This window comes from Cellulosilyticum sp., assembly GCF_982396655.1.
The window spans coordinates 1-88,096 of record NZ_CEVXFV010000015.1; the positions used below are offsets into that span (position 1 = coordinate 1).

78 protein-coding genes and 2 riboswitches are annotated in these 88,096 nt (G+C 35.0%); of the genes, 12 read left to right on the forward strand and 66 right to left on the reverse strand.

All coding sequences use genetic code 11. The features are described from left to right. Positions 1-251: 251 nt before the first annotated feature. The 20 genes from rlmH to AC1VAQ_RS08440 form a co-directional block, all read right to left on the reverse strand. The gene (rlmH, locus tag AC1VAQ_RS08345; RefSeq protein ID WP_302599212.1) at positions 252-731 is read right to left on the reverse strand and encodes a 23S rRNA (pseudouridine(1915)-N(3))-methyltransferase RlmH; all 480 of its coding nucleotides are present in this window, start codon (positions 729-731) and stop codon (positions 252-254) included. Between the two features lie 292 nt (positions 732-1,023). Next, on the reverse strand, positions 1,024-3,135 hold the full coding sequence (locus AC1VAQ_RS08350; protein WP_302599213.1) for a methyl-accepting chemotaxis protein: 2,112 nt from the start codon (positions 3,133-3,135) through the stop codon (positions 1,024-1,026). 313 nt (positions 3,136-3,448) lie between these two features. Further along, on the reverse strand, positions 3,449-4,024 hold the full coding sequence (locus AC1VAQ_RS08355) for a hypothetical protein (RefSeq protein ID WP_479903792.1): 576 nt from the start codon (positions 4,022-4,024) through the stop codon (positions 3,449-3,451). Between the two features lie 11 nt (positions 4,025-4,035). Then, complete coding sequence (locus tag AC1VAQ_RS08360) at positions 4,036-4,710, reverse strand: ABC transporter permease (protein ID WP_302599216.1); 675 nt, start codon at positions 4,708-4,710, stop codon at positions 4,036-4,038. Between the two features lie 30 nt (positions 4,711-4,740). Then, entirely contained in the window at positions 4,741-5,583 is an 843-nt protein-coding gene (locus AC1VAQ_RS08365; RefSeq protein WP_302599226.1) for an ABC transporter ATP-binding protein, read from the reverse strand. Positions 5,584-5,699: 116 nt separating this feature from the next. Then, positions 5,700-6,278 (reverse strand): TetR/AcrR family transcriptional regulator, encoded by a 579-nt coding sequence (locus AC1VAQ_RS08370; RefSeq protein WP_302599218.1) that lies wholly within the window; start codon positions 6,276-6,278, stop codon positions 5,700-5,702. Between the two features lie 138 nt (positions 6,279-6,416). Further along, a complete protein-coding gene (locus tag AC1VAQ_RS08375; protein ID WP_302599220.1) occupies positions 6,417-7,211 on the reverse strand; it encodes an ABC transporter ATP-binding protein in 795 nt (264 codons plus the stop codon). Further along, the gene (locus tag AC1VAQ_RS08380; protein WP_302599222.1) at positions 7,205-8,128 is read right to left on the reverse strand and encodes an ABC transporter permease; all 924 of its coding nucleotides are present in this window, start codon (positions 8,126-8,128) and stop codon (positions 7,205-7,207) included. Before AC1VAQ_RS08380 ends, AC1VAQ_RS08375 begins: the two co-directional genes overlap by 7 nt. A 277-nt stretch (positions 8,129-8,405) precedes the next feature. Further along, the gene (locus AC1VAQ_RS08385; protein WP_302599224.1) at positions 8,406-9,404 is read right to left on the reverse strand and encodes an ABC transporter substrate-binding protein; all 999 of its coding nucleotides are present in this window, start codon (positions 9,402-9,404) and stop codon (positions 8,406-8,408) included. A gap of 618 nt (positions 9,405-10,022) precedes the next feature. Next, positions 10,023-11,588, reverse strand: a complete 1,566-nt coding sequence (locus AC1VAQ_RS08390; RefSeq protein WP_302600271.1) for a sodium/proline symporter — start codon at positions 11,586-11,588, stop codon at positions 10,023-10,025. Between the two features lie 316 nt (positions 11,589-11,904). Then, on the reverse strand, positions 11,905-12,255 hold the full coding sequence (locus AC1VAQ_RS08395; protein WP_302600272.1) for a hypothetical protein: 351 nt from the start codon (positions 12,253-12,255) through the stop codon (positions 11,905-11,907). 115 nt (positions 12,256-12,370) lie between these two features. Continuing rightward, entirely contained in the window at positions 12,371-13,561 is a 1,191-nt protein-coding gene (locus tag AC1VAQ_RS08400; protein WP_302600273.1) for a glycosyltransferase family 4 protein, read from the reverse strand. Positions 13,562-14,244: 683 nt separating this feature from the next. Continuing rightward, positions 14,245-15,198, reverse strand: a complete 954-nt coding sequence (locus AC1VAQ_RS08405; RefSeq protein ID WP_302600274.1) for a type I phosphomannose isomerase catalytic subunit — start codon at positions 15,196-15,198, stop codon at positions 14,245-14,247. Positions 15,199-15,734: 536 nt separating this feature from the next. After that, on the reverse strand, positions 15,735-17,453 hold the full coding sequence (locus AC1VAQ_RS08410) for a phospho-sugar mutase (protein ID WP_303244114.1): 1,719 nt from the start codon (positions 17,451-17,453) through the stop codon (positions 15,735-15,737). Between the two features lie 388 nt (positions 17,454-17,841). Continuing rightward, positions 17,842-18,522 carry a GntR family transcriptional regulator gene (locus AC1VAQ_RS08415; protein WP_302600213.1) on the reverse strand — a complete coding sequence of 227 codons (681 nt, stop codon included), beginning with the start codon at positions 18,520-18,522 and terminating at the stop codon, positions 17,842-17,844. Then, positions 18,516-19,448: a 4-(cytidine 5'-diphospho)-2-C-methyl-D-erythritol kinase gene (gene ispE, locus AC1VAQ_RS08420; RefSeq protein WP_302600214.1), complete on the reverse strand. Its 933-nt coding sequence runs from the start codon at positions 19,446-19,448 to the stop codon at positions 18,516-18,518. Before ispE ends, AC1VAQ_RS08415 begins: the two co-directional genes overlap by 7 nt. 420 nt (positions 19,449-19,868) lie before the next feature. Next, positions 19,869-21,440 carry a DUF3794 and LysM peptidoglycan-binding domain-containing protein gene (locus AC1VAQ_RS08425; RefSeq protein ID WP_479903793.1) on the reverse strand — a complete coding sequence of 524 codons (1,572 nt, stop codon included), beginning with the start codon at positions 21,438-21,440 and terminating at the stop codon, positions 19,869-19,871. 407 nt (positions 21,441-21,847) lie between these two features. Next, a complete protein-coding gene (gene yabG / locus AC1VAQ_RS08430) occupies positions 21,848-22,831 on the reverse strand; it encodes a sporulation peptidase YabG (RefSeq protein ID WP_479903794.1) in 984 nt (327 codons plus the stop codon). Between the two features lie 282 nt (positions 22,832-23,113). After that, complete coding sequence (locus tag AC1VAQ_RS08435; RefSeq protein ID WP_302598021.1) at positions 23,114-24,475, reverse strand: PEGA domain-containing protein; 1,362 nt, start codon at positions 24,473-24,475, stop codon at positions 23,114-23,116. A 140-nt stretch (positions 24,476-24,615) separates the two neighbouring features. Continuing rightward, positions 24,616-25,608, reverse strand: coding sequence for a CotS family spore coat protein (locus AC1VAQ_RS08440; RefSeq protein ID WP_302598022.1), 993 nt, complete (start codon positions 25,606-25,608; stop codon positions 24,616-24,618). A 356-nt stretch (positions 25,609-25,964) separates the two neighbouring features. On the opposite strand from AC1VAQ_RS08440, the gene AC1VAQ_RS08445 reads away from it, so the two are divergent. Next, positions 25,965-26,981: a DUF4340 domain-containing protein gene (locus tag AC1VAQ_RS08445; protein ID WP_302598023.1), complete on the forward strand. Its 1,017-nt coding sequence runs from the start codon at positions 25,965-25,967 to the stop codon at positions 26,979-26,981. A 167-nt stretch (positions 26,982-27,148) separates the two neighbouring features. On the opposite strand, the gene AC1VAQ_RS08450 is transcribed toward AC1VAQ_RS08445, so the two are convergent. The 15 genes from AC1VAQ_RS08450 to AC1VAQ_RS08520 form a co-directional block, all read right to left on the reverse strand. Next, positions 27,149-28,507, reverse strand: coding sequence for a CCA tRNA nucleotidyltransferase (locus AC1VAQ_RS08450; protein ID WP_302598024.1), 1,359 nt, complete (start codon positions 28,505-28,507; stop codon positions 27,149-27,151). A gap of 624 nt (positions 28,508-29,131) precedes the next feature. Then, positions 29,132-29,824 carry an amino acid ABC transporter ATP-binding protein gene (locus tag AC1VAQ_RS08455; protein ID WP_479903795.1) on the reverse strand — a complete coding sequence of 231 codons (693 nt, stop codon included), beginning with the start codon at positions 29,822-29,824 and terminating at the stop codon, positions 29,132-29,134. A gap of 11 nt (positions 29,825-29,835) precedes the next feature. Then, complete coding sequence (locus AC1VAQ_RS08460) at positions 29,836-30,522, reverse strand: amino acid ABC transporter permease (RefSeq protein ID WP_330697563.1); 687 nt, start codon at positions 30,520-30,522, stop codon at positions 29,836-29,838. Positions 30,523-30,559: 37 nt separating this feature from the next. Further along, positions 30,560-31,444: an amino acid ABC transporter substrate-binding protein gene (locus AC1VAQ_RS08465; protein ID WP_479903796.1), complete on the reverse strand. Its 885-nt coding sequence runs from the start codon at positions 31,442-31,444 to the stop codon at positions 30,560-30,562. A 358-nt stretch (positions 31,445-31,802) separates the two neighbouring features. After that, positions 31,803-32,360 (reverse strand): hydrolase, encoded by a 558-nt coding sequence (locus AC1VAQ_RS08470; protein WP_479903806.1) that lies wholly within the window; start codon positions 32,358-32,360, stop codon positions 31,803-31,805. 177 nt (positions 32,361-32,537) lie between these two features. Then, positions 32,538-33,731 carry a class I SAM-dependent rRNA methyltransferase gene (locus tag AC1VAQ_RS08475; RefSeq protein ID WP_302598030.1) on the reverse strand — a complete coding sequence of 398 codons (1,194 nt, stop codon included), beginning with the start codon at positions 33,729-33,731 and terminating at the stop codon, positions 32,538-32,540. A 228-nt stretch (positions 33,732-33,959) separates the two neighbouring features. Further along, on the reverse strand, positions 33,960-34,850 hold the full coding sequence (locus AC1VAQ_RS08480) for a thiamine pyrophosphate-dependent enzyme (RefSeq protein ID WP_302598031.1): 891 nt from the start codon (positions 34,848-34,850) through the stop codon (positions 33,960-33,962). A 2-nt stretch (positions 34,851-34,852) separates the two neighbouring features. Next, entirely contained in the window at positions 34,853-36,055 is a 1,203-nt protein-coding gene (porA, locus tag AC1VAQ_RS08485) for a pyruvate ferredoxin oxidoreductase (RefSeq protein WP_303244064.1), read from the reverse strand. After that, positions 36,048-36,359 (reverse strand): 4Fe-4S binding protein, encoded by a 312-nt coding sequence (locus AC1VAQ_RS08490; RefSeq protein WP_302598033.1) that lies wholly within the window; start codon positions 36,357-36,359, stop codon positions 36,048-36,050. Before AC1VAQ_RS08490 ends, porA begins: the two co-directional genes overlap by 8 nt. Continuing rightward, the gene (locus AC1VAQ_RS08495; protein WP_303244063.1) at positions 36,352-36,924 is read right to left on the reverse strand and encodes a 2-oxoacid:acceptor oxidoreductase family protein; all 573 of its coding nucleotides are present in this window, start codon (positions 36,922-36,924) and stop codon (positions 36,352-36,354) included. Before AC1VAQ_RS08495 ends, AC1VAQ_RS08490 begins: the two co-directional genes overlap by 8 nt. A 3-nt stretch (positions 36,925-36,927) precedes the next feature. Next, positions 36,928-38,244, reverse strand: coding sequence for a phenylacetate--CoA ligase family protein (locus tag AC1VAQ_RS08500; protein WP_479903797.1), 1,317 nt, complete (start codon positions 38,242-38,244; stop codon positions 36,928-36,930). Between the two features lie 99 nt (positions 38,245-38,343). Next, positions 38,344-38,470: riboswitch (SAM riboswitch) on the reverse strand. A 109-nt stretch (positions 38,471-38,579) separates the two neighbouring features. Further along, positions 38,580-39,479, reverse strand: a complete 900-nt coding sequence (locus tag AC1VAQ_RS08505; protein WP_303244062.1) for a MetQ/NlpA family ABC transporter substrate-binding protein — start codon at positions 39,477-39,479, stop codon at positions 38,580-38,582. Positions 39,480-39,508: 29 nt separating this feature from the next. After that, a complete protein-coding gene (locus tag AC1VAQ_RS08510; RefSeq protein ID WP_302598038.1) occupies positions 39,509-40,165 on the reverse strand; it encodes a methionine ABC transporter permease in 657 nt (218 codons plus the stop codon). Then, positions 40,162-41,181, reverse strand: coding sequence for a methionine ABC transporter ATP-binding protein (locus AC1VAQ_RS08515; protein WP_302598039.1), 1,020 nt, complete (start codon positions 41,179-41,181; stop codon positions 40,162-40,164). The genes AC1VAQ_RS08510 and AC1VAQ_RS08515 overlap by 4 nt, the downstream gene beginning before the upstream one ends. Before the next feature lie 12 nt (positions 41,182-41,193). Then, the gene (locus AC1VAQ_RS08520) at positions 41,194-42,351 is read right to left on the reverse strand and encodes a pyridoxal phosphate-dependent aminotransferase (protein ID WP_302598040.1); all 1,158 of its coding nucleotides are present in this window, start codon (positions 42,349-42,351) and stop codon (positions 41,194-41,196) included. A 103-nt stretch (positions 42,352-42,454) separates the two neighbouring features. Further along, positions 42,455-42,569: riboswitch (SAM riboswitch) on the reverse strand. 185 nt (positions 42,570-42,754) lie between these two features. Between AC1VAQ_RS08520 and AC1VAQ_RS08525 the strand changes: the two genes are divergently transcribed. The 5 genes from AC1VAQ_RS08525 (at position 42,755) to AC1VAQ_RS08545 (ending at position 49,120) form a co-directional block, all read left to right on the forward strand. Next, complete coding sequence (locus AC1VAQ_RS08525; RefSeq protein ID WP_302598041.1) at positions 42,755-44,071, forward strand: hypothetical protein; 1,317 nt, start codon at positions 42,755-42,757, stop codon at positions 44,069-44,071. Between the two features lie 112 nt (positions 44,072-44,183). Continuing rightward, a complete protein-coding gene (locus tag AC1VAQ_RS08530) occupies positions 44,184-45,269 on the forward strand; it encodes a trans-sulfuration enzyme family protein (protein ID WP_302598042.1) in 1,086 nt (361 codons plus the stop codon). Positions 45,270-45,346: 77 nt separating this feature from the next. Then, complete coding sequence (locus AC1VAQ_RS08535) at positions 45,347-46,957, forward strand: pyridoxal-phosphate dependent enzyme (protein WP_303244061.1); 1,611 nt, start codon at positions 45,347-45,349, stop codon at positions 46,955-46,957. A gap of 247 nt (positions 46,958-47,204) precedes the next feature. Further along, a complete protein-coding gene (locus tag AC1VAQ_RS08540; RefSeq protein ID WP_303244060.1) occupies positions 47,205-48,278 on the forward strand; it encodes a TFIIB-type zinc ribbon-containing protein in 1,074 nt (357 codons plus the stop codon). Beyond that, positions 48,275-49,120, forward strand: a complete 846-nt coding sequence (locus AC1VAQ_RS08545; protein ID WP_302598047.1) for a TPM domain-containing protein — start codon at positions 48,275-48,277, stop codon at positions 49,118-49,120. Before AC1VAQ_RS08540 ends, AC1VAQ_RS08545 begins: the two co-directional genes overlap by 4 nt. A 279-nt stretch (positions 49,121-49,399) precedes the next feature. Here AC1VAQ_RS08545 and AC1VAQ_RS08550 read toward each other — a convergent pair whose 3' ends face one another. From AC1VAQ_RS08550 to AC1VAQ_RS08590, 9 genes are all read right to left on the reverse strand, one after another. After that, positions 49,400-49,978 (reverse strand): NUDIX hydrolase, encoded by a 579-nt coding sequence (locus AC1VAQ_RS08550; RefSeq protein ID WP_302598048.1) that lies wholly within the window; start codon positions 49,976-49,978, stop codon positions 49,400-49,402. A gap of 48 nt (positions 49,979-50,026) precedes the next feature. Beyond that, entirely contained in the window at positions 50,027-50,347 is a 321-nt protein-coding gene (locus AC1VAQ_RS08555; protein ID WP_302598049.1) for a hypothetical protein, read from the reverse strand. Between the two features lie 105 nt (positions 50,348-50,452). Further along, entirely contained in the window at positions 50,453-52,729 is a 2,277-nt protein-coding gene (gene clpA / locus AC1VAQ_RS08560) for an ATP-dependent Clp protease ATP-binding subunit ClpA (RefSeq protein ID WP_302598051.1), read from the reverse strand. A 2-nt stretch (positions 52,730-52,731) separates the two neighbouring features. Beyond that, the gene (locus AC1VAQ_RS08565) at positions 52,732-53,031 is read right to left on the reverse strand and encodes an ATP-dependent Clp protease adaptor ClpS (RefSeq protein ID WP_302598053.1); all 300 of its coding nucleotides are present in this window, start codon (positions 53,029-53,031) and stop codon (positions 52,732-52,734) included. Positions 53,032-53,481: 450 nt separating this feature from the next. Continuing rightward, positions 53,482-53,844 (reverse strand): hypothetical protein, encoded by a 363-nt coding sequence (locus AC1VAQ_RS08570; protein WP_479903798.1) that lies wholly within the window; start codon positions 53,842-53,844, stop codon positions 53,482-53,484. Next, complete coding sequence (locus AC1VAQ_RS08575; RefSeq protein WP_302598056.1) at positions 53,841-55,118, reverse strand: DUF1576 domain-containing protein; 1,278 nt, start codon at positions 55,116-55,118, stop codon at positions 53,841-53,843. Before AC1VAQ_RS08575 ends, AC1VAQ_RS08570 begins: the two co-directional genes overlap by 4 nt. 136 nt (positions 55,119-55,254) lie before the next feature. Further along, a complete protein-coding gene (locus AC1VAQ_RS08580; RefSeq protein WP_302598058.1) occupies positions 55,255-55,623 on the reverse strand; it encodes a hypothetical protein in 369 nt (122 codons plus the stop codon). 232 nt (positions 55,624-55,855) lie between these two features. Beyond that, positions 55,856-56,740, reverse strand: a complete 885-nt coding sequence (locus tag AC1VAQ_RS08585) for a YitT family protein (RefSeq protein WP_302598060.1) — start codon at positions 56,738-56,740, stop codon at positions 55,856-55,858. A gap of 101 nt (positions 56,741-56,841) precedes the next feature. Next, positions 56,842-57,171, reverse strand: coding sequence for a hypothetical protein (locus AC1VAQ_RS08590; RefSeq protein ID WP_302598061.1), 330 nt, complete (start codon positions 57,169-57,171; stop codon positions 56,842-56,844). Positions 57,172-57,467: 296 nt separating this feature from the next. On the opposite strand from AC1VAQ_RS08590, the gene AC1VAQ_RS08595 reads away from it, so the two are divergent. Beyond that, a complete protein-coding gene (locus tag AC1VAQ_RS08595; RefSeq protein ID WP_302598062.1) occupies positions 57,468-58,712 on the forward strand; it encodes an NAD(P)-dependent oxidoreductase in 1,245 nt (414 codons plus the stop codon). 337 nt (positions 58,713-59,049) lie between these two features. Here AC1VAQ_RS08595 and AC1VAQ_RS08600 read toward each other — a convergent pair whose 3' ends face one another. The 3 genes from AC1VAQ_RS08600 to AC1VAQ_RS08610 all read right to left on the reverse strand — a co-directional run bounded on the left by AC1VAQ_RS08600 (position 59,050) and on the right by AC1VAQ_RS08610 (position 61,754). Beyond that, positions 59,050-59,193 (reverse strand): hypothetical protein, encoded by a 144-nt coding sequence (locus AC1VAQ_RS08600; RefSeq protein ID WP_302599000.1) that lies wholly within the window; start codon positions 59,191-59,193, stop codon positions 59,050-59,052. A gap of 152 nt (positions 59,194-59,345) precedes the next feature. Beyond that, on the reverse strand, positions 59,346-61,124 hold the full coding sequence (locus tag AC1VAQ_RS08605; RefSeq protein WP_303244215.1) for a M3 family oligoendopeptidase: 1,779 nt from the start codon (positions 61,122-61,124) through the stop codon (positions 59,346-59,348). Positions 61,125-61,298: 174 nt separating this feature from the next. After that, entirely contained in the window at positions 61,299-61,754 is a 456-nt protein-coding gene (locus AC1VAQ_RS08610; RefSeq protein ID WP_302598996.1) for a DUF6882 domain-containing protein, read from the reverse strand. A 378-nt stretch (positions 61,755-62,132) separates the two neighbouring features. Here AC1VAQ_RS08610 and asd point away from each other — a divergent pair, with 378 nt between their 5' ends. Then, positions 62,133-63,218 (forward strand): aspartate-semialdehyde dehydrogenase, encoded by a 1,086-nt coding sequence (gene asd / locus AC1VAQ_RS08615; RefSeq protein WP_302598995.1) that lies wholly within the window; start codon positions 62,133-62,135, stop codon positions 63,216-63,218. A gap of 225 nt (positions 63,219-63,443) precedes the next feature. On the opposite strand, the gene AC1VAQ_RS08620 is transcribed toward asd, so the two are convergent. Both AC1VAQ_RS08620 and AC1VAQ_RS08625 read right to left on the reverse strand, forming a co-directional pair. Beyond that, a complete protein-coding gene (locus AC1VAQ_RS08620; protein ID WP_330697600.1) occupies positions 63,444-64,553 on the reverse strand; it encodes a radical SAM protein in 1,110 nt (369 codons plus the stop codon). A 264-nt stretch (positions 64,554-64,817) separates the two neighbouring features. Beyond that, entirely contained in the window at positions 64,818-65,474 is a 657-nt protein-coding gene (locus AC1VAQ_RS08625; protein WP_302598994.1) for a DUF5105 domain-containing protein, read from the reverse strand. 153 nt (positions 65,475-65,627) lie between these two features. Here AC1VAQ_RS08625 and AC1VAQ_RS08630 point away from each other — a divergent pair, with 153 nt between their 5' ends. Further along, positions 65,628-66,611: a patatin-like phospholipase family protein gene (locus tag AC1VAQ_RS08630; protein ID WP_302598993.1), complete on the forward strand. Its 984-nt coding sequence runs from the start codon at positions 65,628-65,630 to the stop codon at positions 66,609-66,611. Positions 66,612-66,714: 103 nt separating this feature from the next. Here AC1VAQ_RS08630 and AC1VAQ_RS08635 read toward each other — a convergent pair whose 3' ends face one another. Beyond that, complete coding sequence (locus tag AC1VAQ_RS08635) at positions 66,715-67,017, reverse strand: hypothetical protein (RefSeq protein WP_302598992.1); 303 nt, start codon at positions 67,015-67,017, stop codon at positions 66,715-66,717. A gap of 120 nt (positions 67,018-67,137) precedes the next feature. Beyond that, a complete protein-coding gene (locus tag AC1VAQ_RS08640; protein WP_303244214.1) occupies positions 67,138-68,847 on the reverse strand; it encodes a proline--tRNA ligase in 1,710 nt (569 codons plus the stop codon). A 902-nt stretch (positions 68,848-69,749) separates the two neighbouring features. On the opposite strand from AC1VAQ_RS08640, the gene thiT reads away from it, so the two are divergent. Then, positions 69,750-70,433, forward strand: coding sequence for an energy-coupled thiamine transporter ThiT (thiT, locus tag AC1VAQ_RS08645; RefSeq protein ID WP_479903799.1), 684 nt, complete (start codon positions 69,750-69,752; stop codon positions 70,431-70,433). A gap of 154 nt (positions 70,434-70,587) precedes the next feature. Here thiT and AC1VAQ_RS08650 read toward each other — a convergent pair whose 3' ends face one another. The 7 genes from AC1VAQ_RS08650 to AC1VAQ_RS08680 form a co-directional block, all read right to left on the reverse strand. Next, entirely contained in the window at positions 70,588-70,878 is a 291-nt protein-coding gene (locus tag AC1VAQ_RS08650; RefSeq protein WP_302598988.1) for a hypothetical protein, read from the reverse strand. A 39-nt stretch (positions 70,879-70,917) separates the two neighbouring features. Beyond that, complete coding sequence (locus tag AC1VAQ_RS08655; RefSeq protein ID WP_302598987.1) at positions 70,918-71,676, reverse strand: IclR family transcriptional regulator; 759 nt, start codon at positions 71,674-71,676, stop codon at positions 70,918-70,920. Positions 71,677-71,953: 277 nt separating this feature from the next. Further along, positions 71,954-72,721: a 2-dehydro-3-deoxy-D-gluconate 5-dehydrogenase KduD gene (kduD, locus tag AC1VAQ_RS08660; RefSeq protein ID WP_302598986.1), complete on the reverse strand. Its 768-nt coding sequence runs from the start codon at positions 72,719-72,721 to the stop codon at positions 71,954-71,956. A gap of 1,341 nt (positions 72,722-74,062) precedes the next feature. Further along, positions 74,063-74,656 (reverse strand): collagen-like domain-containing protein, encoded by a 594-nt coding sequence (locus AC1VAQ_RS08665; RefSeq protein WP_479903800.1) that lies wholly within the window; start codon positions 74,654-74,656, stop codon positions 74,063-74,065. 606 nt (positions 74,657-75,262) lie between these two features. After that, a complete protein-coding gene (locus AC1VAQ_RS08670) occupies positions 75,263-76,210 on the reverse strand; it encodes an anti sigma factor C-terminal domain-containing protein (protein ID WP_479903801.1) in 948 nt (315 codons plus the stop codon). Next, positions 76,200-76,574, reverse strand: a complete 375-nt coding sequence (locus AC1VAQ_RS08675; protein ID WP_479903802.1) for an RNA polymerase sigma factor — start codon at positions 76,572-76,574, stop codon at positions 76,200-76,202. Before AC1VAQ_RS08675 ends, AC1VAQ_RS08670 begins: the two co-directional genes overlap by 11 nt. A gap of 70 nt (positions 76,575-76,644) precedes the next feature. Next, entirely contained in the window at positions 76,645-77,184 is a 540-nt protein-coding gene (locus AC1VAQ_RS08680; protein ID WP_302598980.1) for a TetR/AcrR family transcriptional regulator, read from the reverse strand. A 133-nt stretch (positions 77,185-77,317) separates the two neighbouring features. Here AC1VAQ_RS08680 and AC1VAQ_RS08685 point away from each other — a divergent pair, with 133 nt between their 5' ends. Next, entirely contained in the window at positions 77,318-78,163 is an 846-nt protein-coding gene (locus tag AC1VAQ_RS08685) for a DegV family protein (RefSeq protein WP_302598979.1), read from the forward strand. A gap of 116 nt (positions 78,164-78,279) precedes the next feature. On the opposite strand, the gene AC1VAQ_RS08690 is transcribed toward AC1VAQ_RS08685, so the two are convergent. From AC1VAQ_RS08690 to thrH, 5 genes are all read right to left on the reverse strand, one after another. Continuing rightward, positions 78,280-79,158, reverse strand: coding sequence for a hypothetical protein (locus AC1VAQ_RS08690; protein ID WP_302598977.1), 879 nt, complete (start codon positions 79,156-79,158; stop codon positions 78,280-78,282). Positions 79,159-79,363: 205 nt separating this feature from the next. After that, positions 79,364-80,026: a PepSY domain-containing protein gene (locus tag AC1VAQ_RS08695; protein WP_302598976.1), complete on the reverse strand. Its 663-nt coding sequence runs from the start codon at positions 80,024-80,026 to the stop codon at positions 79,364-79,366. 84 nt (positions 80,027-80,110) lie between these two features. Continuing rightward, positions 80,111-81,469, reverse strand: a complete 1,359-nt coding sequence (locus tag AC1VAQ_RS08700; protein WP_479903803.1) for a sensor histidine kinase — start codon at positions 81,467-81,469, stop codon at positions 80,111-80,113. 5 nt (positions 81,470-81,474) lie between these two features. Then, a complete protein-coding gene (locus tag AC1VAQ_RS08705) occupies positions 81,475-82,149 on the reverse strand; it encodes a response regulator transcription factor (protein ID WP_302598974.1) in 675 nt (224 codons plus the stop codon). A 472-nt stretch (positions 82,150-82,621) separates the two neighbouring features. Then, positions 82,622-83,224, reverse strand: a complete 603-nt coding sequence (thrH, locus tag AC1VAQ_RS08710; protein ID WP_302599001.1) for a bifunctional phosphoserine phosphatase/homoserine phosphotransferase ThrH — start codon at positions 83,222-83,224, stop codon at positions 82,622-82,624. 573 nt (positions 83,225-83,797) lie between these two features. Here thrH and AC1VAQ_RS08715 point away from each other — a divergent pair. Continuing rightward, on the forward strand, positions 83,798-85,141 hold the full coding sequence (locus tag AC1VAQ_RS08715) for an MATE family efflux transporter (protein ID WP_302598291.1): 1,344 nt from the start codon (positions 83,798-83,800) through the stop codon (positions 85,139-85,141). Positions 85,142-85,325: 184 nt separating this feature from the next. Here the strand turns inward: AC1VAQ_RS08715 and AC1VAQ_RS08720 are convergent, their stop codons facing one another. The 3 genes from AC1VAQ_RS08720 to AC1VAQ_RS08730 all read right to left on the reverse strand — a co-directional run bounded on the left by AC1VAQ_RS08720 (position 85,326) and on the right by AC1VAQ_RS08730 (position 87,524). After that, positions 85,326-86,078 carry a sulfite exporter TauE/SafE family protein gene (locus tag AC1VAQ_RS08720; protein WP_479903804.1) on the reverse strand — a complete coding sequence of 251 codons (753 nt, stop codon included), beginning with the start codon at positions 86,076-86,078 and terminating at the stop codon, positions 85,326-85,328. Positions 86,079-86,299: 221 nt separating this feature from the next. Then, positions 86,300-87,169, reverse strand: coding sequence for a damage-control phosphatase ARMT1 family protein (locus AC1VAQ_RS08725; RefSeq protein ID WP_479903805.1), 870 nt, complete (start codon positions 87,167-87,169; stop codon positions 86,300-86,302). A gap of 103 nt (positions 87,170-87,272) precedes the next feature. After that, positions 87,273-87,524: a hypothetical protein gene (locus AC1VAQ_RS08730; protein WP_302598295.1), complete on the reverse strand. Its 252-nt coding sequence runs from the start codon at positions 87,522-87,524 to the stop codon at positions 87,273-87,275. Between the last annotated feature and the right edge of the window lie 572 nt (positions 87,525-88,096).

Sequence of the window (88,096 nt, forward strand, 5' to 3'; positions counted from 1 at the left end):
GCATGTTTAAAAGGAGTGCTATTCATTTTTAAACAGTAGTTTCGCAATTACCTATAAAAATATTATTTATATATATGCAATAATTTATATAGTTATGTCCTAATTTTTTACATTTAAGATCTCTTATAAAGTTCGCCAATTGATACGTTCTGTGGAAACATCCATGTAAACCTCATCTATATCCCTAACATCCACTTGCTTGATTTATCAACATTTACAATTCTTCTATCAAAATTATTAGAGGTCATCATTTACTTATGATACGGTTCATTATTATTAATTCTAAACCCTCTATACACTTGTTCTAATAACATTACCCTAAACAATTGATGTGGAAATGTCATTTTAGAAAAACATAATTTATAATTTGCTCTGGCTTTGACTGCATCTGATAAACCTAGTGAGCCACCGATTACGAAGACGATATGGCTATTACCACGTACACCGCAGTCTGCCATGAAGGCTGCCAGCTCTTCTGATGAAATCATTTTGCCACCTAAATCTAGGGCTACTACATAGGCGCTGTCGCTAATTTTTGAAAGTATTTTTTCGCCTTCTTTATCTTTAATCATAAGTTCTTCTTTTTCTGAGGCATTATCAGGCGTTTTTTCATCTGCTAACTCAATGATATTGAGTTTACAGTATCGGCTTAAGCGTTTGCTATATTCATCAATGGCTTGTACTAAATATTTTTCTTTTAACTTACCTACACATACTAATTCTATTTTCATGTTGTACTCCTATTTATGTTTTATATTGTATGACTTTATTATTAGCTTCTATTATCCTCTAAATCTCTATTCATTTAGAGATTCGACTAAGCTTAATTTCCTATTAAAACTTTATTATATCAAATTTTATATCTAAAAAGTGACCTATATCTCATTTTGCACTATTTTCTATCTGTACCCTTTAATGATATCTTCAATCTATTCTATATATCCATTGCCCCTCATACCCTAAACGGAAGAAGGCGCTCTATCCTAAAACGGATATAGCGCCATACTATTTTTTATTTCATTTTTAAATTAATTTTGCTTCTACGTAATCGGCTATTTCTTTATGGTCTTTTAACAATCGTCCACCGATAATATAATAACCATCACACTGAGTAATACGTAAAATTTCCCCTTTAAGTTGTGTACTATGAGCGCCTTCAAAATCATCTATAGAGAGCGCTATCAGGTGTCCATTTTTCCCGTCAATTTCTTTATCCTTACTCATAAAGCAGAAGCCATTAGCAGAAATATTCTTCATCTGTCCTTTGATCACATGATTGTCCTCTAAAAGCTTAACATTACAAGTATTTTGGATTGTTAAGCGCGGATATTTTCTTCTATTAGATGTCTTAGGATTTCCACTTACTTTTAAATAATGATAGCTCGTACCATTTTCTTTTTTTAGCGACATCTGAACATTTTCCCATATGTAAACAATATTTTTATAAGTAACTACTATTCTTATATCACATTGTTTATTTTTAAATGCTATAATTTTGCCGTTATCTTTAAGTGGTTCAATTAAAATACCTTCCTCTGTAACCTCTTGAATCGTTGTATTATAATATTCACTTACAGCAGTAGCTCTATCTTTAATATATATTTCTAAATCTAACCCCTGCTGTAAATCTGTAAGTTTCATAAAGCCTTCATCCCCAAGGTCTGCCACTAATTCAGCCACTATGATTTCATTATTTTTTACATTCTCAGATGTTTGCTCATATTTGCTTGCCATCTCTTTAGCCGCATATTCAGCATCTTCTACTTTAACTTTAATCTGCTCCATAACATCTGTAATATCTTTCATATTTGCTACCATATGTGCATTTGAAGCTTCAACTTCATTAATTGCCTGATTAATAATACCAATATTTTCACCTAAACGGTCAGTATCTTCAGCTATTCCCTGTACACTCATATTCACATGATTTACTTTAGTTAAAGACTCATTGATATTCTCCGTAATATCATTAACAGATTCTATAACTTTCCCTGAAGTTTGCTCTAAACTTTGTAGTGCATCATAAATGCTGTCTGAAGAATCCTTTGTAATATTACTTAGCTTTCTAATTTCTTCGGCAACAACTGCAAATCCTTTGCCAGCTTCCCCTGCTCTTGCTGCTTCTATAGAAGCATTTAAAGCCAGTAAATTAGTTTGTGTCGTAATACTATCAATCGTTCCCACTTCATCCTTAACTTGTGAAAAAACGTGATTAAATTCATTAATCGCTTTTTCCACCTGACTAGATAAGTCAGACATAGTATGCGTTAATTGAACAACCTCTTGTAACTCATTTTTGCTTAACTTAGTATGCTCTGTAGATTCATCAATAAGCTGAACCATTACTGTAATAAGCTTAGCAACATTTTGAACTTGCGTATTAATTGTCGTTGTCATATCTTGTGAAGATCTTGTCTTATCATAAAGCACTTCATTATTATCAAGTAAATCTGACATATTCCTTACTACTTGATTAGCATCTTGCAGATTATCATCGGATAAATCTCTTACAACTGTCATACCATCTACAATTCTATTACTAGCTATTTTAACCTTATTTACCATACTAACAACTGTATCTAAATTGGCTTTGATATTTCCCATCATCGTATCATCTACAGTAATTAAGTGATCTATAGATGTACTATAGCCTATGAAACACAATATAATACAAGCTAATTGTATTTGATAAGCCGTCATATCTGATGCCATATAATTGCCTATTATAAGGTTTTTAACAATGGAAAGAATCGTTAGTATGGTTGCCCCTATCCCAACACGTATAATGTAATGCTTATCTTTAAATAAAACAAGCATACTCGTAAGTGGCAAGATATAAACGAAAACTTCTGTTGAATTACTTGTAAATAATGCAAATGCATAGGATGTCCCATACCCTAAAGCAATTGCACGTTTAAAGTGTTTTGTACCTGTTCCATCTACTTTCAAAACAATCATTCCTGCTATATATGGCAGCCACACAAATAGCAAAAGTATAATATAGTACTGTAAGCTTTTTCCTCCAGCCATCACCTGTACTAGATAAGCAATTGTCAAAAGCACACATAATATGCACCATATAAATGCTGCCTTCTTGTTAGCACTTCTATCGAAATGCTCCTGCGTATAATTCATTTTAATACCCCTCTCTCTAGGAATTTTTTAATAAAATTTGAAATCTAATTTTCCCCTAGATTATTTCTTCAAAATTATACCATTAAATTTCTCTCTTTTTCTATCACTTTTGACAATAATTACAAATTAATAAAAGAGTGACGCAAAACTAATTTTTATAGTTTCACCTCACTCTTCTATATAGATTTCACATTTATAAAATTTAGTTATTCATAGTTTTTAGCCCTGTAAAATCATTGAGAGAAATCAATTTACTTACATGTATATTTCAAGTTTTTAGTTGTTCTCTCTATACTTAAATTAATATTTAACTTTACCTAGAAGCATCAGGCATAAACCTAATGCAATCACCACATAAAGCATACAATTTCCTATATTTATACTTTCTTTCATAATCAGTTAATTTCATGCACACCATACCCTGCAATTTATTTTTGGCAAGTCCACCTATAGCTAACGTCAACAATAAGCCTAGTATAGTAACATATAGTACATAGATACCTGGAATATTCCCCATGATTCCTAGACAAGCAATTATAGCTGCTCCCATACTCAATACGGCACTTCCTATACTTCTATAAAGGAAGTACCCACTTAATTTCAAAGGACTTACCGCATAAAAGGCCAACATATGCTCATCTTTATCATCTAAAATCCTTAGTGACATCACCACCCCAGGCATACTGCTTCCCATTGTAATCATCACATATTGTAAAAGCTTCATGTAAAGATTAATATACGTTCCTATACCTTCTCCAAATACAATAGGTAGACCTCTCACAATGCCTTTATAAACACCTATCAATATAAACGGCAGAAGCAATGTTACAATCATCATAGGGTCTTTCTTCATATATTTCAAATCATTTTTAAGCAGCACCTTAATCATTTTACTTCCCCCTATCTTACAAAAATATATTCGCGTACTCTATTTTTTGCCAGATAATACATAACTACTGCCCATATCACTAAACTTGCAAAATCTATTAACATACTTATGCCAACTGTTTTCATATGCATCAAATGAAGTAACGCATATGTAGGAATTATACTTAACCAATTCCCAAAATCTCCTAAATAAAAGGCAACTAATGGCACGCCCAATGGTATACAAATTGCTGCACTCCATATTAAAAACTGATTAATATCCTTCACACCACTTCCTACAATGATACCCATTAAAGTAAATATGCCTGCACTCAATAATATTCCTAGTATCTGATGTAGACTAATATTCACCTTACCTGCCCATAAAAGGCATACTGAAGTACACAAACTTATCACCAATAATGAGCACACCTTCCCCCATATATAACCCGCTTCTCCTAATGGACTTACTCCTATCCCCTTTGGTATACCTTGATTTTTTTCTAATAAAAGCAAGGCCCCCACAAACATCAGGCCTACAAAAGTTGGATCAGTTACAACTAACATAATACTTACTGCTTCCTTATAGTCCTCAGGTACATACCCCAAGGCGAAGACATATAAAAAGGCAATTAAAATATATACAGCATAAAGCCCATTCTTCCATTGCAACCGCATCTCATGCAAAATCCATTTTAAAATTTTCATATTCATTCCCCACAATCATTAAGCACTCTCTTAAACGAGTATTTTACCTGTTACCTGCGTAAAAATTTCACCCAAAGATGGTTTCACTGTATCAATGCTGATACACTTTGCTAGGCTTGCTATAAATTCCTTATTCTGATTAAGTGCCTTCATATTAAACACCTTCTCTTCCTTTGCCATCGTTACCTTCACCTTATATTCCCCATACTTCATCTTTAAAGCCTCTGGTTCACCTATTTCTTTAATCTGCCCAGCTACAACGAAGGCTACCCTATCACAAATCTCCTCTGCAAAACTCATATTATGTGTTGTTAAAACAACTGTCTTTCCCTTTGACTTATACTCTAAAATCTTGTCTTGAATCACCTTCGTATTATTAGGATCAAGGCCAGACGTCGGTTCATCTAAAAACAGTACTTCCGGTTGCCCCACTAAAGCTCTGCAAAAGTTCAATCTCATCTTCATTCCCTTTGAAATCTCATTGACTTTCTTCTGGCGATGTTCATATAAACCAACCTCTTCAAGTAAAACTTTAATATCTGCAGGATTTTCATACAGTCCCGCAAAAGTTTTTAGATTTTCTTCTAATGTCAACTGCTCATATAAATTAGGTAATTCAAAGCCAACACCAATTTTGTTATAAAAATTTGCTCTAATTTTATTTGTCTCATATCCCATGACTTTACTGCTTCCACTATAGCCTTTCAGTAATCCTAACAAAACTTTCTGCAATGTACTCTTCCCAGCTCCAGATGGTCCAAGAAAGCCAAAGACCTCTCCTTTAAAAATTTCAATATCTATGCCTTTTAAAACTTCTTCTTTCCCCTTCTTATATGCAAAATGTAAATCATTGACCTTAATAATAGATGTCATTGTTTTCACACCCTCCATCTCCCTATTTTTCTTTAAAGCTTAACCTACTTAATTTTTTATTTCTTCTTTATCTCCTTGTTACCTTTGCATCTTCTTACTACCTTGTGATTTTCTTACTACTGCTTACTTGCTACAATTCCCAATATAATTACTTCAATATACTTAATAAGTGCCTTCTTCCCCTCTTCCAAATTGGCCTTATTTTTACCTATAAATAAAAGTGCTGTAATAAATGAATGACTAATCGTTTCTCCCAGTAGTTCCTTTCCTTCTCCTAAATGCTGTTTCATATGCTGATTGGCAATCTCATAAAATTGCTTGCTATACGCCTCATACTTTGTATCTTTACAGCCTTCCATTAAAATTACAAAAGGCTTACTTAGCAGCACATCAAATCCAAAAACTTCTGGTGCTAATTTTTCTAGCCTGCTGAGCATTTCCATCTCTGGCATTTCTTCTATGATTTCCATCTTTTCATGATTTGCCATCATCTCTTCTATAGCCTTCGGCACATGCCCCACTACTTCATCTAAGATTGCCTCTTTGCTCTCAAAGTAGTTATACATATTCCCCAATGTCGTATGTGCCTTCTTAGCAATAGTTCGCATAGATGCACCTTTAAAGCCCTTATTTAAAAACTCTAGTTCTGCTACAGTTATAATTTTTTCTCTTACTTCATCCTTTTGTATTTGCATAAAAATATCACCTGTTCTTTTTTCTTCATTATAGAAACAGGTGATATGAATGTAAATATTTTCAGATAATTAAAAATCAAAACTTAACAAATGTTCTTTTTTGCGCCTAGCTATTTTTATGCCTTCTACTATGTTCTTCTAAGAAAGTAAGATTCTATCGTTATCGAGTTCCTTATGACTTTCCTTTTTAAATAAGTTAAGTAAGTCTTGAACCCCAAGTTTATCTCTTTCTTCTCCTTTAATATCCAAAATAATTCTACCGCTATCCATCATCATGGTGCGATTACCTAAATCTAAGGCTGACTGGATATTATGTGTAATCATCATTGTTGTAATTTGTTTTTCAGCTACAATCTCTTTTGTAATACGTAGAACCTTATCTGCTGTAGCTGGGTCTAGTGCCGCTGTATGTTCATCTAAAAGTAAAACTTTAGGTACGACAATCGTACTCATAAGTAATGTAACAGCCTGCCTTTGCCCCCCTGAAAGTAACCCCATTTTCGTCTTCATACGGTCTTCTAACCCTAAATCTAACTGCGCTAAACGTTCTCTAAAAAGCTCTTTATCCGCCTTTTTGATACCTAAGCTAAAGTTTTTGTTTTTTCCTCTTGAATAAGATAAGGCTAAATTTTCTTCTATCGTCATAGAAGGTGCCGTCCCCTTAAGTGGGTCTTGAAAAAGTCTTCCTACATATCTAGCACGCTTATGCTCAGGCATGAAAGTAATATTTTGCCCATCTAATATAATGCTTCCTTTATCAGATAAGAAATAGCCACTAATTAGATTAAATAAAGTTGATTTACCTGCCCCATTAGAACCAATAATGGTCACAAAATCGCCTTTATCTAAAGTAAAATTAATATCATCCATAGCTAGCTTTTCATTAACTGTACCTGCATTAAATGTTTTCTTTAAATGACTAATTTTTAGCATATTTCTTCTCCCTCCTTCATTCTTGCATGTTGATTTAATTTATGACCAACCCCTGACTTCATGACAGGATATGAAATAGCTATGGCTACAATAATAGCTGAAACGAGTTTCATACTTGTTGCAGAAATATTTAAGTATAAGGCAGTTGAAATAATTAAACGGTAAATAATAGAGCCCAATATTACTGCAAAAATATTAGATTTAATGCCACGTTGTCTCACAAAAATATCTACGATTACTTCTCCAATAATAAGCGATGCAATCCCTATAACAACCATCCCGGTTCCCATACCAGCATCAACGAAAGCTTGTTTCTGTGCTACAAGTGCTCCAGATACAGCAACTAATGCATTGGCTAAAGCTAACCCTACTATTTTCATTAAATCTACATTAATAGAAGAAGAACGTACCATATCCTCATTATCTCCTGTAGCACGTATTGCAAGTCCCACATTTGTATGTAAAAACAGGGCCAATAAAATAGCAATGATTACTACCACTATGCCACCAACAATAAATCCTGCATATCTTGAATTAATTACTGCATTTACTTTTGTAAATATAGTTTCCTGACCTAATAGCGATAAGTTTGACTTATCACCCATTACCATAATATTAATCGAATATAACCCTGTCATAGTCAGAATCCCAGCTAAAATAGGCTGAATTCTAAGCTTAGTTTGCAATATAGCTGTTACCATCCCCGCAAGTATTCCTGCTCCTGCTGCACCTAAAAGCCCTAGTTCTGGGCTTCCTTTCATTGTAATCACTACAGATACAGCTGCACCTAAAGTAAAACTTCCATCTACCGTTAAATCTGGAATATCCAATATACGATAAGAAATAAATAACCCCAAAGTCAATAACGTATACAAAAGTCCCAATTCCACAGCTGACATCACAATTGTTGCATTCATCTCGTCCTCTCCTTTTCTCGTCTTTTATTTTGCCTCTCATTATAAAGAAACACACTATAATTTATAGATGTAAACTCTATATAGATTTCACATTACTAAAACTATGAATAACTAAACTTTATGAATGTAAAATCTATAACAACATAAAAGATGGATTAATCTTTATTTAAAGTTTAATCCATCTCAACACAAACATCAATTCTTTATACTTTAATATATTAAAAATATTTAATCTTTTGCTTCACTCTTTAATTACTTATTTTTCACTATTAGTTTTTTATTTAACTATCGTTGCGCCCTCTGCACTTTCAGTTGCGCCAATTGCCTTAGCAGTTGTTTCATTAATTACTTTACGGAAATTATCTAATGTAGCTACTGGTATTTCACTTATCTGTTTACCATTTAAAACGTCTGCTACCATCTGTCCTGTCTTTGTTCCAAGGTCTTCATAATTAATTCCTACTGTTGCATAGCCGCCATCTTCTACCATTGAATCAGCACCTACATAAACTGGGATACCAGCCTTTTTCCCTACCTCAGCTAATACTGGCATAGCTGAAGCAATACCATTATCAATCGGTACATAAATCGCATCTACTTTACCAGCTAGAATCTCTGCGGCTTGTTGTAATTCATTAGTTGCTGTAATCGTGCTTTCTTGATAGTCAAAATCATACTTTCCTGCCATCTCTTTTGCTTCATTTACTACTGACTGAGAATTGACTTCACTTGCTGTATATAAGAATCCAAATGTCTTAACATCTGGTGTAAGTTCTTTGCAAAGTTCAAACATTTGATCTACTGGAATCGCATCTGACGTACCTGTGATATTACCAGATGGGCTTTCTAAGTTATCTACAAGTTTGGCACCAACAGGATCTGTAACCGCTGAGAAAATTACTGGAATATCTGATGTAGCTGCTGCCATAGATTGTGCTGCTGGTGTAGCAATAGCAATAATCACATCCGCCTTATCCCCTACAAACTTACTTGCTATAGAATTTAAGTTAGACTGGTCAGCTTGTGCATTTTGATAATCAATAATAATATTTTCTCCATCTACAAAGCCTTGTTCTTCTAATGTTTTAATTGTACTTTCTCTAATTGTATCTAAACTTGGATGCTCTACATATTGGACAATTGCAACCTTCTTAGCACCTTCTACTGCTGCGCTACTTGCTGGACTACTTTCTTGTCCAGTTGTGTTACTACCACAACCAACACCCAAACTCATCATCATACTTGCTAATACTAACATTGCCATTTTCTTTCTCATGTTAAATCCTCCTCTAATATGTTCTTATTCATATTTGATATTTTCATCTCGCATGCACTTCACATGCTTCCTGGCATTATCTATGCCACTTACTTGATGTCTTGATTTAACATTCTATATGATACTGCTTCTTATTCCTTAGTTTTTAGAAATAAAAAAGCACCTATCCTTGTATGCCAAGGACAGATGCGTATGCTCTGCGGTACCACCTTGATTAGCACAAAATATGTGCTCACCTCTTATAGAATGCCATCACATTCCTGACCTATGATAACGCTGGTCTTGCGGTAAAGGATACTAAAGTTTAATCAGATAAGGTCTTAACCCCTCCTGATTTCATTCTTTTTCACCCAACCCTCAGAGGTCCATTTATCTAATCCGCTCTCTGCTAGGCTTCCACCACCCCTAGCTCTCTGCAAGTGCGCTACTAGTTTTATCTCCTCATCAACGGTTTATTCATGTGTTGTTGTTAGTATACTCCCCTTAACTCAATTTGTCAAAACAATTTTATAAAATTTTAACTCTTTTTCTTTATCTATTTCCACTAATCCTTACTGCCTGCTTTTCTTCAAAACCTTCTCTTTTCTAGCCTTCTCTTTTCTAGCATTTTCTTCTTCATTATCCTTCTAGCTTTTCACCATTTCCCAAGCTTCTCTCTTCTCCAAAAACCAATGTGATATGTGCCTCACTCATTTGCCTACTTAATAAACTAGCCACTGGAACAGCTACACAAGAAACAATCATAGCCAAACTTGAAATAACGGGTGAAGTTACACCTGTTGGTAAAAGTCCCATATTGCCAAGAATCGTTCCAACTACTACGGTTAATCCCCCACCAATGAAGCCTACCCAAGCCCCCACTTTGGTTGTTTTCTTCCAGTATAGTCCAAATAAATATGGCCCCAAGAACATACCAGAAATTACACCCCAAGATAGTGACATCAAATTTACAATTGTACTAGATTGGAAAATTGCCATGATATAAGATAGCGCCACAAATAATACACAGAAGATACGCATTGTACGCATCGTTGCTTTATCTGAGCTATTTGGTGCCACAAATCCTTTAATAAAGTCAATTGAAATCGTTGAACTTGATACTAATACAAGTGATGCTAAAGTAGACATTGAAGCTGATAAAATAAGTACAATAATAATCCCCATAAGCGCTGCTGGTAGTGCACTTTCTAACATCAACGGAATAATCATATCTGATGTCCCTGCATTAGGTGCTGCAAGTGTTGCCCCTGGCATAACAGCCACCTTTTGCACGACTCCTGCTGCATCCGTTGTTTCTTGTAAGAAGAATAAACGTCCTAATGAACCTGTAAAATATGCTGATACACCAATAATTAATGCAAAAACTGTTGAGATAATCGTTCCTTTCTTAATAGCTGCCTCATCTTTAATCGCATAGTATTTATGAATCATTTGAGGAAGCCCCCATACACCAAAACTTGTCATCAAAATAAGCCCTAATAAAGGTAAAAATCTACTGCTATCTGAAACTGGACTTGTGAGCGCTGGATCAAGTTCATGTAAAGCTTGAAGTCCCGCACTTAAACCACCTACACTCGGATGATTAACCACATAAAATACCATGAGCACGCAACCTACAATCATAATGATTCCTTGAATTAAATCATTAATGGCTGTAGCCACATAGCCTCCAAGTATTAAATAGACAGCTGTTAAAAGTGCCATAAAGAAAATTGCTGCATTAAAACTAATGTTAAATGAGCTTTGTAAAATATACCCTAATCCTTTGTAAACAGAGGCTGTATATGGTACTAAAAAGATAAACATAATCAGTGCTGCCACAAGTTTCATATTTTTACTCTGATATCTCTTTTCAAAGAACTCTGGCATCGTCTTAGCATCTAACTTATGCGTCATCATACGCGTACGTTTTGCAAGTACTTTCCACGCCAGCCAGCATCCAAATATAGCATTCCCGATGCCAATCCACGTAATAGGCACTCCAAATTGCCAGCCTTGTGCCCCCGCGTATCCGATGAAAATAACTGCTGAGAAGTATGAAGTACCATAAGCAAATGCGCTTACCCATCCTCCCATATTCCTTCCTCCTAGGAAGAAATCATTGGTGCTTTTAACCCTCGTTTTACTATAAATCCCTACACCTATCATAATTGCAATGAACAACACCAAACATAATTCTTTCATTTCCCCATCTCCTTTTTTTGTTTTAGGTCGTCCAGGAATAAATAAAGCTCCCATCCCTTGAACGACAATTTTCAAAGGACGAGAGCTATTATACGCATTATGTAATACTATAAGATATTTGCCCTGTACTCTTCCTCTTCATCACTTTAAAGTGCGTTAGTGTTTTGTTATATTTATTTTATGTTTCCACGCATCGATTGTCAATTGTTTTATTTCTGAATATTTAACATTTTTCATTCAATTAAGTGGCAGAATGCAAAAAATAGTGAAAGGCAAAAGTGTACTTTTACCTTTCACTATTCACGCTTCATTATTTTTATAGTCCTGTAATACTAAAATCCACCTTATTTCTAGGAATCTCTAAGAAATCCGTATACTTAAGGACACTCTTCCAAGTACTCTTATCCTCATAATTAAACTCAAAATATTTAGGCCCTGCAAATATGGCAATGACGTTCTTGTTCTTCCAAAAATGCATATAACGATTTTCTTTTAAAGACCGACTTAATTCATCAATTTGCTCCCTATTTACACTAACATCTAGTACATGCCATGTCATTTTGTCTCTCACGCTCTGAATCACACGTACATTATTAATATCAATCTCTTTCAGTAACTCCTCATTGTTTAAGTCTTCTGCAACGATAATACCCCTGTACTCTTTCATTGCATTTCCCCCTGCCATATAAATTTATTTGTTACTAATTTAATATATTTATATGTTGTTAAGGTTACATTTATATTATATTAGGGTTAAATTACCAATCTATTTTTTACTTAAACTATACACTTAACGTGTCTTCATAATGATAGCTAGCCTTCTTGTACTCTGCTATTACTCTTTCATATAATTCTTCTGCTGATTTACCAAAGGCTTTTGAACTAAATTTCTGCGCACCCTGAGCTGCATTGACACCTAATCTATCACATAAGCGCTCATCTTGAAGCAGCAAACGTAAGTATTCTAAACACTCCGCCTTAGATTTATATGAAAAGCCATTTTTACCATCTTCCAATACACCCTTTAAACAATCATCCTCTCGGCATAAAAGTGGCAATCCACTAATTAATGCTTCAATATACGTAAGTCCCTGTGTTTCACTTACTGAAGCACTCACAAAAATATCACCTAACTTGTAATATTTATCAACTTCCTCAAGGGGTACCATTCCTGTAAAAATAACATTCTCTGCAATCTGTAATCTTTGTGCTTCTTCTTCTAAAGCTTCTCTATGTGGTCCATCCCCTACTATTAATAATTTCACATCATGATGTTTCTTTAGAACTTCCACCATATTAGAAAGTATTTCATCTATATTTTTTTCACTGCCAAGCCTTCCTACTGTTATTAGAACCTTATCCGTCTCATTAATACCTAAGGCCTTTCTACGTACTGTACGTTCCTCATAAGACATATGTTTTTGAAATTTATCAAGCTTTAGACCTGTTGGAATAACTTCAATAGGTGTTTGCACGCCATAATGTTCTAAAGTATTTTTAGTTTTTACAGTAGGTGCAATGACAGCTGCTACACTCTTTATAATCTCTTTTGAAAAAAGTATTACTGCCTTATGACCGACAGCTTCACTTTTTATAAAGTAATTCGTATAATGCTCATACATTGTATGATAAGTATGCACCATCGGGATATTTAACTTCCTAGCAATACGTTTCGCAATAAAAAATGTACAGAACTCTGTCTGCGTATGAATAATATCTGGCTTCCAATCCATAATCTCTTTAATGTAGCGATTACGATATACAACTGTCGCTCTTGCATTAGGATAAAATCTTACCCCAAATGAATGAATATAATACACATTACCTACTCTTCTAGAATGATGATCACTAGCTAGTGCTAGAATCCTTACATCATGCCCTAGGTTTGTGAGTTCCTCATATAAGTTCAGCGTTGAAGTCACAACCCCATTTACCATAGGGGAAAATGCGTCCGTCGATATTAAAATTTTCATTTTTCTCCTCCTATCCACATCACTACTCCAGTATTGCTATTTTCGTAATATAAGAGATAAGATGAATGTAGCCTATCTTTTTGTCTTCTTATTTATTTTTATTGATACCCACTATTAAAATATAACCAAAAAAGTAAAAAAACAATACATATCTTTCAAATAATTAAGAAAGTGGTGGGTGAAGCCCTTTAGGGGTAGAGGTGTGGATAAGTAGCATATATATTTTTCCTGCTCCCTCCCTGCGGTCGAAGTCGCGATAAAAATATATATGCTACTTATCCACACCCGCCTAGTGCTTGGCTTGGCTTCACCTAGGATTGCCACTTCCTTTCCTAGTCTACAGATTCTTTCAATGGATATCGCTTTTTCATATGTATTTTTCCTGCTCCCTCCCTGCGGTCGAAGTCGCGATAAAAATATATATGCTACTTATCCACACCCGCCTAGTGCTTGGCTTGGCTTCACCTAGGATTGCCACTTCCTTTCCTAGTCTACAGATTCTTTCAATAGATATCGCTTTTTCATATGTATTTTTCCTGCTCGCTCTTTCTTATTCTTCAGATTTGTGAAGTACTGGCTGTATAGAAGTAAAATCCTAGAATATAGTCCTCCTTTTAAGGCTGTTTATATTCTAGGATTTCTATATTTTGATTGTGTTATGCTTAGGTTAATATTTCTTATTTTTAGATAGTCGATAAGATTACTTGACCCTTGCCTTGAATTTTGTAGTTGCCTGAGCCTGCTGGGATGAAAATGCTATCCCCCTTTTTAGCTTCAAGAGATTCTGTATCTGAATAGACTCTAAGCTTTCCTTCTGTTATCAAAAGAGAATGGAAAGAGTTTTCGTCACAATACATTGCAATTTCCTTTGTAATATCTAAACGCTCTACAATAAAATATTTACATTTTGCAAGTACACCTCTTGAATAGCCATCTTCCTCTTCTAATGTGTACTCCCCTTTTGCCTTATGTGCTTTTTCTAAATTTGTAACTTGTACAGCCTTATCAATATGTAATTGTCTAGGTTTGCCATCTGCACCTTTTCTGCCATAATCATATACACGATAAGTTACATTTGAACTTTGTTGTACCTCTTCAATAAGAATTCCCTTGCCAATAGCGTGCATTGTACCTGGTTGAATAAAGAATACATCGCCTTTTTTAACATCTACATAATTAAGTGACTCTGTAAGCGTATTATTTTTAATACGTTCTTCAAATTCTTCACGTGTCATATCCTTTTTAAAACCATAAACAAGTTGTGCCCCTTCTTCAGCTTCTAGGATATACCACATCTCTGTTTTACCATGGTCTCCCTCATAAGTTGCTGCAAATTCTTCATCTGGATGTACTTGAACTGACAGGTTGTCTCTAGCATCTATTAGTTTAATAAGAATAGGTAATTCATCACTATGTTCAGCATGATAGCCTAATACATTGCCACCTTTTTCTTTAATATATTCCGCTAATGTTTTACCTGCATCTGGTCCCTCGGCAATGGTGCACTGACCATCTTTATGTGTTGAAAGTTCCCAGCTTTCAGCTACTATATCTAAATCACTTTTCTTATCATATAACGTCTTAAGTTTGTTGCCGCCCCAAATATAATCTTTAAACACTGGACTTATCTTTAACATCTATATGCCTCCCATATGATTGATTAATCAAATTGTTGGTTTTTCATAGATCTAGTTAATATATCATTGTCCTTATAAATGTGCTTTCTAGTCACCTATGCTGTTAAACTTGCATACATGTGTCTTTCTGTCAGATTTCATATTAGTGCCTTATATCAATCCTTATTTAAGTCGTCGATTTACTCTCAGTATCTAGTATCTTCTAGCTGTACTCATAAAAAAAACTGAGGACCTCCTAGCTGATAGGAGCCCCTCAGCGGAACTAACTTCTATTCATATACAATATCTATTTTTAGCTCAACTTCAATCAACAGGAGAGCGTTGGAAAAATACATACTCTTTTCTCTCCCCTGTTTGTATCACTACAAAACGTCATGCTCCGCAGCCTTCCTATACGTTAGTAGCGTGTGGATAAGTCGCATATATATTTTTAGCTCGACTTCGACCAACGGGAGGGAGATGGAAAAATATATATGCGACTTATCCACACGCTCTTCTCCCCCCTTTCCAAAAAGGCTGCCACCACTTTTTAGTGCCTATACATTAAGGATTTCTTTAATTGCCCCCACAAATGCCGCACTTTTAGCTTCTGCATCTTCTGCACTTGTACCTACTACTGATGCATAGATTTTTACTTTTGGTTCTGTACCAGATGGTCTAATTACGAACCAACTGTCATCTGCTAAGATAAATTTAAGTACATTTGATTTTGGTAAATTAATTGTTTCTGTCGTACCAGCTACTTTATTAACTCTTGTCGAAAGTTTATAGTCTTCTGCTACATTAATTGCTACACCAGCAACCTCTGATGGTGGGTTATTTCTAAGCGCAGTAATCATTTCAGCAATCTTTTCTTGTCCATCTTTACCTTCCATTTGAATTGATACAAGAGCTTCTTTATAGAATCCGTATTTTTCAAATAAATCATGAAGTGCTTGTGCTAAGTTTTTACCTTGTGTTTTGTAGTAAAGTGCCATCTCTGCAATAAGAACTGATGCAATAACAGCATCTTTATCTCTTACGAAACCGCCTGATAAGTAACCATAGCTTTCTTCAAAACCAAGTACAAATGTATTTGATCCTGTTTGCTCGAACTCTTCAATCTTTTCACCAATATATTTAAATCCTGTTAATACGTTCATTAACTGTGCACCATAAGATTCAGCTACTCTTGCAGCCATCTCTGTTGTAACGATTGTTTTAATGATTGTATCCTTAGAACTTAAAACCCCACCAATTTTTCTAGCATTAAGCATATAATCAGTTAAAAGTACCCCTACTTGATTACCTGTTAATACTTTATATTCACCGCTATCTTCTTTGACGATTACACCGATACGGTCGCAGTCTGGATCTGTCCCAAAGATAAGGTCTGGCCCAATTTCTTTAGCCATTTGGATAGCAATCTCGAACACTTGTGGATTCTCTGGGTTAGGATATGGTGCTGTTGGGAAGTTCCCATTTGGTAATTCTTGTTCTTTAACAACATGTACATTTGTATATCCTAATTTATTAAGCATTGTGCGAACTGGAATATTCCCACTACCATGAATTGGTGTGTAAATAATATTCAGTTCAGATGCTCTTTCTTTTACAAGATCTTTATTAATAACAAGCCCTGCAACTTTTTCATAGTACGCATTATCTACATCTGCACCTATGTAAACAAGAAGTCCTTGTTTCTCAGCTTCTTCAAGGTTCATAGTCTTGATTCCACCAAAGATATCGGTTTCATTGATATAACCTAGTACTGTATTTGCCGCATTATCTGTTAATTGGCCACCATCACTGCCATATACTTTATAACCATTGTATTCTTTAGGATTATGAGATGCTGTAATTACAATACCTGCTTGTGCACCCAAATGTCTTACTGCAAATGATAACATTGGAGTAGGGCGTAAACTTTCATATAAATAAACTTTTACACCATTTGCTGCAAGTACTCTAGCTGCTTCACTTGCAAATACATCTGATTTATTTCTAGAATCATATGCTATTGCTACGCTTGGAGCTTCAAAAGTTGTTACTAAATACTGTGCAAGCCCTTGTGTTGCTTTGCCAACAGTATAGATATTCATACGATTTGTACCAGCTGCAATTTTGCCTCTAAGTCCACCTGTTCCAAATTCTAAGTTTTTATAAAATCTATCTTCAATCTCTTTTTCGTCTGTAATACCTGCTAATTCTGCTTTAATTTCCTCATCTATCATTTCACTGTCTAACCATTGTTGATAGCTTTGTTTGTAATCCATCTATTACTCTCCTCCTCGGCTAAAGCTTATTTATTTTTTAATGCCTATATTCTATCATTAATTTTTCCATAATGCTACTATTCAAAAACACCAATTTATAAATATTGTTTATTTTAATATTTTTTCTAAAAATTATTTTGAACACTCAAAAAGGACAGACTAATCGCTCACATTCGTTTTTGCAATCTTTCTGTCCATCCATCATTTTTACCAATATATGTAATTTATAATTATATTTCTTAACTACTTTGCACATTCTTTAAAAACACCAAAATTATTTTTCGAATTTCAAAAAAAATTTTGCACCCAACAATAGTTATGCGTTAAACGAGTTGAGGAGCTCATCTCCTCAACAGACGTCTAACTAATCCTCTACTTAGTACTTCTTCTATTTATATTGATGACGCACATAATCTGTAATTGAATCACATTGTGTTTGAATATGTTTAGAAGCTAAGCTACTTGCAAGCTCTTCATCTTTATTTTTAAGTGCTTCTAAAATTTCTAAGTGCTCGGCCTGTACAGCATCTGCATCCTCTGTATTCTTTAAATAAGTAATACGATAACGATTTACTTGCTCTCTTAAATTATTGAAAATCTGAATGAGCTTATCATTTTGTGTTGCATTAACGATGATTTCATGAAATTCCACGTCTTTCTCAATCATCATTTCTAAATCTTTATTTTTAGCCGCATAACTATATTCTGCAATAGCAAGCTGTAACTTTAAGAATGAACGGTCATCCATACGTTTACATGCAATCTTTGCTGCTAACGCTTCTAGTGCAGCACGAACTTCTAATACATCCTGAATATCTTTTTCAGTAAACTGAGCAACCTGTGCACCTTTTCTTGGTACCATTACTACAAGTCCTTCTAATTCTAACTTACGAATTGCTTCTCTGATAGGTGTTCGGCTCACACCTAATCTCTCACCAAGTTGTGTCTCCATTAGACGTTCTCCTGGTTGAAGTTCACCTGTAATAATCGCATTTCTTAACGTTTGAAATACGATATCACGTAACGGTAAGTATTCATTAATTTTCATATTATAAGTATCTTCTAGCATTCTTTAACACCCCTCTTTTGGCTTTCGCCTTTTCTTCTTCCACGTTTTTTCTTACGTTCAAGTTTTGAGTAAGTGGTAGTTGCATATACTTCTCTCATACCGCAATTCACCTTGAAGTATTTCGCAGCTCTATGAGCAGCTTCTTTTGTACTAAATAAACCAAATACCGCTGAACCACTACCGCTCATCATCGCACCCATCGCGCCTTGTGCCATAAGTCCTTCTTTAATTTCCTCAATAACTGGATGCATTGGAATAGTTACCTCTTCTAATACATTTGCCATATTATGAGCAATTTGTTGTACATCCCTTTGTTCTAATGCATGTATAACTGTTTCTGTGTTTGGATGTCTTTTTATATTGTTTAAGTTTAAACTCTTATATACTGCTGCTGTTGATACACTCACTGGCGGTTTGACAATAACAACATGTGTATATGGAATAGATGGTAATGCTGTTAATTCTTCACCGATTCCTTCTGCTAACATTGTGCCCCTTAAAATACAAAATGGCACATCCGCTCCTAATTTAAGTCCCATTTCCATAAGTTTTTGCTTTGAGTAATATGTTTCATATAATCGGTTAAGCCCTACTAATGTAGCTGCTGCATCAGTGCTTCCACCTGCAAGCCCAGCTGCTACTGGTATTCTCTTTGTAATTTCAATCGCTACACCACCACGAATCCCTGATTCTTCAAAGAATAACTGCGCTGCTCTATATGCAATATTCTTTTCATTTGTTGGAAGCCACGAATAGTTTGCAGTTAATCGAACACCTTCTGTTTTTGTTTTGCGAATTTGAATAGTATCATATAGATTTATACTCTGCATAATCATTTGTAAATCATGATATCCATTTTCTCTTTTACCAACTACATCTAGTGTTAAATTAATTTTCGCTCTCCCTTTGAGTATAATCGAATTCATAGTACGCTCCCTTAACATCATTGACTTATTTGATATTATTATAAACTCTTCTAAAATACAAAGTCAATCAGAATGTATTTCCTGTATACAATATTCAGGTGTTGGCTTGATTAGGGTACTAGGCGGAATGCTTTTGAGGCTATGAGAGCACGAATAATTAAGAAGTATATTTCCCTTTCTCACTTCCTTTAGTCGAGGTCTGGATCAAAATATGCTTCTCTATTATCCACACCCCCGTAAGTCTTCTTACGCCCACCGCGCCTTGACGCCTCCTGAAGGATATCTGACTACTTAAAAGATCTTGATTTGCTGCTTGAAATGGAAAATACATGATGTACAATCATTTCCTTAGGGTATGGCAAAAGGGATGTTACACATTAAATTTTGTGTAACATCCCTTTTGGCTAATTTATAATAACCTTAAAATTTAACTTTTTTAAGGATAATTATTTTTTGGCCATCTTTAAGATTTTCTGTGAGTTCTATATCATTGATTTCCTGAATTTCTTTGACTGTAGTATTAAACCTTTTTGCAAGTTCCCAGAGACTATCGCCTTTTTTAACTTGATAAACAGTCATACTTGGATACTTATCAAGTTCTTCAAGAGACATGTCTTCTAAGTTTACTTCTTCTAGAACTTTAACTGCTTCCTTAGTATAAATCTCTGCTGTGCAGTCTAATAAGTATTCAAGTACAAGCTCCTTCTTAGTTTGTGCATAGAGTTTTGCATCCTTAATAACTACACTTGGAATAACTAAAGCCTTAGTTGGAATATTTCTAACTTCAATTTCTTGACTAAATGGTACTACATTAATAGCTGTCTCAATACTATTTACTTCATTATTAACAAGACACATTGCACGCATCTCAAGCATACCGCGAATTGTCAGCTTGTCATCTGAAATAGTTTTTTCTTCAATCGTCGGTTTAATCTCTACACTAAACACTTCTAAATTATCTGTTGGAAAGTCTTCAATAGAAATTGCATCTTTTTTAGGAATTGACAGTTCACTGCGGTTAAAGAGTGTCATATACTCTAATGTTTTTTCGCTAACTGAAACCTTCTTGCCTGGGCAATATACATCTGAAATTAATGTTTCTTCTGCACGATTATATTTAGTATATTTAGCTGTTACGATAAATTCAGATTCAATAACTCTATCTTCACCATCATAGTCTGGCGTAACCTGCATATAAGAAGGTTCTACACTAAGCTTACAATCCCAATAAACTTCTTCTTCATTTTTTAGATTTTCAATGTTACCTTCAAAAGGTACGCGATGGTTAATAATTTCAACATCTGTTTCATCATTATTAGCCTTGTACATTGTAGTAACCTCAATTATACCATTATATTTGATTTCACTTTCTGTACGTTTAACTTGTTCCTCTTGAATTACTAAAGATGTTTTAAGTATTTCACCAATACTTGGCTTGTTTTGAGCTACAGTTAAATCTTCTTTAACAATTACCTTATCTTCCTTTTCTGTAGCCAAGCTGACAATTTCAATTGTCTGCTCCCTTGATTGAATAGGATCATCTGTTTCAACGCCTGTAAGTAATAAAGCTTCACTACTACCCGTTGCATAAACCTCATTCTGCATAATAGCTTTAACATTTATTTTACGTTCATTTAAAATGTTATAACTCATATGTTCAACATCATACTTAAAGTCTACGCGTTGCTCCTTATCTACACCTTCCATAATCATAAAGTCATCAATAGGAATTGAACTCTTCATGGTATAGATACAACTAGGATTGTTAGGGGCTGTATATAAAATATTTACATTAATCTTCCCCCTATACATTACCTTATCTTGGCTTACATCAATCTGGTCAAGAATTACTGTGCCATCTAGCTGTACGACATTTTGCATATCAGGCTTACCGTCTGGCACAATAATATCTCGCTCTTTAATTACTTGCACACTTTCTTTTTTTGTCATGCCCTCTAATGTAACTGGCTTTCTTACAAGTTCCACTGCCATACTTTTTTCCCCCTCCTAAGATTTATATATACAGTCCACATAAATTTGGACTAACTCTCTCTATTTATATATATATTCTCTTCCTTTGTACTTTATTCCAAAACTATTTTGGAACGCTTCTCTAATATTGTTGTTTTACTTTTGGGGACAGGTCTCTAATATTGCTGTTCTATCTTTGGGGACAGGTCTCCAATATTGCTGTTTTATCTTTGGGGACAGGTCTCCAATATTGCTGCTTTATCTTTGGGGACAGGTCTCCAATATTGCTGTTTTATCTTTGGGGACAGGTCTCCAATATTGCTGCTTTATCTTTGGGGACAGGTCTCCAATATTGCTGCTTTATCTTTGGGAACAGGTCTCCAATATTGCTGTTTTATCTTTGGGGACAGGTCTCTAATATTGCTGTTTTACTCTTTAGCGTCTAGGTTGATGCATTTCATGTAGGTTTTCATTCTTGATTTAAATTCTTCTTCGCTATCCTTAAATAGTGGTTTAGCCAGTTCTCTATCGATTTCTTCGTCTGTCATATGATCTACATCTAATGAAGTGATTGTTTGCTTATTATCTTTCTTTTCTACTACCGGACCGCCACGTCTACATTTACCTAAAATCTCATATCCACCTAAGCCGTTAAATTTAGTAATTGTATTTTCTAGGGCATCTTCTATAGGCAATACTTGATGAAATGGGCAATGGGCAATTTTTTCTACAATAAATACTGGATCTAATGCATGAATCAGTACACGACCAGGTGATGCTGCATAATCTGCACCGGCGGCTAAGATTCCTTCAAAATAAGACTGGCATGCACCTGCAAAAATAACTAATGAATCCATTGTTGGCTTAACTGATCTCGCGCGTTTAACTGCTTCAATAAAATATGAGGAGTTTCTATATTCTCCCATGTCTTGTAAAGACTTATAGTTTTTGTTGAGGGCATCATGCCCTGTAAGTACCAATATATCTGGGGAATACTTCTCTAATAAATACTTTATTTTTTTAGGCTGATCTATTTCTGGTACATGTTCTCCAATTACTGGTACATCTAATGTTTCATAATACTTAAGGCATAAATTTAAGTAAAAAGAATCACCATCTACATGTAATACTGTACCTGTCTTCATAAAACTTGTGCCCTTATTTTTAGCTTCTTCTGCTCTTCTTTTAACGATTTTCTCTACAGTCTGCTGAACTTTATTCATCGTATCTGTTTCTTGATTAGTAAAACGCATGCCATCAGCTAATACTAAATCACTAACTGGCGCATCTGCTACAACACGATAAGATACCCCTTTTAATTTAGCCATCTGGTTGGTTGAAATATATGTTATGCGAAATAAAATATCCTTATTATAAGACTGGCGAACTACATAATCCCCTACATTAAGCATAAATCTCACACCTCTTTTAGGTACGTTTATTACTATATTTATTACTACAAAGCTCATTCTATTCTTATTTTCATTCTATGCTTGCATTTATAAGCGTTTTCTATATAAATATCTTTCCTTCCTCCCTCTACAAAAAAGTACCTCTCACCACATTCCAAACTCAAATTTTATGTTTGAAATAGCAACGTTAAAAAGCAAACTCCCTACTCTACAAAAAAAGAGGCTACCTCTGTAGCCTCTCTTCATATCTTTTACTCTTCACTTTTATCCTGTTACTGCACTTTAACTATTTGGTGTCAGTACATACAAGAATCCAGTTTGGTCATCACTGCCATCTAAAATAATGCTTGTACTATAAACTTCATACCCATCTTTTTCTAAAAGTACGCTATAGCTACCAATCGGTAAAGTTACTTTATATGGTGTTGTTCCTTTATTCACACCATTAATATATACTTTAGCACCTGATGGATCTGTAGCTATATCTATAGTCTTTGTCTCACTTGTAGCCTCTGTATTATTAGTTTCTTCTTTAGAAGGCGTTGATGATGTACCTGAATCTGTTGATGTTCCTGGCGATGTTGCATCTTCTGCCTTATTACTTTGCAGTGTAGCCTTAATTGTATAATTTTCTTTTGCAAAAGTAATTGTCTTTGTCCAAGGTTTATAATTCTCAGCTGTAATCGTTACAGTATATGTTCCTTGTGGAATTGAAATCTGATCTCCTTTTGCATAAGTTGTATTATCAATTTTAATATTATATGCGTCCACATCTAAGTTATTAATAGCTACCTTTACATTTGTATAAGAACGCTTTGCACTATCTAATGAAAGTGTATATGTCTCACCAGGTGCTACCTCTATTTCTTCAACAATGCTCTCATACCCCTTGATGCTTACAACTACTTTATGTTTCCCAGCGAGTACATCAATAGGCTCTACTAATTCACTTAATGGAATCATTGTATTAATATCTAACTCTATTCTTCCTTGACGACTAGGAATATCCGTTACAATAATGCTTCCTGCAGCTTTCTCAACTCTAATGCTAAATACTCTATCCTTAATTCCTTGCACAGTTACTATATCATAAGGCGTGATAAGCTCTATCTTTGCATCCTTTTCTCCATCATGTAAAATCATTACATTCTTATCGTATGTATAAACTGATCCAAATAATGTGAGCTCATTGGCTGCTGTGTTTACTTTAACACCACTCACACTACTTTTAGTCCATGCTTCAGCAGACTTATTAATAGAAACTGTACGATCTTTATCTTCTTGATATACAATCTCTACAATATCTCCTTCTTTAATAGAAGTAAGTGGAATAGTCCTATTATAAGCATCTGCTACCTTGGTTGTTCGGTCAATAGGCTTTATTACCTCTTGCCTACTTTCTGTATCAATCGCTTTAATTTCATCCTCTGTTATATCCGTAACTACTGCAAGTATAGTTGCCGTATACTCAACCTCTGGGCCTTTTTCTTCTTGCTTTAAATTATTTTCCCCCATTGCAGCTATGCCACTGTCTTGTCCAATAAAATACTTCACCCCTAGAAGCATCATGGTCATTAGCACAACTAACCCTACTACAGCCGTAATAATCATAGATACTACGAAATTTTTATTATTTTTTCTCACCCTAACCCTCCCTTTTTATGCAATTTTATGTTTTATCTTAATTGTAACCTCTTCCGCTCAAAAGTCAATAAAACAAGAAGAAAGGGCTATTACAAAAAAAGTGTCGCGAGATTATAAATAATTTCGCGACACCTCCTTGGCTACCATGTATTAATAAGCTTAGCCGTAGCTAATTGCTTATCTTTATACACTAGCATATTTTCCCACTTCTGTTCAAACATACTATAATTCCAACGCCGTTTAGAACTAATATACTTATAGCAAATACTATTATACTTCTCAGGATAAATCATCATAAACTTCAGTAAATTAAACTCATCCACTGACAATGTCCTTACACTATTATATGCCTCTATTAATTGATACAACACCCCGCTGTCCCAATCATTCTTCTGCATAATCTTAGATAAAATATGCGCTAAATCTAAAACTTGAATATCATAACCACACGTATCAATCTGGCTGATTATGTATGTGTTTAAGTCAGTTTTATTGACCGTATGATACGTATAATCTTTATGTGCTACCAGTTTCTCTTTCTTAACTTCATCTATAAGTGCCTCTACTAAATCATAATTAATAGTTTCTAATGCCATTTCTTCTAACTGCCTATACTCCTCCGCACTCTCTAAAAACATAATTTCAAAGTTGGACTTTTGCTTTAGACTTATCATATTCTTCTTTAACTTTGCGTTTTCACCCATACGCTTACAATAATGTTCATAGATGTTCTTAATCTTAACCACATCTACATCCTTTACCTTGCTTTCTATACCCCTACAAGCCTTATGGAAACGAGCTAACACTAGCACAGTCTCTTTTAGATCTTGAAAATTCTTAAAATCCGTCTCATCACAGTTTATATATTCTTGCATGATATAACACTGCTCCCCCACCAAGGCAAAAGGACTCTTTTTCTTAGTCGTATAAATAGCATTAAGCTCCTCAAATCCATTATTTTTTAGATGGGTGTCGACCTCGTAATTAAATAGTATTTGCTCTCTAGGTAAGTCTACTCTCCTAAGCATAAATTTCCCACGGTTTGTGTCTAAATAGTAGTTACTTCTTATATATTGTAATTTCTTCACACTAACATCGTACTGTGCCAATAATTCCCTACTTAATGGTCGCACTACTTCTCCCCCCATCCAGTAATTTTTATTTTAATCATATTAAGTTAATTCTCGTCTTATTATTTATATGTGTATTCAAGGTAAAAAATATCTACTTTATGAAAAAATATCCTTTCATCATTTTTTTATATATTTTGTTTACAATATATTAAAAAACATAGCATTATAGTGTTCCATATCTCCTTGAGTATGATATAATTACTCTTGTTATGAATTACAGAGAAACAGTTTATCAAATTGAACTATATGTATTGTAAGGTCGTTTCTCTCAATGATTTCACATGACTAAAAACATAAATAACTAAATTTTATAAATGTGAAATCTATAATATTATAAAAGTAAGAAGGTACGGATAATGAAACGAAAAGGTTGGCTTATTCCTATTATCGTATTCGTTGTATCTTTTGTAAGTCTTATCTTTTATCAAAAAAGACAAGACATCAACACCTTTGCAGATACAACTAATATGACCCCTATCCTTTGGTCTGAATCAGTCGCTGATATTACCAAAGTCGTTTACAAGCACTCTGGCCAACAACTTGTAGCCAGTCGTGAGGGTGATAATTGGTTCATCACAGAACCGATCAAAGCCGAAGGTGATGCATTGTATATTTACAATGTTATTTCAGCCTTCAAAGAGCCCCTATTTGAAGAAATGATTGAAGTTTCACCAACAAATCCAACGAGCTATGGTATCGATGAACTTTCTTCTTCTATTACACTGTATGACAATGAGGGTCATGAATATGTCCTAATTAAAGGAAATCCTGCTAATTCCTTAAATGACTATGTTTATTCGCCACTCTCTGATACTGTCTATACTATGCCTCAGACTACTTTTAATACCATAAAGTCTGACATAAATAGCTGGAGAAACAAAGAACTACTTAGCTTCAACAGAAATAATGTAAAAGAGATCATACTTACTTTAGGTGGGCAAAACTATACACTTCTTCCAGAAGAAGTAGGTACTGCTCCACAGACTCAAATATTTTTTACAGCCCAAAATCTAAATCCAACTAATACAAACAGCTTCGTTTCTTATTTAGAAACAAGTAAAATTGAAAAGTTCATTACTGATACACCAGACAGTGTTATTTTAGATGCTTATGGTTTCAATAAACCAACACTTAAAGTAACAATTAAACTAAATGATGGTTCATCTCTTGGTTTAACCATTGGTAATGTAATGAAAGCTGAAAACATATGTTATGCCAAACGTGATGACTCAAATAGTATCTACGGCATTACATACTTTGATTTATCTCAGCTTAAGGTAACTGCTTCTAACGAGATGTCTACTAATAACACAACTATAGAAGCCAAAAATTCTAGCACATCAACTACAACTGATTCTGCTATTAAAAATTAAGTTAGGACTCTAGATAATCTAATATAAAAAAGAGTATATTACAGGAGATGTTACGCAATAGATTTTTTACGCATCTCCTTTTTTTATGTCATTCCATCTCAAAAACTTATCATGTTGTTTAGTTAAAAAAAGTGGTAGTACTTTCGCACCACCACTCTTCAACTCTATTATTTAATGTGTCTATACTTATCTTGACAATAGTTTATAAGTATTTCCTTTTTATTTTTCTCAGGTTGCTTAATTACTTTTTCTAAAGCTAAGTCTAATAGCTTCCCAATTGCCATACCTTTTGGAATACCCGAATCGATAAGATCTTGTCCTGTAATGGCAAGCATTGCTTTATTATAAGGCTCTCCATTAGAAATAATCTCTTCCTTAATTTCTCGTTGAAGTTTAATTGCTTCTAATTTAGGCTCTAACTTATCTGGATTTTGTGCTTTTACATCACTTTCTTGAACTAAAAGTAACATATCAAATAAATCTGGGCCAATTTGTGTTAAAAGATTTTTAACGAGTACCTTATCAATCTTACTGCGTAAGTGATAATCATGGTATAAAATAAGTGAACTAATTGATTTAATAGATTGATTATCTAGTTTAAGTTCCCTTAATACTTTCTTTGCAATCTCTGCTGATTTAGCTGGATGATTGTAGAAATGATCCACCCCATTTGCATCTGTTGTTCGCGTAGAAATTTTGCCGATATCATGTAAAAGTAATGTTAAACGTAAATTCACATCAGGTGCAGAATTTTGCATGGCTACTATTGTATGCTGCGCAACATTGTAAATGTGATGTGGGTGATTTTGTGGCACATTAAACGCTGGGATAAATTCTGGAATAATATACTCTAGAAGTTCTAGTTTATAAAGTTCATTAATATATTCAGGTCTAGGTGACACACATATCTTAAGGAATTCATCACGAATTCTTTCTTTACTAATATGTCTTAGTAAATCTCTGCACTCACGAATACCATCTACCGTCTGAGGTTCAATTTCAAATCCTAATTGTGCCGCAAATCGTACTGCTCGCAATATCCTAAGTGCATCCTCTGTAAAACGTTCTACAGCATTTCTTACAGAGCGAATACATCCTCTCTCAATATCTTTAACCCCTTCATAAGGATCTACAAAACCACGTTCAGGATGATATGCAATCGCATTCATCGTAAAGTCACGTCTTGATAAATCTAAAGTAATATCATCCACGAAACTCACACTTTCAGGATGTCTAAAATCTTTATAATCACTTTCAATACGATAAGTTGTTACCTCATAATGCTCTTCATTTAAAATAACAGTTACCGTACCATGCTTAATCCCTGTATCATAAGTTCTTCTGAAAACCTTCTTAATCTCCTCTGGCTTCGCAGAAGTCGTAATATCCCAATCGTTAGGTTCTCTTTGCATCAGTAAATCTCTTACGCATCCCCCAACAATATAAGCCTCATATCCAGCCTTCTCGATACAACGAATAATCTCTAAGGCATCTTTCGGGATTTTATTGTTATATTCTTTGTACATTGCGTTCTCCTTATTTTTTATATATCTATACTATTAAACTCAACAAATCTTGCTTACATCTATCCATACTTATTATATCAGCAGCTAGTTATACCTATGATTTTATATCTATTGATACTTGCCTCTATTAATATAGGCTTCATATTTAAGTATTGACCTTTATGAATTTAATTATATCATAAAGGTTATTTAAATGACCATTTTCTTACTCTATCGTTTCCTTATAAATCGCACTATAAAATAAATCTCCCTATAAAAATATAGTCTCCCTATAAAATAAATCTCCCTATAAAAATATAGTCTCCCTATAAAATAAGCCTCCCTGTGCAAATATAGTCTTCCCGTAAAACAAGCCTCCCTGTGCAAATATAGTCCCCCTATAAAATATAGTCTCCCTATAAAATACACTTCACATAAGATAATTTTCACAAAAAAACGATGATGCCACCTCATCATCATTTTGTGACATCACCTTAAAATATCTTATTAACTTTTCTTCTTATATAGCCAAACCAACTAAAAACTTGAAATATACATGTAGGTATATAGGTTTCTCTCAATGATTTCACATGACTCAAAACAATGAATAACTAAAATTTATAGATGTGAAATCTATAGCTTGCTTTACTCATTATTTTTAGCATAAATATGTTCTTCTAAAATTATGCCATTTTCCATAGATACAATGCGGTCTGCTACTTGTTTTGCAAATTCCATATCATGTGTAATGATAAGCATCGACATTCCTTCGCCGCTTAAACTCTTAATTACCTTAGCAACCTCACCTGTTAAAGTTGGGTCAAGTGCTGAAGTTGGTTCATCAAAACACATAAGCTTTGGTTTAAGCGCTAAAGCACGCCCAATTGCTACACGTTGCTTCTGTCCACCAGAAAGTTCACAAGGATAACTAGCTGCTTTATCTTCTAAGTCCAAGAAACTTAGGATTTCCATAGCTGCTCCCTTAGCTTCTTCTGGTGATTGTTTAAGCACACGAATAGGTGCTTCTATTAAATTCTCCAAAACATTTTTATGTGGGAATAAATTAAACCCTTGAAAAACAAGCCCAACATTTCGGCGTAGTTCCTTAATTTTATCCTTTGAAGCATATACCCCACCCTTAAGCAAATACTCTCCTGCAATTTGAATGCTTCCTTTTTGACATTTTTCTAAGTAATTTACACTTCTAAGAAACGTCGTTTTACCACCGCCTGAGGCACCTACAACAACTACAATTTCACCTGGCTTCACATGTAGGTTTGCACCTTTTAAAACTTGTGTTTTTCCATAACTTTTATATAATCCTTCTACCTTTAACATGTAAGAGCCTCCTATCTGTAGTAATCGTATCTTTTCTCAATGTATGCCATAATCTTCGTAATCACAAAGATTAAAAGTAAATATACAAGTGCCACAATTACAAGTGGTAATAATGTAGCATCCCTATTCGTCGCTGTCTTTCCGATTTTTAATAAATCATCAAAGCCTACTGCATAAACTAAAGCTGTATCCTTCACAAGGTTAATTACTTCATTCCCAACAGGTGGTAAAACGCGCTTTAATGCTTGTGGCAAAATAATTCTAAAGAACGTATCTACTTTAGATAAGCCCAACACTTCTGCACCTTCATATTGTCCTTCATCAATAGAATTAATCCCTGCTCTAAAAATTTCTGCGAAATATGCCCCATAGTTTAAAGTAAACGCTAGTATAACAGAAGGCATACGTGCAATTTTAATACCGATAATTGGAAAGCCGAAGAAGATAAATACAATTTGAAGTAAAAGAGGAGTTCCTCTCATAATCAGTGTATAACACTCTGTAATCCAACTTAACAATTTAATCTTAGATAAACGACATAACGCCACTAATATCCCCAAGGGAATAGATAATACCAAAGTTAATAAAAATACTTGCAGCGTCACCCCAAGTCCTTCTATAACCTGTGGCATCATCATCTGTGTATAACTAGCTATATCTGTTATTTTAGCCCATATTTGAGTTACTACCGTGTCCACACCAATTTCCTCCTCTTTTCCTCTCTCTTTTTATCTCTTACTCAGTGATATCCTCTCCAAACCATTTATTAGAGATTTCTGCTGTAGTACCATCCGCTTTAAGTTCTTCATAAGCTTTATTTACAGCATCAACTAATTCAGTATCACCTTTTCTCATACCAATACCATATTCTTCTTCACCAAAGTCCTCTGAAAGGATTTTAAATTTCTCTTCACCTTTTTTGCTTATGTAATATCTTACTAAAATCTCATCAGCTACTACTGCATCTACGCGTCCCGCTTCAAGATCCATTAATACATCATTATTTGTTTCATATGTTACAAGTTTGCCATCTTTAAATGTTTCAAGTACTTCTGGTTCTCCCTCTACGGCATCTACAGCTGTTGAACCTGATTGCGCCCCTACTGTCTTACCAGCCAAATCAGCTTTTGAATTAATAGGTGAATCTGCTAAAGTAATGATGATTTGTTTATTTTTTAAATAAGGTACACTGAAATCAACTTGCTCTTTTCTTTCATCACTAATGCTATAACCGTTCCAAATGAAATCAATGTTTCCTGAGTTTAATTCTGCTTCTTTCATACTCCAATCAATTGTTTGGAAAGTAATTTCCTTGCCAATCTTTTCCCCTAATGCACCTGCAAGATCAATATCAAAACCTACGATATCCCCATTCTCATCTCTAAATCCCATTGGAGGGAATGCATCATCAAGACCAACTACTAATGTATCTTTACTTAATGTACTTTCACCTGTAGCCGCTACATCACTAGATGCTGTCTCACTAGTCGCTGGCGTTTCTTGTACATCTGCACTATTAGATTCAGCTGCATTATCCCCACCGCAACCTACTAAACTAAATGCCACTACACTCATCATAGAAAAAGCTACTAATCTTTTGCATAATTTTTGTAATTTCATAATATATTTCCTCCTATTTGATATTTTTCGTTAACTGTTACTTAAACATTTTAGTATGCTAAAGCGATAAAGTCAACTCCCTTTTTTAAATACACCTTAAAATTTATGCCCCAAACCAAAAATAATGCCACCACCCAAGCCCTCTCCTATTCTTTTTTCTCCCCAACAGCCTTTTGCTCAGGAGTGCCTCGCCCGTCGCCGCTCTTACACCTCATCGGGTGTGGATAAGTTGAAGTATATCATTTTAGCTCGACTTCGACCGCAGGGAGGGCGATGGAAAATGATACACTTCAACTTATCCATGCCTACTACATACAAAAACGGCGACTCGCACTCCTGTGCAATAGTCGCCGCTTTCTTACGCCACACAAGTACGCATGACTAATATTGTTCTTTCTATTAAATCATCTAATTCCCAGCCGAGCATTTCTGCCCCACGCTCAATAACTTCTCTTGAGCAACCTGCTGCAAATTTAGCATTTTTATACTTCTTTTTAACGGATTTAAGCTCTAAATCTGATACACTTTTAGAAGGCCTCATAAGTGCTACCGCTCCAATAAGTCCCGTTAATTCATCTACTGCATAAAGTACCTTCTCCATCTCATGTTCAGGTTTAATGTCTACCGTTAAGGCATAACCATGACTTGATGTAGCATGAATGATACGCTCATCAATGCCTTCTTCTTTCATGATTTCTTGACTTTTAATACAATGTGCATCCGGGTACTGCTCAAAATCTAAGTCATGAAGTAATCCTACTATCCCCCAAAAATCTTCTTGATCACCATAACCTAATTCTTTAGCGAAATAACGCATAACACCCTCTACAGTCTTGCCATGATACAGATGAAATTCATCTTTATTATATTTATTCAATAATTCCCATGCTTCTTCTCTAGTAGGTATTCTTCCCATCTTATTATCTCCTTTTCCTCTATGGCATAATTCACTCATACTTTCATCAATATAATCTTTCATAGATAAAACTGAAACCCTAATATTTCTTACTGTACTACATTCTTTTCTCCAGCTCGTCCATGCCACACAATGACTAAAAAAAGGCGGCGACCAGCACTCCCATGTCCCTAAACTCTAATGTTTTTTAATAAATACAACTTTAAGATAGTCTCCTTCTTTAAAGCTATCAATAGTTTTAAAATCTTTTGGTAAACTATATTCTTCTAATATACTATAACGATGTCCCATTTGTTTAAAGGCCGTATCAATGAAAGTTTTAAACTTTTTCATATTAAAGGCACTACAGTTGGTTGATGCTACAATAACACCTTCATTTTCTGTAATGGCGATAACTTCTTTAAGCAAGTTTGTATAATCTTTAGAGGCACTAAAAGTAAATTTCTTAGAACGTGCAAAACTTGGTGGGTCTAAAACAACCATATCAAACTTAAGTTCTTTTTTGACTGCATACTTAAAGTATTTAAAAACATCTTCTACGATAATATCCTGTGTTGTATAGTCAATATCATTGACACTAAACTGCTCTCTTGTCTTACTTAAACTGCGATTTGCAAGGTCAACGCTAGTGGTCTTAGTTGCACCACCTGCTGCTGCAAATACCGAAAAGCCACCTGTATAAGAAAATGTATTCAAAACAGTTTTTCCTTTCGCATAGTGGTCACGAATACGTTTTCTAACATCTCTTTGGTCTAAGAAAATGCCTACCATAGCCCCATCATCTAAGTAGATAGCGAACTGTTGCCCGCTTTCTTTCACAATAAGTGGCCATTCTGGCACCTCACCCATGACATAATCATGGTCTTCGATATATTTGCCATCTGTATCAAAACGTTTCTTTTGATAAATACCTTTAACTTCAGCAACTTCAAGTAAAGCATTGATAATGTCTTCCTTGAAGCTATAAATACCTTCACTATACCAAGTCACGAGGTAATATCCTGCGAAATAATCGATAGTTAAGCCACCTACGCCATCACCTTCCCCATTAAATACACGGAAAGCTGTCGTTTCAGTACTTTCATATAAGTCTTTACGATAAGCAATGGCTGCTTTAATCTTTTTAGCAAAGAAACTTTGGTCGATTTTCTCATTTTCTTTATAGCTCAGCACCCAACCATAGCCTTTATTTTGTCTACCATAGTAACCCTTTGCCATAAATTTATTTTTTTCATCAAATAAATTGATAATGACATCCTCTGTCTTTAAGGCATCGATGTTTTGAATCGCATCCTTTGCAATTAATGGATAGCCTTGTTTAATTTCTCTTGCAAATGCTGGCTTTATCTTAAGCTTTACTTCCTGTCTCATATCTTCATCCTTTTATATTCATATATTATAGAGTAGGAAAGCTCACTTTTTAACCTTCCTACTTCACACTCATAATTTGAGTCTAGAATATGGCATTAGCCATATTCTTATTCTTCATTAAGTATGTTCTTTCCTTAAATTTATTATAGCACATGGCTATAAGAATATTAAAATGACATCACTAAAACTGATAAAGCCTCATTAACTATCTCTAAACTATTCTTCTTATTAAATATGCTCTCTATGAATACGGCGTTCTAATTCTTCCCATTTACGATCTCTTTGTGCTGTAATAATACTAATATCCTCTGCTGTTAAATGTTTAAAACGTGCTTGCTTTTTAAGATAATCTTCTATACTTGAAAAGTTTTTTACTGTTTTATTTAAAGTATACTGGTCGTTTTCATACTCAGCTAAATACCATAAACCACATTCAATAGCTTCCCTTGCAATAGCAATTGTCTCACTACTACTAATCCCCCAACCTGTAGGACAAGGCGCTGCCACATGAATATAAGAAGCACCTTGTATTTTGCTAGCCTTCTCTACCTTGCGGATATAATCTGGAATATTGCCAATGCTAGCTGTGGCCGCATATTTAATTTTATGGGCTGCTACAATATCAAACATATCCTTTTTAACATTGGTACTTCCATGTATATGTTCCCCTGCCGGTGATGTCGTTGTCTTCGTGCCATAAGGTGTCAGAGAACTTTGCTGAATCCCTGTATTCATATAAGCTTCATTATCATAGCAAATATAAATAATCTTATCATCACGATCAATTGCTCCAGATAAGGCTTGAAGCCCAATATCCGCTGTACCACCATCTCCTGCAAAGCCTACTACATTAACATCTTTAAGTCCTAATGCCTTAGCTGCTACTGATACACCCGAAAGCATTGCCCCTGTACTTGCAAAAGGTGAAATAAGTGCATTCACTCCAAAGCAAAGCTGCGGATAAACAAAGCCAACAGCTGACATACATCCAGCCGGTACAACGACAAATGTATTTTCACCTAATGTCTTTAGTGCCAAACGTACTGCTAATGCCCCCCCGCACCCAGCACAGCCTTTATGCCCATAAAAATATTCTTTTTCATCTAATACCACTGCCATGTTTATCCCTCCAATCCTATATATTTCACCCGTTGTTCATAACTAGGTTTAATATCCTTTTGAACTGCCTCTTTTAAATCTTCAAAAATTTGTAGGACTTCTTCCTTTTTAATATCTTTGCCACCTAGTCCGCCTACGTAGTTAAATAACTTTGTTTCTTGTCCCTGAAGTGCTGAGGCAACATTAGTAAATACAGTTCCTTGTGCCCCAAAGGATATATCTTTTTCAAGTACAGCTACTCCTTTGATTTTCTCTAAAACTGCTGCAATCTCATTCCCTGGGAAAGGCCTCATATAACGAATTTTAAGTAATCCTACCTTTTCCCCTTGGCTTCTTAATTCATCTACGCTATCTCTTACAAGGCCTGTAATGCTTCCTAATGTAACAATGACACGTTCCGCACCTTCACACTTGTAAGCTTCAATTAAACCACCATAGCTTCTACCTGTGATTTCTCCATAAGCCTTATCTAAAACTTCAATGATTTCCTTTGCCTTCAGCATAGCTTGTTGCTGTTGATATTTAAAGCTTAAGTTATATTGGGGTGAAGAAGTGAAAAATAAATTCTTAGGTGCCTTTAAATCCATTTTATGGGCTAATTCAAATGGTGGTAAAAATTCAGCCACCTGTTCTTCTGTAGGTACTTCAATCCCTTCATAAGTATGGGTTAAAACAAACCCATCTAAGTTAATCATAACAGGCGTTAGAACCTCTGGATTTTCAGCTAATGCATAGACCGTTAAAGTCATATCTAAACTTTCTTGTGCATTCTCGACATATGCCTGAATCCAACCACTATCTAATAAAGAAAGGGAATCACGCTGATCCCCAAATATACTCCAAGGTAATGCTACACTTCGGTTGGCATTCATCATAACTAAAGGGACACGTCCGCCGCTGGCATAATGTAAAACTTCAGCCATATAAAGTAGTCCTTGAGAAGATGTAGCTGTAAAAGTTCTTGCCCCCATCACACTTGCCCCCATGACTGCTGATAAAGCTGAATGCTCTGACTCCACATACATATATTCTGCTTTTAATTCCCCACGTTCCACCATCTCAGCTAAGCGTTCTACAACAATGGTTTGAGGTGTAATAGGATAAGCTGCCACAACTAATGGTTTCGCTAATTTTACACCAATGGCTACTGCTTCATCTCCTGATACAAATTGATAGTTTTTTTTGTTTTCTAATGTATTAGTCATTCGCCTTCTCCCCCTCTAGCACAAGCTCAATGCAACCCTTCTTACATTCCTTTTGACAAATGCCACAGCCTTTGCAAAATCTATAATCAATTTTCATTTCATTTCCTTCTTTATAAATAACCCCCTCAGGACAAACCATATAGCACCAGTTACAATGACTACATTTTTCCTGATGAATCACAGGCCTTTCACTTCGCCAACCTTCCATAGTTTCTGTAAGCAGCATGGCTTCACCATAAGTGCCGCAAGGTAAATCTTTGATACTATTTATCTTAAAATCTTTGTTTACCTCAGGTCTATTCATCTTGTTTGCCCCCTTTCTCAAAGGATTTAATCGTTTCAAAGTAAGTAATAAGTCGCTCATTTTTCTCAGCAATTTTAGGTGCTAAGTCATAATGTACTGCTGCCTTTAAGCTTTCTAGAGTAACTAATTCACTATGGCTCACTAGAGCTGCTAACATAGTGGTATTTGTAATCGGTCTTCCCAAATACTTTTGTGCTACTGGCAAGGCATCAAATGTAATGAGCTTTTCGTTCGTACTTCCATCTTGAAGTATGCTGTACTTTTCTGGTGTCTCTGTATTTAATAAGAGTTTCCCATTTTCCTTAAGACGTTCAAGTAGATTAGGGGTATATAAACTTTCATCTAATACTACGAAGTAATCTGCCTTTACACTTTGACTCCTATCACGAATAGGTGCCTCACTAATCTTTGTATAAGCAAATACAGGTGCACCTCTTCGTTCTGGGCCAAAGCTTGGGAAACTTAAACTATACTTCTTCTCATATAGGCTTGCTGCAATACCCAATATTCTGGAAGAGGTAAAGGCTCCTTGCCCACCTCTTCCTAAAAATATAATTTCTATCATTACTTATGCTCCTTCTCTTAAATCTACCAAACGTTTCGCTTTGTGCGTTGCTCTTGGTAATTCTCCCTCTTCTAAAACAATAACTTCTTTAGGTTTAACGCCTAATTTCATTTTGATTTCATAAGCTACTTGCTCTCTTATAATATCTTCAGCAACATCTACGCCCTCTCGTCTTTCTACTTCTACTGTAAATTTCGTGATGTGTTTATCTTCTATAATATTCACACGATATTCTCCTGTTAAAGTATCAAACTTACGAATAACATGCTCAATGTCACTTGGAAATACATTTACACCACCAGCTATAAACATATCATCAATACGTCCTACGACTTTAATACGTTTTAAAGTACGACCGCATGCACATTTTTCATTAGTATAAGTCACGATATCCCCTGTTCTAAAACGAATCATTGGCCTAATTTCTTTACGAAGTGTTGTCAGAAGCATTTCACCTCTTTCACCTTCTTTAACAGGTAATCCAGTATGTTCATCTACTACTTCAACATAAACATGATCTTCGGCAATATGAATGCCATCATGCGCCTCACATTGCGCACCACAAGCACCAAAGATATCTGAAATCCCATAGAAGTCAAAGACTTCTGCATCCCAAAGGTCCTCAATAGCTTCCCTTGTTGCTGGGATAGAGCCTCCCGGTTCACCTGCTACAATAATTCGATTAATGGCTAAATCTGTAGCTGGATTGATTCCCTTTTGCTTAGCTGTTTCCCCTAAATACCATGCATAAGAAGGTGTGGTCCAAATGACTGTTGGCTGATACTGCTGAATAATGAATAATAAACGTTCTGCTGGAAGAGTTCCTGCCCAAATACATAAAGCCCCAAGATTTTGAGCACCTAATACGTCAGGCCCTCCTACAAAAAGTGAAAAGTTTAAAGCATGAATGTAGCGATCCTCTGGTCTCATACCAGCCTGCCAAAACAATCTACTCTCTACATCTTGGAATTCATCAAAATCTCTTTTACTAAATGGACTTGCAGTAGGGGCACCTGTTGAACCACTAGAAGATGAAATAAATACTACATCTTTTTCTGGTCTTACACACAAATCTCCAATAATAGGTGCTGCATCTTGCCTTTCACGTACATCATGTTTCGTTAAAATAGGAAATTTACGAAGATCCTCTAATGTTTGAAGGTCATTAGGTGTCACCCCGGCTGCTTCAAAACGCTTTTTATAATAAGGTGAATGCTCGTAAGCTTCTGTTATTTGTGATTTAAGTTGTTTGAGCTGATAAACTTCTAATTCTTCTCTTGATATAGTTTCGATTTCTTCGTTCCAATATTTTTTACTCATAAAAAATCCCTCCAATTCATATAGTCAGTCTTTTTTAAGGAATAAAAGAAAAAACTACTTTCTTTGATAAGAAAGCAGTTTCTAAATATCAGATATGCTCTCTCATCTCTCAAATCATTTATGTTTTTATAACTGATTTGTAGGAATTAGCACCTTTGAATTATACGTCTATAATTCTGGTTGCCGGGCTTCACAGGGCCAGTCCCTCAGCCTCTCTAGATAAGAAATAGTTTTATTCATTTTTAATTCCTAGTTATCTTATATGTTTAGAAGTATATTCCTAGATTTTAAAATTGTCAATACATTTCAAACTATTTTTATAAGTTTTATAATATTTATTGTATCTGCCATTTTTGTGTATACCAATCCGGCTTTTGGAAACTGCTAAACTCATAATCACTGCTCTCAATGACATCTTTAAAACCTTCTGACTGTACAACCTCTAAAATGTCTTTTACGAATTGGCTATCTATATCCTTCGTTTGAACAGCAATAACATTCTTCATTTCTTCTGCTAATACCTCTTTGTAAATAGCTGAATCTAAATCGATTCCTGCTGATAGCGCATAATTACCTGGTATAGCTGCTAAATCTGAGCTTTGTAATGTTCTTGGAAGCTGAGCGGCCTCTACTGGTGTAATCGTTAAGTTGAGTGGATTATCCTTTATATTTTTTTCACTAAAACTTGTAACATCTACAGTTTCATCAATAGTTAATAAACCTGCATTTTGTGCTTCCTTTAATGCACGTCTTAAGTTGGTTACATCATTAGGTACAGTCAAAGTCGCACCTGTTTCTACCTGTGAGAGATCTGTATATTTATTTGAATAAATGCCTAGCCCTACTGTTGGGATATTAATTAAGTTACTTAATTCTAAGCTATGCTCAGTTTTAAAATTCTCAAGGTATATACTATGTTGAAACATATTGGCATCTACTTCACCTTTTCCTAATGCTAAATTAGGCTGTACATAATCACTAAACTCAATAATTTCAACCTTATATCCTTTTTCCTCAAGTCCTGGTTTAATGGCGTACTTGATCATATCACCATAAGGGCCAGGGCAAGTTCCAAATTTGATTGTATCCTTGCTGTCTCCTGTATGATTGGTAACAGTGGCAGCATCACTATTTGTTGCATTGTCACTACTTACACTTTGTGCTCCGCATCCTGTTAAAATTCCAAAGCCTACTACTGCTAATAATCCTAATTTATAAATTAAATTTTTTCTCATACTTATCCCCCCATATTTCATTCACTTTTCTATTTTTTACTTACACTTACAGCAATCTTTTCACCGATTACTTGAATCAGTTGCACAACAACGACTAATAATACCACTGTAATCACAAGTACATCCGTTTGATAGCGTTGATAACCATAACGAATTGCGAGATCTCCAATACCGCCGCCACCAACAGTTCCTGCCATTGATGAGTAGCCTATAATGCTAATTAGCGTAACTGTAATAGCTCTAATAATGCCAGGTAATGCTTCAACTAAAAGTACATCAAATACAATATCCTTCAAACTAGCCCCCATAGCTAGCGATGCTTCTATAACCCCTTTGTCTATTTCTGCAAAAGCCCCTTCCACTAATCGTGCTAAAAAGGCTATGGCTGCTACAGTTAAAGGCACTGTTACAGCTGTTGCACCAATGGTTGTACCTAGTATTAAGTTGGTTAAAGGATACAGTAAAACTAATAAAATAATAAAAGGTATTGAACGAATAACATTAATCACTAAACCTGAAATTGCATTGATTGTTTTATTGGGGTGCAAAAGTGGTGAAGCTGTAATATATAAAACAAGTCCTAATAAGGTCCCTGCTACTATGGCAATAACCATTGAGATACCCACCATCAAACTAGTTTCCTTGGTTGCAATCCATAATGCTTCAATTAACTCATTTAAATTCATGCGACTTCACTCCCCTTTTCTCTAATGATTTCTATATCTTCAGTGTTAGACCGAATATATCTAAGTGCCTCATCTACAGCATTATTTTCCCCTGTAATACTAACAACTAATGTGCCAATTGGTCTTTCCATGATGTATTCAATACGCCCATGTAAAATATTTAAAACCACCTCATAGTTTTTGCTGGCATAGGCAATAATGGGTTCAATGCTTTTATCTCCTTTGTAAATAAGCTTGATGATTTTGCCTTGAGTTTGTGAAATAATTTCTTCTGGAATATCTAATTGTGTTTTAACTAATTTCTTTGTAAGTTCTGCTTTAGGATTGGCAAAGACTTCATAAGTTGTCCCTTTTTCAATAATTTCACCATGACTCATTACTGCTACTTTAGTAAATAAATTTTTGGCGACTTCCATTTGATGTGTGATGAAAACAATAGTAATCCCCAATGACTTATTTATTTGCTTTAAGATATCCACAATTTCCACAGTTGTCTGTGCATCAAGTGCAGATGTTGCTTCATCACAAAGTAGAATTTTAGGATTTGTTGCTAATGCCCTCGCAATCCCCACACGTTGTTTTTGCCCACCACTTAAACTAGCTGGGTAAGCATTGATTTTATCCTTTAACCCCACCAATTCAAGTAATTCTTCAATGCGTGCCTTACGTTTTTCCTTAGGGTACTCTTGTACTTTAAGTGCAAGCTCTATATTTTGCCCTACTGTTTTTCTAGAAACTAAATTAAAGTGCTGAAAAATCATCCCTACCTTTTTACGCAGCTCTCTAATTTGGCTATTATTTAATGCTGTAACATCTTCATTATCTACGAAGATATGACCAATTGTAGGTTTCTGCAAACCATTAATTGTTCTAACTAATGTACTTTTTCCAGCACCACTGCCACCTACAATGCCATAAATATCTCCTGCTTCAATATGAAGTGAAACATCTTTTACTGCTACAAACTCCCCATCTTTTTGCTTAAATGTGACGCTAACATTTTCAAATCTAATCATAAGCTCCCCTCCTTAAAAGTGTTTTCTAATATGTTGCAATCTCCCTAATGCGCTTTCTAATGTTTCTGGTTTCTTCGCATAATGGAAACGGATATAACGATTGACATCTTCTTTAAAGAAACTAGATCCTGGTACGCCTGCTACACCTACTTCTTTTATAAGCCTTTCAGCAAATTCGTTATCAGATGCCATGCCAAACTCTTCAATATCTACCATGACATAATACGCACCTTCTGGTTTGAAATAACGAAGCCCTATGCTATCTAAGCCTTTTAAAAACAACTCTCTCTTTTCGGTATAAATTCTAGTGAGTTCCTCATAATAGTCATCTTCAAATTTAAGTCCTATTGCCGCAGCTCTTTGAAGTGGTGCTGCTGCTCCTACTGTTAAAAAGTCATGTACCTTTTTACATTGGTCAATAATTTGCTTAGGTGCTATCACATAACCAAGTCGCCAACCTGTGATTGAATAAGTTTTCGAAAGCGAACTACAAGAAATGGTACGTTCAAACATTCCTGGTAATGCTGCAAAATAAATATGTCTATATGGTGCATAAACAATATGTTCATATACTTCATCTGTAATAACATAGGCATCATATTTCTCCACAATTTTTGCAATGTCTAAAAGTTCTTCTTCTGTAAACACCTTGCCTATAGGATTAGATGGATTACAGAGAATAAGTGCCTTAGCCCCAGCCTTAAAAGCATCTTCTAAGGCATCTCTGTCAAAATCAAATGTCGGTGGCTTGAGTGGAATATAAATTGGCTGTGCACCACATAAGATGGTATCTGCTGCATAGTTCTCATAAAATGGTGAGAAAATAGCAACCTTATCTCCCACCTCACAAATGGACATCATTGCAGTCATCATTGCTTCTGTACTTCCACAAGTTACAACAATATTTTCATTTGGATCAATTTTAATCCCCATAAAGTGTTCTTGCTTTTTGGCTAATGCTTCTCTAAAATCTTGTGCCCCCCAAGTTACCGCATATTGATGGGGCCCTTCTATTGCTGCACGTTGTAATTCTTCAATTATTTCTTTAGGCGGATCAAAGTCTGGGAAACCTTGTGCTAAATTAATTGCCTCATACTGATTTGCAATACGTGTCATCTTCCTAATTGTTGACTCCTGAAATCCATCTAATCTATGACTAAGCTCTAACATTATAATTTCCTCCTCACTGTATACTCAGTATTTTCTTAAAGAAAATACAAAAAGCTGCCTTCTTAAGATAAGAAAGCAGCTTTCATTAAAGTGATACTTTACCTTCTTATCTGTCAAACCCACCTATGAGTTTGCTGGAATTAGCACCTTAAATAATTTTTTATTATTCAGGTTGCTGGGCTTCGTCGGGCCAGTCCCTTTGCCTCTCTAAATAAGAATCTCTTGCTATTACCGAGTTTTTTAATATGTTTAGTAGTATATATATAATTTTTTATAAAGTCAATAATATTTTAATATTTTTTATTTTTTGTACTCATCATCATCCTCTATGCCTCACCGGGTTACAATTTTTTCCATATTGCATATATTATAAGTAGTCATTTATCTTAAAGGACTGATAATTATGCTCAAACATCCTTTTGAACATCAACTTTCCTCAGCACTTAAACAATATAATTACTTCGTTCAAAAAGATTACTTAAACAATCTAAATTGTGCAACCTTATGCCATTGTACTGACGAGCAAGACTCTATCTTGCTCTTTAAAATAAATAAATTTTCTGCCTCAACTACTTCTAACTTTTTCACTTATGTTTTCAATGCACTTGCTACACTTACGACAACTATTGGTTTCATTTTAGAAAATACCAATGGTACGCTTAACTTTTATGTGGGGTTAGATGTTGCAGACTCTACCACAATAAGTAGTGAAATTTTTGTTCAAGGCTTTCTTGCTACTTTTCCAGATAGTGAAATAACATCCTTTAGCCAGCAAGATTCTAAGAACTTATTATCTGACCTATTAGATCCAGATAATTTCTCGGCTATTACTTCTACCATTGTCATTCCTAATAATACCGATTCTACTATTTCTCCTATCCTTCAGCATCTTACCGCACTTCTTACTTCTGAAAATTATGTTGCTCTATTTCTTGCAAATCCTATGGGCCTTTGCGAAAATGAAGATTTACTTGATACATTAACCTGCCTCTTTAATACCTTATCTCAATTTCAGCAAGCAAATCTTAACTGTTTTAAAGGAGTAGCTCACAATAAATCTTGTACACTTGCAACCAATCAGAGTTCAAGCTGTAGTAAGTCTTGTACAAATACAGATAACTGTAGCCACGGTTCTAGTGCAGCTGCCTATACTAACATTTCCCCCTCTACTTCAGTCCCCTTAGGCGATAGTTGCCGTACAGTTAATATAAGCACGACTTTCAATCATGCAGCTAGCACTAATCAAGGTACTTCTCACGCTACTGCTAACTGTAATACTAATGGTTGTTCTGAGGGAAACTCAGAGTCAAAAATGGATGCTACTAATCTTACGGATAATACAACCATTATCTACTCCAAGCAAAATAAAATAGCTATGGATGCACTTGCACGATTAACTGCTCTTATTGCTAGGCTTACTGCAAACAGTAATAATCCATTATTCTCATTTAGCGCTTTCTTTTTAGCACCACTTACTTCAACTTCAATCCGAGCAGGTTACACTTATGCCGGCTTAGCTAAAGATCCTACACTGAATCTAGAGCCTGCCTTTGTTACGACTTGGTCTAGTAATCACGCCATCTATTTACCTCTACTTAATAACCTTAAACACTTCCATATACCTCACTTTAACCTCCCCTGTCTCTCTAAGTCCTTTAAAGCTTGTACCCCCATTACTTCAACTGAGCTTTTAAATACCTTTTACAAGCCCTCTTCTTAAATTTTTAAATCCCTACTAAAAAAATATATTTACTTTGATTTAAATTGAGCATATAATATATCTAAATTCAACAACAATTCTAACTATTATTATTTATAAAGGGGGATTTATCATGAACTTTAATTCTAAACTCGTCCATGGGGGTATATCCGAGGATGCCACAACTGGTGCTGTTAGTGTTCCTATTTATCAAACCTCTACTTTTAGGCAAAGTAGTTTAGGACATCATAAGGGCTATGAATATTCTAGAACAGGTAATCCTACAAGGCATGCCCTTGAAAAACTTATTGCAGAACTTGAGGGAGGTGTTGCTGGTTTCGCCTTTGCTTCAGGTTTAGCTGCTTTATCAACTGTACTTATGCTTTTTAAAGCGGGAGATCATATTTTAATCTCTGATAATGTGTATGGGGGTACCTTTAGAGTAGTTGATAAAGTTTTTGTTAATTTAGGACTTACGTATACTTTGGTTGATACTTCTAATCTAGATGAAGTAAAATCAGCTATTACACCTAATAGCAAAGCTATTTTCATTGAAACACCAACCAATCCACTGATGAAATTAACAGACCTATCTGCTATTAGTTTACTTGCTAAACTTCATGGCTTACTAACAGTAGTTGATAACACCTTTTTAACACCTTACTTACAACGTCCTATTAAATCTGGCATTGATATTGTCGTTCATAGTGCTACGAAATATTTAGGTGGTCATAGTGATGTAGTGGCCGGTTTAGTAGTTGTTACAACCAATGAACTTAAAGAACGTATTGGCTTTTTACAAAATGCTGTTGGTGCCATCCTTGGACCTCAAGATAGCTGGTTACTTATGAGAGGCATTAAAACGTTAGCTGTTCGTCTAGATAGAGCTCAAGAAAATGCGCAGAAAATCGTTGCCCTTCTGCAAACTTTACCTGAAGTCAAACGCATCTATTATCCTAATATAGGTGCTATGATTTCCTTCGAATTGGATACAGCTGAACGTGCTAAAAAACTTATTAATAATGTAAAACTCATTGCCCTAGCTGAAAGTTTAGGTGGCGTTGAAAGTCTTATCTGCTTACCTGCAGCGATGACACATGCTTCTATTCCTGTAGCGCAAAGAGAAAAATTAGGAATTAAGGATAGTTTGCTTCGTCTATCTGTAGGTATTGAAAGTGCGGATGACCTTATAGAAGACCTTAAACAAGCACTCCAATAATTTTGTTTTAATAAGTTTTTCTCCTATAAATGATTTTTCATAAACTCAATTTGGGTAATCGAAAGGATGGTGCAATTATGCAGTATATTAATGATATTCGTGAACTTGTTGGGCATACCCCTCTTTTAAAACTTAATAATATTTCTCCTAGTGAAGACATTCATATATTTGGTAAACTTGAATACTTTAATCCTGGCGGTAGTGTGAAAGACCGCGTGGGGCTCAAAATTATTGAAACAGCTGAAAAACAAGGTTTACTCAAACCTGGTTATACCATTATTGAAGCCACTGCCGGTAATACTGGCATTGGCCTTGCATTAGCTGCTTTTGAAAAAGGCTATCACCTTAAGTTAGTTGTTCCTGCTAAATTTGCTGTTGAAAAGCAAATTTTAATGCAAGCCTTAGGTGCACAACTCATCGTAACGCCTACTGAAGAAGGTATCGAGGGAGCAGTTAAAAAGGCTAAAGAACTCTCTGAGCAAATTCCAAATTCCTTCATGGCAAAGCAATTTGATAATCCTGCTAATTTAGCAGCTCATAAACAAACCGGTAAGGAAATCTACGAGGCCTTAGATGGACAGATTGATGTTCTGGTTGCTGGGGCTGGTTCAGGTGGCACACTTATTGGTATTGCTTCTTATTTAAAGGCTCAAAATCCTAATATCAAAATCGTTCTTGCTGACCCTATAGGCTCTATTTTAGGTGGTGGTGAAGAAGGAACTTATCATATCGAAGGTATTGGTAATCACTTTATCCCTTCTATCTTTGATAGGCATTATATTGATGAAGTAGAAAAAATTTCTGATGAAGAAGCTTTTTATTATGTTCAACTTCTAGGTAAAAAAGAAGGTGTCCTTGTCGGTTCTTCTTCTGGTGCAGCCTTAGCTGCTGCCATGAAGCAAGCTTATAAATTACATGCTAAACATCCTACTCCTTCTTCTAAACCATTTAATATTGTAACTATCTTCCCTGATCGTAGCGATCGCTACTTTAGTCAAAACCTTTATAACTTTGATATGAATCTATCTGACTTTAGGTTTAACGATCTTTTTGATAACTGGGCAACCCATTATGATGAATCTGTATTTGCTAAAAAAGGTGAGTACTATGAGGTATTTGAAAACTATGAAGGCATTCTTGAAGCTACAGTGGATGCTATTAACTTACCTAGCGGTGCTACCGTTTTGGATATTGGTAGTGGTACAGGTAATTTAAGTATTACTGCTGCAAAAAAAGGATATGAAGTCACAGCTATTGAACCTAATCTTAAGATGCGACAAATTGCTTCCTCTAAATATCCTCTTATTCCTGTTCAAAATGGCAGCTTCTTAACATTGCCTATCCCTGACCATAGCATTGATGCCATTATTTCTAGTTATGCTTTCCATCACCTTTCAGATGATGAAAAAGCCAAATCTGTCAAATTCCTTGTAACCAAGCTTACTTCTAGAGGCAAAATCATCATTACGGACACTATGTATGAGACACCTAAAGTAGGTGAACAACTTCTTAAAGAAAGCTTAGATAAAGGTGCTACAGCTCTTGCAAATGATTTAAAAACTGAGTTCTATACAACCCATGATGTACTTAAACAAATACTTGAAGATGTTGGCTTTAAAGTTTCTTTTAAAAAGCAAAATAAATTTGTATGGATTCTTATTGCTGAAAGATATAGTGAAACCAACTAAAGCCTTAAAATATACATGTACGTAAGTTGTTTTCTCCCAATGATGTCACATTGCTAAAGACTATGAATAACTAAAATTTATAAATGTGAAATCTATAATCCGACTCACATTATTACTTGAAATTTACAATAATAGTAAATCTTTTATCCTATTATTCACAATTATAGACAGGTGTGATATACTTCTTTTAATATTTAAAGCTTGCTCATTTATAAATACTAATGAGCTTATTGAAGGAGGTTATCATTTGTCTGTTATTACCTATAAATGCCCTAACTGTGGTGGGCATTTAAACTTTGACCCTGATAGTCAAATGTCAAAATGCGATTTTTGCCTCAGTACATTTACAAATGAAGAACTAGAAAAACTTTCAACTAAAGCAGTTCACTCTGAAGATGCTAAAGAAATTATTGAAGATGCTAGTGATGATACAGATAAAAAGCAAGATGGTGAACCATCTTTACTTTATACTTGCCCAAGTTGCGGTGCCGAAATCATTACAGATGAAACTACATCTGCTATGATTTGTTGCTACTGTCATAACCCTGTCGTGTTTTCTAAGCAACTTGAAGGGGAATTTAGACCTTCTAAAGTCATTCCGTTTAAACTCAGCCGGGACCGTGCCCAAGAAGCTTTCATGGCTTGGCGTAAAAAGAAAAAATTCTTACCTAATGATTTTTCATCACCTTCGCAACTAGAAAAAATGGCTGGTCTCTACATTCCTTATTGGCTTGTAGATTGTGATACCTCCGGTAACTTAAGCGCACGTGCCACAAGAAGTTCTTCTTGGATTTCTGGAGATTACCGTTATACCAAGACAGATGAATATGCTATTTATCGTGAAGCAAACATGGCGTTTAATCATATTGCTCATGATGCTTCAAGTAAAGCTGATGATCAGGTCATGGATAGTATTGGCCCTTTTAACTTTAACGAGCTAACGGACTACTCTCACTCATACCTTTCTGGTTTCTTAGCCGAAAAGTATGATGTAGATAAAGATGCTGTTTATCCTGAAATCAAAAAACGTGTTGAAAAAGCCGTTACGGTTACACTTCGTGAATCTATTCATGGTTATTCTAGTGTCATTGTCAACGGCTCACACGTACGACTTCATAAAACACGTTTTCATTACACATTAATGCCTGTATGGATGCTTACTTACCTTTATAAAGGGGAAACTTATATGTTTGCTATGAATGGGCAAACTGGTAAACTCTATGGGCGACTGCCCCTAGATAAAGCTAAGGTATTCAAATTCTCTGTCCTTATCTTCCTAATTACATTCATTGTTTGCTTTATAGGGGGGATATTCATATGAGAAAATCACGTAGCTTTTTAATCAATTTTTTCTGTTTATTATTATGTTTTACAATGTTTGTGCCTACTTTATTTGCAGCACAAACAACTAAAAAGACTAGTTCACAAAGGGTTTTTGATTATGCTTCTCTTTTAACAGGAGATGAAATTGAAGGTCTTGAAATCAAAATTAATGAAATCGAACAAACTTATAATCAAAATATTTATATCTTAACTACAGATGATGCTGAAGGCAAAGCTACTCAAGCCTATGCAGATGATTTCTTCGAGAACTTTGGTTTTGGACATAATGATAAGACAGGTGTTTTACTCCTCATTGATATGGATAATCGTCGCGTGCATATCTCTACTTCGGGCACAGATATTTCATATTTTACGGATGCACGTATTCAACTTGTTATTGATAAGTTTTATGATGAACTAAGAGCGGGTGAATACTATAACGTAGGTAAAATCTTCTTAAAACAAGTGGAAGCTATTGTTTCCAATCCTATACCTAGTACGACTACTGAAAAAACATCTCTTCCTAGAGCGCCACTTGCAATGGAAGATTATCTATTAAGAGGTGGAATTGCTACACTTATTGCATTTATAGTTTCTATGATTACTTACTTTGCAATTTGTCATAGCTATACACATCCACGATTTACACAACCTGTTATTGCACCAGATCGAAGTTCTGTGCATTATACAGATAAAAAAGATATGTTCGTGCATACACATACTACTAAAGTCCGCATTAGAGATGATTCCAATTCCGGTGGCGACGGATTTGGTGGTGGAAGCTCTACACATACCTCTAGTGGTGGTGGTACTTTTGGCGGTGGTGGGCGTGACTTTTAAAGTATCTTTAAGGTCGGGTGACAAAAAAAGATATCGACTAAGGTCCGTTGGTGATTGGGTGAGGTACTGGCTACACCTCACCCAATCACCAACTTTTAATCGATACCCTTTTTGGGCAACTTTGGCGAAGAGGTGGAAAAGAAAAGTTAACTCATTAACTTATTCCCTGGAGAAAGGTAGCCTTGCTACTTTATAAAAACTACTTTATAAAAAAAGCCTCACGAAATTATGAATAATTTCGTGAGGCTTTTTTTATTATGCTATTTTAAGGTTTGTTTTTTATAATGCCTTTGAAGCTGCGTGTTGGTGGGCTTTTTTGATGAGTTTTTTGTAGATTTCTACGATTTGTGGTTCGTTGCAGTGGGTTGCAATCTCATCTAGTGTGAGCCATTTGACACCACTATTTTCGGCTTCGTTGATGTGGAGCTGTTCGTTTTCATCTGCTATAAGGATGTAGGCTACTGAGAGGTGCATATGTGTTGGTACATAAGCGCCTTTTTTTACATGGCCCCATACTGGCAGGATATCAAGGCTTGCCATTTCTGGCATGAGTGGCTCGATATTTTGTACGCCAGTCTCTTCTCTTGCTTCTTTGAGTGCTACATAAAGTAAGTCATCATCTCCATCTGCATGCCCACCTGTCCATGCCCATGTTTGATATATATTATGATGTACCATAAGTACCTTGTCTAATGTTTTATTCATGATAAAACCTGAGCTTGTAAGGTGCCCTAACTCATTTTCTCTTAGCAGTATGTTATATGGGTAGTCCTTAATATATTGTAAGATAACTCTTTTCTCTGCTGCTTCTTGCTCATTTACAGGCTTATATGCTGTAATTTCATCAATATAGTTCATTTATTTTCCTCTTTCTTTGTTCCTAGCTCTGCGCATTATTTCATATTCTTAGCTACAGCTATGCCATTCTTCATTTTGTGCCAAGCCATTATTCTTCATAATATATTCCGTATTTTGTATGGCCTCATCAATGGAATTTAACTTGCCCTTTGCCTTACTGTTTTCTTTACGCCTTGATTCAAAGAAAAGAAAAGCCAAATTTTTAATGGGTAAAAGCCATAAGTCCAAATTATAGAGAGTAGTCCCTATATTTATGCAAGTAGCCTTCTTATTTTTACTCTTCTGCCTAATCTCACGAATAATTTCTAGTACTTCTGAGCTTGTTCCAACTTGTAGACGACCATTTTCATACATAATATTATATATCACCCTGTTCGCACTCCTTTATATAATACCCTTTACTTTATGTTTATGCATTAAGTCATTATTGTATAAGCTTTTATTATATAAATTTTTATTGTGCGAACTAATTTATTACTTAAATGATAGCTTGAATTTTTTATCCACTACTGTTATCTTACAGCTTCCACCATCTACTAATTGACCAAATAAAATTTCATCTACTAGAAGTGGTTTAAGTTCATCTTCAATAAGTCTTGCAATTTCTCTTGCACCAAACTCTGTGGAGATACCCTTTTCTGCAATATACGTGATACATTTTTTATCAAAGGTTAATTGGATATTCTTTTCTTTAAGAATTTCCTTAAATTTATTTAACTCTTTTTTCGCAATGAGCTTTGCCATTTCTTCATTAATATGATTAAAGACAACAACGCTACTTAATCTATTTCTAAACTCTGGTGTAAATACCTTTTTAACCTCATCTTGAATAGCTTCTCCTTCCATTGTTCTTTCACCAAAACCTACAAGTTTCTTACCAATTCTAGATGCACCTGCATTAGACGTCATAATTAAAATAACATTTCTAAAGTCCGCCTTTCTACCTTGGTTATCCGTAAGAGTTGCATAGTCCATGACTTGTAATAAGATATTAAAAATATCTTGATGTGCCTTTTCTATTTCATCTAAAAGTAATACACAATAAGGTGTTTTACGAATAGCATCCGTTAATAATCCGCCCTCTTCATAACCTACATACCCTGGTGGTGAACCAATAAGTTTGGAAGCTGTATGTTTCTCTGTGTATTCACTCATATCAAAACGAATTAGTTTAACACCTAACTCATTAGCTAAACATTTTGCAATCTCTGTTTTACCTACACCTGTTGGCCCTACAAACAGGAAGCTTGCCACTGGTTTATTGCCATCGCTAAGCCCTGCCCTAGATAGTTTAATAGATTTAACGATTTGCTTAATGGCCTGATTTTGACCGAAGATTTGCCCTTCAAGTACACCTTCAAGTTGTTTAAGTGCTGTTACTTCTTTCTTCTCTACTGTTTGTTTTGGAATATGACAAATCTTAGAAAGTGTTTCTTGAATCAGCTCTACATCAATGACCTTCTTCTTGCCTTTTTTATCTTTAACCGTATTACATGCTCCTGCCTCATCAATAAGGTCAATTGCCTTATCTGGCAAAAATCTATCATTAATGTATTGATGACTTAATTCTACTGCTGCCTTAATCGCTTCATCTGTATAAGTGACGCCATGATATTTTTCATAATGCACTTTAAGTCCATTTAAAATTTCTATCGTCTCTTCTACACTTGGTTCCTTCACTTCTATCGTCTGAAATCTTCGTACTAGGCCTTTATCCTTCTCAAAGTACTTTTTATATTCTTCATAGGTTGTCGCACCAATGAACTTAATATGCCCATCTGTTAAATAAGGTTTTAAAAGATTAGATGCATCTAAAGAGCCTGCTCCTAATGCACCTGCTCCTACAATATTATGAATCTCATCAATATAAACAATTGGCTTATCTAACTTTTTAATAGTATCTAATATTTTTTTAAGACGTTTTTCAAAATCCCCACGATATTGTGTGCCTGCAAGAACACTTCCTAAATCCAATTCAAAGATTTGTGCACCCTTTAATAAATCTGGTACCTTTCCTTCATTAATGCGCTTTGCAAGCCCTAATGTGAGTTTAGTTTTACCTACACCAGGTTCACCTACATGAATAGGATTATTCTTTTGTTTTCTGCACAACACTTGAATCGTACGAATGATTAAATCTTCACGCCCTACCAATGGTTCATCCGTTTTCTCTGCTTCTTCATTTAAGTTTCTTATATATTCTTCAAAGCCTGATGGCATTGCATCTTCTTCATCTTCTTCAGCTTCTTCTTCCGCATATTCTGCTGCAGTAGATTTAGTTAACTCACCTTTACTATTTTTAACGAGGCTTAAACTATGTTCTTTTTCCTCTTCTTCTAAATGACAAAGGTCAAAAAGTAAGTCCCTTTTCGTTACACCTTGTTCTAAAATATAATAAACCCCATAGCTTTCTGGTAAATCCATAATAGCTGCTAATAAGTGATCAAATTCAATCTGATTCTTACCACTATTAATCACTTGTTCTGTAGCTCTTAAAAGGGCTTGCTGTAAACTAAAGCTCTCCACAGGGTCTACATGTTCTACTTTATCCATATTTTCGTCTAAATAAGCTGCTATATTGTTTCGAAGTACATTTATATCCCCACCACAACTCTCAAAAGCTTCTTTAAAAATCTTTTGACCACACATTACCAAAATAATATGTTCAGGTGTAATGTATTCGTGCCCCAATTTAGCTGCTAATTCATTAGCCTGGGCAATAATTTTGCCCACTAATGCTGATATATACATATTTACACCTCTTCTACACTAAGTTTAAATGGAAAACCTTCTTCCTTTGCCCACGCCATAGCTGTTCCAGCTTTAGTCATGGCAATATCATATGAGTAAATTCCCGCTACGCCGCTACCATTCTTGTGAACCTCTAGCATAATCTTATTAGCTTCCTCAATCTTCTTATTAAAAATTTGTGTTAATACTTCTACCACGAATTCCATTGTTGTATAGTCATCATTATGCATCACTACCTTGTATTGTTTAGGCTTCTTCACTTTAGCTTTACTTTTCTGACTTACTACATGTTTTGGTTCCATATTCATTCCTTCCTTACTACTTACATTCTACTCTCATTTTATCACAAAACACAAAAAAATGGGCATCATGAACCTAGTTCCCTAGTATTTCATAACACCCATCTTAAACCATTATACTTAGCACATTCTCTATTTTCTTCTACTCTTGAATTAACTCATTCTCTATTTTTTTGCTCTTCAATTAACTCATTACTTTTTCTTTTTATATCTAATGTATAAAAAACCTAGCTGAGACAGTGGGGTACCGCTAGTCTACCTTCGAGCGCTCGGTTTATCGCGCTGTAATCTGATGCTGGTCTTAGTGAAGCGATTTAAAGCGTTTTTAGGTGGAGCGTCCAAACGAAGTGTGTTTTCCACCGTTGCTTTGAATCACAAACTTAGAGCAGCACAGATTGCGGAGAGTGTAGCTAGCAGTGCCACACTGTCTCAGCGGCCCTTTTTATGACACCGTTAAATGTACATATTTTTCTTTAGTTCGATTGTTACGTAGCCGCCTTCTATTGTTACCTTCGCCTCATCTACCATCATGCCTATGAGTAATAGTTGGCTTGTTTCACCTGGATCCCCTGAACCTGCTAGTTCCCAGTATATATCCTCGATACCTTCATTTTTTTGTTTTTGTAAAGATTTTTCCATTCCCTCTAACTTATGGGCACAATTGTCACTATAATTAGACCTAAACGAAATAATAGCTTGGTTTTCTACTTTCTTTATGTTGGAGCTTATATCATTCCCACCTATTCCAAAAAAGAATATAGTTAGCTCTTCCACAATTTTAGCTATTTTTTTTTCGTCATGTAGCATATCTGTCATCTCCTAATATCACCACTGGTGAACTTTTTCATAAAACTTTCCAATAATGGTATCATTATTATAGCAACAAATCCTGCTGCAAATCCATTATTATATAAATTTAATCCTAAATACATTTGAGTCGTCGATGTCACTATAGAAGTATGCAGTATGCCTGCAATGATTCCTGCAACAAGTCCAAATTGCCCTGCAATCGGCGCTAAACTTGAACTAAATAATGCTGCTAATTGAATAGATGGCATTGCTGGTGTGAAAATTTTTATCTGAGCGGCAATATATACACCTAGCATACATGGTATAAAGTTTTTCATATGTACCCCGAAGGCTCCAAATCCAAATACCGTAAGAATACCACCTACTACTGGCCCTGATAAGTCGCCACCTATTAGTAATATATAAGTTAAACCAACGCTACCTACCGCTGCCATATTCATTAGTGTATTGCCTATACCATCCATTAGAATAAAATCCGCAACCGCACGCCCTGGGTGACGATGGATTTTTAACATACTCTTAATTTGTCCTTTGTTAATCCATGCCCCATAGCAAAAAGTACTTATAAAATATCCATATAATACTAATACAAGCCATACTGGTCTACCTTCTTTCCAGATAAACACGGATTCACTCTCTAGTCCAAAAGCCTTTAAAATGCTCACAATTGCAAACCCGAGTATTCCTGCCGAAAAGCCTACATTAAATAAACTGTAACCCATATGCATGGATGCCGTATGCATAGATAATGACGGCAATATAAATCCAATTAATATACCTATTAATATTGCAAACACCATATTAACAGCAGTAGAAAATGGTAATAAATATACTATTTCTGTTACTAGGGGGGCTAAACATGTTCCAAATAATCCTGTATATACATATCTGCGTACACTTACACCTTGCATTCTGGCATAAAGCATTGTCCCTATTAAAATAGGGATAACATTAATTGGATTTTTACCAAATAACCCAAAGCCTGCATTAATAAAGAATACGGCCAGTGTTAACCCTGTAATTGGTACATTTAACTTACACATAATAACAGCTACAGCTATCATCATAAGAGCACCGTTAAAAAATGCCGCACCATAGTTTGTTAACTCAAAATAATCCGTTATAAGTGCATCCCTTGAAATAATAATTTGCTTCATACCTTCAAAAATCTCTATAGGTGAATTGACGCAAAATGCTAATCCTATAAAAAATATAATCGTTATTATAAAAAACCTCTTTAATTGCTGTTGTTCTAATTCATTTACTATCTTGTCACTCATCGGTCACTTCCTTTCCTATTATATCGCCCTTTCATTTTACTTGAGACGCTAGCCTTTATGCAAGTTTTCATACCTCTTCTATAAAAAACAGGTATCATTTGCATTAATAGTTCTGTAAATGATACCCGTTTATATTTTATTTTTTTACTGTCGTATACTTTGATAAGTAGTCTATCAGTTTAGGTAAATCCTCTTTTTGAATTTGATTTTTATAAAAATTTACACCTGAATAACGCCCACTATAAATAATAATTGTATGCTTCTTAATGTCTACATCTGTAATACTGCTTTTTCGAATATTTACCTGCCTACCTAACCTCTTAATAATAAACTCACTATCTGTAATCTCAATTTCTCTTACCCATAAGCAGGTTAAATAAAATACAAGCCATAAAATGAGTACGGTAAGTACTCTTTGCCATGCACCTGCCCATATACTTGCAATTACCATTATTGCACTAAATCCTAACACTATTTTTCCTTCACCATTACCTCTAACTTTCATGAGTGTATTGCCCCTTTCTCTCTCTATGGGTTTCTCTTAATCTTAAGCCTTACAATGATTTATTGATTGTTTTGTATTTTTAGTATACCATAAATATATTTAAATTTTATGAATTTGTTATATTTATTTTTCAAATCCTTTTATATAATCTTTTAATATCATAAAAGGGTATGTTATGAAATCGATTAAAACGTCTCATCACATACCCCTTTATACTCTATATTATAAGCTTTTATAAAGCTGCTGTATAATCTTCAATAAATCCTTGTCCTAATACTTCACGTACATCTGCAATTGTTACAAAGGCATTTTCATCAATTTCTCTAATGAGGTCACGAAGTCTTGTAATCTCTTTTTGTGAAACAACTACGAATAGCATTTCTTTATCTGCCCCTGTATATTTTCCATTTGCCTTAATTCCTGTTACGCCTCTAGGGATTTTTTCCATTATTTCTTGGGCAATAATATTATTTTTGTCTGACATAATAAATACTGCTTTTGCATAGTTTACACCTTCAAGTACATTTGTAATGACCTTAGATGTAATGTAAACAGAAATAATCGCATACATTGCCTTATTAGAGCCAAATACTAAAAGTCCTAATAAAATAATTAAACTATCAATTCCAAGCATAACTTTTGCAATAGGGAATTTAGGATTAATAAAACGGATAATTGCTGCAAGCATATCTGTTCCACCTGTTGTAGCGCCTGCGCGAAGTACAGTTCCTACACCTAAACCTAAGATAACCCCTCCAAATACACCACCTAAAAGTAAATCACCATTTACATTAAAGATATTTGGAATAAACTCTGTATACCATAATGCGCAGCTTAATAAAATAACTGACCATAATGATTTCTTAGCAAATTCAAAGCCACGCTGTTTAATACTAATTACAAATAACGGTACATTAAGCACAAAGTTTGTCACCCATAATGGAATTTCAAATCCAAGTAATTGCAATGAAACCGTCTTTACAATAATTGTAATCCCTGAAATACCACCAGTTACAAGTCCTAGTGGTGAAGTAAACCAGTTAATCCCTAAGGCTAAAATTGTTACGCCTAAAAGAATCATTAAAAATTCATTTTTTTTAATCAATAATCTCTTCATTTCTTCTCCTTACTTTATTTTGTCATACGTTCTAGTGATTTTTGACAAAAAGAAAAAGCTGTTATTATTATAATCAGCTTTCCCCCTTTTATTTCATTTCATTATAACGCATTTGGAAGACTTTGTATATCTAGCTTAATATATCCCTCTTCTTTTATAATATTTAATTTTTTCCCTGATAAATCTACTTCAAAGTTTACAAAGCTTGAAAATAAATCTACATCACGTAAAACATGAATAGTAATCCAATCATTACAAGGCGTTGTCCTCACCAAAATAGCTCTAGATAATGGAAACTGAAAACGTGACATTCCAGGAATACGCAGCTCCATATTTACTGGATAAAAATCTGTTTCAATAAAATAATCTTTATCCCCTTCTCTTTCTATAATACGATATTCTAAGTTCGTTGTTATTTTATCAGTGTTCATCTAATCCTCCTTTTATAGAGACTTTTTTAATAATTTTTATTAAAAAATATACGCTCCTTATAAGTCCATAAATTTAAGTATTTCCTAGGCTTTATATACTATTTCTCTGACTATTTGACATTATTTTACTCTTGTTACAATGCTATCAATTCTTGAGAAAGCTTATCTTATCCCCTATAATGAGTATAACATTTTTCCCCAGAAATAGCCGCTCTTTATAGGGGGCATCAGTTTCAAAACTTAAAAACGGTTAATCTTATATGTCCGTTATTATTAAATACTTAGGAGACTTAACTATGGAAAGTTTATTAATGGAAGCAGAACGCTGCTTAAAATGTAAAAAACCAAGATGTAAACAACATTGTCCTATTGCAACACCTATTCCTGACGTAATTACACTTTTTCAGGAAAACAAACTGCACGAAGCTGGACAAATGCTTTTTAATAATAATCCTCTTTCTGCAATTTGTGCCATTGTCTGTCCTCATGAGGATCAATGCAAAGGTTACTGTATCAAAGGCATCAAAGGTGAACCTGTAAGCTTCTGTGATATTGAGCGTTACATCTCATCTCAATATCTTGAAGAACTTACAATTGAAAAAGCACCTAATAATAATCGTAAAATTGCCATCGTAGGTTCCGGTCCTGCGGGAATTACTGCAGCCATCCTTTTGGCTCAAAAGGGTTATAATATTACAATGTTTGAACTACGTGACCGCATCGGCGGTGTACTTACTTATGGTATCCCTGAATTTAGATTACCTAGAAGCATTGTAAACAACTTAGAAAATAAACTACTTCAATTAGGTGTTAATATTAAACCAAATACTCTTGTAGGACCTGTCATTACTTTAGATAAACTACTTTTCGATGGTTATGATGCAATCTTTATTGGGACAGGTGTATGGAATCCTAAAACCCTTAATATTAAAGGTGAAACTTTAGGTCATTCTCATTATGCTATCGATTATCTTAAAAATCCTTCAAGCTATAAACTTGGTGAACGTGTTTGCGTTATCGGTGCAGGTAATGTCGCAATGGATGCTGCTAGAAGTGCCAAATATTATGGTTCAAAAGATGTAACTATCTGTTATCGCCGCGGCGAAGAAGATATGACTGCTACAAAAGTTGAAATCGGAGAAACTAAAGAAGACGGTGTTATTTTTGACCTCTATAAAAGCCCTGTAGAAATTACTGATGAAGGCGTTATCTTCGTAACTACTCAAAAAGTTACAAAAGAAGATGGGTCAGTCTCTCTTGAAACCATTCCAGGTTCAGAGCAGCTCTTCCCATGTGACTCAGTCATCATCGCCGTAAGCCAAGTGCCACAAAGCAATATCGTTGCAACAAGTCCAACACTTGAAACTAAATTTGGACTTCTTGTAACAGATGAAAAAGGTCACACAACTAAACAAGGTGTATTCGCCTGTGGTGACGTTGTAAGTGGCGCTAAAACAGTAATCGACGCTGTAGTAGCTGCAAAACTCGTTGCCGAAAGCATCGACGAATACTGCAACGCCTTACCACATAGCCAAGACTAATGTTATAAAAATCCGTAGCCACACAGGCTATGGATTTTTTATAGTTTTTACCTATTTCAAAAGATACTTATGCAGTAACGCCTCTAGTTTGCAACTATCTAGTTAACCTACTGATACATCAAACAATCTATCTCCTAATCCTTTGGCCCCACTCACACCCTAAAGTTAGTACAAAAGTGCTGCTGCCACCACGCTCAACTCCGGTTGGTGTGGATAAGATAGATATATAGTTTTATCTCGACTTCGACCGCAGGGAGGGAGAAGGAAAACTATATATCTATCTTATCCATGCCGCCCACACAAAAAAGGCGGTAGCACTTTCGTACCACCACCTCTTTTATCTTTTATTTCGGAGACTATCTCCGGCACCATTTGTTCCAGAACTCATTGTGTTTTTAAATCCACTGCTAGAATTACGTGCTTCTTTTTCATTATCAAGCTCACTTTGAATCTTAGCGTCTAAGGTATTATGCTTTGACATACTGGTTACTCCTTTTGCATTCAAGAATCTACATTAAAAGTATTCCCCTTTTTATTTCGCTCTATGTACGCAAAATTTATAAGCTCCAGTCACCAATCATAATTTTAAATATGATCTAACATAACTCACCTAAGATTTAAACACGCTCTTTTTTATTGTTCTTTGCTTAGTTTAATGAATTCTTCGATATCCTCAGCTACGATTGCTAAAGAATTTCTCCAGAATTCAGGTTTTGTTACCTCAATGCCAACTGTTCTTGTAACATCAGCAATTTTAAGTTTACCTGTTACTGAAAGCAGTTTTTTATAATCTTTTACAAAGTCTTGGCCTTTTTTAAGGTACTCTGCATATAAACCTTTTGCAAATAGTAAACCAAATGCATATGGGAAGTTATAGAAGTTTGCATCTGCATAGTAGTAATGAGATTTCCATGTCCACATATATGGATGTAAGTAGTTTGGATCTAAACCATCGCCATAAGCTTCTCTTTGTGCATCTAACATAAGGTTTTTGATTTCTTCAACTGTAAGTGGACTATCTTTTCTATGTTCAAATACAGCTGTTTCAAATAAATATCTTGAATAAATATCTACGATAACTTGTGTAGCATCACTAATTTCTGTTTCTAAGATAGCAAGTGCTTCTTCTCTTGAACCTTCTTTAATGGCTGCTTTTTTTACAATTGTTTCGCAGAAGTTAGATGCTGTTTCAGCAAGAGGCATTGGATAACTTGTATTTAAGATACTTTCATTATTTAAACAATCTCCATGGAAACCATGACCTAATTCATGTGCCATAGTAATCGTGTCACCGAAATTATTACCATAGTTTAATAAGAATCTACTCTCACCAATGCTACGAATATTGCAGCAGAATGCACCACCTACTTTACCTTCTTTAGGAAGTACATCAATCCAATGATTATCAAAAGCTGTTCTTGCATAATCACCTAAGCTCTCATCAAATGTTCTAAATTGCTTTTCTACGAAAGCCTTACCTTGTTCATAATCATATTTCATTTCTTTTTCAACAACTGGTGCATACATTTCATAGAATGGTAAACCATTGCTATAACCTAAGATTTCTGCTTTTCTTCTAAGATATTTTCTAAAGATAGGCATACTTTCTTTCATCGCTTCAATCATAGCATCTAATGTTGCTCTATCCATACGTGATTCTTCTAAAGTCATAGCAAGTGGTGACTCATATCCTCTAAGTTCCGCCACTGTAAGTACTTCACCTTTAATGCCATTAAGTGCTGCGGCAATACCATCTTCTATTTTTGTGTATGATGCAATTTCTGCCTCATATGCACGTTTTCTTAACTCTTTATCTGAATCATATGCCATGTTAAGTACAACAGTAAGTGGTAAAGATTCCATTTTTCCATTTATCTCAATGTCTACTTTATGGTTGGCAATAAGTAAGTTTTTATAGTTAACCCATGCTGTAGAACCTGTATTTTTAAGTTTTGCAAGCATTGCTTCTTCTTTTTCACTAAGTAAATGTTTATTTTGTTCAACTTTTTCTTTAAGGTAGAAATCAAACTCTTTTAAGCGATCTGATGCTGCAATGATGCCATCTAAATCTTTGATTTCACTAATCCAGTTACTCATACGTGTTTCTGCTTCTGCAGTTTCACTGAACTTTTGATCAATGATTGCTTCGTATTTTGTGCCTTCTTCATCTTTTGCATTAACACTTGTTGTAAGAGATGCAAATACGCCAAGCTTTTCAAATGTCATTGCCAGTTCTTCACTAAGAGTAATGTAGTTCTCTAGTTTAGTCCCTTCATCTTCATGATTAGCTGTTACCTCTACGCTCATTGTATTTAATCTGTGAATTAATTTATCTAATCTTACTAAATCATTTTGGAAGTCTGGCCCTGAAAATGATTCATATAATCTTCTTAAGTCCCAATTCAAATCCATCTTTATATCCTCGTCTTTCTTTTTAGTCTTCATTTATCAAGTATTTTATCACAAAATTACCTTAACTTATATATTTTTAAAATAAATTATGTTTTCTTTTTAAGATTTACTCACCAAAAAAGGGGCCTTGCGCCTATAATGCCCAGCCCCTTACTATAGTTTTATTTTGTCTAACTACTCCTGTACTTTCTTTAAGACAACAAATACATAGCTATCTTCTGCATTAATGCGGTAAACACCTATACCCTTTAGTGCATGTACACCTATATATGCCAAATCTCTTGCTACGATTTCTTCACAGTCAAAACCTTCTTTCTCAAAGATTTCATATCCTGTAGTATCGGCTAACTTTTTAAGTTCTTTCGCCTCATCACGAATTTCTTTTGAAAGATTTTCATTTGCCCAAGCCCATACCCATACTTTCTCTGTATAGTCCCATGAACCTATACATGCAATATCAAAAGTAAGTGACTCACCTGCTTCATTTTTAAATTCTAATGATTTTTCTTTTTGATGAAAAACATATTTTGTATATGCCTTTAGATTATACTTCTCTATAAGTTCTTTCTGTTTTTCATGGACTTCATTACAACATTCATTTAAAAATCCTTCAAATTCTTTTTCTGTCATCTTGTACTCCTTTATTTCACTAGTCTATTCTTAAATTTTCTATTAGTTATCTACATAGATTTCACATTTATAAATTTTAGTTATTCATAATCTTTAGCAATGTGAACTCATTTGGAGAAACTAATTTACCCAAATGTATACTTCAAGGTTTTAGTTTGTTTCTCTATAGATTTCATATTTATACCTATACTATTATACACCTTTCTAGCTTGTCCGACATTAAACTAAATTATCAGTATATTTTATAAGTTTTTATTATATTTTTACATCTTTTTTGTCTATTTTACTTAAATATTTTATTATATATTGTTTTTACTAATTTTAATTAGTACAATAAAATAACTATGGGATACTAATAAAGTAGAGGTGATTATTAAAATGGATAAAAAATTAAGAGTAGGTATCGTTGGCGGTACTGGTATGGTAGGACAACGTTTTATAACATTACTTGAGAACCATCCGTTCTTTGAGGTTAAAGTAATTGCTGCAAGTAGTCGTTCTGCTGGTCAAGTTTATGAAAAAGCGGTTGAAGGTAGATGGAAAATGGCTACTCCAATCCCTGAAAACGTGAAAAATATGATCGTTATGGATGCTGCAAAAGTGGAAGAAGTAGCTTCTCAAGTTGACTTCGTATTCTGTGCAGTAGATATGAAAAAGGATGAAATCAAAGCGCTTGAAGAAGCTTATGCAAAAACAGAAACTCCAGTTGTATCTAACAACTCAGCGCATAGATGGACTCCTGATGTACCAATGGTTGTTCCAGAAATCAATGATAGTCACTTAGAAGTTATTGCAGCACAAAGAAAACGTCTTGGTACTACAAGAGGTTTCATCGCTGTAAAACCAAACTGTTCTATCCAAAGCTATGTACCAATGCTTTCTGCATTATTAGAATATGAACCAACAACAGTTGTAGCTTCTACTTACCAAGCTATTTCTGGTGCAGGTAAAACATTCAAAGAATGGCCAGAAATGATGGATAATGTTATTCCTTATATCGGCGGAGAAGAAGAAAAAAGTGAACAAGAACCACTTCGTATTTGGGGACGCGTAGAAGATGGTCAAATCGTTAAAGCTGATGGCCCAGTTATTACAACACAATGTATTCGTGTACCTGTTTTAGATGGTCACCTTGCTACAGTATTCGTTTCTTTCAAAAAGAAACCAACTAAAGAACAAATTCTTGAAGCTTGGAAAAACTATAGTGGTAAACCACAAGCATTAAATCTTCCAAGTGCACCAAAACAATTCATTCATTACTTCGAAGAAGATAACAGACCACAAACTCATTTAGACCGTAACACAGAAGGCGGCATGGCTGTATGCGTTGGTCGCCTTAGAGAAGATACTGTTTACGATTACAAATTTGTAGGTCTTTCTCATAATACATTAAGAGGTGCAGCTGGTGGCGCTGTACTTATCGCAGAATTACTTACAGCTGAAGGTTACATCACAGCTAAATAAATAACTTCGGATTTTCTAAAGGTGTTGGCAACCGTATATGAGGGCCAAGGCTGGTATGGATAAGTGAGAGAGCTAAGTCTCCTTAGCCCTCACTTCGCTGTAAGCCTAGATAAACCTAGTTCTCTCACTTATCCACACCGAATTAGGTTTGGAACGGTTGCAAGTACTGGCACCCTTAGGTAATTCCTACGTAACGGATTAATGAAATGGTTCTATTACATATATTTACATATATTGTAGTAGGGCCATTTTTACTTTATCTTCTTGTTCGAACAAGACACATCCTCCTGGATGAGGTTGGGTGAGTAGATTGCTTTGTTGAAGTTTCTTAAATAATGGTGACTGCAAAGCTTGTCTTAAGGTAATATCTTTTAGATTTGTATCTGAGTAAGGTGAGAAAGGACATGGCTCGGCCCCACCTTGCGCATTGATATGAAAGAATCCCCTTCCTGCTGCTAGACAACCTCCGGATAATTTTTCATCTCCTGGAAAAGAAATAAAAAGCATATCCTCATTGTTACGTCGTAGTTCCTTTAAACGATGAATTAAATAAAATCTTTCAATCTCTGTAGTTGCTAGATTTCGTGTTTCTACAGTAACTGGTGCATACTCTACATAAAAAACTATTTTGCATCCTTGTGATTGTAAATTACTAAGAAATCTATCTGATGTTACATTATAAATATTCTCTGTTGTAACTGTCACAGATACACCATATAAAATTTTCTTTTCATGTAGTTTTGCCATCGTAGCTATTAGTTGTTCGTAAACGCCTTCCCCTCTTCTATGATTAGTCTGATCCTTTTCTCCTTCTATGCTTAAAATAGGAATAAGGTTCCTATTTTTTTCAAATACGCTCAAATTTTCTTCATTCATTAATGTCCCATTAGTAAATACAGGAAATAAAACTTCTGGTATAGCTCCCGCCTTTTCAAGTACTTCCATTCTAAGCATTGGCTCTCCACCTGCTAATAAAATAAAACCTACACCCATTTCTTTTGCTTCATTAAATATATCCTGCCACTTTTCATCACTTAATTGCTGTATCTCACAGCTTCCACTGTTCGCTTGCTTTGCCCTCGCATAGCATCCTAAACATTGTAAGTTACAACTACTCGTAATACTCGCAATTAAAAATGGTGGTATATGCTCACCTTTTTGCTCAGCTTCTTTTCTTAATTTGCTTGCCTTCTTACTAGCTAATGCATACTTTGCCATAAATATACTTTCCTTTGGATTTGATACAGATGCCCTTATCGCCTGTTTTATAATATTTTCTACCCCATTATTTAAATATTTTTCTAATGACTTTTCACCTGACATCTCATTTTTCATATGCACTTCTCCCCCTTCATCTTAATATAAACTTTTACTTTATCATTCTATGTTGCTATACATCTCTTTTAATCGTATTTTTACTTCAAAATGTCTCTTATTTTTTTTATTAGTCTAAATGAATAAAAAAGATTGTATGTCCCTTACTTTCTATGAACATTACAATCTTTTTTTATATAACCTATTTGATTAATACTGTTATTTTACTAATAACGCTTTTCATTTATCGCCACATTATGTAATTTATTACCTATATATGTTTCTTTATTCTACCTCATAACCGGAAGTTAGCTCCGTTAGCTGATCTATAAATGCCTGACTATCTACCGGAAGCCACATGCCATCTTGTTTAGTGAACTCTATCACTATTGATTTCTCCTCTGTACTTATCTCTGCAGACTCATAGGCTGCAATAATCTCTTCTATGTAAATATTGATATATCGCTGCATAAAAGCATCCTCATCCTCAAATTCTTCTTCTGACACTCTTTCTTCCAATGTATTACCGGCAGCTTCATAAATAGCCTGTTCATCAAAGTAAGTCGTCTTTAATTCTACCTGTGCCTTATCTTTTTCCTTGGAAATGATTTGAGTCTGTGCTGTTAATTTTTTCTCTAATTCCCTTCTTGCATTAATAGTGTTTTCTATTTCATTTACACCAATTGCTATCTTATAATCACATGCTATTCCCCATAAACTCTCTTGTAATTCCTTCTCAAAGCCTTCAATACCACTATCTATCAATTTTGTTGCTTCTTCTTGTGTCAGTCCTAATTTATCTATATCTGTCATGTCCTCCTGTATATAAAACTGATACAAAATCTGTGCCATCTCATCTGGTTCTACTGGTTTATCGCAAGCTACAAGTAACATACAGCAAGTAAATATTAATATAAGTATTACTCTATTCAGTGTTTTCATATATTCCCCCATTATTTTTCAGAATTATTTTTAAATTTATGCTATCATATAGCTTATTTTTAGTCAACGACATGTAAAATTCTAATTTACCTCTCATCTGAATATATTTACATTAGAGTTTACTTAAATATATTTCTGAGGTGTCTCATGAATATGGATTTCAAAAATCTAGTTTTCTCCGGTGGTGGTGTTCTAGGAATAGCCTATTTAGGACTATTAGATTCCTTATATCAGCGTAATCTCATGGATGGCATCAAACGCGTAGCTGGTACCTCCGCCGGAGCTATTACAGCCTGTTTAACTAGCTTCAATCTTCCCTTTCCAGAACTAAAGGCCATGGTAAATTCATTAGATTATACAAACATTCCCGCTAAAGATAGTGCTGCTATGCCTAGGCTTTCCTCTCCTTTCTTAAAGGCTGAATTTGAACGCCTTTTCGATAACTTCGATTGTGTTTATCGTCTTATTAAACAATTTGGTTGGTACTCCTCTAACTACTTCTACAATTGGATTAAATCTCAGATTGCAACACAATTTGATGCCACGCAAAAATCTCCACCTTATACCTTTGCTGACTTTCAAGACCCATATCTTCATAAAGATCGCCGTCCCTTCAAAGATTTATATATGATTGGTACTGATGTAACAAATGGCACCTCTTCTGTCTTTTCTTATGATAGCACCCCTAATATGGAAGTTGCAGAGGCTGTCCGCATTTCCATGTCTATTCCACTCTTCTTTGAGGCTGTCAGAACCAATGGCGAAGCCGCCTCACCTAGAACTTCTCCTCGTATTTATTCAGATGGCGGACTACTTTATACTTACCCCATTAATCTTTTTGATAAAGAGGATGCGCTCACTCATACTCTAGGAAGCTTAATTCAAAGTGAGCGTCCACCCACGCCTATTAATAATATTGTAGATTTTATTGCCAGTATTATTTCCTGTGCGACTTCCATTCAATATAATATCTATAAATCCAATCCAGACCACCTTGCCCGTACCATTGAAATTAATACAGGTGAAGTTTCTACCATGGACTTTAATATTAAAACAGACGACGATACCTACAACTACCTCTACAATCAAGGTTACACTGCTGCCGAAAACTTCTTCAATAATTACCTACAACAATAATTCATCCTAAAGAAGGTGGCTCACGCCACATTCTTTAGAGTAGCAAAGTTAAAAATCGAACTTCCTACTCTAAAAAAGCGGCGGCACTCAGTGCCACCGCTTTTTATCTTAATGTATTTCTTAACTTATCAAAGAATGAACTTTCAAAGATAATGCTATTTAAACTATATAATGTTCCTAATAAAAATCCTTGTGGTAAATCACCTAATCCTACAAATGTTGCTACAAAGATAAGAATCATTCCCACGCCTAAAAAGATACCGTATTCCCATACTTTTTTATTCTTCATATCACGTGTTTTCTTCTGTAGCGACTCGAACCAAGTCACACCATTTCGCTGTAACCCTTCACCTAAGAAAGCAAAAGAAACACCACCAATTACCATGCCTATTAATAAACTAAGCACCTCGCCTCACCTATCTCTCTACTGTAATTTTTCTAGCCTTTTACAAATTAGTTTTATGTATTTAATAAAAGGCGTAGCTTACCCTACGCCTTTCATTTATTTTATATAACTCACTTATTATTATTTAGAAAGCTCTGCAACAATTGCTGCTACTTCCGCTTCTACATCTTCAAGGTTAACAAGTTTTTTGATGCTCTTATCACGAGTTACGATTTCTACTTTACCTTCTTTAAGGTTCTTCTCACCAACTACAACCCTTACTGGAATACCAAGTAAATCTGCATCAGCGAATTGTACGCCAGCCCCCACGTTTCTATCGTCCATGATGACTTCAAATTTGCCGTTAAGTTTGTTGTAGATATCAAATCCTACTGAATCCATATCTGTTTTTTTGCTCTTAAGTACGCAAATGTGTACTTGCCATGGTGCTACTGACATTGGCCAGATTGGACCCCATTCATCATGACGCGCTTCAATAATACATGCAAGAAGTCTACCTACACCAATACCATAGCATCCCATAATAGGTGTTTTAGCTTTACCATCACTATCGATGTATGTCATTCCCATACTTTCTGAGTATCTTGTACCAAGTTGGAAGATGTTACCTACTTCAACCCCACGTTTAAATTGAAGTTTACCATGACAACATGGACATTCTTGACCTTCAAGTACCTCAGCTACATCGAAGTACTCTGCATCTTTGATATCTCTAGACATACTAATACCTTTGATGTGGTAGTCTACTTTATTGCCACCTACTACAAGGTTTTTCTCATTTCTAAGTGATTCATCGAAGATAACTTTTGCACCTTGTGCATCTAAGTTATATGGTCCCATGAATCCGAAGCAAAGGTTAGGGGTCTCTTCATATCTTTCAAATGGTGTCACTTCAGCTTTAACTACTTTTTGAAGTTTAGCTTCATTTACTTGAAGGTCTCCTCTGATGAATACAATAAGAGGTTCTTTGTGTCCTTCCATTTCAAACACACATGCTTTTAATGTTTGATCTGGTGTTACACCTACGAATTTAGCTACATCTTCGATTGTTTTGCAATCTGGTGTATGCACTTCTTCAATTTCACCTTCTACAGTTGTTGCTACTGGTAATTTACCTGTTGCAACTTCCATGTTTGATTGATAGTCACAGCTATCACAGATGATGATTGTATCTTCACCAATATCTGTAAGAAGCATGAATTCGTGAGCCACTTTACCACCCATCATACCTGTATCAGATTTTACGCAAACAACTTCTGGCACACCAGCTCTAGCAAAGATTCTGTTGTATGCTTCTAAACATTGATCATAGTATTGTTCTAAGTCTTCTTGAGATGTGTGGAATGAATAAGCATCTTTCATTGTGAACTCACGTACACGGATAAGACCACCTCTAGCTCTTGGTTCATCTCTAAATTTAGTTTGGATTTGGTAAATCATGAATGGATAGTCATTGTATGATTTAGCTTCTGTTCTTGCTAAATGTACAGCAGCTTCTTCATGTGTCATCCCAAGAACCATATCTTTACCAGCGCGGTCTTTGAAACGTACAAGTTCGCTACCTACAGCATCAAAACGTCCAGATTCTTTCCAAAGATCTCCTGGAAGTGCTACTGGGAAGAGAACTTCTTGCCCATCAATTGCATCCATTTCTTGACGGATGATGTTTTCAATTTTTGCTGTAATTCTTTTTGCTGGTGGTAATAAAGAGTAAATACCATTAGTTACTTGTCTTACATATCCACCTCTTAATAAATAAATATGGCTAATACTAGTTGCTTCGCCTGGTTTTTCCTTAAATCTCTCGCCTAAAAGCTTGCTCATTAACATAATTTGGCTCATCCTTTTCTTTAGTATATTTTATTTTAAACTTATAATAAAAAACTTAATCAATTTTTCTACTGAATCTAAAAAAGCCCCCATGCAAATAAATTGCATAGGGGCCATATTTCATCGGCGGTACCACCCTAATTAATACAGCTACCTTAAGTTCCTTCAACGTTTGCTAGTCCCACTATATGTCAAAGCTTTCACGTTCATATAAGGCCACTTATTAGACATATATCTTATAAACGCCTACTCTTAAACTTAAGTTATTGTACTATCTCGGATCTCTTATAACGGTGAGATACCGCTACGCTTATGAATTCACGTAGTGCTTAGAGCTTGGACAATATGAAATGCTTCTAGAAATCTTTCACCCGGTGGATTTCCTCTCTTTCAAAAGCATGTGCTTCACATTGATTTCTCATCATCGCCATTTTAATCAGTATTAAAATTTGTACTCAAAATCTTTATTTAATCTTTTAGAAAATATTATCTAATAATATTCCTATTATTAAGCATAGTCAAATCCCATATCCTTGTCAAGTAGGCAACTTATTTTATAATTTCATTTGACTATTTTAACGCTAAGACCTATACTAATTCTAGATTTTCTATTTAATTATGTATTCTAATTTAAATTCAGCAAATTTCATTTCAATTTGTTGAACGTATTTTAAGATATATATTTAATTAAATCTAACCGAATAGCTAGGGGAGCTTTTAAGCTGAGAGTGCATGCGGTGCAGACCCTTAATACTTGCTTACAGATAATGCTGCTGCAAGAAAGCGAATGTATATAATTATTATAGAAGGTGTTTTTCACTTTCTTTTAAGCTACACATTCGTGTAGCTTTTTTTATACTTTTAGCTTCCTAGCCAAATTTAAATTTATGGAGGTTTAAAAAATGAATAGTCTTTCTGACATTCTTGCTAAACTTGGTAAAATTTCGCCCTTAGTTTGGCTCATTATTGCTATTATTTTAGTAGGTTCAGTTGTAGGTCTTATCATCCTGAAATCTAGATCAAACCATGTCTCTACTTCTTCAACACTTCGTACAAAGCAACTTGTTTATGGTGGTATGTGCATCGCACTTTCTTTCGTGCTTTCTTACATACGCCTTTATGAAATGCCTTATGGTGGCTCAATTACACTTGCTAGTATGTTTCCAATCATCTTATATTCTATGATTTTTGGACCTGTAGCTGGTATCATCGCAGGTATTGCTTATGGCTTCTTACAACTTATTCAAGGTGCATGGGTACTAAACTGGGCACAGCTTTTATTTGATTATCCACTTGCATATGCATGCTTAGGTCTTGCTGGTATTGCACCTAAAGCCATCAAAAACATTCAAGCACGTATCTGCATTGGTATTCCTATTGCCATCTTAGGCCGTGGTTTTATGCACTTCATATCAGGCATAGTCTTCTTTGCCGATTCTGCACCAGAAGGTATGAATCCGATTTATTACTCTTTCATTTATAATGCTTCTTACCTCGTACCAGAAGCAATTATTACACTTATTTTAGCACTTATCCTTGTTTCAACACCTATCTATAAAACAATGAGAAAAGCTGCTATAAACTAAAAAATAGGGTATTAGAAAACTACTTAATCAGTTTTCTAATACCCTATTTAATTGTTATAAGACATTAAGCCCTTCTGCCAATTTCATCTGTTATTAATGACTTTGCAAAATACATTGCTTCATATATCTTACCTCAAGTCTTAGTTTAAGTTCTTTATTTATGACCTATATGAAAATGTGCATTGCTGTGCATAGCTACAATAATAATAATCCCTAAGAACATTAATGCTAAAAATCCCCAACCTAAGTTGTTTTTCATTTCACCCATCGTTAATGAAATATTTCCTAACATCATCTCATCAACTTGAACATTCATACCCATGCTAGCTGCTGAGTCTCTAAGCAAATACTTAATAAGCTCTGTCACCCCTAATGAAAAAGCTGCAATAACCCCATTCACCACAGTAAATAACACAACAATACTCTGTATAATCTCCCTTTTCATATTCTTCACCTATCCCCATTTTAATTTTTTCTTCTTGATTTAAGCTCTATATCCCAATCTTCTAGATATTTCTAGTGCAGTTTCTTTAACAGCCTCAATTCCTTTTTGCTCAGGGTCACTCATAAGTAAGCTTTCTCTTCCCCCAGCACTAATTGCTGCTATAATCTGTCCTCTATAATCATAAACTGGTGCTGCTACACAGTAGATACCTTCCTCATGCTCTTCATTATCAACTGCATATCCTGTTAATCTAGCCTTTTTAATCTCTTCAAGTACTGCCTCAGGAGAAGTTAATGTTTTACTTGTAAACTGTATAAACTCTACATTTGAAAACATACGTAAAATCTCATCATCTGATTCTTGTAAAAGTAATGCTTTACCTACACCAGATGAATAGAGCGGTATTCTTTTTCCGATTTGAGAATACATTCTAAGGCTACTTAAGCTTTCTACTTTATCAATAAAGACAGCCTCTTCACCTTCTAAAATCGCCATTTGCACAGGTACGCCAAGTTTACTTACAAGCTTCCTTAAATATGGTGTTGCCTCCGTTTTTAGTTCTACATTGTTAAGTTTCATACTACTTAATTCTACAACCTTAATGCCTACCGTATAGCCATTTCCAGTACGTTCAATGAAACCTCTATTTTCTAAAGTGGCTAATAATCTATGTACTGTCACTTTATTAAGTTCCAAACGTTCTTCTAATTCCTTAGCCACAACGCCCTCTGGATGTTCTGCAACAATTTCTAATAACTGTAAGGCCCTATCTACTGTCTGTAATATCGCTTTAGCCATTTATCTCTAGCCCCTTTACTTCTTAATTTTCTGTCATTTTTACTTATCTAAATATGATTATATATGAAATACCCGCATAAAACAATAAATCTACTACGCACCTATATTTCCCATCTCATATACTTAAAGTATGCCTTCAACATACCAGTTATATCAACTTCTAAGCAAAAAATAAAGGAATCCAAGCCGCCTCGTTAGACAACTTAGATTCCCTCTTACTCTTCAAACCCATGAGCTAGAATTCTTCTCGTTTTATTCTTTACGCTTCACTGCTTCTCTATCTTGCAAGCCATCCACCATCAACTGCTAATGTAAATCCATTTACATAATTAGCTGCATCTGAAGCTAAGAATACTGCTGCACCAGCTAAGTCTTCTGGCGTTCCCCAACGTCCAGCAGGAATTCGATCTAAAATACTTACATTACGTTCGCTATCTCCTCTTAAAGCCGCAGTATTATCTGTTGCCATATAGCCTGGTGCAATGCCGTTAATATTGATATTATGTACAGCCCATTCATTTGCCATAGCTTTTGTTACACCCATTAAAGCACTTTTACTTGCTGTATAAGATGGTACACGTATACCGCCTTGGAATGAAAGCATTGAAGCAATATTAATAATTTTTCCGCCATTTCCTTGTGCTACAAATTGTTTAGCAACTGCTTGTGATAAAAAGAACGCTGTTTTTAAGTTAATATTTAAAACATCATCCCAATCCTTCTCACTAAAATCAAGTGCATCCTCTCTTCTAATAATCCCCGCATTATTTACTAAGATATCTACTTTACCGAAGTTTTTAATTGTTTCTTCAATAATATAAGGAATTGATTCCTGAGACATAAGATTTGCATTTATTCCAATGAATTTTCTTCCTAATGCCTTTACTTTTTCTTCAGTTTCCCCAAGATTACTTGTTCCTACCCCTACGATATCGGCCCCTGCACTTGCAAGTCCTACAGCTATACCTTGACCTAATCCTCTAGTTGCACCTGTTACGATTGCTACTTTTCCTACTAATGAAAATTTATCTAAAATATGACTCATACGCCGCCTCCATTATTTCACTATATGTAACGTTATTTCTTATAAAGTAATCATAGTATGATTTGAGAAAGACGTCAATAGTTTTTAGACTAATTAAAAATTTAACGATATCCTTTGTGTATCAAGGCATTAGTTAAGTCTATAACTTAACAATCATTTTGTATTACTCACGTATAGAGAAAGAAACTAAAATCTTGAAATATACATGTACGTAAATTGTCTTCTCTCAATGATTTCACATGACTCAAAATCATGAATAACTAAAATTTATAAATGTGAAATCTATAATATTTTGTATAATAAACAATATAATATATACTACCTATTAATTTAATGCAGAACTTAAATCTGCCTTTAGAAAGGAGTATCTATGGAACCTCTATATTTTAAAAGAGACCTTAAACAACTTCATTCTTGCTCCACATTGACATTCTGGTACCCTTGCTTTAATCTACTTCTCTACTATCTACTTGCATCCCTCTTTCTATCATTATTTATTCACTCTAATACTTTGAAAGCTCTATTATTAAAATTCTTTTTATCCCTTATATTTTCTGCAATTACTACTATCCATATGCAAAGAAAAATCAAACCACTCTTCTATATCTCACCTCAGACAGTCCTAAAACTTTCTAGTACCTCACTTCACTACAAGAATGACATTACCAATGATTCTAAATCCCTAGAAATACCCTTTTCTGAGCTTATACAAATTGATTTCTTCACCGACTGCCTTTCTCCCACGCCTTTCTCTATTTCACTAAAAACCGATTCACAGGTTTTATCTCTTGATTGCTTTGAAAATATGCAACAACTCGTTAACTCTATTATGCAATCCGCTCCTTCCTCTTGCGAAATTAATTGGCACAATACCTTCTTCCCTGTCTTACATACTTTCTCTCTTATCATCGTTACATTTTATTTGTTTATACTCAGTTTACTCATAACTTTTGTTAATCCTGCTTTTTATCTTCTTATTATCATTGTCCCTCTTAGTTTCGGGCTCTTTTATCTGATTCAAACACTTTTTACACAACATAAGTCTGTCTCTTGGCATATTACAAAACTTACAACAAGCATACTATTTGTTTTTCTAGGCCTATTACCAATCCTAATTAGCCTGGCTGTTAATTCCTATAAATAATTTACAGACTAAAATTTTATCACTCAGCCTATATAACACCTATTTCCAAATTTTATCATATAATAATACTGTAAAATTTTAGGAAGGATGTTTATCATGGGCACTACTCACGAAAAGGGTACAAACAAATCCTTTTGTAACCCTACTATAGATTTAATCCCTTATTGTAATAGCACCCCCACTATTCCTAATACTAATTATCCTACCGCCCCTTGTCCTTGTCCCTGTCCTTGCCCTTGCCCTGCAAATATAATAGGTCCTACTGGGCCTACTGGCGCTACTGGCCCTACTGGACCTAGGGGAACTGTTGGTGCCTTTGGTTCGACTGGTCCTACTGGCCCCACAGGTCCTACAGGGCTTACGGGTTCTAGAGGAATTGTTGGTGCTCTAGGTTCTACTGGTGCTACAGGTCCTACCGGTCCTACTGGGCCTACTGGTTCTATCGGGCCTAGAGGTCTTACGGGCATTAGAGGTATTATTGGTCCTACGGGACCTACTGGCATTACTGGTCCTTCTGGCCCTATGGGACCCACTGGGCCTTCTGGTCCTATTGGGCTTTCGGGTCCTACGGGACCTAGGGGCATTACTGGCCCTTCTGGTATTACTGGCCCTACCGGCTCTATTGGCCCTTCTGGTCCTACGGGGGCTACCGGCCCTACTGGTTCTACTGGTCCTAGGGGGCCTAGGGGTATCGCTGGTGCTACAGGCCCTATCGGTATTGGCATTACTGGTCCCACTGGACATATTGGTTCTAGGGGGCTTACTGGATTTACTGGACCTACAGGTCCCACTGGACTTACTGGGCCGACGGGTGTTACTGGACCTACGGGGTCTGTAATTAATTCTTATATATACAATCAATATTTAACTTATAACTCAGGTGTTACTGTTGCGTCTGATACGCCTATTCCAATCCCTAATGTTCGTTCTCTAGGTTCAAGTATTTCTTTTGATTCGACAACAAATATTTTTACAATAAACGAAGTTGGTACTTATCTTTTTATATGGCACGTATTAGCAGTTCCTACAAGTTCTACCGATACTGGTGTATTAATCTCACTCTCATCTCCTGATGGTGCCATAGACTATGCCTTGTCTGGCAATTCTATCGCTACTTCATCAAGTACCGTAACCAATTCAAACGCATTGATTTCTGGCTCTGCTGTTGTATCATTTTTCCCAGGTGATACTGTTGTTCTATTCAATCGTTGTGGTTATTCCATTACACTTACTCCGGTTCTCGCAGATTCAAATTATTTCTTTGAGGCCAGTATAACCATACTCCATCTCACCTATACAACATCTCCAAACAATACGTAACTTTACTATTCTATAAAAAATATCGCCTCATAGGGCGGTATTTTAACTCATAACTTCTTCTAATTATATCCGATATTCTAATATGTATTGATAACGCACCCTATCGTTGCGCCTTTAATTTCTTTCACTTCACTTAATGCTTTAAGTTCCTCTGGGGTACCTTGTACTGTGACTCCAATAATTTTGGCATTTTTTGATTCATCTAATCCCGCCTCTTGAAGTGCCTCATATTTTTCAGGATTATATTCTTCCAACTGATTAAGATTAAATGTATATTGATGCTCAAACTCATTGATTATATTATCATGTACGCTAATGCCAAATAACTGTTCCTCTGTTATATAACACTTGCTGTCCTTAGACTCTGTAATCTCTCTTTGCCATGTTTCCAGCTGTTCTTCACTATAGTTATCAATCCAAGCCCATGTAATATTGAAGTCTTTTAAGAACTTTCCAACTGCCCACTCATCATAGCCCTGATCAAACGATAATCCCATTTCTATAACTTGCATATCTGATAATTTATCTAATATAGGCAAGTCATTTTTATACGCCTTATATTCTAACTCAGGATGGAAAAATAACATTTTTTTATAGCCATTATCCCAATAAAAATTCGGCCATCCATCTTTGTTATCACTGGCACCACCTCTGCCTATACTAAGGTATATATAATTCATCATATTGCCAAATCCAGTCGTTTCTGTTTCTAAAAATATCATGCGTCCATCAATATTCTTAGCTAACTTATATTCACTTTGCCCGCCTAAAAAGCCAACAGTAGCACGTTCCTCTCCAACATATCCATTAGGAATAGATGTTCTAATATTTATATCACGACTATCTGAGCACGCATCCGCCATCTTCATACTGATTGCAATATTAGCTATACTGCCTATTGTAAATACTGCAATACATACCACAGTAGTAATCACTATTATTCTTCTTCTTGATTTTCTCTGAGCCTTCTTGAGACTTTCTTCTATTAACCTCGTATCAAAAATTTCATTTATTTCATCTTTCATGCCCTTCCCTCCATTTCTTTTTAAAGGCTTGCCTTGCCCTATATAAATAAGTTTTCACGTATTCTTCCTTTACGCCAAGCAGCGCGCTTATTTCCGCATAAGATAATTCCAAGTCATACTTTAAAACTAAAAGTTCCTGCATGGTTTCACTTAACTCTTTTAAACATGCCCTGACTTCTTTTCCTTTTTCCTTGGAAATAATTATTTCTTCCGTACCATCAGCTATAGCAATTGCTTCTGTAAAGTATGTAATATCTACTATTCCTGTTACTTCATACTGTCTTTTTTTACACCTATTTTTATAATCATTAATTGCCACACGAAACAGCCAGGATGAAAGCTGATTTGGCTCTAGCCCATCCATCCTGCCCCTCCCTTATCATTACCTATATACAACAATCTACTTCAGTTAATGTATACACATTTGTATGAATTTATTTTTCCAAGTGTCTATAAACTAATGTTGCGATTTCCTCTGGTGTTTCTCTCATCCCAGATTCTATCCATTTAATAAAGGTATTACATAACGCACCTGCGTAATAATAAAGTTCATAACGTGAATAAGGGAAATTAGGCAATACATAACCATCCATGTAATTATTAAGTGCATTAATAATTATTGAATACATATTAGCATTAGCTAAAATCATAATATCCTCACTATATTGCTTAAAAAACTCAAAGCAATGACAAATATGCTTGAGTTCACGAAAAACCCCAATGTCCGTCCTCTTTTTCGTCTCTTCCATATAGTCATTCATAATTTCATACATATAGTCTGCAAGCACCTCTTGCTTGGACGTATAATACTTATAAAATGTCATTCTTGAAACATTTGCTTCTTTCACTAATGCCGTAATAGTTATATCCTCTAACGCTTTAGAAGCCATAAGCTTAATTAATGTTCTTGCGATGCACATTCTGATATATTGATTTCTTACCGTAAGATTGGTACCACCTTCTGATTGTCTCATCTGCTCCTCCGTTTCAAATCCGCCGTATTTACTTACATTTTAACCATTTTTGTAAATTGTAACATACCCTTTTCCATAGTACAATTTTATATAGTATTAAAAACTACATGCAAACATTTATGTGGAGGTGTTTATGAAATACGGAATCGTTGTTGACTCTGGATGTGATCTCACAAGTTTAAATCCTGAGGTAGCTCATAAAATTGATTTTACTCGTGCTGCCCTTAAACTTGATGTGGGTGATAAAGAATTTATTGATGACTTCAATCTTAATATAGAAGAATTTATGAAAGAAATGTATGCCTATAAAGGCAAAACAGGTAGTGCTGCCCCAAGTCCCGGCGACTTTTTACATGCCTTTGAAAAATCAGAGTATGTATTTGCCATTACCATTACAGGGGCCTTATCTGGAACTTATGCAAGCGCACAGTCAGCTGCTGAGATGTTTAAGGAGCAGTATCCAGATAGAAAGATTCATCTTATAGACTCTAAATCAGCCGGACCTGAAATTACGCTCATTGTAAAAAAACTTACTGAATATATGACACAGGATATGAGTTTTGAAGAGATTGTCCAAAGCATCGAAAATTATCGTAAACATACACATCTCCTCTTTGTTCTTAAATCCTTAGATAACTTAGTTAAAAATGGCCGCATCAGTAAGCTTCAAGGCAGTATGGCAGGTATCCTAGGCATAAAAATATTAGGAACAGCTACTGATGAAGGAACGCTGGATCTTCTTCAAAAATGTCGCGGTAAAATGACTGCTTATGATAAGGCTATTGAAGAAATGTTTTCAAGGGGTTATAGTGGTGGAAAAGTTATCATTGCCCATTCCTTTGCGTCCGATGTAGCAGAATATATGGCATCCAAAATTAAATCTCAATTTTCTAATTGTGATATTGAAATCATGAGAACCAGTGGCCTTTGTAGCTATTATGCTGAACAAGGTGGTATTCTTATTAGTTTCGAAATCTAAGTAGTTATATTTTATATCATAACTAAATCCATTTATATAAAACCTGCCACTAAAAAAGGTGCTATGAAACTATCATAAATTATTTTATAGCACCTTTTAATTTTCCTAAACTTTACTTATTCCTCTTGCATTTCATTTAATATTTTTTCTATTCCCTGTTTAACAGTTTCTTGATACTCCGGTTTCACTAAATAATATAAATAACTTTCTAATACTTTTTCATCGTCAAAAGCCCGTCCATCAATTTTAAAGTGTCTAAATCCTGCTTCTTTATAAGGCCCATAAATCTGTTCTCTCGTAATGAAACCACGTTTCTTCATCTGCTCTTCTTTTGATAACTTAATATACGGACAAGGCTCAAAGTGAGAGCTTCTAAACTCTAACTGCGCCTGTGAGATTTCCCTATAATGATTCACACGTTTAGGGCAATTATCCCTGCAATACGAGTTCACAACCACCTCATAACGTGCCTTCTGAGGTAGTTTCCACAGCTTTTCTGCATTATTGAAACTATTATCTAATACAATAAGCTGATAGTCCTTCTTAAGCTCTTCCTCTAATTTCTCTACATCTGCCAAACATTTAGTCGTTGAAGAAATAAGCTTATAGTTTGGATAAACCTTTCGAATATACGCCTCTAATATAGGTGAATTAATAATGACCTCATTCATCCCATTATTTGCAGCCTTCAAACAAATATTACAGAACGTATCATACAAATGCTCTTTTTCTAGCAATGTATTCGTAAAGGTATAGCGAATAGGAATTGCTCTTCTATTAAATTCCGCTACAGTAAACTCAATCTCTTCTTTCGTTGCACCTCCAAGTACAACTCTCCCACCATTCCATATCGAATTTGGAAAACAACCATATACTGCCCCAATCTCAATATCCTCATAAAAATATTGAGGACACAGCTGCAACATATCACAGATTAATATATTAAGTGCATATTTATCATAAAAATCCGGTAAGTAAAATTTAATTTTATCCATTACGATTCAACCCTTCTTTCTTTACGCTTTAAAACTATTTTTTACTTTTATACAAATCAAAGATTTTTGTGCTATGCCTATGTACTGGCTGATGACTTTATGTTTAGTCATGAATATAAAGTTAATTATATCACAATTTTCAGTCTACTTATCATAAAAGGGCTCAATTCTTTTTCAGAATGAGCCCTTTCTCTATAGTTAAATCTTAATCATTGTCTACTTCAAATTCTAAAACTTTACCATTTGTTGCACTGATTTCATAATTATATTCCATCCCATTATGATAGAATTCAACTTCATATAACGCTACACCATCATCAGTATCTAATTCAACCTTTTCAAATATTACAGCCTGACCGCTTAAACCAGCATGTGATACAGCTATTTCCTTCGCTTTTGCTGCTGTTATCTTACTTGTTTGATTTACTGTACTTTGTGTGCTAACTTGTGTATTAGCCTGTGTGCTAACTTTTCTGCCTTCTTGTTTTGCTTCTCTAATTGCACCACTTAAAGCATCAATTTCATAATCATATTCTACGCTATTTGTGTAAAACTCAATATCGTAAACAGCTACATTATTTTCATACTCTAATTCAACTCTTTCAAATGTCACATCACTGCTATTTAATTTAGCATCCGTTAAAGCTATATTCTTTGCCTTATCTTCAGTAATTTTTTTATCTTGAATTGCCTGCACTTTTGATGCCTTATCTTGACTTGTTTTAATTGTTGTATTTTGAACTGATTCCACCTTTACAGCACTAGATGTTGTGTCAACTTGTTTCGTTGTTGTTGCCATAACCGATAGCCCCATACTAGCCACTATTGCTGCTGTTGAAATTATTGCTAATGTTTTAAATCTCTTCATAAAAAATCCCTCACTTTTCTTGCTTGTTTATTGATAATGCTATTTTAGCTATGAAAAATTAAAATAACATTAAAACGCTGCTCACTATGAACTGGATTTTTTTAGCACTACTATAAATTCACTACCTTCTCCCCACCGACTTCTTACACTTACTTTCGCATCATGTAAATCAGCAATTTGTTTCACCATTGCCAAGCCTAATCCTAGCGAATGCGTGTGCGTGCTATTACGTGATTCATCTGCCCTATAAAATCTTCGCCATATATTTGATAAGTCTTCTTCCTTAATGCCTATCCCATCATCTTGTACAGAAAAATAAACTTCATTCTTTTCATTTTTAAGTGTTACTATAATATGTCCATTTTCTTTTCCATATTTATAAGCATTGGATATGAGGTTAATAATTACCCTAGAAATTAAGGTTTCATCAGCCTCAACATATACTTTAGGTGTCACATTATATTGAAGCTGAATACCTCTTTGGCTTAAATAAGCCTGTTCTTCACAAATTTCTATAACTAGTTCACTTAAATTAATTTTTTCTTTATTAATAACTTGTGTCCCCTGTTCTAAGCGCGTAAATGCCAAGAGTTGTGTAATGAGTTTAGACATCTTATATCCCTGTCTTTCAATAACCTCCAAGGCTTCCCTATACTCCTCAATAGTCTTATCTCCATCAAGCATATACTCACACTCAGATAATATAACCGTCGTAGGTGTCCTAAGTTCATGGGATGCATCTGATGCAAACTTCTTTTCTGCCTCAAAAGCCACCTCTAATCGCTTAAACATATTATCAAAACTTTGGGCTAAGCGATAAATCTCATCACTTCCCCCATCTAATCCAATCCGTTTTGATAAATCTTTACCTTCACTAATCTTCTCTGCTGCATCAATAATCTTTTCAATAGGCTTAAATGAATGCTTGGTTAAAATATAACCAGCTATTGCTGCTAATATAACAAGTAACGGAAAACCTATCAATGCAAACTGTATCGCTATATCTAATGTACTTCTTTGCGTTCCTATATGTCTTTCCATCATTCCCCGAATCCATATCTCCCCATAATCCTCTACGTAAACAGGTAAATCATACACAAGGTAAGTTATATTCTGCCTTTCCACCTCATATATGCTCTCATCCTTTAAAGGCATATTGGCCGTAGATACATCATGCGTCTGACCCAATAGCATATTTCCATTTTCCTCATACACAAATATAAATACGCCTGACTTATAACCCACAAAATCATCATCAAACTCCAATACGCCATCATCATATTCCACTTGTCCAATATTGCTCTCAACAACTTCACGTAATTGCTTCTTATAATCTTTAGATACCTCTAAATCTACCACTGAAAATAAAGTGCCAAATGAAGCCACCACAATCAAGAGCATAACTGCCGTAAACCACAATGTTACCTTTATTTTTATAGACATTCTTTTCATATATCTTCCCTTAAAACATAGCCACATCCTCTTACGGTATGAATCAGCTTATTCGTATAATTATCATCTAATTTTTTTCTAAGATAGCGGATGTACACATCCACAGCATTTGTTCCACCTTCATACTCATAATTCCATAAGTTATTTTCTATTTTTTCCCTTGATAAGACTTTGCCCTTATTACGTATTAAATACTCCAATAATGCAAACTCCTTTGCAGAAAGTGTAATTACATCCTCTCCTCTTTTCACAATATGTGATGCCACATCTACACTTAAATCTGCAATCGTATATACGCTAGTTTGCCCCACACTACTACTTCTTGTCAGCACACGAATCCTCGCCATAAGCTCATCAAATGAAAAAGGCTTTACTAAATAATCATTTGCGCCCATATCTAACCCTTTCACGCGGTCCTCAATAGCATCACGTGCAGTAAGGAAAATAACAGGCGTTGGATTTTCCCTTCTGCGCATCTCACGCACCAACTCTAAGCCATCCATCTTAGGCATCATAATATCCAATATAATCACATCATATTCCGCCATCTCTATAAAATCTAGTGCTTCCTCTCCATCAAAGCAAGCATCTACAGTATATCCCTCAGACTTCAGTTTCTTTACAATAATATTATTTAAATCTTGTTCATCTTCAGCTAATAATACACGCATTTTTTACCTCTTCTTAAACTTTTTCTTTAACCTTGTTCTTTAACCTTTTTTATATTCCCTTAAGCATTTTCTCTGCCTTATCTCCCTAGCTTAAATATCTCTATTATTGTGCTTTTTATTTTACATATATATTTATTAAAATGTTAGTCTTAATATTTTATTTGCTCATATAGAGAAACCAACTAAAAACTTAAAATATACATATGCGTAAGTTGTTTTCTCCCAATGATTTCACATGACTAAAAACTATGAGTAACTAAAATTTATAAATATGAAATCTATATTTCACACAAAAAAAGAAGTCCATTAATCGGACTTCTTCTCTTATACTTATTTATTAAACTTTAACTATTTTATAGAGAAACAAATTAAAAACCTGAAGTAAACATGTAGATAAATAAGTTTCTCTCAATGATTTCACATGACTAAAAATTATGGATAACTAAAATTTATAAATGTGAAATCTATACTTCTATTGAATCGCTTTTTTTATTGCAGCCATAAGTTCTTCATATGTTTCATATGCTGGGAGTTCAGGATGATCTGCTTTAATTTGTTCTGTACTCTTAAATAAAAATCCTGCTTTACTTGCTTTAATCATGCCAAGGTCATTGTAACTATCTCCGCTTGCAATTGTTTCATAACCAATTGATTGTAATGCCTTAACAGTCGTGAGTTTAGAATTCTCAATACGCATCTTAAATCCTGTAATTTCACCATTATCAGCTACTTCAAGTGAGTTACAGAAAATAGTAGGCCATCCTAATTTCTTCATTAATGGACTTGCAAATTGAGTAAATGTATCACTAATAATAATAACTTGTGTAAATGAACGAAGTTCATCAAGAAATTCCTTTGCCCCAGGTATTGGGTCAATATTAGCGATTGTTTCTTGAATTTCTTTAAGGCCTAAACCATGTTCTTTTAAAATGCCAAGACGCCATTTCATTAATTTATCATAATCCGGCTCATCTCTAGTTGTTCTTTTTAATTCAGGAATACCACTTGCCTCAGCAAATGCAATCCAGATTTCTGGTACCAATACCCCTTCTAAATCTAAACACACAATGTGCATCATATTATTTCCTCCTAGTTATGTATTTTCAAAATATAATATACTATTTTACAACTTTCTCTCTAATAACTCAACTTTTTTATATTATCCTGCAATTTTATTATCGATTTTTCTAGCGACTCTACTGCTTTTGTCTTTATTACACCTCTGCATCTATTCTGCTCTGCAACTTTGAAATAGGGTTTTAAATCCATTTCTTCTGTAAACTTACTTCGGATGGACTTCGCCTTCTACCACACATAAAGGCAATCTGTGAAGACTTTGAAAAAATACAGATGGAAATTGATGATTTAAATGGTCTTTCTGCTGGTTGAAACTATCTTTTTAGAGCCGGGTCGACTACTTGCTATTTTGCCTGAAAACCATTATCTTGCGAATCTCGATGTCGTTCCACTCAAGGAATTATGTCGCGAACCATTTATGTTACTTGAAAAAGGCGAAAACCTCTTCACTTGCTGTGAAAAAGTTTATTGAATATCTGCAATTTCGATAAAGATATCTGTTGTCATTTTCAAAGAGCTATGTTAAGATATCATCCCACATTAATTATGATTATTAGCTTAAGGAGGTATCATGAATTCAACTCAAGAACGAATGAAAACAAAACCAATTTTCCCATTATTAGTCTCTATGGCACTTCCAATGATGTTCTCTATGATGATTCAATCTCTTTACAATATCATCGATAGCATCTTTGTTGCTAAACTTGGGAATGATGCATTCACAGCAGTATCCCTTATCTACCCTCTACAAAATCTTATTCTTGCCGTTGCTGTTGGTTTTGGAATTGGTGTCAATTCCTGTATTGCAATAGCTACCGGAAGTCAAAACATAAAACGTGCAGAAAATGCTGCCTCAACAGGCATTATATTAAGCATCATACATTCAATTCTTTTTATCTTCTTTGGAATCATGGCTACCAAGCCATTCCTAAAAATGTTCACCGATAGCGAAACTATTATTACTATGGGTAGTCAATATGGCTATATTGTACTATGTCTTTCCTTTGGTTGCCTTGTTCAGGTATGTTATGAAAAGATTTTTCAAGCACTTGGTAATATGACCATTACCATGGTTGTCCTAACAGTTGGTGCAATAATTAATATTATCCTTGACCCAATCTTTATCTTTGGCTACCTTGGATGTCCTGCTATGGGCGTTGCTGGTGCTGCTGTTGCAACAGTATGCGGGCAAATCAGTGGGCTTATTATTTATGTAATCTACTATCAAAAGAAAAAGGCCTCTATTCCATTAAACATTCAGTTTAAAGGCTTAAAATTTGATAAAACCCTTATTAAGCAACTTTATGCCGTTGGAATTCCTTCTGCAATCATGATTGCACTTCCATCGATATTAATCAGCAGTTTAAATTCTATGCTTGTAAAATTTTCACAGCTTCATGTATCTGTATTAGGCATTTACTATAAATTGCAAACATTTATCTATTTACCATCTGGTGGTATCGTTCAAGGTATGCGTCCAATTGTTGGTTTCAATTATGGAGCAGGAGAAACAAAACGCGTGAAAAAAACATTAGAAGTGAGTCTACTTTTCACTGCTTTAATCATGCTACTCGGTACTATTTTGTCACTAACACTCCCGGAACAGCTCTTACTCATGTTTAATGCTGATGCACAAATGCTAGAGATTGGTGTACCTGCTTTAAGAATTATCAGTCTTGGCTTCTTAGTCTCTTCCTTTGGCGTTATCTATTCTGGGGCATTTGAGGCACTCGGGCAAGGAATGCCTTCTTTAATCATCAGTTTACTTCGACAATTGGTTATTATCCTCCCATTGTCTTATATTTTAAGCAGCTTCATAGGCGCAAACGGTATCTGGTTTGCCTTCCCGATTTCAGAAGCTATCGCTTCAATAGTTGCAATCATATTAATGAAGCGTGCATTAAAACGCATATAACAGTATTTCTATAAATCAAAGAAAACGGTAAAGTCCACGCTACGCACTTTACCGTTTTTTCACCTGAAGCTATTCCATACCAAAATTTTTTGACGCTCTCATCATCTATTTTCACACCTTTAGAAAAAAACACGCCATCCACTACAAATATTGCCCTTATTGATTCTTTATCTGGTATAGCTACCTATATTAATTCTAAAAATGTTTTTCCAAATAACAATGCAAGCACCACAAACATTACATATCGTACATTTTTAGCGCCACCTTTAATTGCAAAGCGTGCGCCGGTATAACCACCTAACATCGCACATACTGCTGCTGGTAACGCAAGCCAAAATAACACCTTACCATTTAAAGTATAAATAATCATAGATGTAATATTAGATACCTTCGCGCATCCAGAAGATGTTACTAATTCTAAGCCCAGTAAAGCTGAAAAAGCCAATATTAAAAACGTCCCTGTTCCAGGTCCTATAAGCCCATCATAGCAACCAATTACTAAACCAATTACTGTTGCTAAAATAGACTGTTTAGAAACAGACATTTCCTTCTCCACAGTTTCTTTCCCAAGCCCTTTCTGGGTTACTAGGAATATTGCCACAAGTGGAATAGCTACCAGCATTAACCCCTTTAATAACTGCTCACTAATAAATAAAGCTAAATTAGTCCCAATCGTAGACCCAACAACTGCCCCTAGCGCAGAAAATACAGCAATCCTTATTTTTACCTTGCCATCTCTCAAATACTTAAAAGCTGCCATAATCGTCCCAAATCCAGCCGATAACTTATTGGTCCCCGCAGCTATATGCGCAGGAAGCCCCGCAAATAAATACGCCGGCAAGGAAATAACACCCCCACCACCAGCTACAGCATCCACAAATCCCGCTAAAAAGATCAAAGGACACACAATCACCAACATTCTTACTACGTCATTCATAAATCTCTCCACTTATTCTACTTATTTAAGAATTTACTCCACAAAATTCTCATCCCCTCGATTATATCACGCTCCACAACCTCTTAAACACCAATTTTAAAGACCTGTCCCCTTCATCCCTAACACCAACTTTAGAGACCTGTCCCCTTCATCCCTAACGCCAACTTTAGAGACCTGCCCCCTTCATCCTTAACCTCAATTTTAGAGACCTGTCCCCATTCTTACATTCTAGGATTTCTCATACAAATCATAGATTTTTGTGGTACACCGATATACTTGCTAATCACCTCGCACTTAACCATCAGCATAAAATAAATATTTTTATACTGTTCTTCACTTAAGCTTTCATAATTAGCCTGTCCCTTGGCAATAATAACATCTGCTTCATCATAAATCTTATTAAATGTCTCACTCGTCCTGCTTAACACAGTGCCTAATGAACCATCCCCATTACTTACCACCTTAGCATATTTGTGAATTCCTACTACATAAGCGTCTGTAGCAATTGAGTCATTTACAACTGTTGCTCCTCTCGTCCCAAAATAGATTTCTATTTGCGGATTGATTGCCTTAATCTTTTTAATCAATATCTTATCCAAACATATTTCTCCGCAATTATCCCCTAAGTACAGCAAGCACTTTCCATTCTTTATTGCTTCTATCAGCTCTCTCGAATCATTAATTGCTAATACCTGCTCTTCTACATTGTTAAAGTAACCCATAATATCTCCCATATCACTTGTATGTATAGGATTAAAGTCTATAATGTTCCCCAATATAGCATACTTAATTGCTTCTTCTAAAGGATTTGTTGTGCTTTCAATCCTATCTTCAAACTCAGCTTCCATCTTTAAAAACAGTTCATTATAATAATTTCTTATTTCAAGATAAGGATCATCATTTCCTATATGCTCCTTTATCAGCCTAAAAGTCTCCCCAATAACCTCAGGATTTGTTTTATTAAAATCCACTTTACTTAAATACTCAAATACCCTTTGAAATAATACCTCACGATTAGATGCCCCTGTCATCTCAGCCACTTTAACCACTTGATTCACCAAACATGGCAAACATTTATAATTAATTTTCATTACATTCTCCCCTTTATGCTATAAATAAAATAGGTATAATTGCAAAAAAGGCCATATGCATCATTTAATTCTGCCCATAGCCTTTTCCACCTAAAAATACTTCTTATGCTCCAAATACGCCTTCAGTGCCATCTTTAAGCTTAATAATTACACCCTTGCTCTTGCTATCTTTTTTAATCTCTAAGATTGCACCACAGTCCTTAAGCTTACCAATTACTTTACTATCTCTAAAAAGGTCTTCATCCATTTCTGTTTCTAACTCATAGAAGTCTTCTATAGTAAAATCCTTAAGTTTTTTTCTAAGTTCATCTTCTGTTTCTCCTAAGATGTCCATAAATTGATTAAATGGGTTCATAACTGTTCCTCTTATTATCTAAAATTTTATATTCTATTAATACTTACTTATTATAACGCACTTTCTTAAGACTTATCACCTATTTTAATTCTAAACTGCTTTGCTAAGGTTAATAGGTTTCTATACAACTTATTATCTACCATTAGCTTTCCTACGCACAAATATATTTAATTAAATTTAAAAATGCCCTCCGTTCTTTTTTCTCGTCAGTAAGCCCTCACTCCGTCTTTCTGCTGCGGCGAAGTAGGGATTGGGGAGTTGGCATTCCTTAGGAGCGACTACGGAGTATTTCGTACATAAATCTTAGGGAATTTTTTTATGGGTTTTAGCCTGCTGTTTGAACGGAGCGCAGCGCAGTGAGTTCAGGCGTTCATAAGAAAAATCCCCTTAGATTTATAGAAATACGCAATTGAAGAACCGTAGGAATCCCCTCCGTTCTTTTCTCTCGTCAGTAAGCTCTCACTCCGTCTTTCTGCTGCGGCGAAGTAGGGATTGGGGAGTTGGTATTCCTTAGGAACGACTACGGAGTATTTCGTACATAAATCTTAGGGAATTTTTTTATGGGTTTTAGC

What these genes read in the sequence shown, in the direction of transcription:
- rlmH (WP_302599212.1), bottom strand. Translation starts at nt 731, where the DNA reads ATGAAAATAGAATTAGTATGTGTAGGTAAGTTAAAAGAAAAATATTTA.
- AC1VAQ_RS08350 (WP_302599213.1), bottom strand. Translation starts at nt 3,135, where the DNA reads ATGAATTATACGCAGGAGCATTTCGATAGAAGTGCTAACAAGAAGGCA.
- AC1VAQ_RS08355 (WP_479903792.1), bottom strand. Translation starts at nt 4,024, where the DNA reads ATGATTAAGGTGCTGCTTAAAAATGATTTGAAATATATGAAGAAAGAC.
- AC1VAQ_RS08360 (WP_302599216.1), bottom strand. Translation starts at nt 4,710, where the DNA reads ATGAAAATTTTAAAATGGATTTTGCATGAGATGCGGTTGCAATGGAAG.
- AC1VAQ_RS08365 (WP_302599226.1), bottom strand. Translation starts at nt 5,583, where the DNA reads ATGACATCTATTATTAAGGTCAATGATTTACATTTTGCATATAAGAAG.
- AC1VAQ_RS08370 (WP_302599218.1), bottom strand. Translation starts at nt 6,278, where the DNA reads ATGCAAATACAAAAGGATGAAGTAAGAGAAAAAATTATAACTGTAGCA.
- AC1VAQ_RS08375 (WP_302599220.1), bottom strand. Translation starts at nt 7,211, where the DNA reads ATGCTAAAAATTAGTCATTTAAAGAAAACATTTAATGCAGGTACAGTT.
- AC1VAQ_RS08380 (WP_302599222.1), bottom strand. Translation starts at nt 8,128, where the DNA reads ATGAATGCAACAATTGTGATGTCAGCTGTGGAATTGGGACTTTTGTAT.
- AC1VAQ_RS08385 (WP_302599224.1), bottom strand. Translation starts at nt 9,404, where the DNA reads ATGAGAAAGAAAATGGCAATGTTAGTATTAGCAAGTATGATGATGAGT.
- AC1VAQ_RS08390 (WP_302600271.1), bottom strand. Translation starts at nt 11,588, where the DNA reads ATGAAAGAATTATGTTTGGTGTTGTTCATTGCAATTATGATAGGTGTA.
- AC1VAQ_RS08395 (WP_302600272.1), bottom strand. Translation starts at nt 12,255, where the DNA reads ATGAAAGAGTACAGGGGTATTATCGTTGCAGAAGACTTAAACAATGAG.
- AC1VAQ_RS08400 (WP_302600273.1), bottom strand. Translation starts at nt 13,561, where the DNA reads ATGAAAATTTTAATATCGACGGACGCATTTTCCCCTATGGTAAATGGG.
- AC1VAQ_RS08405 (WP_302600274.1), bottom strand. Translation starts at nt 15,198, where the DNA reads ATGTTAAAGATAAGTCCAGTGTTTAAAGATTATATTTGGGGCGGCAAC.
- AC1VAQ_RS08410 (WP_303244114.1), bottom strand. Translation starts at nt 17,453, where the DNA reads ATGGATTACAAACAAAGCTATCAACAATGGTTAGACAGTGAAATGATA.
- AC1VAQ_RS08415 (WP_302600213.1), bottom strand. Translation starts at nt 18,522, where the DNA reads ATGCTAGAAGATACTTATAATATGAAAATTAATGAATACTTACCGTTA.
- ispE (WP_302600214.1), bottom strand. Translation starts at nt 19,448, where the DNA reads ATGAATTCGATTATACTCAAAGGGAGAGCGAAAATTAATTTAACACTA.
- AC1VAQ_RS08425 (WP_479903793.1), bottom strand. Translation starts at nt 21,440, where the DNA reads ATGGCAGTGGAACTTGTAAGAAAGCCAGTTACATTAGAGGGCATGACA.
- yabG (WP_479903794.1), bottom strand. Translation starts at nt 22,831, where the DNA reads ATGCTTAATGTAGGGGATTATGTAGTTCGCCAGTCTTATAATAAGGAT.
- AC1VAQ_RS08445 (WP_302598023.1), top strand. Translation starts at nt 25,965, where the DNA reads ATGAAACGAAAAGGTTGGCTTATTCCTATTATCGTATTCGTTGTATCT.
- AC1VAQ_RS08450 (WP_302598024.1), bottom strand. Translation starts at nt 28,507, where the DNA reads ATGTACAAAGAATATAACAATAAAATCCCGAAAGATGCCTTAGAGATT.
- AC1VAQ_RS08455 (WP_479903795.1), bottom strand. Translation starts at nt 29,824, where the DNA reads ATGTTAAAGGTAGAAGGATTATATAAAAGTTATGGAAAAACACAAGTT.
- AC1VAQ_RS08465 (WP_479903796.1), bottom strand. Translation starts at nt 31,444, where the DNA reads ATGAAATTACAAAAATTATGCAAAAGATTAGTAGCTTTTTCTATGATG.
- AC1VAQ_RS08470 (WP_479903806.1), bottom strand. Translation starts at nt 32,360, where the DNA reads ATGGGAAGAATACCTACTAGAGAAGAAGCATGGGAATTATTGAATAAA.
- AC1VAQ_RS08475 (WP_302598030.1), bottom strand. Translation starts at nt 33,731, where the DNA reads ATGAGACAGGAAGTAAAGCTTAAGATAAAGCCAGCATTTGCAAGAGAA.
- AC1VAQ_RS08480 (WP_302598031.1), bottom strand. Translation starts at nt 34,850, where the DNA reads ATGGCAGTGGTATTAGATGAAAAAGAATATTTTTATGGGCATAAAGGC.
- porA (WP_303244064.1), bottom strand. Translation starts at nt 36,055, where the DNA reads ATGACTAATACATTAGAAAACAAAAAAAACTATCAATTTGTATCAGGA.
- AC1VAQ_RS08490 (WP_302598033.1), bottom strand. Translation starts at nt 36,359, where the DNA reads ATGAATAGACCTGAGGTAAACAAAGATTTTAAGATAAATAGTATCAAA.
- AC1VAQ_RS08495 (WP_303244063.1), bottom strand. Translation starts at nt 36,924, where the DNA reads ATGATAGAAATTATATTTTTAGGAAGAGGTGGGCAAGGAGCCTTTACC.
- AC1VAQ_RS08500 (WP_479903797.1), bottom strand. Translation starts at nt 38,244, where the DNA reads ATGAGTAAAAAATATTGGAACGAAGAAATCGAAACTATATCAAGAGAA.
- AC1VAQ_RS08505 (WP_303244062.1), bottom strand. Translation starts at nt 39,479, where the DNA reads ATGAGAAAAAATTTAATTTATAAATTAGGATTATTAGCAGTAGTAGGC.
- AC1VAQ_RS08510 (WP_302598038.1), bottom strand. Translation starts at nt 40,165, where the DNA reads ATGAATTTAAATGAGTTAATTGAAGCATTATGGATTGCAACCAAGGAA.
- AC1VAQ_RS08515 (WP_302598039.1), bottom strand. Translation starts at nt 41,181, where the DNA reads ATGATTAGATTTGAAAATGTTAGCGTCACATTTAAGCAAAAAGATGGG.
- AC1VAQ_RS08520 (WP_302598040.1), bottom strand. Translation starts at nt 42,351, where the DNA reads ATGTTAGAGCTTAGTCATAGATTAGATGGATTTCAGGAGTCAACAATT.
- AC1VAQ_RS08525 (WP_302598041.1), top strand. Translation starts at nt 42,755, where the DNA reads ATGCTCAAACATCCTTTTGAACATCAACTTTCCTCAGCACTTAAACAA.
- AC1VAQ_RS08530 (WP_302598042.1), top strand. Translation starts at nt 44,184, where the DNA reads ATGAACTTTAATTCTAAACTCGTCCATGGGGGTATATCCGAGGATGCC.
- AC1VAQ_RS08535 (WP_303244061.1), top strand. Translation starts at nt 45,347, where the DNA reads ATGCAGTATATTAATGATATTCGTGAACTTGTTGGGCATACCCCTCTT.
- AC1VAQ_RS08545 (WP_302598047.1), top strand. Translation starts at nt 48,275, where the DNA reads ATGAGAAAATCACGTAGCTTTTTAATCAATTTTTTCTGTTTATTATTA.
- AC1VAQ_RS08550 (WP_302598048.1), bottom strand. Translation starts at nt 49,978, where the DNA reads ATGAACTATATTGATGAAATTACAGCATATAAGCCTGTAAATGAGCAA.
- clpA (WP_302598051.1), bottom strand. Translation starts at nt 52,729, where the DNA reads ATGTATATATCAGCATTAGTGGGCAAAATTATTGCCCAGGCTAATGAA.
- AC1VAQ_RS08565 (WP_302598053.1), bottom strand. Translation starts at nt 53,031, where the DNA reads ATGGAACCAAAACATGTAGTAAGTCAGAAAAGTAAAGCTAAAGTGAAG.
- AC1VAQ_RS08570 (WP_479903798.1), bottom strand. Translation starts at nt 53,844, where the DNA reads ATGACAGATATGCTACATGACGAAAAAAAAATAGCTAAAATTGTGGAA.
- AC1VAQ_RS08575 (WP_302598056.1), bottom strand. Translation starts at nt 55,118, where the DNA reads ATGAGTGACAAGATAGTAAATGAATTAGAACAACAGCAATTAAAGAGG.
- AC1VAQ_RS08580 (WP_302598058.1), bottom strand. Translation starts at nt 55,623, where the DNA reads ATGAAAGTTAGAGGTAATGGTGAAGGAAAAATAGTGTTAGGATTTAGT.
- AC1VAQ_RS08585 (WP_302598060.1), bottom strand. Translation starts at nt 56,740, where the DNA reads ATGAAGAGATTATTGATTAAAAAAAATGAATTTTTAATGATTCTTTTA.
- AC1VAQ_RS08590 (WP_302598061.1), bottom strand. Translation starts at nt 57,171, where the DNA reads ATGAACACTGATAAAATAACAACGAACTTAGAATATCGTATTATAGAA.
- AC1VAQ_RS08595 (WP_302598062.1), top strand. Translation starts at nt 57,468, where the DNA reads ATGGAAAGTTTATTAATGGAAGCAGAACGCTGCTTAAAATGTAAAAAA.
- AC1VAQ_RS08600 (WP_302599000.1), bottom strand. Translation starts at nt 59,193, where the DNA reads ATGTCAAAGCATAATACCTTAGACGCTAAGATTCAAAGTGAGCTTGAT.
- AC1VAQ_RS08605 (WP_303244215.1), bottom strand. Translation starts at nt 61,124, where the DNA reads ATGGATTTGAATTGGGACTTAAGAAGATTATATGAATCATTTTCAGGG.
- AC1VAQ_RS08610 (WP_302598996.1), bottom strand. Translation starts at nt 61,754, where the DNA reads ATGACAGAAAAAGAATTTGAAGGATTTTTAAATGAATGTTGTAATGAA.
- asd (WP_302598995.1), top strand. Translation starts at nt 62,133, where the DNA reads ATGGATAAAAAATTAAGAGTAGGTATCGTTGGCGGTACTGGTATGGTA.
- AC1VAQ_RS08620 (WP_330697600.1), bottom strand. Translation starts at nt 64,553, where the DNA reads ATGAAAAATGAGATGTCAGGTGAAAAGTCATTAGAAAAATATTTAAAT.
- AC1VAQ_RS08625 (WP_302598994.1), bottom strand. Translation starts at nt 65,474, where the DNA reads ATGAAAACACTGAATAGAGTAATACTTATATTAATATTTACTTGCTGT.
- AC1VAQ_RS08630 (WP_302598993.1), top strand. Translation starts at nt 65,628, where the DNA reads ATGGATTTCAAAAATCTAGTTTTCTCCGGTGGTGGTGTTCTAGGAATA.
- AC1VAQ_RS08640 (WP_303244214.1), bottom strand. Translation starts at nt 68,847, where the DNA reads ATGTTAATGAGCAAGCTTTTAGGCGAGAGATTTAAGGAAAAACCAGGC.
- thiT (WP_479903799.1), top strand. Translation starts at nt 69,750, where the DNA reads ATGAATAGTCTTTCTGACATTCTTGCTAAACTTGGTAAAATTTCGCCC.
- AC1VAQ_RS08650 (WP_302598988.1), bottom strand. Translation starts at nt 70,878, where the DNA reads ATGAAAAGGGAGATTATACAGAGTATTGTTGTGTTATTTACTGTGGTG.
- AC1VAQ_RS08655 (WP_302598987.1), bottom strand. Translation starts at nt 71,676, where the DNA reads ATGGCTAAAGCGATATTACAGACAGTAGATAGGGCCTTACAGTTATTA.
- kduD (WP_302598986.1), bottom strand. Translation starts at nt 72,721, where the DNA reads ATGAGTCATATTTTAGATAAATTTTCATTAGTAGGAAAAGTAGCAATC.
- AC1VAQ_RS08670 (WP_479903801.1), bottom strand. Translation starts at nt 76,210, where the DNA reads ATGAAAGATGAAATAAATGAAATTTTTGATACGAGGTTAATAGAAGAA.
- AC1VAQ_RS08675 (WP_479903802.1), bottom strand. Translation starts at nt 76,574, where the DNA reads ATGGATGGGCTAGAGCCAAATCAGCTTTCATCCTGGCTGTTTCGTGTG.
- AC1VAQ_RS08680 (WP_302598980.1), bottom strand. Translation starts at nt 77,184, where the DNA reads ATGAGACAATCAGAAGGTGGTACCAATCTTACGGTAAGAAATCAATAT.
- AC1VAQ_RS08685 (WP_302598979.1), top strand. Translation starts at nt 77,318, where the DNA reads ATGAAATACGGAATCGTTGTTGACTCTGGATGTGATCTCACAAGTTTA.
- AC1VAQ_RS08690 (WP_302598977.1), bottom strand. Translation starts at nt 79,158, where the DNA reads ATGGATAAAATTAAATTTTACTTACCGGATTTTTATGATAAATATGCA.
- AC1VAQ_RS08695 (WP_302598976.1), bottom strand. Translation starts at nt 80,026, where the DNA reads ATGAAGAGATTTAAAACATTAGCAATAATTTCAACAGCAGCAATAGTG.
- AC1VAQ_RS08700 (WP_479903803.1), bottom strand. Translation starts at nt 81,469, where the DNA reads ATGTCTATAAAAATAAAGGTAACATTGTGGTTTACGGCAGTTATGCTC.
- AC1VAQ_RS08705 (WP_302598974.1), bottom strand. Translation starts at nt 82,149, where the DNA reads ATGCGTGTATTATTAGCTGAAGATGAACAAGATTTAAATAATATTATT.
- thrH (WP_302599001.1), bottom strand. Translation starts at nt 83,224, where the DNA reads ATGCACATTGTGTGTTTAGATTTAGAAGGGGTATTGGTACCAGAAATC.
- AC1VAQ_RS08715 (WP_302598291.1), top strand. Translation starts at nt 83,798, where the DNA reads ATGAATTCAACTCAAGAACGAATGAAAACAAAACCAATTTTCCCATTA.
- AC1VAQ_RS08720 (WP_479903804.1), bottom strand. Translation starts at nt 86,078, where the DNA reads ATGAATGACGTAGTAAGAATGTTGGTGATTGTGTGTCCTTTGATCTTT.
- AC1VAQ_RS08725 (WP_479903805.1), bottom strand. Translation starts at nt 87,169, where the DNA reads ATGAAAATTAATTATAAATGTTTGCCATGTTTGGTGAATCAAGTGGTT.
- AC1VAQ_RS08730 (WP_302598295.1), bottom strand. Translation starts at nt 87,524, where the DNA reads ATGAACCCATTTAATCAATTTATGGACATCTTAGGAGAAACAGAAGAT.